An 80880-nucleotide genomic window follows, 5' to 3' on the forward strand; every position below is an offset into this window, starting at 1 on the left:
ACATAGTTGCTATTTCTCTGCTCGAATGCGCTTATTTGCGCAACTTGACTCTAAAGGCAGTGATTCACCCTGTTAAGTCAAGGTTTTTATCCACAATTTGTGCTGCTGAACCGTCGCGCTACTAGAGAAGCGATTGGCCCTGTGGAGTTAACAGCTGTTAACAGCACCCACAGAGAGGGAATGCCAGACCGTCGGAACGGTCTGACAATTTGCTCAGGCTGCCTCTTTTGGACCCCAAGGGATCACCGCTTGAGTCGCAGCATCATCCTGGTTCGCGGCTTTGCCGAGATTGGCATTGAAGCCGAAGTCACGGATCGACAACGTGAAGTAGTCAGCGCCGGTGTCGCGATTCTGCTTCTTCCAGATCCCGCCGCATTCGACCAAGCGGCCACGTGGTGAGCGGCCGAGCACGCGGTGCGTTGGGGCCATGGGATTGTCGCTGGAGATCGGCTCAGCAGTGATGTCGATGTCGAAGGTCAGAGTGGAAATCGAACCTACGCCCTTGGCGGTCTCGATGTCTGCGTTTTCGAATTTGATGCAGTTGGTAGTCATTGCAGTGCTCCTTCATTTGATGTTGCAATGATGGTCAAAGGGCAGGGGCAATAGACCCGAAACACCGAAGGCGCAGCGGAGCGGAGAAGGGCAGGGGGCCTGAATTTTGAATCGCGAGGAATGGCCCGCAGGGGCAGGGGACAATTCTGGACACCGCCCTTTGGGTTCTGGGCTGACCCTGCGACCAGCATGTCATGCAACACCGAATGGAGGAGCGTCGGCGACCAACTGCTTTCGTCAAGACGAGCGCTCTAGCCCACACCGCCAAGGCTCGGGCGATCTTTGCCACTGGCCGACAAGAATACCTACCAGCGCTGTGTCTGTTGCGGTATTTAGCACCATGATCTGTATTTGGTGCAAATCCGACCACACGACGCTGTCGAAAGAGCATGCGATCCCAGAAGCGCTAGGATGCCCACCTCAGCTGATATTGGATGATGTAGCCTGTAAGACCTGCAACAACAGCTTTGGCAAAGTGGATCACGCCCTCGTCAAACAGTTTGAGATCATCAGTGTGATGCTGGGTGTCCGGCGGAAAGGGAAACGTCCTCCAACAATTGATAGCTGGAGTGCAATATCAAGCGAACACTGTGCGGACGGCCCACACATCTACATAAACAGAGGCCCAGGCGATATTGCTGCAAACGGCAAGAAACTGCGTCCGGCCAGACGGTCAAATGGCATAGAAGACGCCTGGATCAAACCTGAAGACAGCAAAATGGGGTTTTCTCAACAGTTTGGAAATGATCCGCTGTTTCTCCCGTCACTTTACAAGATCGGACTCAATCTCGTCGCATACAACTTCGGCGCTGAAACGGCGGCGTCGCCTCAGTACGACCATGTCAGAGCTTTTGTAAGATCGGAGAAAGGTGCCTCTTTTCTGAAAGTGGCCATGGACGCAGTCCCAACTCAAACTGCGACAAACCGAGTTTCTGGCCCAATCACGAAGAACGGACGCGCCTATCCGATGTTTCAGGTCACACTTCTTGGCGTCACCTTTCTTTTGGATATGGCTCCGGATCAACCATGCCTGCGAGATTTGAGAGGGGCGGCTACAATGATGGGCGAAAAGCTCTACGTTTTTCCTGCGCCAAAGGCTTGAAAGTAACGATCTGCATCAAACTCCATTGCACCGCCTTGGCTGTGCTCCCGCGCGGATAGCGCCGGTCCGGCGGCGGGGTAGGGGGCCTGTCCTTCTGCGCCGCCGTCGGACAATTTTGCAGACCTGCCGATCTAGGAGAGCTCAAACAAAAAAGACCCCACCGAAGCGGGGCCAGTTGGTCCTTCCCACGAAGGAACCGTCAGGTGCAGTCGGGCACCCATTTGTCGAGCTTGGCTTTTTGCTCTGAGGTCAAACCCATCAGCTTCTGAGTGATGGGATCATTCAACAGCTTCTCCATCTTCTCAGCTTTCTCGGCCTTTTTGAGCTTGGCGAAACTGGCAGCGCGGTCATCTCGCGCATTGCAACCGAGAAATTCACACATAAGATCAATGAGATAGGCTGCTGATGCGCGTGAGAAGAAGTTCTCTGCCGTGGGCGTCCAATGCTTGCGGATATCTGCGCCCGCTTCCTCTGCGATCACATTAAAGAACGCAGGGTCTCCAGCTTGATAGGGCAGGGTGCGGGTGATCGCTTCGGTGATCTGCGCGTTGCGGGCTTTCTTGCCATCCTCGCGGAAGGTCGCGAATGCTTCCGTGAGGTCCTCAACACGCGTTCCCTGCTGCCAGTACTCGCTGGCGTCGATCCCGTGCGCGAGGCGTGACTCAGGGGTGAAGCCATCTTCTACGCTTGGGATATTCCTCGGGCGGTCCAGCCGAATACCAAACACGCTTTCAAAACTCCCCGATGCCTCTGACAGCCCGAACCCCAACAGGTCCAGCACAAGTTCGGGTTTGGCCAGCAAGGCTGCTTGCACTGAGGCCAGTCGGATTGCTTGCATGTCCGCCACCAGCTTTTGCGAGTAGGGGGATTTGGGAGTGTCAGGCTTAGCAGACTGCGGCGCTTGCAGATTGCCTGCCTCAATGGCGGTTTTCTTGTCCTCGGGACGGACCAACCCTGCGGTCACCTCAACCTTGCCAGAGTTGTTCACGAAGATGATGCACCCCGCATGGGCTTTCTGACCCTCGGAGTAGTCGCCGTCGAGCATGGTTTGCAGTTCCGCGAGCCGCACTTCGCCGTCTTCGTCCAGCACCCCGCCATTGGCAAGGTCTGCCAGCTCGTCGTATTCCTTGGCCTCTTCCTCTGTTAGTTCGCCTTCGATGGGATAAAGACGCGCCAGCTTCATCTGATCCAGATCGTAGTAGTTGAGCCAAGCCTCGCTGCGGGCTTCTGCCCATGCCCAGCCGTGGGTCTCGGTCAGATCAGCACGGGCCTCGTCCAGCTTTTCGACAAAGAGCCGATCCAGAAGGGCAGGGGAGGCGAGGAAGGCTTCGTCCGAGAACAGATCGCGTGTGACCGCGCCACCCTCGGCCTCATAGGCCTCAAGCCCGACAAACTTGGCGCGGCGGTCACTGGTCTTGATGGCGTCGGGGTGTAGCGCATTCTTGATTGCGCTCTCGGACACCGCTTGGCCTCTCACTTGATCCAGAATGCCCAGGGTCAGAGCCTCGTCGTCGGACAGCGTGAAGGCTTTGGCCGTGCCAAGGCTGATTTCGCCTGCGGCTAGGGCGTCCAGAACTGGTTCGGGCAGGTTCGCGAGGGCCAGCCGTTGATAGACGCGGGCCTCGGTCACGGCAAAGGCGAGGGCGATCTCTGGCACGGAGGCCCCGCGCGTCTTCATGCGGCCAAAGGCGCGGATTTCATCTGCGGGGGTCATGTCTTCGCGGGCTGCATTCTCGGCGCTGGCCCAATCCTCGGCCTCGGCGGCGTTTGCTGCAAGTTTGACGGGAACTGTTGCGAAGGGATGATCCTCGGAGCGCTCGGCGATCATCTGGATGGCGCGCAGGCGACATCCGCCCGCGACAATGCCAACTTCGCCGTCTTCACCCATGAGGCCAGCGAGATTGTGAATGAGGCCGAAGCGCTCAATGCTGTCGGCAAGGCTTTCGATATGGGCGTCCGAGACGGTCTTGCGCGGGTTCAGATCGGAGATGTTGAGCGCTTCCAGCGGGATTTGCAGAATTACGGCACTGGCTGTGTCTGTCTGAATGATCTGTTGTTTGGTCATGGTTCATAGTCCTTTGATGTGCTGTCAGGGCCTCTCAGAGCGCCTGAGCGCGAGTTGAGGCCGTTTTGATGGGGTTGTGCTGTAGGGCAGGGGGCCGAAGCGCCTGAGCGCCTCGGCCAGCGGCGTTACCACCAGCAAGAATAGATCACGGTCGATCCAGCCTGCATCTCGGCCCGCGCCCACGCGCAGAATTCAAGATCGTAGTCGCGGTATTCGACTGCTTGCTCGTCTTGGAATTGATGGCCGTAAAAGAACCCGCCCTCACATTGGGGCAAAGCACTGCCTTTGATGGCTTGTTCCAGCGTGTCGATGTCGCCTTCTTCAAGCTTGAGTTCGCCGCAATTGAGGTCGGTGGCGGACAGCCCTGTGCGCTCGGTGTAGAGGGCTTCCATGAACGTTTGCAGTTTGGAGTGCTTGCGCCATGTGAACTTGGCGCTTTCGCCTTCGTCGCCGCTTTCGGGTGTTTTGAGATATGCGTATTGATCGAGGCCCATGTTTGAGGCTCCTTTCCTTCGTGGTTGGAGCGGTGCTTGGCTCGTTTTGCTGAACTCCTCGGTGAGGTCTCGCGTCTTGGCCTTGCTTTCCGCCATTGGGCGAAGGCCTCTCTGTCTCTGACGTTTGGAAGACCCCCGCGTCTTCCGAAGGACAGAGCAGGGAGGGCAAAGCCCGTCCTGCGGCCGGACGGCGACCCGACACAGGGGGCCGGAGCGATGAAACTGGGAGGGACCCGCGCCTCGCGTGGGAGGAACCGGGTTTCTGAGGGGAGGCTGGCGCGCCCGCGCGACACCAGAGCCCCTGTTCGGGACGCTGGCCGGATGGCAGGCGGATATCTCAGATTGGGAAAACTGCCAGCCGGGGTAGAGCGTAGCGGAGACCCGGCTGACTTCTGTGCAAAGCGATCGCGGGTTTGCCCGCGATCTCATCAGTCAAATGCACGAAGGATCGTCTCCCGCATGGGCGAAGACGCGAGCTTGCGCGGCTTCGGGCGCAGCCAAGAGCCTGGCCAGCGCAGGCGGGCAAAAGAATAGAAAACACAACTGGAAGAAATTTAGATTTGCAAAATCATTTTCTTCCATCTATGCTGTAAAATAAATCAATACAATAAATTACTGAGGTGGTTGCATGGCAGAGAATGATGGAGTTGAAAAGGATTTCGTCCATCTCGCACGGGTGGCACTGTCGGGGCGCACTCAAGACGTCCAAACTTACCTGCATCGAATTGCGAAGCGTAGGGGCCTGACTAAGGAGTTTTCCTCAGCTTTGATAGAGTTGTTGCGCAAAAATCCGACCCGCTCTTCGCCGTTACGCAAGGGCATGGAAAAGGCACTGCCAACGGACACGGATTCTCGCTTTCAGCTGTTGCGGGTAGAGGAGACACCGTTTCTGCAGATGGAACCAGTCTACACGGAGCAGGTTCAGAGCACGTTGTCCCGCCTCGTTGAAGAGCGCCAAAATCTAGGCACCTTGCTTGAAGCAGGTTTGGAGCCGACCCGAACTGTCTTGTTTACGGGTCCTCCCGGTGTGGGAAAGACCCTGGGTGCACGCTGGGTTGCGCGTGAGCTTGGACTTCCGCTCATGATCCTTGATTTGTCCGCCGTCATGAGCAGCTATCTTGGACGCACAGGTTCCAACCTGAGACATGTGCTGGACTACGCAAAATCCATCGATTGCGTCCTTCTAATTGATGAACTGGACGCGATTGCAAAACGTCGAGACGATTCAGGTGAGATCGGAGAGCTGAAGCGCCTTGTCACAGTTTTGCTTCAACAACTCGATGATTGGCCGTCGTCTGGCTTACTCATCGCTGCAACCAACCATTCCGATCTACTCGATCCAGCAGTCTGGCGGCGATTTGAACAGCCCGTTAATTTCGAATTGCCGCAGGAGGCCGGAGTACGAGCTTTTTTGGGAGCGCTGCTCGATGAGGTCGCACCGGACATGTCAGTCTGGGTCGACATCCTTTCGCTTTCTCTGGTTGGGCGGTCCTATAGCGATATTGAGCGAGAGGTTACGCTTGCACGACGATCGGCTGCCCTGAACGGGAAAGGGTTGGATCACTATCTCTCCCTGCTTGTGACAGCCCGCGAGCACTCCAAACAAGAACGCATCGAGATCGCGGTCCGGTTGGTCAAGAATGGCCTGGCCACTCAAAGAAAGGCCCATGAAATCACAGGCGTCGCGCGCGACACAATCCGCACACATCTGAAGAATGACGCGATTTTAGAGGTTTGAATTGGTAACAATGAGCAAGCAGAACTTTCTTTTGGGCAAAGGTGAACGCCTCACCGACAACATCGTTATCAGAAGTGGGGGTGCACCCAAAGAGCCTCCCTACACTTTCGACGAAGCACGAGGTCGGCTTTCGCCTATGATCTCGGAGACGTCAGCTCGTATCGATGAGCTACCACAAGCGGCCTGCCCAAGTGACGAGGCTGTGATTTCATTGACGCTCAATCCCGAATACATCGCAAAGTCCTACTTCCCGCATGATCTTTTGCGGGATGTTGGTATCGAAGTGATTGGTAGCCGCCCCAAGAAGACAACGCCTGAGAAACGGTCACGGGGCAGGGCGCCCGAAGAGGCTGTTACGACCGAGCTGTTTGCGAAGGGGAGCAGAGCCGCCATCAGGTCCTGGAGCCAGCAATTGCCGGATTGGCGCGCAGACAGAAGCAGCGCAAACGCGCTAATTTCCATCGAAGAGGTCTCTGCACCGGTTCCGCACGCCAAAATCAAAGGTTCACTTCCCGAGCAGGGGCGCATGGCAATGGAGACAGTGCTTCACGCAAACGCTCTGGAACCTGACATGCTTCGGGCTTTTTTCGCCTATCTTAAGAGCCAGGAGATCGAAGCCGAGGCAGGCCGCAGGTTCTTTGCCAAGGGCTTGTGCTTTCTCGAGCTTGATGCGCCTGCAGAACGCGCAGACGACATAGCGCTCTTTACGGGTATTCGCACCCTGCGACAAATGCCTAGCTTGAGGATTCTCCGACCAACCATTCGCTCAGCTGGCATCCCTACGACTGATTTGGAATTGCCTGCGGAAGGGCCTGTCTCAGAGGACGTCCGAGTGGCAGTATTTGATGGCGGCATACCAGAAAACCATCCATTGACCCAATGGGCGGTTCCCCATGAACTTCCCGGTATGCTTCCTGCCACTGAAGAAGACCTCTCGCATGGGGTCGGCGTGACATCGGCAGCTCTATTTGGCCATATCAATACCAAAGAGCCCCTGCCGCGCCCCTACGCAAACATCGACCACTTTCGCGTTCTGGACGAAACACCTGGGCAAGATCCGCATGAGCTCTATGAAATCCTTGAGCGGATCGAGAGTGTGTTGTCGAGCCAGGAATTCGATTTTATCAATCTGAGCCTGGGGCCCTGTCTTCCGATCGAGGACGATGATGTTCATGCTTGGACAGCCGTGCTGGACGACCGACTGTCACGGGTTTCCACATTGGCGATGATTGCCGTCGGTAACGACGGCGAAGGGGATTCCATCCTCGGCCTCGATCGTGTTCAAGTTCCGTCAGATTGCGTCAACGCACTAGCAATCGGCGCCTGCGACACACCGGGCAATGATTGGCAACGCGCACCATACAGTTCCAAAGGACCGGGACGCAGCCCAGGTCTCGTGAAACCGGATCTGGTCGACTTCGGTGGCGAATTCAGTCGGCCATTTGTTGTCGTCGCACCGGATGCGACACCCTCTCTCACAACGACTGGCGGTACGTCGTTTGCAGCGCCGAGCGTCCTACGATTAGGCACCGGAATTCGTGCCCATTTCGGCTCCAACTTGAACCACCTGGCGATCCGCACGCTCCTTGTTCACACAAGTGAAGAAGGCGACCAAGATCACAAGGAAATTGGCTGGGGTCGCGTTGCGCGCAACCTTGATGATATTATTCTGTGTAACGACGACACGGTCCGGGTTGTTTATCAAGGCGAGATTTCACCAGCCAAATACATTCGCGCTGCAATTCCAGTACCTGTTGAACAGATGAGTGGCATGGTCTCGATCAAGGCTACGATTTGCTACAAGACCCAAACCGATCCTCATCACCCTGGGAACTACACGAGGGCTGGGCTGGAAGTAACTTTTAGGCCGAACGACACCAAGTATTCCAGAGACGAGCAGGTACATCCAGATTCCGCCAGCTTCTTTGGCTCGTCTCTACCAGGCGCTACTGAGGATGAGCTGCGACGCGATGCCTGGAAGTGGGAAAACTGCCTTCATGCGGCCAAACGCAAACGCGGCAGCTCGCTGATCAATCCATGCTTTGACATTCACTACAATGCCCGACTCGAAGGGCGCAACTTCGCACCGCCCGAAAACCTGAGCTATGCGATGGTGGTTTCCGTACAGGCCAAGGGTGTAGCTGATCTATACGATCAGGTCGTGCGTCAATACGCGACACAAATCGAACCGTTACGCCCGGTCCTCGAAGTACCGATCCGTACTTGATGTGCCATGAAGAACACTGAAGGAACTCAGGTATCGATAACTATACCTGCCATCGCGTCGCTCGACGACGAGGACATGCCCAACATTGTACCTTTTTACGACGGCCGGTGGAGCAAACAGACAAAACAGCTACTAGCAGATTTCGATACGCAGTTGCTCGACCTGAACCAAGGCTGGGCGTCCACTTGGACCGAATGGTGCTGTCCCTGCTGCAAGAGGCATAAACGTCAAATCGTTAGGCTGACACCCTCAGGGGTACTGCTCTGCCACCTCGAGCGTCACCATGATCACTTGGATGACTTCGTGAAGCGACTGTTTGAGGAGATCAAAACGCAGTGCAATGATCCTAACCTCCGCGTTCAAATGAGCCGGGCTGAGGGCGCGCTCAGACCACTCGTAGAACGCTTTGAATGCGTTCTGATTTGTGCGGATTGCAATCTCGCTGACGGACGTGTGAAACGCGAGCTCAGGGATGAAATAGAACCACATTTCACATTCACGCCATCGGAAATCGCCGATTTCATCACTATTCAGGACAACCAGCAGCATGGGGTCGACTTCGAGCGGGCCCGCGCCATTTGGACTGATGCCGGGGAAGATTTTTCTGATCGGGTCGACTTTGCCACGCGGATGGCGAAGAGAATTGCAAACGGACGACACAAGCGAGAAGTCGCGCCAGGCCGTAAATTACATGGCCAACCGCAAACAAAGGATGTCTGCTTTCGGCTTCTGGAGATGCAGGTGCCTGATATCCACCGCCTGCACCTCGGCGAAGCCATTGAGGCGCGCTCTGTGGCGCGCGACGGTGTCGGCAGGACCCAGAAGCCCGGCAAGACGAAAAGTGGAAAGCCCCCAACGGACGCGGAATTTGCAACTCTGGATGCGGAACAGACCTCAACGAGTAAGCTCTGGCGGGGGGCTGGAAATGACTGGCAATGCGCATGCTGTGACCGCTCCAAACGCGAAATCCTTCGTCGGTCCAACCGCGGGAAATGGACCGCCAGGATTCACCAGTTCGAGGAGTTTGAGCTCGAGACTAACCCCGAACAACTTTGGCGTCGACGACTTGACGGTGCAGGCGATATTGTCATCTCGGCTCCGAAACGCTTGCTGGTTTGCCAGGATTGCCGAGAAATAGCCGCCAAACTGCGGCAGCGCCGAGCAGATCTGGACGCTCGAACATTAACGCTAGAAAATCTGCGCGAATTGGCAAATCCGGCCACGGCGAATGTTGCCCACGACGTCGACTTCGAGAGAGTCAAAGAGATGGTTGCTGAGAACGCATCGCTTTCGAATGCAATAAGTGAATTCGAAGAGCATAAGCGTCGGGCTATCGACATTCGGATCGAAGTTCTGAGATTGAAGATGACTGGGCGCTCCGAAATTGAAGCTCGGGACTTCATTGGTTTCGAGATAGCAAAGACGCGGGACTGGGAACTGGAAGAGGGGGATGAACACACGGATTGGCTGCTTGAGGAAGCGGCCCGTTTCGGCCCGAACTAGGAAATCAAAGGCAGTCAGATGAACAACCAAGAAAGCCAAACAAAACAAATACTGCGCCGGCATCGAGCACTCGCAATTCTAAGGTTTCTAGCCCGATCACCAGAGTATCGGTCTAATGAAAATGTAGTCATGGATTGGTTTCGTCACCTAGCATTGACCTGTACGCGCGCGGAGTTTCGTGAACTCGCATCCTTTCTCGAACGCGAGGGGCTGGTTCGCTCAGAAAACGGAGAGGGGATACAGGTTCTGACTTTGATGGGAAAAGGACTGGAATTTGCACAGGGTCGGGATTTCTCTGAAGATATCGAACGCCCGGGACCGGAATGCGCGTATTGAAGACTGCGTGTGTGCGGGCGACTGACGAATGTCTTCTACTGTTGCGATCTCAGAGATTGGCATGACCTCGAAACGAAAGCTACAGAAGAACTAATTACCGAAAGCGTCGCGGCAAGTATTTTTCACGGCAAAACCGGTTTACGTGAGAACACGTTGACGGATTTGGCTCCTCTAGTAAGGGCAACGTACAGGTGCTCCTTCGACATCGCGTTGCCTGGACGATCTGCATCGAGAATCAAGACGTGATCAGCCTCCAAACCCTTTAGCAGAAGAGTTGAACCGACTGCTTTCGGTGGAATGATCCGGCCCGTATGACGACGTTGTTCACGAAGACCGGCGATCGCCGCTGGCAGGCTGGCATCTGGCGTCGTCACTGCGGTTTGCAGTGCTTCTATCATTATGTTGAACGCGCTGTGTCGGTAGACCCGTCTGTCTCGATCTTGCACCATGGACTTGAGGAAACGAACCGCTTCGGAGTAACCACCACCTTGTGCCAACGAGATTGCCGCCATTTCCGGATTGGTTGGAGGTGTGCGGTTGCGATTTCTAAGGATCGTTTGGACGCGCGCATTGAGTTTGTCCCCATACACGTTCGTCATGACCTTTATTAGGAACCCTATACACGCATCCAGAAGCTCTTGACCCAATTTACCGTCCATCTGGTCTGCAAAGCCTACGACATCGCGGAAATCCACTGGTTCGACAACTCCGACCCCCTTTGCTCGACTGGCAAAATTGTGTCTGGAATCCGCTTGAATGGAGTCTCCGATTATCAGAAATTTCTCTTGCGGATTTTCTTTAGAAACCTTGTATTGAAGCGCAATCTGGGCCGCTGCGTTGGCGTTTTGGTCCGTGCCAAGCGGATGCCAAGCCACACGTGCAGGAAGCGTCCGAAGATCAATTTGATTTCCAGCCTCTAACACTCTTCGAACGTTTAGAAGCCAAGCGCCGAGGTCTTTGGCCCCAGCGTTGTTCCAACGCCAAGGTGTAACCAACCGCCCGAGTTCAGGAAAGGTTGGAACCACTTGCGTTGTCCAATCGGGAAGCGGGTCGCCACCAAACCCGAAGATCGCTTGCATCGGATCGCCGAACACAACTGTCGGAATTGCATTCGCGAGGCCGGAAGTGATCAGGTGTTGGCTTTCCGAGCAGTCTTGGTACTCATCCACCAAAACCTGCGAATATGTCGCGGCAATCTCTGGATTGATGTCTCCAGAAGCACAAAGCCCACCAACCGCATTTTGTATAGCCGTGTAGTTCGGAGCATTCTGCGGATCATGCTGGTATCCAGCGCGTTCCGGAAACATCGCTATTATAGTCAGTGCCCAACCCGCAATCGTATTGAGCCGGTAGTTGGATGCGGGTACGTCATCCCGCTTTAGTCTCTGCCTCAACGCCGCTACGCCTGCGGTGGTATGGGTAAGGACCAAAATTGGCTTACCATCAGCCTGAGCAATCGTTTTGGCGATCAATTCAGTTTTGCCGCATCCAGCGGGGGCAATGACATGCCCACGTTGAGCCTGAAGAATGTCGGGTACATCGACCATTGGAACCTATCCGTTTCAGACAGCGTTTTCTGGCTGGGCTGTTGATGACGTGTTTATCCACTGCCACAGCGAAGCCAGCGGTGATGTGAAAATCGCACCTGTGCCTTGCCACGTTGGAGCAATTACTTCTTTCAGCACCCGTTCAGCTGGCTCAATATCTTTGAACCATTTACCATCGCCAGCACATTGTCCTAACATAGGCCGCATCTCATCGGTGAAGTTGTCCCTGCATAGCTGGAGATTGTATTGGCCGTCGCTTACGCGACGGATTTTCCCGTCAATGGAGTCTTCAGAACGCCATTCGCATGCGACGGAAAGAAGGTCTGGTATCTGCGCTGCGGACACGGATGAGAAGATTGCTGCTTCCGTCGAGTACCCATCTTGCCAACGAAACACCGTGATCCCTTGAGCCGCCAAATCCGCATATACCGCTCCGTCGTGTGCTACGTCAGAATCCATGAACAAGGCAGCTCGATAGCCCATGCGCGCAAAAATTTTCGCACGATCCATCATGGAAGAACCGCCGCCATCAGCCCAGTAGCAGCCATTTGCAAGAATGCTCTTCAAGCCCTGACTTTGTCGCCATAAATCAAGCCCCCTGACTACACCGATCTCTGTTTTGCCCTCGCAAACAATGACATTTGGGGCGAGAAAGGCCTCGGCGCATGCTCTGAGAGTTTTTTGTGCGTCTTCAGACCCGCCAAGAGGAAAAACGAGGTTTGAAGTCGTTTTTGTTTCTGGTTGAACGACTTCACCGTTGTTGATTAGGGCGGGATTCGTGATCCGAGTTGCTCGAACAGCATGAAGCTGAACTGAAGAAAGCTCGCGAAGGACTACCGGCGAGTGCGTTGTCAAGAAGACTTGTTGAGAGTTGTCATTGGATTTTGCCCCAAGCGAGTTGAGCAATCTTATGATGCGGTATGGTTCGAGGCCAAACTCTGCTTCATCGATGATCGAGATACTCGATTGACCGGCAACCTTTTGAAGCCCCGCAACGAGGAGGCGCATGGAGCCAGAACCAAGGTTCTTGAGTGGCACCTGATCTTCATCATGAAGTGCAATTGCGCCGCCAGAAAACGTCACCCCTTTCACGTCCAATAGCGCGTTTACTTTTTCAATGGGGATACCCATGTTGTTAGCGATGGTTTTGGAGGTGGTTAGCACTTCATCCACACCATCACAGCCTTGTTCGGCAAAAGCTTGGCGCGCTTGTCTCGAAGCTGCCGCCAGTGCTGCCGATGCCTGTGTTTTGTCCGGCGACAGCTTTCCGAGAACGGACCGCGGGCCCAACGCCATATGGTGTGACGCTACTGTTCCAAGACGCGTAGGCGCAATGAGCTGCCGATGTTTCCATTGGAGATTCCGTTCGCGACCGTCGGCGGATGGGCCTTCAGAAAACAGCAACCATTGCGGTTCCAAATCGTCTCGTACGATCAACCGAACAGTCAGCACGGTTTCCAGTGCTGCAGACGTCTCGTTGTATATGGTTCCGGTTTGCGGGTTCCAGCCACGGAGAAAGTGACCATAGGCTTCAAGGTTTCGGAGGTCATCAGGCAAGGCACCCAATGTCACGTCAATGACAATAGGTTTGTCAATTTCACATCGATGGAAGTCGGCGTCTGTGAAGGCTATGCTTTGTCTAGTCCCAAGGGTGAGTTCTATGGCATCTAGAATTGTTGATTTTCCACCATCGCCAGGCCCGATCAAGCAGTTGATTCCTGGATTGGGACACCATTTTAACGAGTAAATACCCCGGAAATTGGATATCGAAACTTCTCGAATAACTGTCATGCTTTGCCTCAAATTTTTGAAATGGTAGCACGATGCTGGCATCCCTTAAAGTTGAGTTCGAGGTTTAAGTGATTGTTAACAGGTGAATACCACGGCAGAACAGCGAGGTGCATTCTATCTTATGCCGGAAACGCTCATATTTAACATAATAAACCCTCTGCGCCGTTTGCCATCCATTACTTAACATAACCTTGATTATCGGCCCCACAGATTGTAGCAGGGCACATTCCATTTTGGATTACATCACTGGATAAATTTCTGATGCAGATCAGGAGGATGTGATGAGACGACCCTACCGTAAATTGAGCCTGGATGAACGTAGAATCTTGGCGACGATGCTTCAGGCGAAAGCCACGAAGACAAAGATCGCTGAAACACTGGGCCGTGATCGCTCTACGATCCACCGTGAGATCAAGCGCAACTGGTGGCATGATGAGGACGTTCCACAGGCTGATGGCTATTGGCATGTGACAGCGCAGACGCTGGCGGATCGGCGTTACATGAAGCGCCGCAAGCTGGAACAGTACGAGGATCTGCGCGAGGAAGTGATCGCCAAGCTGAAGACTGGGTGGTCACCGGAGCAAATCGCAGGTCGGCTCAAGATCGAACCACGCGCACCACATCGGATCTGTCATGAGACGATCTATCAGTACGTCTACTCTGACAGCGGCCAGTCTCAGGAACTTGGTCGGTATCTTCCCGAACGTCAGAGAAAGCGCAAACCTCGTTACGCACGTAACTCCCGCGATCGCGTCTTTCCCATAGAAACAAGCATCCACAACCGCCCTGAAGAGATCAATGATCGCAGCCAGTTCGGAAACTGGGAGGGCGATTTGATGATCTTCGAACGGGCGCAGGGCAACGCCAATATCGCGACGCTGATCGAACGAAAGACCCGGTACACACTGCTGCTGCGCAACAACGACCGGAAGTCGCGACCGCTGATGAATAAGCTGATCAATGAGATGTCACCCCTGCCCGCTGATGCGCGGCGCAGCATCACGTTCGACCGTGGGTTTGAGTTCACATCCTGGCGGGAGTTGCACAAAGGCATGGGCACCAAATCATGGTTCTGCGACCCGCAGGCGCCGTGGCAAAAGGGGTCGGTCGAGAACATGAACAAACGGGTGCGAAGATACCTCCCGCGGGACACCGCTCTGCTGTCGCTCCCAAATCGATATATGAAGTCGATTTGCGACCGCCTGAACGCGACACCGCGCAAATGTCTGGGGTTTAGAACGCCAGCCGAAGCTTTCAGAGATGAACTGATGAAAATGGAGCGATGATGAGATACCCTGCTCTCGTAAACCGATGCAATCGGAATGGAACCCGCACAGGTGGACTCACAAATGAAGTGCGAATTCTGTATCAAAACAGAACCTTGCATGAAGTCGATCAATGGGACGCTGCTACCCTGTCCTGAACCTCGAAGACCGTCGTAAGCTGACCAAATGGCTTGAAGCGAAGATACCTATCAAAGAGATTGCGACAATCTGCAACGTGCGCCGTCGACGATCTACCGTGAGATCAGACGGAATTACTATTTTGACTCCAAACTTCCGCAGTTGAATAGTTATCACGCTGTGAACGCACAGGATCAATATGAGGAGCGTCGTGCGGTGCATCGCAAGTTGATCCGGCACCCTGAGATCATGGCAGCTGTCCGCGGCGGGTTTGATGCCGGTTGGTCGCCCGAACAGATCGCAGGACGCATGAAGCTGGAACGCCATCCGATACGTGTCAGTCACGAGACGATTTGCCGTTACGCTTATTCTAACGATGGCCATGCTGAGAAGTTTTATCGCCACCTGCCTGAGCACCGCAGGCGTCGCAGGCCACGTGGAACGCGCAAGCATCATGGGCGTAGATTCCTTGAGGAATTGGCCATAGCACATCGACCTGAGGTGATCGCGGATCGCGACCAGTTTGGCCATTGGGAGTGCGACTTGGTGATGTTTCGTGAGGAGTTTGGAAAGGCCAATGTCACCTCGTTGGTTGAACGTGTCAGCAGGTTTGCGGTTGTGCTAAAGAATCAGGATCGGCAGTCAAAGCCAGTGATGGAAGGTCTTATTGAAAGCCTGTCACCCCTGCCCGCAAATGCACCCCGGTCGATCACATTTGATCGGGGTACTGAGTTTACGGCATGGCAACATCTCAAAGCAGGGATTGGTGTCGATCCTTGGTTCTGTGATCCCCAGTCTCGTTGGCAAAAGGGTACGGTCGAAAATACCAACAACCGCCTCGGCCGCTTCCTGCCTCGTAAGGCCGATCCAACGGCGCTTACAATTCGATATTTGAAGTCGATTTGCGACCGCCTCAACGCAACACCGCGCAAGTGTCTCGGATATCAAACGCCTGCAGAAGTGTTTCGCGCAAAACTGATGGAGGGTGAGCCATGAACGAGGTAAACTGAACAAACAGAAATTGCGCTTCACCGTGAGTTCATCAATGTGCGCTTACCCAAGTCTACGCCTAATATATGTATTTTTTTCATAGTCTTATCCTCCCTATTCGCGACCATAGGGGTCGCTCTGGTTCAAGTATAGACCAATAGGAGGGGTATCCAATCCATCACCTTATGCGACGTTATTCAGTAATATATTTTATGTTGCAATAATATACTAACGGGGTTATCCTATGTACACCCTACTGGCTGGTACAATGCACATGCTTCGTTCATTTCAAAAATACACACTTTTGGTCGCTCTTGCACTGCTCAGTTCGTTCGTCAGCATCGCCAATCGTGTGCAGGCTCAAACTTACCAGATCGATTGCGCAATATTGCTTTGCCTGTCTGGCGGTTGGCCAGGGTCAGTCCCGTGCACCCGCGCTCGCGCCGAATTTATTCGCCGGATTACTCCGTGGCCTATCGAACCTCCACTGCGAATCTGGCGATGTCCAATGGGTACGTCGTCTCAATCAATCCCTCCGATGGATGATGCTGGACGCATCTACGACGTCTTATTCGCAACCCGCGATCGCCCGCGACCTAATCTTGCACCTGCCGCCGAACCTCTGCGTTTGGAACATACTGGTTTGAGTCTTACCGGTCCTAAGGGAGTCCCGCGTTTGGGCGGGTTCGCGCCCCAACTCGCCCAAGGTCGCGCCGAAATCAGTATTAGTGGCCCGGAGTTCAACTTTGTGCGCTCCATCCGCGTTTTTGATGTCCTAATTGATGATGACCGAGATGATGGTGGCTGTGATCGCTATGCTCGTGTCCGCGTGGGGAACTATGATCCCTACGGAAGTTTTGGGTGGCAAGGCTCCAACAGAGGCTCCATTCCGGCCGCGTTCGGACCTACACGCCACGGGTGCTTTCTCTATGCTCGAGCTGTCTTCGTAGAATGGCGTGACTACCGCGGGATTTATGGATCTGAGAGAATCAACTATTGAGCAAGATTTCTAGCCGTTAGAGCGCGTATTTTGATGTAACTAAGTGGAAATGCGCCACTTGGCGGTTTTGCCGTGGAGAAACCTTGATCTGACCCATACTTTAATGTGGCGGAAGTCCACTTAACTAGAACTCATGCAGAGTCACATAAACCTCCTCACCCGAGCCGCATAAGCATTAAATTCTGAGCCGTACTCTGTCTTTAGCCATGGCTCTTCGGCAAACGGAGCGGCCATCAAAACGAGGATGGCCGCTGCGCCGATGACGAGTGCCCAAGGAGCGGACGAAAGGATCATCCAACCGCCAACGATTGCGATATCCGCCACATACTGAGGATTGCGTGAGTAGCGATACATACCAGCGGTCCTCAGCGTGCCTTTCGCACCGCCTGTTTGCGGTATCCCGAAATGAGCGACTTCAGACCAGACGACATAATTGCCGACCACGATAAGTGGAATCCCAACCCCGAAACGCAACCAGACTGGAAATGCAAGATCGCCCCACCCCGAGACTCCAAGGACAATAAGGATGCCAAACAGCGAGAGTGTTGGCCCCCAGACCAGAACGGGCGTTATGGCTGTATAGCGTCGAGGGGGCCAAATGCGGCGCTCTGGAACGGCAATGGACCATAGGATTGAAACCAGCGTCGCGGCTGCAATTCCCAGACCAAGAAGAATTAGCGTCGTCTGCGTCATGCGTCGTTCTCTTTGTGTCCATAGAGCTGTGCGCCTTCATGTGCATGCCCTAGATCTTCCAGTTCGAGCGTACAGTGTTGGATGCCAAACTCATCGGACAAACGCGCCTTCACCGCAGATTTGACGTCTTCGCTGGTTGCCCCATCAGCAATCACCACATGGCAATCCAGTGCTGCCTGATTCTCCTGCATTTGCCAGAGATGAACGTGGTGAACGTCATGAACCCCCTCGACGTCCCTAATAGCGGCGACCACTGCCTCATTGTCGAGGTCCGGCGGACTTCCCAGCATCAGAATGCGTATGGGGTCGCCAATTTCCGTGACGGCGAGGTAGAGAATGTACAGGGCGATTCCAATCGTGATCGCAGGATCTACCCACCACATGTTATAAAGCAGGATAAGCGAGCCGCCGATGATCACAGCAACAGATGCTAAAGCATCTGACAAGTTATGCAGGAATAGGGCTCGGATATTCACACTGCCCTTTTGCATTGAGTATGTCAGCAGCGCTGTCAGCGTATCGACGACCAAGGCCACTGATCCCAAGATCACCACTGTCCAACCGGCGACTTCAGTTGGCTCGATCAGTCGCATTCCGCCTTCATAGATGAGATAGACACCGACGAGGATGAGGGTTGTGTAGTTGATCAACGCCGCGACGACTTCGATCCTGCCATAGCCAAAGGTCATTCTTTCATCAGCGGGACGTCTGGCAATCTTTCGGGCCGCGAATGCGATTACCAGAGAAGCCATATCAGAGAAGTTGTGCAACGCATCGGCAATGAGTGCGAGGCTGCCCGATAGGATGCCGCCCACTATCTGCGCAACTGTCAGAAGTGCGTTCGCCCAGATCGCGATGGAAACACGACGATCACCGGATGCGGGATCGATATGCACGTGGCCGTCATGAGGCATGGCGCGATCCTTCGTGGTGATGATTAGAAAGCGCCATGCCCGGAATGCGGGGAACCCGCCCTGTCCGAATGCGGCGGACGCGGGCATTCATCCAATGGCGGATGACATGGCGATACAAAAGACCCTTCACAAAACTGAACGACTGTCGATGGTTGGCATAAAAATTGTCTGGCGTGTCGAACGTGCCGAAGTCCTGCACGATGCCAGTTTTTTGAATGTAGGTATCGCCGCCGGTCCATTCGACAGGCGGGGCCATCAGACAATCCGTCCCTGCCCCGTAGCCGCAGAGGTTGGTTATATCCGAGAATGTAGATTGCAGAGCCGACAGGAACTCTGAATCCAGAATGAACCCTTCGAGGTTCGCCCAACCATTTTCCGTTTCCACCTCGACCCAGGAATGAATGATCTCATCAGGGGCGACGGGATATACGAGCTCAGGCACCACACCCCGCTGCAATTCCTTGTGGATCGTAAATCCATGGAGACGGCAGCGCACGCCGACCGCGCGCAAAAGCGCCATTAAAAGCGTGCCTTTGGTGTTACATTGGCCGAACCCGTCAGCCAATATCTCGGCGGCCGAAATGTTATCTGAACGGTTGTATCCGAAGGCGATTTCATTGCGCACAAAATCGTAGATTGCACCAATTCGGTCATGTATCGACAGGGCGTTCCAGCCTCTATCCTCAATCAGCCGTGCAATCGACGGATGGGCGAAGTTCAGGATTGGGGTTGTTGCCAGCAGCGGATCATCAGCACTCAATTATCGTCTCCTCAAATCGTATATGAACAGATATAATTCCTATAGTGACTAGAGCTTCAAGTCCTAACTTCAGGCATTGCGTGGCCCCATAAGAATGATCGCGGTTCCGAAGAGACAAACAGCCGTACCAACCGCATCCCATTTGTCTGGCCGTACCCCTTCTGCAAACCACATCCACAGAACCGACGCGGCAACATAGACCCCACCATAAGCTGCAAAGGCACGTCCGGCAGCGACTGTGTCGACCTGCGCAAGCAGCCACCCGAAAGCCATCAAAGCACCTATACCAGGAACGAGCCAAAGCGGCGGCGCACCGAGACGCCACCAGCTCCAGATTGCAAAACAGCCGGCGATTTCAGCCAGCGCGGCCAGCGGATATGCAATAAATGCAGGCATGGCTAGGCGCCGATCTCGTCATGATCCGTCAGACATTCCGAATGGTCACGCAAAACCTCGAGAACCTTGCAGTCCGCTGTGTTTCCGCCGCTACATTCCTGGATCATGCGTTTCAGTTCGGTGCGCAGCGCTTTCAGTCGGTCCATTCTCATCTCGACCTGTTTGAGTTGCCGACGCGCAATGGAATCGGCCTCATGGCATGAGCGGTCGGGATTGTCGCTGAGATCAAGAAGTTCGCGGATGGCTTCAAGTGTAAATCCCAACTGACGTGAGTGTCGAATAAAAGACAGGCGGTCGACCTCCGTGTCCCCATAGCGCCGCTGCCCCCCTTCGGTCCGGCCCGGCTCGGGCATTAGCCCGATCTGTTCATAGTACCGAATGGTCTGAACCTTCGTACCGGTCCTCTTTCCTAAGTTTCCAATTGTAAGCATGCAACCTCCATATCTATAGTGTTGGTAGCTATAGGTATTGGCACATTCAAGCCAGTGCTCCGTTCACGGGCGTGTGAACCTCGGCCACTACCCCAAGAAACAGCTTGAACCTCTAGCAGCTAGAACATTTAGAACGCCTTGAAACAGGGCGGAATCGGACTTAGCACGACTAATGAGATTATCTAAATTACAAAAAGGGCTTTGGGGATTCGCCGCGATAGCGATTGTGGGGTTTGTCTGGCTGCAGATTTCTAGCAGGGGCGAACAACAAACTGGTGATCCGGCGTTCCGTGCCGATTTCGAGCTGACCGATCATCAAGGGATGGTGCAGACAGATGAATATTTCACCGGGCGCTGGATGCTCATTTTCTTTGGCTTTGCAAACTGCCCGGATGTTTGCCCCACTACTCTGGCCGAGATTGCCGCTGTCATGGACGCGCTTGGTACTGATGCGACACAGGTCCAGCCGCTCTTTATCTCGATTGACCCAGAACGCGACACACAGCAAGCGCTGGCTGAGTTTATCCCACAATTCGACGCCAATATCATCGGACTGACCGGCACCGCCGATCAAATTGAGAGAACGTCCAAAACCTTTCGCATCTACTATGAAAAGATCGAGGAAGCCGCCTCGCCAAATGGCTATACCATAGGGCATTCCTCACAATTGTTCCTCTTTGATCCGCAGGGCGGATATGCTGGAGCTTGGACTTACGGCACGCCGACGGAAGAAATCGTCTCTGACCTAAGAGCGAGGATGTAGATTTGAGGTTCGCAATATCTAAAGAGACCGCTTTGATCGGGGCCTGGATTGTAGCCCTCACAAGTTCGTTGTCCGTGCTCTATATTGGCGAGGTGTTGGGGCAAGCACCTTGCAACCTATGTTGGTTCCAACGCGCTTTCATGTTTCCTTTGGCTGTCGTTCTGGGTCTTGGCCTATGGTGGCAGGATGATCGGGTCGGCCGCTATGGCATCGCACTCGCGCTCGGCGGTGCAGCGGTCGCGCTTTGGCACATGAGCCTTTACACCGGAATCCTGCCGGAACCCATCCAACCCTGCACAGCGACCGGCCCGTCCTGCACCGGCGACAATCAGCTGTTTTTCGGGATTCCTATCCCGCTCTTGGCGCTCTTCGCCTTTGGTTTAATAGCGTATTTATCATTTCTCTCCCTGAAGGAGCCCCGCACATGAAAAACAAATCAATCGTCTTATCTGTTTTGGCAGTATGTCTAGCGATCTTTGCGGTCGCTGTCTGGTACCAGTCCCGCCCTGCCCCGGTAGCACAGGTCGAGCAGGTCCAGCCTGAAATCGCTGAGGCACTGATGCGTTCCTACTCGCCCATCATGGGGCCAGAAGACGCGCCCGTCACAATCGTGGAGTTCTTCGATCCAGCCTGCGAAGCCTGTCGGGCATTCTATCCGGTCATCAAGGAGATCATGGCGGAGCACGACGGGCAGGTCCGGGTAGTTCTTCGCTACACCCCGTTTCATGGCGCGGCCTCGGAAGAAGCCATCAGGGTGATGGAAGCAGCACGCATGCAAGGCGTGTATATCCCGGTCAAAGAAGCGCTCCTTGAATTTCAGCAACGCTGGGCATCCCACGGCGAACCAGCGCCCGGTTTGATCCTTGGAATAGCCGAACAGGCCGGTCTCGACGTAGTAGCCGCACAAAATCAAATGAGAGCGCCGCAGACGGTTGCAATCCTTAATCAAGACCGCGCCGATGTCGAGACAATGGGCATACATGGCACACCGACATTCTTTGTGAATGGCATTCCACTTGACCCGTTCGGAGCCGATGAACTGCGTGCGTTGGTGGCCGCCGAAGTTGCAGCTGTGGGTCGTGACGAATGACTATGAAAAGGAACAAATTGGTGCAATCGCCCCTTTCCACTATCGCAATCGTATTCTGCCTATCGGTTGGTTTGCCGTCGACTTCTGTCGCCGGCTCTGAAGACATTATAGTCGAAGATGCCTGGGCCCGCGCGTCAATTGGCATTAACCGTCCCGGTGCGGCCTACATGACCATTAGAAACACTGGCACTGAACCGGTGACGCTCGTTGGTATTGAAACGACTCTCTCCATGATGCCGTCCATCCATGAAACCAAGACCGATGCGAATGGCGTGAGTTCCATGGCTCCGGCGGGAGAGATCACGATTCTACCCGGCGAAAGTGTGTCGCTGGAGCCGGGTGGGATGCATGCCATGCTCATGCGGCTGCAGACTAAGATGGTGGAAGGCGAAACCTTTCCGATTACATTGAACTTTGCCGACGGCGGAACGCTGGCCGTTGAAGTGCTCATTTTAGGCATTGCGGCGCGTGGACCAGAGGGCTGATGAATCGAAGAACCCTCATCACTTATGGTGCTATTGGAAGCGGGATGCTTGCGATGGCGCTGTTCATCGGCTGGTGGCAAGTGGATGGGCCCGGTGCTCCTGCGCCGGTAGCCCAGCGGCCCTTGCCGCTTGCCCGAATGGAATTTCAGATGGTCGACCAAGACGGGTCGAGCGTCGGTCCTGCAACGCTTCTCGGCCAACCGACTATGGCGTTCTTCGGTTTCACCTTTTGTCCAGACGTATGCCCAACCACACTTTCTGATATCTCCGGCTGGCTCGACGACCTAGGAGACGACGCCGCGGAAATGAATGTCGTGTTCATCACCGTGGATCCGGAACGCGACACCGTGGCGGTCATGTCCGATTATATCAGCTATTTTCATCCTTCGATACAGGGCTGGAGCGGCACACCAGATGAAACGAGACGCGCCACAGACGGCTTCCGCGCAAGATACGAAAAAGTTCCCACAGACGACGGTGACGATTACACAATGAACCACACGGCGAGCGTCTTTCTGTTCGATGCAGAGGGACAATTCGCCGGCACGATCGATTACCATGAACCAAGAGAATTCGCGGTGCCAAAAATCCGGCAGGCCTTTGAACAGAAAAGAGAAGATATGTCATGAAATTGGGTCTTGTAGCGGCATTCGCCATCGGAACGGGTTTTGCCCTCGCATTGGTGTTGGGCTTTCAAACGATTTGGAACAAACCTCCTGCCCCGCAAGCAATTGCGCGAGTGGCAGATTGGCAGCCGTCGCAGATGCAAATCCTTGGGTCCCTCGACAAATCACCGTCATCTGTATTTGTTGAGACAGTCGAGCTCGCACCTGTTTTGCGAGACTACGATCCACCGACTCCACCAGATCTCAATATAGCGTTGCCTCAAATCGCGCCCCCGACTTTGATTTGGTCCGGAGAGATTTCCGCTGGTGAGACGCTTGATGCGTTACTCTCGAAGGCCGGTCTTTCTGCCCGCGACCGAGCGGAAGTGGCTTTGGCATTGGAAGCGGAATATGACCTGCGCAGGCTAAAGCCCGGTTATCGCCTTGAGGTCGAAACATCCACCTTGGGTGCCCTTCAACGCGTGGTTTTGTCTGTCGAAGCGGGCGTTCAGATTGAGGCGGTGTTTTTGGATCGGATTACCACCCGAAGGATTACTCCAGAGCCTGAATTAATTGAGCATGCTGCAGATACGACCGTTCAGACTTCAATCTCGGCCACGCTGGCATCAGCAGGGATTCCGGCGCGATTTGCGGTGGACCTGGCAGAAATGCTGGGTGGTACAGTGGATTTTCGTCGCGATCTGAAGGGCGGTGAACGCCTGCAGCTCATGTGGCGCGAAACGATGGTTGGGGATGAAATGATAGCCCAGCCGAGCCTGTCTTTCGCTACACTGACAGTCGATGAGTCAATTTACGAAATTATCTGGCCAGAAGATGACTCTGGCAATGCCACCATAATGATCGATGGCGAATTGCTTAGAGTTTTCGCTCAACCAGTCAATGGAGCGCGGCTGAGTTCGGTTTACGGCAATCGCAGGCATCCCATTTATGGCGACATTCGCATGCATACTGGTGTAGACTTTGCAGCCCCGCGCGGAACACCGGTATATGCGACTGCGCCGGGCCGCATTTCCTATATCGGCCAACGGGGCGGCTACGGACTTGTTGTCGAAATTGCGCATGGTTCGGATACAATGACGCTCTATTCGCATCTGGACTCGGTTCCCAATGAGCTTTCTGTTGGGCAACGTTTAAGTGCTGGCGACAACATTGGCCGTGTTGGTTCAACGGGAACGGCGACAGGTCCAAATTTGCACTATGAAGTCCGCGTTGACGGCCGCCCGACAAACCCAATGACAGAAGATTTTCTCGCGTCAGCGGAAGGACAGATTGACAAGCGCGCCGACATACTGCCCCGGCTCGAAAGCTTGCGGGCTCAGTTTACCGCACTTCTTGATCTTGATGACCCCCACAGCAACCCTGAAAGGTTATAAACGATGAGATTATTCACATTGTCAGCGGTTTTCTCACTCGGGCTCGCCGCCCAAGCGATAGCCCAAAGCATCCCTATTGATGTCAGAAAAACGAATGGCTGCGGTTGTTGTCTCGCTTGGATGTATCACCTTGAAGAGAACGGTTTTGCGCCAACGGGTGAAGACATGTTTGCGGGCCTGCTTTTTCAATTTAAACGGGATAGCGGTATTCCTCAAGGTATGACGTCTTGCCACACTGCATTGGTTGATGGATACGTGATCGAAGGCCATGTGCCATCGGAAGATATCCGACGACTGCTCACTGAACGCCCGGATGCAGTTGGACTTGCGGTCCCCGAAATGCCTCTTGGCTCACCCGGTATGGATCAGAGCCGCTGGCGTGAGGCTTACGATGTTTTTCTAATCAACAGAGATGGGTCATCCGAGATATTCTCCAGCTACTCCGGCAACTGAATAACAAAGTAGGAAGAATAAATTTTGGAACCTCTCTCACCAATAATGCTCGGTTTTTTTGGCAGCTTGGCCGCCGGATCATTGACAGCCGTAGGCGCTATACCCGTGCTCTTTGGACGGATACCGTCGCGTGCAACGCGTGATCTATCGCTTGGATTTGCGGCAGGTGTGATGCTAGCGGCGTCGTTCTTTTCCTTGATCATTCCCGCTTTGGATGCTGCGGAGCTCCGATATGAGAATGCTGCCGCTCCGGCTGCAATTGTATGTTTGGCAATTCTATTCGGAATGGGTGCGGTGGCGCTCATGAACGAGAAGTTACCGCACGAGCACTTCAGCACTGGCCGTGAAGGGCCGGAGGCCGCTTCGCTGCGCCGTGTTTGGTTGTTTATTATTGCCATCACAATTCACAATTTCCCTGAGGGCCTCGCGGTCGGTGTCGGCTTCGGGGCGGACGGTCTTTCCGGCGGAATGCCGCTTGCAATCGGGATTGGATTGCAGAACGCGCCTGAGGGCTTGGCAGTAGCAGTATCCCTCCTCGGAGAGGGGTATTCGAAAGGCCGTGCTTGGGGAATTGCCGCGCTCACAGGTATGGTTGAGCCAATCGGCGGACTGATCGGGGCCGGGATTATCACGTTTTCACAGCCACTTCTGCCATGGGGTCTCGCGTTTGCTGCTGGTGCCATGCTCTACGTCATCAGCCATGAGATCATTCCAGAAACACATAGAAGTGGGCACCAGAACAAGGCCACGCTAGGCCTGTCGATAGGCCTCGTTATTATGCTGTTTCTAGATGTCTGGCTTGGGTGAGCGGCAACATGATGAAACCTCTCTTCATTGGCCTCGCCAGCGCCTCCATGGGTCTTTTGATAGATCAAGCTACGAAGTTCGTCGTTGTCGAGAACGCCTCGTCACTGGTAACGGGCATCAAAGTCCTACCTGTTTTCGATCTCGTTTTTCTTCGGAATGACGGGGTGAGCTTTGGCATGCTTGGGGGTGTGCCTTGGTGGGGCCTTACGGTGCTCGCGCTCATCATATGCGCTTTCCTTGCCTTTCTCCTCTTTCGCAGTGACAATCGCGTCGAAGCCGTGGCGTTCGGTGCGATCATCGGAGGTGCGCTCGGCAATGTTGTGGATCGTTTCCGCTTTCAAGCGGTCACCGATTTCCTGAGCTTTCACATCGGCGACCTGTATTGGCCAGCATTCAACCTTGCCGATGTTTTTGTTGTGTGTGGTGTGGCGGTTCTTCTTTTGGAACCACTAACGACGTCTCGTCGCAGTCAGGCATAAATGTTGATTGGCGTGCCATCGCGAACCATGGCGTAAATCTCTTCGATTTGCCGATCGGTGACCGAAATGCAGCCAGCCGTCCAGTCCTGCTTGTTCATGGGATCGATCCCACGCCGTGGGCCACCATGAATAAAAATGTCACCGCCAGGCGATTTACCCTGAGCTGCCGCGAACGCTCGATCTTCTTCGTTCGGGTATGAAATGCCGATCGACAAATGGAACAGGCTTTCTTGATTGCGCCGGTCGATGGTATACGCACCCTCCGGAGTTCGGCCATCGCCCTCGAATTGCTTATGACCTGCAGGAGCAAACCCAAGTCCAACTGGATAGGTGTTCAACACACCCGCAGCACCATCCAGAACCAAAATCCTTTCCGATTTATAAAGGCGGAGTCGCGTGACCTCTGGTCCAGTGTAAGAGCGAAATTTGCTGGCACAGCCGGAAAGAAAGGCGGCAATGCCGCTCAGAAGGAAGAACCGTCTTGGAAATTTGCCTATCATCACTGCCACAGTCCTCTTCTTGGAAGATTTTCCATGTTGGTATAGCAATGTCGGTCGCCAATCAATCATTGCCACAGCCGCAGCAACTTCCGTCACCACCGGATAATCTGCGGTGCTTCTGTCGACCCAAGGGACATTTCAGGCAGCCAGGTGATAAGCTGCGGGAACGAAATCAGCGTCGCGATCAATACGATCTCAATGGCAACAAGCGGTACCGCGCCGCGATAGATATCGGAAAGGTTGATACCCTTCGGTGCCGCCATCTTGGCGAAAAACAGGGCATAGCCGAAGGGAGGCGTCAAAAAGGACGTCTGCAAAGCCAGTGCTATCAGGCCAGCGATCCAGATTTGTGCAAAGTAGGCTGAGCCGACGTGATCCGCGAAGTCGAGTTCCGAGAAGAGCGGCATCAGTACGGGTATGAAGACCAGCAGTACCTCGATCCAGTCAAAAACAAACCCAAGGACGATGACCACACCAAGGAGCATCGCCAATAATCCCCATCGGGAGAGATCGAATGCGGATATCCAGTTGAAGATGACGCCAGGTCCACCAACAAGGTGGAAGCTCAGCGAAAAGACCGATGCGCCCAGCACAATAAAGAAGACCATCGACGTCATGGTACTTGTCTGCACAGTGACAGAGTTCAGCGACGAGAACGACAAGCGCTTTCGCACCAGCGCGACCAACAGAGCGCCAAAAACCCCTACGCCAGCCGCCTCCGTGAGTGTTGCAAAGCCCAGAATAATACTGAGGGGAATGGATGCGATAACAGCGACTGAAGCGAGTACGAACAAAAAGTCTGACACAAGATTGGTCTTTGGCGCGTCCAAGGGGATTTCGACGGTTTTTCGCAAGGTGACGGCAAAGTAGATCGCGAAGGCCAGGACCATCAAAAGAACAGGCACGATCAGGGCCACGTACATCAACCCAATACGTAGATAGAACACGTTCGAGATGAAGAACAACATCACTGCAGGTGGAAACACGACGCCCAATGCGCCAGAGGCCGCGACAGCGGCACCCGCGGTTCGCGGTGCATAGCCCGAGGCCATCATCGGGGCATAGGCGACCAGTGCCACGGTGATGACGGATGCGCCGATTACCCCGGCGGCTGGCGCGAGAACGAGACCGATCAGCAGGGTCGCAATAGCGTAGCGACCCGAAACGCCCGTCAGAAGACGCCCCAGCAGGCGAAACATGGTATCGGCAACCCCACTGGCATTCAGGACCAGACCGAGGAAAATCAGCATTGGCACGCTGGTGAATTGGACTGATTCATTGGTCAGTACACCGCGTGCTCGCAGGTAGATCAGCCCCAGATGTTGAAAATCAGTGATCCCCACCCAGACCGCAGCCACAAATCCCAAGAAGCCTGTCCCTGCCAGGACCAGAGCCACCGGAAAGCCGCTGAAGACCCCGATGGCCATCACAACAAGCATAGCGACCGTGAGGACTTCATTCACCACTATGGAGGCCGCCCGATTGTTCCGGTGCGCCTTGCGCACGTTTTCCCGCCAGAAAGGCGATGTTGCGCAAGGCAACGATGACCCCCGCAAGAGCCAGCAAGAAGGGGCCAATGACTCCGGCAATGCGTTCTGCCCACAACTGGGTCTCGGCGAATTTCGTCGTCCGCATCAGACTGTCCCACCCGTAATAGGTCAGGATGGCGGCAAGCGGCAGAAGGACAAACAGGCCACCAATGATTTCGACCCAGGCAATGCGGCGCGCGGACCAGTGTCTGCGAAGGACATCCACGCGGACGTGACCGTCGCGCAGATAGGTATAGCCGAAGGTCATGAAGATCAGGATGAACAAGAGTGACGTGGACAGGTCCGGCAAGTAACTCGATACACCAAGATGGAGCTTGCGATCCAGCATCTGAAGCGCGCCATACCCAGCAATCGAAACAACTGTCAGCCATGCCGTGAAGACGCCAATGCCGCGAATGCCACGGTCAATCCAATCCAATAACCTCAAGCCGCTTACCCTCCCCATGGGACTTCTAGGTCAATCTTTAGTGTCCGTGTGCCAATGCACTCTTCGCCATCTCTTCACCAATCCGTTCCCCACCGCGTGGGCCGCGCGTCTCGTCACGGGCCTTCAGCAACCTCAAAGCATTGGCCACCACGATGAGCGAAACCCCGACATCAGCGGCGATAGCGCCCCACATTGAGGCCATGCCGAAGGCCGTTGCCACGACAAAGACAGCCTTGGTGGCAAGGGACAGACCGATGTTCTGTTTGATGATCGACATGGTCCGGCGCGAATGCCCGATCAACCAAGGCACCTTCCCGATGTCGTCGGTCATGAGCGCAATGTCGGCCGTTTCAATTGCCGCATCCGATCCCACGGCCCCCATAGCGATGCCGTAATGCGCGCGCGCCATTGCAGGGGCATCGTTCACGCCGTCCCCGATCATTGCGACGGTATCGTACTGCGCCACCAATTCCTCGATTGCGGTAACCTTGTCCTCGGGCAGAAGTTCGGCGCGCACTTCGTCTATGCCCACTTCGGCAGCAACAGCCCTCGCCGTTGCTGCGTTGTCACCTGTCAACATCACGATCTTCTTGACCCCTTGCGCATGCAACTGCGCAACGATGCCTTTTGCATCAGGCCGGATCCGGTCACGCAGTTCCAGCAGGCCACTTACGCCAGTACTGTCCCCGACCGCGACGAGCGTGTTTCCTGCCCCTTCGATCCGGTCGCGCAGATCAGACGGAATGTTGGATCCGAACCCTTTCTCCTCTGCAAAACGATCAGACCCCAGCCAGATTGATTGACCGTCCATCTCACCCTCCAATCCACGACCTGGGACAGTGCGGGAATTGTCAGCGGGAACATAGGAAAGGCTATCTTGCTCGGCACGGCTCAGGATTGCCCGCGCGAGCGGGTGGGAAGATCGCGCTTCAAGCGCCGCCGCGCGCTTCAAAAGTTCGCGCTCCGACGTATTGCCAATCGGGTAAACCGCTGCGACTTCCGGCTCTCCCATTGTAATCGTCCCCGTCTTGTCCATCGCAAGTGCCGTCGTACGGCCAGGAGCTTCGACATAGGCGCCTCCTTTGATCAGAACACCATTGCGGGCTGATGCGGCAAGGGCGGCGACGATCGAGACTGGTGTTGAAATTACCAGAGCACATGGGCAGGCAATGACCAAAAGGACGAGAGCATTATAGAACCAGAAGCCCCAGTCGCCGCCCAGCAACGGTGGCACCAGCGCGATGACAACAGCTAAAATCATCACGATGGGTGTGTAGATGCGGGCGAACTTTGTTACCCATTGCTCAACCTCAGCCCGGCGCGAGTGGGCATCACCCACCATGCGGATGATTTTGGACAAAACGGTATCCGAAGCGGACTTCGTTGCGCGCACAGTTAGCGTGCCTTCGCCATTAATTGTGCCAGCATAGACATCGTCGCCTGCTTCTTTCGGCACCAAGGCACTTTCGCCAGTGATAGGGGCCTGGTCGACTGCCCCAGCTCCGCTCACAACTTCGCCATCGAGCGCAATTCGATCGCCACCACGCACGATGAAATGTGCGCCGATAGAAACGGCTGCAGCGGGAACGTCAGCTTCGCTCCCATCGTCATAGAGCACCCGCGCTGTCGGTGGCGCGAGATCGAGAAGCGCTGAAACGGCGTTGCGGGCGCGCCCGACGCTCCAACTTTCCAGATACAGCGACAATGAGAAGAAGAAGGCCACCGTGGCGGCCTCGAAGAATTCGCCCAAGCCGATCGCACCTGCGACGGCCACGACCATCAAAAGGTTCATATCCGGAGAGAGCCTGCGCGCTGATGACCATGCTTTAGGTGCGACAAGCCAAACTCCAAACAGGATTGCGACCGCAAACAGTCCGATTTCAGCGATTGGCATTGCCGACTCGCCATGACCGGAAAACAAGCCAATCGCGCCACCGAACCCTGTTTCGACGATATGATAGATGAATCCTGCCGCCCAGAACCCGCCACTCATCGCTGTAAAGCGTTTTTGGGTCTTTAGATGCGCGGCCTGATCCGCACTGGCATCCTCGGCATTCCAAGGTTTCGCGATCATGCCGGTTGTGCTGACAAGTTTCATGATTTTTTCCGCCGGAATAGACTTGCCGCCGTCGATCACCGTCATCCGCGCATTGATCACGTCAAAAGCGAGGTACTCGATTCCACCAACCTCGGGCCCTACGACCCGATTAAGGATCGAGACCTCTTCAGCGCAATCCAAACCGCTGACGTGAAAACTCAGCCCATCGGAGTCCTTGACCTGCGTTGGCGTGACAGCCTCCCCTCCGCAGCAACTTGCGCCGGTTTCGGATGATGAGACAGAATGGTCGTGATTGTGGTGGGCAGCATCATGTGGCATGGAAAATCCTCAGATTCGCATTTAGACCATGAAGATAACCTCTACAGTAACTAGAGCTTCAAGAGAAAAATGACGGCCCATTCAATTTGCGCGTAAGCCCATAGAATTCGACAGAATTCGTCACCTTAGAACCACTCGATCGCGCGGTTTCCATGTTTGGGGGCAGTATTGATTGCGTTCTTCTAGCGACACGACATATCAACCTCACAACAGGAATTACGATCAAGGAGTTTCAAAATGTCCATTCGAAACGCTGCGGTACTGACATTTATCCCGGTACTAGCCGCTTGCACGGTCCAAATGTCTGATCCCCAAGATGAGAATCCAACACCGCCCATTCCAGACGAAGTCATCGCTATCGCAGGCCCTAACCAAGATCTTATGTCGGCGTTCCTGCGCCCAGAGGATAACTGCTATTGGTATATGCACAAGGGTCCCGTCGAGACCACACCGCTTCCTCTCAGAACCGCGGATAGTCGCGCTATTTGCATTCGCCAAGAGGCTCAACAAGCTTAACCTTTGGATTGCTCTCTGCGGAATGTCACAGAGAACTCGATCCCTCTCATCCGAACCTGTTGAATTTGAGGTCGATAAGCTAACCCGTCGAAATGACGCTTTCCGAAGCTGAATACAGGTATACAGTCGAGCCCATTTCGACATTTGGGTAGAGCGCATTAATATGCGCCATCACCATTCGAACACAGCCTGAGCTGGCTCGGCCTCCAATTGACCTTGGGTAAGGCGTGCCGTGAATCCGCAGATACGTGTCACGCTGTCCTACATAAAGGTAAATGGCGCGTGATCCGAGCGCATTGGTCGGCCCCGGCTCCATCCCATCTGCCCATCGTGCGTTTTCAGGGTCACGTTCAATCATCGACTGAGTCGGGGTCCAATGCGGCCATTCAACCAGACGACGAACAGTGTATGTGCCCGGCTCGTAAAGATTTCCGCGAGCGATCGCTACGCCATAGCGCATCGCTGTCCCACCCTCCTCGATATGGTAGAGGTATCTTGCAACGGCATCGACATGGATGTCGCCAGGTGTCAGATTATCGCGCGCTTCGACGCGTTGAGGCAGGAAACGAGGCGCCAACTCCCAAGGATTTGAGGTCTCGAGATCAAAATCTGCCGGCGTCACCTGCGCGTCCCAGGCCGCCTTCTCTGAGGCTGTTGGCCAAGAATTGGCTAGAACCGGAGTTGTGATGGGGGCTGAAAAGAGGGCAGCGCTAGTTGTGATGAAATGGCGTCTGGTAAGCATTTTCTATCTCCACTGTCTTGCCAAAGTGATCGACATCATTTGTTCGAAGTTACAACCTACACCTCCTAGAGCTTCAAGAAAAAAATGAACTTACACAATCTTGTGTGCCGTTTGACGGTAGATAACTGCGGGCCTTTCCTTTGCTGACCTGCGCCCCTAAAACTCCTCCAGATTTGTGTAGAGTCCGCCCAACAAGAAGACGGACAAATGAAGGCTCGTTCGCGGACGAACAGATCATTGCAATGATCAAGGAACAGGAAGCTGGTGAGAAGGCAGGCGATGTATGTCGGCGGCACGGGATCAGTTCCGCGACCTTCTACAAATACAAGTCGAAGTATGACGGGATGATACCGTCTGACGCACAGCGATTGCGGGCATTGGAGGACGAGAACGGCAAGCTGAAGAAGCTGTTGGCCGAACAGATGTGGGAGCGTGACCTTGTCCGCCATTGGTCCGAGGACAATGGTCGCGCGCCATGCTGCGAGACATCAGTTCAAAAATGATGACGCCCGTGGCAAAGCGGAATGCGGTGGTTCATCTGTGCGAAGCGCACGGCGTGAGCCCGCGACGGGTGTGTGATGTGCTGCAGTTTAATCGGTCAACGGTGCGCAATCTGTCGCGCCGACGCGAGGGAAGCGCTTGAAGAATGGCAGGAGGATTACAACTGGCGCAGGCCGCACTCAGCCTTAGCGAACATGACCCCAAAGGAGTTCTTGCACAGAAAGGCGATGGACAAAATGGCCGCCTAAGGTCACTGATTTAATCCCAATGGCACCGCTTAAGCTGGAGGGAGCTTGGGGCTTAGGTCACCCATATTGATATTGTCGGTAAAGTCGATAGAGTTGTTCTACTTGAAACGAACTCGACCGTCTTCATAAGTATATTCGGCATCTGTAGGCCCTCCGAACCAAAGGTCCTGAAAACTCCCATCGTTCCACTGATACCGGTAACCTAGGACTTTTCCATCCTTCAGCGAAACAATCCTCTGAACAGGGCGAGCCTCTAGCTTCTCTGTGTTTTCTTCAGCCATCGAGCCACCTCAATTCGAACGCTGACAATAGTACCTTCAACTGAGCATGCCACAACTTAAAATTGTGAAACCTGCCCTAAGGATATAGCCGAAAGGACATTCAGCCGTCTAGAAAACCTCGGGTCATGGCTATGGCTACAGCTTGCGTACGGTTGCTGGCACCAAGTTTTGCGACCGCTGATTGAGCTCGTTGTTTCACAGTGGACTCTGAAATCGACAATGCTTCAGCGATCTCTCGCTGGCCTAAGCCGTCTCGGAGCGACCTCAAAACATCAAGTTCCCTTGAGGTCAAAGATGCCTTGTTGGTGACAATCTCACACCATCTGTCAAATCGATCATTGAGCAACAAAATCTCAGTATCATTAAGCTCTCTGTCACTCCTCGCAACGGTCAAGAACGACCTCTTGCGCTTCTTTTTTCTCGAAAATACAGCGCCATAGATAAGCCCGAATGCTTGGGCTCTTTTCAAGACCCCGCGAACGTCAGGGAGTTTGACCTCTGACCATCGACGGCTACCCGAATGAACCAGTGTCCAAGCTAGGACAGGGTCTAAAGCAAAGTAGTTACGGTCCTCATATTCTTCCCGCCATTCATCAGGGTACTCGGAATGCATGTATTCAGGACCGCGAAACGACATATTGAAGGCCAAAATGAAGCCGGCGGACCCGATTTCACGAAGGTCATCCAGTTCTTGTTCAAAATTGGGGATCAGTGCATTCAGCAAGACAAAGGCCTCGTTCAGATTCTTATGGCTTTTGGGACATATATCAATCTAAGGTTGTTGACGCTAGACTAGTTCTCGTTTGGAGATGGCCCAAACAATCCGAGGCCTCTCCGATGACCCATAGACCACATGTGCTGGCAAACGCCGAGTTTACGAAAGACATGGTACAAACCTTAGTTGATCATTTTGATGTCTATGTTGTGCATGGTGTGGTTACCGTAGAAGTGACGACCCATGGCCTCTGGCTACCAAACCCCCATGTCTCGGGACGGCAATTTCTGGGCTTAGCGAGGCCTCCAAAAGAACCTTCAAAACACTTTGAATTTCCGAGGGGAGACTAATGCTTGAGCTAACACTTGTCCGGCCACCGGATGGCTTCAAGCGCTATGATCTGGTGCAATCGTTTCTCCGGCTCAGAAAACAGATATTTGTCGATAAGATGGGTTGGCCCCTCTATGACTATGAGGAAATCGAGTTTGAGCAGTATGACAGCTTCACCGCTGCATATATTATTGCGCATGAGGGTGGTGACGTCCTTGGCGGTGCCCGTCTGATCAGAACCGATCAGATGCTCGGGTCTGGCAAGTTAAGGTATTCCTACATGATCAGAGATGCTTGTTTGGGGCTATTACCGGGCATGCCAACAACACTGTGCACGGCGCCACCCCCGCAAGACAACAAGATCTGGGAACTTACTCGACTGGTGACTGTACCGGGCAAAGAGGTGGCGCGTCCTATTCTCCTCGCGGTCAACGAATTTCTTATAACTGAGAATGCATCTACTTGTCTTTTCCTCGGCCCGCCGGCCTTTATCCGAATGGCCAAGTCGATGAACTTTAGCCCTGTACCGCTCGGACCAATAGTACGAAATGAAGACGGGAAGTTTCTCGCCTTTAGTTGCAGGGTATTGGGTGCGCCAAACGTGGTAGGGAAGAATCCCATCTCTCAAGCCCGCGAACCTTTGGAACTGATCGACGGCAAGTAATCTGTTAGCGTTCCACACGTCTTAGAAACGTCTCATACTCTTCTGTAACCTCTGTCGCCTCCCGAAATGCACGGTCGCGTTCAAGCTCAAGGCACCGAAAATAGTCTTGAATATCGCGGATGTAGTCCTCGAAATCTCGACGGATCAGATCTGCGTATTCAAAGACCGCCACGGGGTCACTAGGAACAAAGGGCTGTTGCGGTGTGAGGCAAGTTTCACCGCTGGCAGGGTGCGCGAGCGTGCCGATCAATAGTATAACCTGAGGGATCAACTGCATTAGCTTCATCTCTTGGCAAGAATCCTCTAAACTCAAAGACGTGGTGTTCCTTTTGGATAGATCAGTCCAAAGCGGAACATCATGTGATACGCGCAAAAATATATCTTGCGTTACGATAGTATATTTACGTATGGTCGAGTTGTCCATGATGGACACGCGATCATGCGTCTCAAGATGAGAGAAGTGTGACTGCTAGAATGAACTGGGAAGTTGAAGCACCAAATGTGGTCACTGAGGCTAGATTCCGCGATCTCGTGGAAAGCGGCTATCGCGCCGAGATCTTGTGCCAGGAGGCTGCGCACAAGAAGGGTCCGAGCTATTATGGCATCTGGATCATGCGTGCTGTCAGTGATGATGGTGTGGAAAAGCTCTTGGTCACCGCCCGGACCCGCACAACTCACAACGATATCAAGGTCCGCGAGTTCAAGACCATTACGGGCGTCGTTTCCTTTCTTGTTGGCATCGGCTTCTCCCACGCCGACGTGCCGCTCGAAGAAGGTCAACGGACAGCGCACAAGCTCGCTGGGGCCGACAAGGGCAGCAGCGGCTAGCCTTTTTCTTCTCGGGCTTCTGGCCTTTCCGGCCCGCGCCCAGATGGTTCTGGTCATGGAGAGCGACGGCTCTCTGACCGCGTCGCAGTCTCAGGATCAATTCGCGCGGAACTATGATGATGGGGTTGGCCAAGGTTCTTCCTTGGATGGTCTGACAGTCCTTGGGCGCGCTGAGAATGCGCCGGCAGTCGAAGAAGTTCCGAATTCCGCTGCTGTCCGTCCCGCTCCCCTGCCCCGCGCTGATGTTCTGTCTGCGATCGAGGCCACGGCTCTGCGCTATGGCGGCCATCCCGGTCTGCGCCGCGCGGAGATTTCCGTCTCAAACTGGCTCACCCTCTTCCGCGCCAACATTGAGATTGAAAGCGCGTATCGGCAGAGCGCCGTTTCCAGCGTTGGAGCCATTGGCTTAGGTCAGTTGATGCCCGCTACTGCGCGCGGCCTCGATGTTGATCCACGCGACCCCATTCAGAACCTCGACGGTTCGGCCCGCTATCTTGCCATGATGCTCCAAGAGTTTGGCGATCCGCGTCTTGCATTGGCAGCCTACAACGCTGGCCCCGACGCCGTGCGGCAGTACAACGGCATCCCCCCTTACCGAGAAACCCAAAACCATGTGGCCCGCGTCATGGCGGTGGTCGCTCGACTGGAAGGAACAAACCCATGAGATTTAACCCGTCATTCTTCATAGCCGCACTGGCCCTTTTCGTGCTCATGGCTGATCCTGCTTTAGCACAAAGCATCGACCTTTCGCCGATCCAAAGCCTGCTGCAGGGCATCGTCGATGCCCTGACCGGCCCGCTTGGCGTCGTCATTGCCACGCTGGCTGTCTTGGGCGTCTTCCTCAGTTGGTTCTTTAACATCATCGATCTGCGCCAGGCGCTCTGGGTGCTGGTCGGTATCGCCGGTGTCGCCGCGGCTCCCACCATCGTTGCCGCGGTCTTTGCAGGTGGCTGAGCGTTCGCCCCTCTTCCTCGGGCTCGTGCGCCCGCCCAAGCTTTTGGGCCTGCCCATCATATATGCGATGGTCTGGCTCTTTGGCTCGGTGCTGCTCTTTGTCTGGGTCCAGCACATCGTAATCCTTGGGGTTGCGATCGTGCTCTACCCCGTGCTGTGGAAGGCCGCCGATTGGGACCCGCGCTTCATCGATGTGATGATGACGGCGCTGCAAGAAACCCCGCCGACACGAAACCGGCAGGTACATGGCGGGGACAGTTATGCCCCGTGATGAAGCGCTCGACCCCCGGACCCTAACACCGGACTGGTATGCGCGCGAAACCCGTCTTGCGCATATGCTGCCCTACGTCAGTCTGGTCGATGACAAGACAGTACGCACGCGGGTGAACGAGCTTTTTCAATGTATCCGCCTCGACGGCGTCAACAGCTATACGACGGACGATGCCTACCTCGACAAGGTCACGTCCCTCTTTGCCCGTATCGTCGCCCAACTAGGTCCAGAATTCAGCTATTATGTTCACAAGGTGTCCAAGGCGATTGCGCCGGAACTGGAGCCTGTCGAGGGAGACAGTTTCGCGGGCGAAGTGGATCGGTTGTGGCGCGAGAAGCTTGCCACCAGCGGGCTGCGCGACAAAACACTGACGCTCACAGTCATGCACCGTCCGCCGTCCAAGAGCTTTCTTCCGTTTCTCAATCGCAGCGCACCTGAGCGCTTCAAAGAAGAAACGCAAAAACGCCTTCGACGGCTGAATGAGGCCGTGAATGTCTTTGCCTCGGGGCTGGCAGATCTTAAACCGCGCGTGCTGTCGGCGAAGTCTGGTGAACTGGTTGGGTTCCTCGGGGCGCTCAATACCGGTCAGGAACTGCCACTCTATCCAGCGAGCACTTACGGTTTCCTATCGTTTAACGTCGCCAACACCCGCGTGACCTTCCTTGAGGACAACTTCGAGCTGTCAGAAGGCGTCGTAGGCCACCGCTATGGCAAGAGCTTCACCATCGGCGAATACTCCGAAGCCACGTCTTGCACGATGTTCGACATGCTCAATCTGCCAGTCGACATGATCGTCACCCATTCGTTTACGCCAATCAATTCCAACCTCATGGCCGGGCGGATCAAGCGACAGAAACGACAGATGCAGGCGTCACAGGACGCTGCATTGTCACTGATGGAAGCGCTGGACATCGCCGCCGATGATCTTGAAGCCAAACGCCAGAGCTTTGGCGAACACCACATGGTCGTTACCATCTTCTGCGACACGCTTGATGAGCTGCAGACGTTGAGTGCCGAAATCGTCAATGCCGCCGCTGCAGAAGGCGTGAAGATGATCGGCGAGCGGGTCGCGGCAAAAGCACATTACCTCAGCCAGCATCCCGGCAACCAACCCAAGCGCGTGCGCGCCAGCGACATCACCAATCGCAACTTTGCGGATTTTGCAGCCTTCCACCGAACGCAACTGGGCAAAGCAGCAAACGACACGCCCTGGGGCAAGGTCATCACCATGCTGCCCACACCTGAGCAAAGCGCCTATCGGTTTTCCTATCACGAGCAAGGCAGCCCGGAGAAAGAACCCACTGGCGGTCACACATTGATCATGGGACGTCCAGGATCGGGTAAATCCGTTCTTTCAGCCTTCCTTATGACCCAAGCCCGTCGAGCAGGGGCGCGGATCTTCGTCTTCGATTATCGTCTTGGTATGGAGATGGCGGTCCGCGCCAATGGCGGAAGCTATGCATCGCTCAAGGCTGGACAGGCCACAGGTCTCAATCCGCTTTGGACCGAGGTGGACGATCGCGGCACGGCTTGGCTCTCGGATTGGCTGGCCACCCTGCTCTACCGCGCGGACAAGCCGCTGACGCCTGTCCAAACGAACCGCATCCAAGAGGTCGTGCGTCAAAACGCGAACGCCACGGATCCAGCGTTGCGTAATTGGAAGGACTTCGCCTCGCTCTTCGTCTCTACCGATGATGGCGGCGATTTGCACCAGCGCTTGCTCGAATGGACCGCAGATGGGCGCTACGGCTGGATATTCGGGCAGACTTTGGAAGACACGTTTTCTCTTCAAGGCGACGTGGTTGGCTTCGATCTCACAGGTATTCTCGACTCCGAGTCCGAGAAAGAACGCATGGCCGTTCTGAGCTATCTGTTCCGCCGCGTGGAGCGCGAGATCGAAGATCGCCGCCCCACAATCATAATCATCGATGAGGCCTGGAAAGCGCTCGATAACGCGTATTTTGCAGAACGGCTTTCGAACTGGCTGGTGACAGCGCGCAAACAGAACACCGTTGCCGTGATGATGACGCAATATGCCAGCCAGCTGGAACGCACACGCACCGGCAAGACCATTGTTGAGGCAGTGCCAACGCAAATCCTTTTGCCGAACATCCGCGCTCATGCATCCGACTACGCGATGCTGAACCTGTTTGAGAAAGAACTCGACATTCTCTTGAACACGGGTAGCAACTCCCGGCTGGCGCTTATTCGCGATGACCAGGGTTCCATCGTCGTTGACGCCGATCTCAGCGCGTTGGGTTCCAATCTCACTATCCTTGGCGGCATGGAAAAAGGCGAGGCGCTTGTCGGTGCTGACTACCGCGACCGTTGTGATTTCTGGAGACTGCTATGAAACGTATTTTTCTTCTCCTGGCTGCGACAGGCGTTCTGGCGTCTTGCGCCCAGTATCAGGAACCGCAGGCGAATTGCTTCACCTTCCTCGCGGCTGTGGCACCAGTTGATCCCGATTGCACCTTTACGCCTCTTGGCACTTTGGAGGGCGACATTGAAGTCTAGGCTCGCTCATATCCTGTTGGCTTTAATGCTACCCAGTCTCGCGGTCGCACAAGGCGTACCGGTGGTTGATAGCGGCCTGACCGCGCGCGACATCGTTGAGACCGGCGACCGTGAGGTCGATCTTGCAACTCAGGCCGAAAAACTGTCCGTCCAGGAACTCATTGCCGAGATTGAGCGCGAACAACTGGCCACGCTAGAGCGCATCCTTGACGCCCAGACAAGCTTTGGCGGTCAGGGCCTTCCTGCGATGGTTTCAAGCCTTGAAGATGGCAATGGCGATCCCAACCGGGCGGTGGAAGCCGTCTATGGCTCAGGCGAGACTGATCCCAATCCCGCGGGGACGCAGATGTTTGGCGATGCGGCCCAGAATATCGAACAACTCATTATCCGCGTCGCCCAAGAGACCAGCAGCTTTGCAGGTGTGGGCCGTGCGGGGCTCTCTGCCGTTCAATGGCGTGCGCTCCTGCAAGCCCTGATCTGGCAGGAAAGCCGCTTCACCATTGGCGCACGTTCGCCGGTCGGCGCTTTTGGCCTCACCCAGATCATGCCCGGCACCGCCAGCGATCTCGGTATCAATCCGGAATACTACGATAGCCCCTATCTGCAGGTGCATGGTGGCGCGCGCTACCTTGCCACGCAACTCAACACCTTTGACGGCAATGTCATCAACGCACTTGCCGCCTATAACGCAGGACCGGGCCGCGTGTTCGAATACAGCGGTGTCCCGCCATTCCGAGAAACCCAGCACTACGTCACTGTCATCCCCGAACGCTACAATCTCTATCTGAGCCGCATCGGTGGCATTGAGGCCTTGGGTACGATTGATCCCGCGCTTCTCGCCAATGCCAATCTCTCCCTCACGGGGCATGGTGCGGCGTTTTATGGCAACAACTCCTCCGCTGCGATCCGCCAAGCTGCGCTGCGCATTCGCGACATCGTCGAGCGGATTTCTGAGACGGAAGACGTTCAGGAAAGCGTCGCGCTCAACACCTATGCGCGCGCCGAACTCGTGCGCCTCGTCGCAGCCCGCATCCGACTGCAGGCGGCGAGAACGCGCGTCTTAAGTGCTGAAGAGCTGGCTCAGGCCGCTGCCCGCATGGCGGAAGGCGACTTCATGAACTTCACAATCGAGGAGATAGACTGATGCTAAGATCAAATTGGCTATTGAGAACCACATTGGCCGGCGCGCTGGCTGCGGGTCTTCAAGTAGCGGCCATCTCTCCAGCCCTCGCCCAAGGTGTACCGGTGGTCGACACCCAGAACATCGCACAAAACATCCAGCAACTGCGGCAGATGATCGAAGACGAAATCCTGCAAAACGAGCAGCTGACGCAGCTTCGCGAACAGCTTGTCACACTCACGGATCAACTCGCGGAGCTGCAACGAACATATGAAGCCCTGACCCGCCTTGCTGAACTCCCTGAGATCATCCGAACCGAGATGGAAGACGAGCTGAACGGCCTGCTCGACCAAGAGTTCGGGGACATCCTCGCGACCATCGAGGCAGTCAAGACGGGGGACTTCTCTGGTTTGACTGGCTCCGGCGCGGGCGAAATCGAAACCCAGATGGATCGCGTGTTGGCTGATCTCGGTTTTGATGACGACACGCTGTCGGACATGGCTACGAGCGGGAACCCCGGCGCCAATCGCATCGCGACCCAAGCCACGACCGGCGCTCTGGTCTCGGCAGCCGCACAAAACAGCTATGAGGATGCGGGACAATCTCTCGAACGCGTAGACCGGCTCGTTGGTCTTATCGATGACATGGATGAGTTGAAGGAAAGCATTGATCTCAACACGCGGGTCACTGCAGAGCTTGCCATTGCCCTTGTCGCCATGTGGCAGCTTGAAGCCATTCAAACCGTCGGTGACGGCACGGGCGGCGTGATCGATGCTGCGACCATCGCCGAAGAGCAACGCTTCATGGATTTCACCCTGCCCGAATTGCGTGCGGATTGACCCGAGGTGTGATGCGTGGCGAGTGAGCAAGACATCATCGAAGAAGAACTAGTTTACGGCGCACTCCGTCGAGAGCGGCTCTGGCAGCGCCTTGGCCTGATTGGTCTCATCTTTGGCATCCTTGGGTGTCTGAGTGCTGCCGCAGTCGCTATCTTGGACGTCGATCCCCCGCCCGTGGTGGTGCCCTACGATCCCGCAACTGGGTTTGCTCTACCCGAAGCTTCGGTCGGGGCCACCACCGTCACAGAAAATCAGGCCATCATCGAGGCGGAAGTCTTCCGCTATGTTAGCGACCGCGAGGTTTACAACCAGCTCGACAATGATGTGCGGGTTCGCAGCGTGCTGCGTCGTTCCGATCGGGCCGCCGAAGCCTCCCTGCGCCAGATCTGGAACAGCGCGAATGCGGATTATCCGCCCACGCTTTACGGCACGAGCGGTCGTCTCGATGTTGAAGTCCTGAGTATCAATCGGATCGGCGTCAATCGCGCCACGGTCCGCCTGCGCAAGCGCCTGAATTCCATCAATGGCGTTCAGACCGGCCTCTTCACCGCGACCCTGCTTTTTGAGTTCCGACCCGAGGCCAGCCGATCCATCGATCAGGTTTGGACCAACCCCTTTGGCTTCACGGTGCTGGAGTATTCCATCCGCTCCGACAGATTGGAGAATTAGTTTGCATAAGTTTCTCGTCGTGTTCCTAGCTGCCCTGCTTCCCGGCCTTGCCTTGGCCGAGGCCATTCCGCGTGGCGGACCCAACGACAGCCGCGTGCGTCTTGCCACCTATCAGGAGGCTCAAGTCTATCGCCTGAGCGTATCCCTCACCCACGTGACCACAATCGAATTCGGCGAGGGCGAGAGCATTCGTTCGATCATCGCAGGCGATACCGAGGGCTTTGAGATTGACGGTGTGCCGGGCGGTCAGGCCTTCGCGATCAAACCCGTTGCACGTGGGGTCCATACAAATGTGACAGTCTATACCAATCGGCGCAGCTATTATTTCAACGTTCAGGAAACCCAAAGCCCCACTTTCTACGTGGTGCAGTTCCGCTATCCGGATGACAACACCCGCCCGACCCGCGCCATCGCGCAACAAGCGCCGAACTATAATTATGGGGCCAGTGCACAGACAGTGTTCACGCCAGCCCGTGTCTGGGATGATGGGACATTCACCTATTTCGAGTTTCCGCGAAACGCGCCAGTGCCCGCGATTTTCCGCCACACAAACGGTCGCGAGCGGACTGTGAACTCCCAAGCTCAGGACGATGGCGTCATTCGCGTCTCTGGCGTCAATAATCAGTGGGTTCTACGGCTCGGAGAAGAGCTTGTTTGCATTCAGGCAACCCCATCGGTGGGGGCAGAGTCATGAGCGAAACGGGTAACACCGAACTAGAGAAGCGTCTCGCAGCTTTGGAGCAAGGCGGCACGCGCCGAACCGCAACCGTACGTCGGCGCTCGCCGCTCTTGGCATTGGTGGTGGCTGTGCTGATTGGCGCAGGCGGCTCAGTTTTATACCTACTCTCCCAGTCCAACGACGAGGAGGCCTTGCCCACGGCCACTCCAGACGTATTTCAAAACGAAGGCGACGGGTTTGGCGCAATCGAAGCGCTTCCTCCGCCCCCTGCCCCCGAAACTGAAATCGTTGTCGTACCCGCTGAGCCTGCGGAGCCAAACGCAGAACTCCTCGCGCAATTGGCGGCCCTTCAGGCGCAGATCGAAGAATTGCGCAATGCGCCCGAGCCCGTTGTGGAGGAAGACACCGCCGCAGCAGAGGCCATCGATGGCCTGACCGCGCAGATCGCTGCCCTACAAGCCGCCTCTGAGGCCGCGCAAAAGCAGTTTCAAGACGAGTTGGCCGCACGTGATCGCGCGCTGGAACAAATCCGTATGGATCTTGAACTGGCGCAGCTGGAAGCCAACCGGCCTGCCCCTGCCCCGCTTGGTCCTACCGATGATGAGTTGCGCGCGAGAGAAGAAGAGCGCCTGCGCCGCGAGGAAGAGGCAAGGCGTCTCGCAGAGCTTGAGCATCGCGCCGCTGAAGAGCGCGCGTTTCAAGCTCGACGAATTGCGTCGCCCACAATCGCCTTTGGCGGCACATCCGGTGCGGCTGAAACTGCCCTGTCCGAGCGCACTTTCGGCGACGTCACCGACTTTGTCCTGAATGGCGCGCTGCCAACATCCGTTACGCAATCCGAAGTGATCGCCAATCCTTCAAACACCATCATCCAAGGCACGATGATCCAGGCCGTGATGGAAACCGCGCTCGATAGCTCGCTGCCCGGCCAGACCCGTGCGGTGGTGTCAGAAGATGTCTTCAGCTTCGATGGGACGCAGCTTCTGATCCCGCGCGGCTCCCGGCTGATCGGGCGGTATCGCTCCGGCATCGATATCGCGCAGCGGCGCGTCACCATCGCATGGGATCGGATCATCCTGCCAGACAATCAAACCATCCGGATCAGCTCTTTTGGTGGGGATGAATTGGGGCGCTCCGGCGTGACAGGGTTTGTCGACACGCGCTTTGATGAACGTTTCGGGTCCGCGGCGCTGATTTCTCTCATCTCGGCGGCCCCAAGTGCTGCCGCCGCCTCCGTAGACGATGAGGCCGCCGCAGATGTAATGAGCGACGTGGGCGATGATCTGGCCGATGCTACCGACAGCGTCATTGGCGACTACCTCTCCATCGGCCCTGTCATCTATGTCGATCAAGGCGCACGTGTCACCGTGATGGTAGACCGTGATCTGGAGATTTTTTGACCGATGTCACTGAGCTATCTCCAAACCTCGCTTGATAAGCTCGACGCCGCAGCCCGCGATGATGTCATCGAGATTTGCATCAATCCGGACGGCGCCTGTTGGGGTGAGTTCCAGGGCGATCATTTCATGCGGCTGCTCGATCAACGGTTGTCAGAGACGGACGTCAGAGACCTCGGCAACCAGATCGCCTCCAGCGCCAATACCACCATGAGCAAGGACAGGCCCATCGTCTCGGTCTCAATCGCCTATCGGGATCGTCCAATCCGGGCACAAGTGATTACCCCGCCCGCAGTCCTGTCCGCCATGTCAATCAGTCTGCGCTTCTTCTCCAGCCTGCCACTCGACGGGATCGAACTGAGATTCTTGTTTGGAAAGGAACGCAAGCTCGAAGAACTGCGTCTTGAGAAAACCCAACAACTGCGCGCAGTCGTGGCATCCGGCGTGATCGACGATGCGCTGGCCTTTTGCGTTGAGAATAGGCTCAACATGATCGTCTCGGGTGGTACCTCGACCGGCAAAACCGTGGCAGCCCGCAAAATTCTTTCCCATGTCGGCACTGAGGAGCGGATTATCACGATTGAGGAGGCTGCCGAGCTTCTGCCCGCACAACCAAACGTGGTGACGCTTATCGCCAACCGCGATGCAGCGTTCCAAACCGCAGATGTGCTTCTGACCGCGACGCTGCGCATGCGGCCAGATCGGATCATCCTTGGCGAGGTGCGCGGTAAAGAGGCCATGACCTTCTTGGAAGCCATCAACACCGGTCACGGCGGATCAATGACCACGCTTCACGCCGAAACCCCGCAACTGGCGGTGCAGCGTTTGGCGATTGCGGCGCTGAAGACCGAGATCCCGATGACCTATGCGGACATGGTTCGCTACATCGAAAACTCCATCGACGTGATCATCCAGGCCGGCCGTCATGACGGAAAACGCGGCATCACAGAGTTCTACCTCCCCGCATCCGAGCAGATAGGAGCATCCCCATGAAGACCTTTGAATATGAAATCCTCTCCTTCCCGATGACCCGTAAAACCAGCCTTATTGATATGCAGGCCGATCTGAACGCAAAGGGCGCAGAAGGCTGGGAGGTTGTGTCGATCAGCACGTCCGAGTTTGCCAATATCGGTCACACAGTCTTCTTGAAGCGAGAGACGGCGAGCAAAACAGGTGTTGGGGCAGCCTCGTGATGGCGCGCACTCATCATGTTGTGCTGATCTCTCTGGCTTTGGGCTCAGCTGCGCCGCCTTCAACAGCGGAGTGCAACCTGGTTCCGAGCCTCGAGCGAAGCTTCGATGTCTGCCCAGACCGACCGGCCGAGCCCGATTGGATGAAGAACATTCCGCTGCGCGACGCCTACCAACGGGTTTTGGTCCAAGATATCTACCGTGCGCAGAACATAGAACGCATCGTCGGGGCCGAAAGCTGCACCTGCGAGGTCCGTTTCCCATCCTGGGAGGCGGCAGAAGCCACCTTCCGAAACAACCACACCAACACCGACCGCTGGGAAATGCTGGAAGCTTCTGATGGCTACAATCGCCGCGCCAATGAGCTGCGTCTCGAGGCCAAAGCGATCTGCGACGCTGCAGGCAATTGGTGAGGTTGATCAGTAATGAGCGTTGTCACCTACTTCGTTGAAACCTCCCAAGGCTATCTTGATACCGCCGCCGAAACCCAGTTCGGCTCGGTCGCGGCGACGGTCGGTACACTCTTGATCCTCGGGACAACACTTGTGGTGATCCTCGTCTTCCTCAACATGATCTATCAATACAAAGCCATGGACGGGCGAACGGCCTTCTGGCTGGCGGTCAAGATTGGACTCATTGGGATATTTGCGACGAACTGGGTGCAGTTCAACGCGCTGTCCTCTGCGATCCTCAACGGGATCGACAGCATTGCAGGCGCGCTCGTCGCTTCTGTCGGTGGCGGCGTCCCCGGTCCTTCTGGCACCTTCGCGGAAGAATTTGACCGCCTGATTGCGGAGCTTGGGGAGTACCTCAATGCGGCTGGATCAGAGCTGAACTGGATGGCGGGGGCCATGCTGGACATCGTTGGCGTCCTCATGCTGTCGATCTTGGGCGGATTGGCTGCGTTTATTCTGGTGGCGTCGCGCCTGATGATCGCACTCCTCATCGGCATTGCACCTGTGATGATCTTCCTGACGCTCTTTGACGTCACCAAGGACTACTTTGCACGCTGGCTGTCAGCCTTGGTGTCCTTCGCCATCTATCCGATTGTGGTGGCCGGCGTGTTCGCGACAATCACTGGGGTGTCTTCCGCGTTGATCGGCGAGCTTGGCGATCCTGAGGGAGCAACCAATATTGGAGCTCTTATCCCCTTCTTCATGATGGTGCTGATGGCCAAAGGTTTTATCATCGCGACGCCGTTTATTGTGCGGGCGGTCTCTGGGAATATCATGATGCCCGCGCTGTCGGGTGGCCTGAGTGGAAGCTACGGATTCATGCGGGCGGCCATGGGCAATCAACAGGCTTACAATCGCTATCTGGTTGGTGGTGCAAGTGGGGCTGAATATGCGGCTCTAAGAGCCCGTCAGTTCTTTGGTGCGCAGCAAATGCCGCAAAGGCCGGGGATGTCACAGGTCGCACCTGCGTCGGGCAAGCCGTCTACAGGAACCGGGTCGCAGATGTTGGCGCAACTGGCACGTTTGGGAAGGTTGGGGAGACGTTGATGGTCAAGTGCGAACAGCGGCTTTGGTCTTTTTCTCAGCCGGACGTCAATTTCGCTGTGTTCCGACCGGCGTCGATGGAAACAAGTCTTGCACAAGGATAGAAGAATGGATGAGACAACGTCGCTCAAACACGCATCAATGAAAGATTTGCCACTAGAGCTGGTCCAAGCAATCCTGCGTTCAGCAGTCAATGGAAGATCTGTCGGGCTTGAAGAGGCAATACGGACTCTGGATTGCGATGCCCATCATGCCGACCGCGTTTTGCGCCAGATGGCCGAGGCTGGGTATTTGGAGCCCGCCGACATTCTTGATGGTTTGTTCTATTGGCAGCTAACGCCGAACGGGACTCGCCTGGCAATGGAGCCCAAGCGAAAGCGTATCGGGCGCGATAAAGTTCAGGCCATCGTTTCTGAACTTCTCGCCCGTGCCCAAGTTATCAACACCGATCCTGATCGCCTGCAACGTATCACCTTAAGGCTGTTCGGCAGCGCGCTTGAGAAGCGAGACGACTACGGTGACGTTGATGTCTCCATTGCGTATATGCGGCGCCAGCTGAGCGATATCGAACGTGAGCGCGTCGAAAATGCACTGAAAGCCCGCCAAAGCAAGTCAGATCGCCAAACCTTTCACGGGCGGCTCATGGGAGCGGAACGTCAGGATACGCGCGAGATCATGGCGTTCTTGAAAAAGGGCCTACCTCATCTTTCGCTCATGAACGATGATCCTATGGACCTCGGGACACCCTACCGCTGGCTGGTCAACCACGAAGTGAAACCGGACAGACCAGTTGATGTTCCCGACGATATCGTTCGACCCAATGCGCCCTCAACTCTCGACCAACGCTCCAGAAGGCCGCTACCGCCCATTACGTTGATTGAAGCACGACACAGAGCCATTTCTGCTACAACCAAAGTTGCGATTGATGACATGCACATAGGTCTAGAAGATGCAGCCACGCTCGACGAAAAAATGTGGTCTCCAAAGGTGACCCGCAAAGGCGCATTCGTTGCCAACGACATCAGAAGTGAGAAACGGGTCAAATTCGCCGGGTTTCAGCACTTATGTCCCATCTGGAAGCAGGAGTTAGGCGGCGTAGCGATGTTGAAGGAAGCCCTCGACTGGTGCGATGAACATAAGGTTTGGGTCAGGGATCTATTTCCGAGAGTTTCAATCCAACGATCCGACCGAATGCACGTCATACGCCTCGGGTTGGGCGATGATCTGATCTATTTCAATATCGGTGGTAAATCGACAACTGGGAGCCTGCTGCCTAGAAATCGAACACGCGTTTCCAAAATAGACTTAGCCGGCGCCTATGCGGTCGGAAAGGCGCTCTCCAAGATGTATGATGAAGGTCGGTGCGCGAAAATGCCTTGGTTCAGCGCCGAGATTTTGCTTCCATTAGTCGAAGTTGAAAAGCTTCCAGAGTTCCCGCGATTGCTCAAGGTTGGAGAGTTTCACGAGAATGCGTTTTGCGGCCTGCGAGAGGTTGAGCTTTATTAAGCTGATGGGTCTATATTTGCCGTGCGAACGGAAATGTCATTGGGCAACTGATCAGCAGTGATTGGTTAAGCCGTCGTTCGCTGCGCAGTGTGCGAATTGGTAAGTTGCGGACTTTGCTGCCGTTGGACCTTCTGTTTTCGATGGCCGCTTTTTGCACAGGCCATTCTTATGGTAGGAGGCATGGATGGAATATTCAGTCATTCTTCGCGGCTATCGCTACAGTGTTTACAATCGTATTGCGCGAGTAGTGCTGCACGAGAAGGGTGTCGCGTACAGCACTGAAGAAATTGATCCCTTCGCAACCAATGTCTCGGAGGACTATCTCAAGCTGCATCCATTTGGACGGGTGCCTGTCCTAAGCCACGGCAAGTTTGATGTATTCGAAACTTCCGCAATCGCTCAGTATGTCAATGCGGCTTTTGAGGGGCCGGAATTGATGCCAACCGAAGCTGAGACACTGGCACGTGTCACGCAGGTGATCTCGATTGTCGATAGTTACGGTTATCGACCCATGGTCCGACAGGTTTTTGCCCATCGAGTTTTTCGGCCCGCTTTCGGTGAAGTCGCAGATGAAGCTGAAGTCACAGCAGGCATCGATGCGTCTCACACTGTACTAGGTGCACTGAACAACATCGCGAAAGAGGGCCGCGTCTTGGATGGCCAAAGTATCACCGTCGCAGACTGCCACCTAGCGCCGATGATCGCCTACTTTGTGCAATCACGGGAGGGTGCTGGTGCATTGAAGGCTCACAAAAAACTCGCTGACTGGTGGGCAACCGTGTCCCAGCGAGAAAGCCTCCAAGCCACCGCACCCGGTCTTCCAAGCAAATGACTCAATGTGCCATTCCGGAAGCCGCCATTCATGCAACGCGCAGCAACGGTCACTCTGGGCTCCTAGCCGCCGTTCGCTGCGACTTGCACAAATGGTTGCTTAGACTGACACGGCTCTTTCGGATGATGACGAACCAGCCATTTCCTTTTCTAATTCTTCCAGCTCACTGAGGGCACCTTCCACTTGCGAAGCCTCTTTTGCGTTAAGCTCACCAATGGAAAGCTTACCCTGTTCGGTAAAATCCATCTCAAACTGCCGCTGAACCTCAGCAAGGGCAGATGCGCGCGCACCTTGACCATTACTCGTTGGTTTTGTTGGGGTCGCCGCTCGGCTGAGCGCTCCGGCGTCTTCGCGAGCCGGTTCTTTCGAAACTGGCGGAAACGGCATCTCCCCCTCCTGCGCGGCGTGAATCCCCTTGAAGAACGGATCCTCAAAATACACCACGCGCTTCGCGCGAACTGGCATTCGCGCATCAACCACCACCACAATTTCGTCAAGCGGCAGCCGCCGCGCCTCGTCCTCTGGCAAGAGCGAGGTCTCTTCCGTCCGCTCAGATTGGCTACGCCCCTCAAAGGGGTTTTTTCCAACCGCGCGAGATCGCGTGACCACTGTTTTCGTTGTCTTGCCAACCGCTTTGCTGAGTTCTTCAACCGTCTTTTCGTCAGACGGCGTCAGATAGAGCTTTATGCCAGCATTGCCCTGTAACGCGCGCCGCGTGTTCTCACCGTAAAGTTCATCGATGGCAGGAATGGTCTGTGTGACGATTGCCAGATGGCCGCGATAGTGGCGCAGCACCTCGATGCTTTCGGCCACGATCGGCATTTTGCCAAGCCGGTTGAACTCATCCAGCATGATCATCACCGGCCAGGGCTCGTCCGGACCCGGATCCTTGTCCTGCAGCGCCGAAAGCAAATCGGAGAAGAACAGCCGGATCAGCGGTGCCAGAGGCTTCACCATAAGAGGTTGCACGACGAGATAGACGCTGAAGGGCTTCTTGCGGATTGTCCGGAAGTCGAAATCTGACACGGCGGTGGCCGCATCGATGGCCGGGTTCTGCCATTGATCAAGGCCCGAGGTCATCAGGAGTGAGATATATGAGGTGAGCGTATCATTGTTGGTCGAAGCAAGCCGCGTGAAGATCAGCTTGGCGGCAGCGTTCTCGATCTCGTGCGAGCGCGCCAAGTATTCCTTCTGCTTGTTCCCGCCCGATGCGGAGATGCGGTAGACTTCTCCCAAAGTTGGCTTCTTGCGCTGAAACGCCAGCATTCCCGCCGCCACGAAGAGATCGATCCCGCCTTTGAGAAGGCCTTGCGCCCGATCGTTGTCGTTCTGCAGGAAGAGGGTCGCGAGGAGTTGCAGCTCCATTTGCTGGCGCGCGGGGTCTTCAAGCTCATAGATGCGCAGAAGTGGATTGTAGCGGTGTGTTCGTTTGGTCTCCCAGTCCGTCGGTGCGAAGCGGAAGACTTCGTCGCCCTGCGCGGCCCGGTGCCGTGCTGTGGCCTCATAGCACTCGCCCTTTACGTCCAGCACAACAGCGGACCCCTGCCAGGTCAGCAGGTTCGGAATGACAAACCCTGTCGTCTTACCCCGCCCCGTTGGGGCGACAATCAGAGCGTGGGGGAAGGTCTGTGAACAGATAAAGGGCGCACGGCTGCTTGGTTTACCGAGCTTGCCGATAATGAAGCCGGCGCCCGGCTTGCCAAAGAACCCGTTTCGCTTCATCTCCCGGCGTGTCTGCCAATGGGTGTAGCCAAAGCGTGTAAGGGCTGAGCCAGACATCGCAAGGCTCATCATCAGACCTGCCACCCCTGCCCCGCCCACGATGAAGTTGATCAGGCGAAAATCGTCTGGCCGAGCGGCACGGATCGCGCGGTAATTCTCCGCGATGTAGAAGAAATCAATCTCCGACTGGAACCCCAGATCTTTGAAAGTCAGAACTGCGGAGGCCAGAGCATACCCCATTGCCATGGCCACGAGCGTGACCAGGATGACGCCGATCGCCAGACGCGCCTTACCCATGGGTTGGACCCCGCTCTGTCTCGGAATCGATGGTGTCGGCGCGATGCAACTCGTATTCCCGATCTGCGATTTCTTCGACGACGGCGCGTGTGGCCTCAGAATTGGCCGTCGCTGCGTCGGACTGCAGATAGGACTTGGCGACATAGAGGCGATCCAACCGGTCTTCGATCTGGTTTTTCAGAACATCTGCATCCCCTGCCCGCAAGCGATCAAGCTGCACGTCATCCAAGTCGCGTTCGACCGCATCGCGATAGCTTTGACGGTCCTCTGCGTCAGCAAACGGCGACGACAGATTGCCCTCGCGCTCGTGTTCGATGACGCGCTGCAGCTCTTCATCCACCGTCGCCTGTCGCTCGACCGGCGCTTGTACTGTGACCTCTGCGCCCAGATCCTCACGAAGATCGGCGCGGTCGTCCACAGTCTCTTCAATCACTCCGTCATCGCGCAGAACCTGGCTGCGCTCCAACGCGATCCCGAGCTGAACATGGGTCCGGTTCAGTGTTTCACGCGCGGTTTCCAGGTCGTCGCGTCGCTCAAGATTGAGGTCTTCGGTTTCAGCCACGCGCTGCAGGTCATCTGCGATCCATTGGCGTTCCAGCGCTGCGTTCTGCGCCCCAGTTTCCATCCGCGCAATAACCACGCCTGTTCGAATACCAGTCCCGCGCAGGGCCGTGTCTATCTGGGCGCGCACCTCTGGCTCCTGCAGCCGATCCAGTTGTTCGCGATCGATGTTGGCCTCGGAGTAGACCCCGCCGTCGGAAGGGGCCTCCGAGAGCGTGTGAGACCGCAAGCCAAGAGGCTGCATATGCGCGAGCCGTGCCTGGATCTCGTTCAGGCTCTTCTCCAGGCGCGGTCGCTCGGTCTCTGGTTTCTCGGCGATCATGCCCTGAACCCGTTCCACCTGTTCGGCGTAGCGTACCTTCAGATCGTCAAATGAGTGCTCCTCGGCCATGTAGACGTCTCCTTCCAAATTCAGCCGCCCGCCTTTCGCCAGCAACTTTCCGGCCCGCAGCAAAGCCTCCGCAATGTCTTCGTGGTTGTCTTTGGAGACCTCAGCCGCGAGGGAATGATAAATGATGCGGGTGTTCGCGATCTCCTCAATGGCACGCTCCAGGTCCGCCCCGACGCGCGGGCGCGGCTCTGCTGTGCGTCCCTCAGCTTTCGCTGCATAGACCTCGCGAGTCCTAGGCGGGTAGTGCACAACGCCGCGGTCTATCCGACGCGTTGCTTCCAATCGGACGCCGTATTTCTCGGCTTCCTCAACCATCGCCAAGCGGAAGTCATCGTAGTTGAACCGGTGATCTCGCGCCAAATAGAAGAACTCACCCTCCTGCGAGCGGCGGTTCAAGACGATATGGGCGTGCGGATGATCGCGGTCTTCGTGCACCGCGATGATGTAGTCGAAGTGACCCTCGTCATTCTGGAAAAACCGCTCTGCCACGTCCGAGGCGATATCGCGCACATCCTCGCCGCGCGTGCCAATCGGGAAAGACATCAGCAGATGCGTGGTCTGGCCAAGCTTGGGTTTGAAGCCCGCACTCCACCGTTTTGAGAACCGCTCGGTAAGGTCCTTGATCTCGCCGCTCTCAAGCTTGGATTTCCCATCCAGAAACCCACTGCTATCGACGATATGCGTGGACTTGGTGGTGAGGTAATCCAGCTGATTGGAAAGCTGTCCTTTCGTATGAGTGCCCCCACTCCGGATCGCCTTGAACACCGCCGCCCGGTGACCCGCCGCGGCCCGCACAAGCTGCTTCTGCCTGGAGGCATGCAGGCCCTGCATCGAGCCTCGGATGCGGCTCCAGCCATCCCGAAACACCTCGCCTGTGACAGCATCAACCGCAACGGCGGCCCGTGTCGCATCATTCAGCCGCATGGGCAAACTCCCTCAGCGCGGCTGTCGCGGTCAGTTGCATCGCGTCTCGGCGGCAACGCACAAGCAGGTCGATCTCATCGGCGCTATCCAGAATGAACCGCGCCAGACCGCGCATCTGCGCGAGGCGCAGTTCGGAGAACTCGGGACCAGCCCCCTGCCCGCCTCGATTGGCTTTCTGCATCTGCTTGGCGATCTGAGCGACCCCGTTGCCCACCTCGTTGAGAGACGCCCTGTACCGCGCCATCGCAGCAGCAAGTTGCGCGTCCGGCACGAACACCCCGCCAGCGACCTGTATGAGCCGCCGTAGCCCCTCAGCGCGTGTCTCAATGCCAGCGGCACCCAAGACAGCGTCCAGGGCTGCAAGTTCTTCTGGGGTGACTTTGAGGCTGACTGCGGCCGTCGGCACATGGGCATCAGCCTTGCGCTCAGCGTCACACTTCAACGTGTATTGCACCGCCCGCGGTGTTACCCCGAACCGCTTCGCAAGCTCGGACGTTGACACACCTTCCGCAGCTTCGCGAACGATCTCCAGACGCGCCAGATCAGTCAGTCGTTTGGCACCAGACATGCGAAGAAAGACCCCCTATTTCCTGCCACCTTCATACAAGGTTGCACTCACCATACGAAACTATACATATCTGTCAATAGTATACTTACGGTGAATTGGAGCTCAGGCAGCCTTGTATTCCGTTTCACGCCGAGCACCGTGGGTGCGAGGCCGCAGCCTAAAGGGCTGAATTGATCACCCTTCGCGCCAGACGTGGTTCACTCCGAAGGAAAAAAGAGATCGGTCGCGACAGTTGACGGGTCCAAGGTCTGTGAACACTCGAATTGAATGATGTGAAGCGATCCAGTGGAGGTATGTCTGACTGTGCAATCTGTTGGCTCAGAGAGCAAAGAACGGCGCGTTCCAAACGAAAGAAAGCACAACCGCCATCGCTGGCGATTGTACCATACTACGGCCGTTGTTCAGGCTGCTTGACCTTCATGATCGGTCAAAACCATGTCCCCAGTCACGCCAACGAACAGCGGCGTGATTTGATACTCACCACCCTTCTTGAGCGGTGGGGTCACAGCGACAATTGCAACGGCAGGCTCACCATTCAGAAAGCAAGAGAAGAGCGCGAAATTGTCATGCTCTCCCGATGTCAGCGCCTCAAAGGCGCTGATGTCTTCGGGACAAATATGGGTGCTCATGCGATGATCCCTCCGGCTTGACGTGCGCGCTCAGCATAGGTGCCAAGGGACGCATTGGCTTTGAAGTGAAGGTCACGCTCGATTGGCAAGCCGAGGCGTCCACGATGCGCTGCAAGAACACTAAGCCTGACGGAGCCCAGTTCGGGATATCCGGCCCGAGATCGCAGAAGTCCGAATGCAATGTCAGGGTCATCAGGTTCGATCTCGGATAAGAGCCAGGTCGCTCCGCCGTCAGGGGTGAACAGCTTGACGACTGGTGTATGATCGATCGTGTCTTCGCCGGCCTCCATGCGCGCCTGATTAGCGCGTCCATTGGAGGCAAGTTGGTCGAGGATGGTTTGGGGTAGCATGTCCATGAGAACGTCCTTTCGAGTGTAGATTGATGCTGGAACTGGGAGGGCGGTTCGCCCTCCCTTGACGGGAACGGTCACTCGGTGACCGGTTCGTCGTCGGTCTCAGCTTTGGGCTCGAAGAGGACGAGCTCGCCGTTGATCGGATTGGCGAAGAGCTGGATCGTCATGAAGGATTTGGCACCTTCGTTTTGCGGGAAGGCGACGCCAACTTTGTGAAAGCGCGTCTTGCCGTCTTTGCCGGTGTCCGGGGTGGTGACTGTGTAATATTTGGTCATGTCGAGTTCCTTTCGTTTTCGATGCAAACGAAGACCCGTGACCGACCGGACCGGCTGTCAGGCAGAACTTTGTCCCGCGCGGAATGGGCGCGTGAGCGGACAGGGGAAAGTTCTGCTTGAAGGGAGCTAGCATCGCGCGCGACCGGCAGACGGATCAGGTCACGGAGATTGCATCAGGTAGAAAACGGGAGGGAAACGGCATGGCCAGTTGGAGCTTCTGAACCGCCCAGACGGCCAAGAGAGGCAGGATCGATTTGCTAATATCGCTGCCGAGTTCCAACACGGTGTAAAATCGGCAATGACATCGAGTGGTGCATCCCGATATCTGGCGCGATGATCAAACTGCGTGTCATGGCTGACGACGATCCAGTCTTCGAGTACTCCCGCCTCTTGAGAGAGAATGAATTCGCTTACGGCTTGGCAAGTTCAATTGGTGGTACAAGACCAACCCTGACCAAATTCTTTAACACCAACTTTGCTCAATGGATGAAGCTTCATTCGCCTTGGCTGGCTGCCGAAGCCAATTCAGTCAATGGTGGCTCGGATCTTATCGATTGGGTATCTGATCGATTGGGTAATTGCGGACATTTACTCTCGATGCAGCGAACGTCTGCTTAGAACCCAACTTTGATCTTGATCAGAGCGCGGCGTATCACTGCTCCCTCTGTTATCGCTCGAAACTCGAGGTATCGGGGACGTTCTCAGAGTCCAGATTCGAGAGAAATGTTTGCGATGCGGAGATAGCGAAACCGGTGGCATGACGGAGTAGTCCCGCAAGCTAACGGCTACTGACGCGTGGCTGCGCAGACTCACTTGACCTTCCACCTGCCGGAACCCCTACGTCTATGGTGACACAAACCAGAGGTGCGATTCATGGAATTCAAAGTCCCCGAAATGAGCTGCGGTCACTGCACCAGCGCCATCGAAAAAGCGGTCAAAGGATCGGACGAAACGGCGACGCTGGCGTGCGACCTTGAGGCGCGACGCGTATCTGTTCAAAGCAGACTATCGGTCGAAACTGTGGCCAGCCTGATCAAGGGCGCGGGCTACAACAACGAGATAGTTGCGGCCTGATCGGGCTGCTGGCCGCAACCGACCGATTGGCGACGGCGGCTAGCAACTGGCGTTACTGGCCTTCGTCGCGGGTCTGTTGAACGACCTCCAGCAGCAACGCTTCCTCTACGAAGCCTGGCAGCAATTCGTCGCCGATGACAAAGGATGGCGTTCCGTTAAACCCGAGCGCTTGTGACAACCGCGTAGATTCCGCCAAATGTGCATCGATTTCGGCGCTTTGCATGTCGGCCAATAGCCGATCGATATCGAGGCCAACCTGATTGGCGATGCGCATAACGGACGCTTCTTCGGCACGACCGTCCATACCCATCAGTGCCCAATGAAATTCTTCATATTTGCCCTGATTGCGCGACGCTAGAGCCGCCCTTGCTGCAAACACCGAACCATCGCCAAGAATGGGCCATTCCCGATAGACCAACCGCACGTTCGGATCTGCGTCCAATAGCCCCTGAACTTCGGACATTGCCTGCCTGCAATAGGGGCAGTTGTAGTCAAAAAACTCGATCACCGTCACATCGCCGTCGGGGTTTCCAAGGACGGGCGCGTTGGGGTCTTGTTCCAGCAGCAGACGCTGGTTTGTAAGGGTTTCGGCTTGCAGTTCCGCTTGGGCCTCGGCGTCGCGCCTTTGCAGGATTTCGACCGCTTCCATGACGATTTGCGGGTTCTCGCGGATCGCTTCAAGGACAAGCTCTTTGACGCGATCCTCGTCCAGCGTGTCAGCCAGCGCGCCAAAGGGCATGGCCGCCAGGACCACCGCGAGAATGGTATTTCTAGTCTTCATGATCTCGTTCCTTGTTACTGTTCGGTGCCTGTCTTGGCGACCTGAAGTCGGTGTGTGCGTCATGCCACGTCCAGCCATGTCATCATGCCCGATGCGGCGTGCGACAGCATGTGGCAGTGCAATAGCCATTTGCCTGGATTGTCGGCGACAAAGGCGATCTCGTTGGATTGGCCGGCAAAGCTCAGCAATGTGTCGCGCATCGGGCCAAGCTGGCCGTCTTCCGACACCTCGCGGAAGTGCATCCCGTGCATGTGCATCGCATGGGGAAATGACGTGTCGTTCTTGATTGTGAGACGCACCGTTTCGCCGCGCGCAAGGCTGGCAAGCGGTGTGTCGGTCATGCCGATGACCCCGTTGAACGACCAGAACTGGTTGGCATCGGCGAGTTGTCGAAATGTCCGGCGTTCGCCGTCAAGAATGGCCGCATCTAACCGGCCCATCGCGCCCCCTTCCATGTTCAGCGTCAACATCCGCGCATTAGTCAAATCGCCGATGTCCATATTGGGGTTGGGCGGCAATGCCTCCGGCACAGCGCGCGTGGTGCGCGTGCCAGCGGCTGTCACCGGAAAGGTCGCCTGCGCCATGTTTTCACCGTTCAACGTGCGCACAAGATAGGCGCTTTCACCGATGTCCGCCGTCACATCGACGAACAGGTCGACACGCTGACCGGGGGCAAGTGGAAATTGCCCGTCGATCCTTACAGGCTGCGCCAGCGGCATGCCGTCATAGGCCATCGCCCAGCCCTCGAGCCCCACAAGGGACAGCACGAAAATTCGCGCGTTTGCCGCATTGATCAGGCGCAGGCGCAGGCGGTCCCCTTTTTTGACATCCGTGCTAAATTCGAAATCGCCATTTGTGGCGATAAAGTTGCCGTTGCGACCCGCATGGCTTCGGTCATGGGCTACCTCAAAATCCGCGTCCAGCTGGGCTGTCTCGGGGTTCAGCAGCCAATCATCGACGATCAAAACTTCGTCGCGATCCACGTCCGGTGCGGCGTTCTCCTCGACGATCAACGCACCATAAAGGCCGCGCGCGACCTGTTCGGTTGATCTGTTGTGGGCGTGAAACCAATAGGTGCCTGCATCCGGCACGGCGAAATCATAATCGAACGTCTCGCCAGGGGCGACGGCGGCTTGGGTCAGCCCCGCGACCCCATCCATCGCGTTCGCGATCCGTATTCCGTGCCAATGCACCGAACTCGCTTGCGGCAATGCGTTGATAAACTGCCGCTGCACACGCGCGCCTTGCTGAACGCGGATCGTCGCCCCCGGCATCACACCATCATAGCCCCAGATATCTGTCTTGGCATAGCCTTCGGGGGCAAGCTGCATCGACGCGGTTTGCGCGGTCAGCGGCACAAAGCCAACATTTTGTGCGAAAAGCCGGTGCGGGGCGATTGCCGCTACCGAGAAGGCGGCTGAAGCGCGCAGGAATTGCCGTCTTGTCTGTTTCATTCGTTTCATCCTTTGAGCGCGTGGCCGCGAAGGCCGACGCATCGTACTACTGGGCCGCAATCAGTGCATCGCCCTCAAGAAGGTAAGTTGCCATCGCCTCGAGGTCCTGAGGCGTCAGGAATTTCGTATTCATCTGAACGACTTCGACCATCGACCCGCCAAAGGCATCGCCCGAAGGGGTAATGCCCGTGCGCAGCGCATAGGCAAGATTTGCTACCGTCCAGTCATCCGCCAACAGATCGTCAGCCTGAATGGACGGCGCGCTTGACCCGCCCGGAAGCGCGAGGTTGCCCGCAAACCGACTGGCAAGGTCACGCCCACCAGCCAGATTGCGTGGGGTGTGGCACGCAGCGCAATGCCCCGCGCCATTCACCAGTTCGCGGCCGCGGTTCCATTGGTCACTTTTTCCCGTCACTGGTTCAGTCGGCGGGTCGTAAAGGAACGCCGCGCGCCACAGTTTCAAACCCCAACGCTGATCGAATGGAAACGCAACTTCGTTCGCATGTGCAGGCTCGGCGACAGGCGCAACGGTTTGAAACGCGGCCCAGAGGTCGGCAATATCTTGGTCAGTAAAATCACCGTAGAATGGATAGGAAAAGGCCGGATAGTATGGCGCGCCCTCGGGGCTGATGCCCTGGCGGATCGCCGCTGCAAAGTCCTCGACCACCCAGTTTCCTATACCATGTTCTGGGTCCGTCGTCAGGTTGGGCGGATAGAACGTGCCGAAATCCGTCGCCAATCCGGCCCCACCGGCAAGCGGCGCACCGCCTGCCTCGACGTCCGTATGGCAGGCGATGCAGCCCGAAACCCGCGCGAGATATGCACCACGCCCAACATCACCGGTCAATGTGATCGGATCTGGAACACGCCCGATTGGCCAAGCCATCAACGCCCCGACGATGACAGCGCCCAGCGCGCCTCCACTAAGGATGATCTTAACAAACCGCCGCACGCTTAGTTCGCTTCAATTCGGAACTTCGCATGACACGCCGAACAGCTTTGCGACACCATCTCGAAGGCGCCATCTACGGGCATCGCGGCAAACTCGATCGTGTCCAAGGTAGGTGCCACACCCATCATGGCGGCGCTTTCCTCACCCATCATGGTTTCGCCGCCCATCATAGTGGCTGACATATCGCCGGTTGCCATGATCGGCGGGTTGTCAGCGGCCAAGGCCAGCCCCGCGCTATAGGTCGCAAGCTGTTCTGCAAGGGAGACGAATTCATCCCAGTCTTCCCAAACCGCGTCTTTGGCAGCCGACGGGCTGCCGCCAGTGCCCTCGGGGAAAAGCGCGGTCATCGACTCGCCTGCATGTGAGGTGAACGTGGCCGCTGCGATGCGGACCGCATCGGCGTCATAAGCGGTCTCGCCGCGCATCATCGGCGCAAGCGCCTTGACCGCGTTTCCCATCGCCATCATTGCGTCCATGCGTTCCTTTACGATGCCCGTCGCGCCATTGTGTGCGTAAGCAGCGACGGCCAAAGTCATCGCGAGAGCGGCAGTTACATATCCAATTTTATTCATCTTTTTGATCCCAATCATTCATGCGACTTCTCAGTCAGTGACGGTCTGCTCCACGTTCAGCTTAGGATCGATGTCGCGGGGGTGGGGCGTCAAAAGACCAACGGAAACTGTCCACATTGCTGGAAATGTGCCGCGACAAACGTCGAGCGTTCATCACCGCAACGATATCGGCGGGTTGCGTCAAAAAAGCGATTGTGACCGAGCAATCCAATCCATCGTCACAGTGTCCCAGAATGGTTTCCAAACGCCCGTGGTCGTGAGTATCCGCATTGGAACCTTCGTCATGGTCAGAATGGCCTAGCCCGGTTGCGATAGACACTTCACTTGCCGCCGCGCTTGCGGTTTCGGGCAAGGTGACAAAAAGCACTAGCGCAAACAAAGCTATCGTGCGCAGCAGATCGGTCAGAACTCCGCGCGCCGCAGGCATACTCATTCAATCCCGTTCGCACGCTGAAGTTCGCGGATGTATTGCGTGATGAATTTGACATCTGCCTGCGTCACGCCATCAACCGGCGGCATGTTTCCGAAATTCCAGTGGTGGGCGCGAACACCGTTTTGCGCTGCCAGTATAAAGGCCGCGTCCCCATGGTGGTTGGGTTCATATGTGATGTGAACGAGCGGTGGCGCGATCCCGTTTTGCCCCGCCGCGTTCTGGCCGTGGCATTCCGCGCAGGCGACTTCGAAACCGCGTTTGCCGATCTGAGCATCCGCGGACAGCTCTGCCGGAAGGATGACATCGACAAGCGCTGCACCCTGCGCGATTTCGCTTGTATCGGGCGGCACCATCGAATGCCCCTGCACGGCGACTGAAGGCTGTAGGGCCTGCCAGCCGATCAACCCCAATCCCACGACGAAGACGCCGCCGACCAATATGCCCCAATAGTTCATGCGTGTTCCTTCATATCAGCCGCGCGCCTCAGATCAGTTTGACCTGGGTGCCAAGCGGCACGCGATCAAAGACTTCTTCAATCTGGTTGTTGTAAAGGCCGATGCACCCGTTGGACGACCGCCGCCCGATCTTGCGCGTGTCTTGCGTGCCGTGGATGCGGTAATACTGCCATGAAAGATAGAGTGCCCGCGTCCCAAGCGGATTGGTCGGATCCCCACCGGGCACATATTCCGGCCATTCCGGATTGCGCTCGCGCATTGACGGGGTCGGTGCCCAGCCCGGATTCTCGCGCTTTTCAACGACTTCGGTATAGCCGCGGCGCGTCAGATCATCCGTGAGTGGTACCGATGTCGGATAAACCCGCATTTCGTCGTCCGACGTCCAATGCTGAAGCACCATCGTATTCGTATCCGAGATGATGATCCCCTGCCCCAAGCTATCAAAGTGTTCCTGCCATCGATGCAAATTAAATGATGATATGTTGCGCCTGATCACCTGTTCGGTCTGTGCCCGCAAGACCTGCGGGGCAAACAGAAACGCGGCGCCGGCAGTCACAAATCCGCGCCGGTCGCATGTCATGGGTTTCTTCATTCCGATTGCTCCTTTACCTGCCGCGATCTGTGGCGCGTTCCCATGTGTTGTAAGCTAAGCAGCGCAGCCAGCAACCTTACAACCGCAGGATTTTTGTATCCAAATGTATCCTTGACCTTCCTGCGCAAGAGGAGCGCAAACACCGAGAATTCCAAATTTGGCGAGGGTCACATGCACACCGAAGTTTTCACGGCGAGAAACAAGAGCTCCGCTTCAACCACACTTATGAAATGGGGCATGATGGCCTGCTGTGCTGTCATGTTTCTGCCGGTCGCGGTATTCCTTATCGGTGGTGGCACGCTCGCCGGTCTTTGGGCCAACGCTGGCGTTTTCGCCCCGTTGACCCTCTGCATCGGGGCACATCTGGTCATGCACAAGATGATGGGAAAATCATGCCACGCAGAGGGCGAAAGCAGCGAGGCCGAACAGGACGGTCCCACCTCTGCTGATCTCAATCACCCCAATGGCAAACACGCCTAAGGGCGCCCCGCCCTATTCGTTCAATGTGGCCAAGCGCTTGCGGTATTCGTCTTCGTCGATCTCGCCGCGCGCGAAGCGTTCTTTCAGTATCTTCGCAGGGTCTTGATCGGGCTTTCCTGTGCCGGTGCCGTGTCGGCGAACAGCCACAACGATCAACGCGATGACGACACCCCAGAACAAGACCATCATCAGTCCACCGGACATGCCATATCCGCCGCCCCACATGTGGCCAAAGTCCCAATCATTGCCCATACCGTTGTCCGCGTATGCAGCTGTTCCCAGCGCGGTGAAAAAGGGGATCACAAAGCTTTTCTTCAAACGCATCTTAGTCTCCTTCATTGTGTTGATCGGCAACTAGCGGCAGTTGCACAATTGCGACCAGCCCGCTTTCGTCCCGATTTTCCAATTTGATATCACCCCCGTGTGCGCGGATGATTGAGCGCGCAATTGACAGGCCAAGCCCGTGACCGCCTGTCTCAAGTGAGCGGCTTTCCTCGAGCCTCACGAACGGCTCAAAGACCCGTTCGGTATCCTTTTCCGGAATGCCCGGACCGTCATCTTTGATTTTGATGAAAAGGCTGTCGTGTTCCGGCACCCACGACACGCACGCATGCTTGCCATACCGCACCGCGTTCTCGATCAGGTTGCGCAAGGCGCGTCGCATCGCATTCGGCCGCAGCCGCATCTGCATCGCTGGCCCGTCGATCAGGGAAAATTCCACCGCTTTTTCAGCTTGCAGCTCGCGCAGGAATTCTCCGAATTCGACCGTCTCGACCGCCTCGTTTCCCGTCAGGCCACGGGCAAATGTCAAAGTCGCGTCCACCATTGATTGCATCTCTTCGACGGAGGCAACAAGGCTATCGCGGGTTTCTTCCTCATCGACCATCTCGGCGCGCACCCGCATCGCCGTCAAGGGCGAGCGTAGGTCATGCCCAAGTGCTGCCAAAACGCGCGTGCGGTCCGTTACAAATCGGGTCAGACGGTCTTGCATCCGGTTGAAACCGGATGTCAGTTCGCGCACTTCAACTGGCCCCTGCATTGGCAGTGTCGCCACGTCTTCGCCGCGACCAAGGCGATCAGCCGCACCAACAAGACGCTGTAACGGCCCTGTTAGTCGGGTCATGACAAACCAGAATACGGCGATCAAGATTGCCGCCGCTGACAGTGCAAACGTCAACATCGCGTAGAACGGCCACTGGATCGGAGGGCGTTCAAACCGCGTACTAACATTGAGCCACTGTCCGCCCGATATCCCGATCGACAGGTTCATTTCGATAGCCGACAGTTCGCCGCGCATCATCGCGATGTGCATTTCGGTCATTTCGCGCGACAGATTGGGAAGCGGCATGATTTCCCCGTTGATCTCGTGCAGCTCGACACGGATATCGCGGCTGTAATCATCGCTAAGCAGGGCGCGCACGCGGTTTTCCACCGTGCCGCCGTCGGAATGGTCGCCGTGCTGAACAAGTGGCAGGTCAGCCAGTTCAAACCGCACCAGTGGGGAATTTGCGGCGCGCAGGATCGACGGGCGCAGGTCGGCAGGCGCTTCTTCAATCAACCGCGCCACATTAGCTGCGCGGCCTGCGGCCTCGAACCCAAGGGCTACGCGGATCGCAAGGCTGCGTTCATCGGCGAAAAGCAGCAGGCTGATGACCTGAGCAATGGCCAGTGCGGCGACAATCAACAGGACAAGCTGGACCCGCAAGGTCTGCAACGCGCGCCAGATCATTCGACATCCGTGACATCGGCACAGAGGGAATAACCTCCATTGCGGATCGTCTTGATAATTCTGGGGCGCAGGATATCGGGCTCGATCTTGCGTCTAAGCCGCGAAACCTGATTGTCGATTTTGCGATCAAGCGGGCCTGCGGAAATCCCCGCGGACAGATCAAGAAGTTGCTCGCGGCTCAGCACCAAGCGGGGTCGTTCAACCAACACCGACAACAGCCTGAAATCCGCGACGGTTAGTGCGGTCTCTTCGCCATCTTCGTCGATCAGCACTTGCCTGTCGGCATCAAGAACAAGATGTGCAAAGCGAACTTTCTTGCCCGCAAGGCCGCGCGTTATTGTATCAGGTTGCGCTGCTCGCCGCAGGACGGCCTTGATCCGCGCAAGAAGTTCGCGCGGATTGAATGGCTTTGAAAGGTAGTCATCGGCGCCTATCTCAAGCCCCACGATCCGGTCGGTTTCTTCGCCCAAAGCGGTCAGCATGATGATCGGCAGGTCACGTTCGGCCGAAATCCGACGACAAACAGACAGGCCACTTTCGCCTGGCATCATAACGTCCAGAACCATCAGATCGAACTGGCCTGTGGCAAGTTTGGCGTCCATGTCCGGCGCGTCTTTGGCGGCCGTCGCGCGCAGCCCGTTCTTTTCCAGAAAGCGGGTCACGCTATCGCGGATCTGCTGGTGATCATCGACAACGAGGATATGCGGTGTATGGGGCATTGGTTCCTTCTAAATCATTTGCTTTGGGTCAGTTAGGCCCCGTTTTGTCGCCCTTTGTATCAGGCATCGAAGGCTGCGACACGCTGATACAAAACACCCGAGCCGGTCCCCTTCAATTTCCTTGTTTCATGACGAGGTATCTAGTCATCAATGACAAGAGAGGCGAAGACATGTTACACACTCACAAGATCGCTGCTGCTATGGCTATCACAGTCATGATCCCGGTGTCCGCGATTGCGGACGCGGATCATCACGCCGACCAACCCGACGATGGCAGCCTGATGTCACCCGAAGCCGTAAATGGTCAGGCCGGTATGGCCGGCATGACCGGAATGGGTTCAAACATGATGGACATGACCATGATGGGCGATCACCACAAGATGATGCAGATGATGGTGCAAATGCATTTTGCGATGGACGTCAGCGCAATGGAAGGCAGCATGCCCAAAGCAAGGCAAGGCCAATTCCCTATGATGGGCGCGGGAATGATGGATACCTTTGACGCCGATGGTGACGGAGAGATTTCCAATGAGGAAGCGCATGGGACATTGCAGTCCATGCATGGTCAAGCGGATACCGACGCCAACGGCCAACTGAATTTGCAGGAATTCGAGATCATGCATACCAACGCGATGCGCGAAACGATGGTGGATCGGTTCCAAGCCCTTGACGCCGATGGCGACGGGGCCATCACTGAGGGCGAGATGACGGCACCGGCCGATATGATGGGCACGGGCCGTCGTGGCAGTGCGCAGTCGTTTGGCGACTAGTCTATTCGGGAACCCGATCAGGGTGGTTGTAGTTAGAGATAGATTGGGGTCGGCTTCGATATCAGGCAAACATCCAAGCCAACCACCCCACCAAACCCAAGGAGAAAGACATGAGCTATACCCATAACCGCGTTCTGAACGATACCACGATTGACGATGCCGACATGCGGGTCCGCGCCGCGCTTAAGGATAGCGGATTTGGCGTGCTTACCGAGATCGATGTGAAATCCACGATGAAGGAAAAGATCGACGTGGATATGCCGGGATATCGTATACTTGGCGCATGCAATCCAAAGATGGCATATCAGGCCATTGGGATTGAGCCGCGCATCGGTGCAATGCTGCCCTGCAACGTCATTCTGCGCGAAGTGGACGGCGGGATCGAAGTCAGCGCGGTTGACCCAGTCGCGTCGATGTCTGCCGTCGAAAATGCCGCACTTCATGACGTGGCCGGGCAGGTTCGCGACATGCTGGTCACGGCAATTGATGCCGCTTAGATTCTCCAAGGAGTAACGCAATGACCCTAAACCGCCGCAGATTTCTGACCACAACGCTGCTCGCCCCACTGCCGTTTGTCACCGCCAGTCCGCTCTGGGCGCGGGACCACGACATTTGGTCTGTTCAGGAAACCCACACTGCGATGACCGCAGATACAGCGCGCCTCGTCGATATCCGGCGCCCTGACGAATGGCGCGAAACAGGGATAGCTGAAGGCGCTTGGCCGCTGGATATGACCGACCCGCGATTCGGGGAACGGCTGTTTGCGGCGCGCGATCTGGCGGATGGTCGCCCGGTCGCGCTTATTTGCCGGACCGGTCGACGGTCTGACTTCGTCATGGACCAAGTGCGCCAAGGTCAGGAACTGGGGTTCGTCGACGTTGCAGGCGGCATGTTGGGCTCAGGAACCACCACGGGCTGGATTGACAGCGATCTTCCGGTCGTCTCGGCAGATGTCGCACTTTCTGCACTTCCTCCCCTCCTCATTTGAACGGATAATGCGATGATTTCCCGGCGAAAATTCTTGTCCGGCCTCTCGGCCCTGCCAGTCGCAATGCAGCCCATGCTTGCGGCGGCGCAAACGTCAGTTGGTCCCCTGGCCATGCCGCCATTGTTGGATGCTACTGGAACCGGCCGGTTTCACCTTGCCGCACAACGGGGAACGACGGCCTTTGTCGATGCCCGAACAAGCGAAACCTGGGGGTTCAACCAACCTCATTTAGGGCCGACCCTTCGTATCGCGACAGGACAGACAACCGCCGCCGAAGTGCAAAATACGCTTGATGAGCCAATCTCGGTTCATTGGCACGGTTTGATGGTGCCCGGTGACGCCGATGGCGGCCCGCACCAAACGATTTCGCAAGGCGAAACCTGGACACCAGAGCTGTCGATCACGCAACCCACTTGCACGGCTTGGTATCATTCGCACGTCCATGGAAGCACGGCGCGGCAGGTCCAAAAAGGCCTCGCTGGTGTTTTGCAGATCGTTGACGGGCAGGACGAAGCGCGCGGACTTCCCAATGCCTACGGCGTCGACGATCTGACGCTGGTGCTTCAGGACCGCCGCTTTGATCGGCGTGGACAGATTGATTACGCCCCTGCGATGCCGGATCAGATGATGGGGTTCATGGGCGATACGATGGTCGTCAACGGGCAAGTGGGTCGCACAGCCGTCATTCCGCAGGGTCTGGTGCGGCTGCGGTTGGTCAATGGATCGAACGCACGGATTTATCCGCTGTCCCTGTCTGACGGACGCGAGATGCACCTGATCGCCACCGACAACGGCTATCTGGACCGCCCCATCACGCTGAGCGACCTCACCATCGCACCAGGTGAACGGTTCGAAGTCTTGATCGACTTTTCAGACGGGCGGGATATCGCCTTGGTCTCAGCGCCAAATCCAAACGAGATGATGGGTGGAATGATGGGCGGCGGGAGTAACGAAAGCGCTTTTGTGGTTCTGCCATTTGCGGTCGATCCATCATTGCCCGCGACCAAGGACCGGCTTCCTGATGACATCGGCGGTAGCCGTCCGCAGGGCGATGGAACAGGCGTGGATGTGCGCAACATGACTTTGGACATGCAGATGGGTATGGGCATGATGATGCGGCGGGCGAATGATCGCTTTTCGATCAACGGCGCGGCCTTTGCGATGGACCAGATCAACTTTGACATCCCGCGCGGCACAGTTGAACGCTGGCGCATCACCGCCGATATGATGATGCATCCTTTCCATATCCACGGTGTGTCTTTTCAGGTGCTTTCACAAAGCGGGCGCGCGCCTGCCCCGCAGAACACCGGCTGGAAGGACACCATGCTGGTGCATGGCAGCGCTGAACTGTTGGTGCGGTTCGACCAAGGTGCGGCGCGCGAAACCCCCTTTATGTACCATTGCCACATCCTCGAACACGAAGACGGCGGCATGATGGGCCAATTCACTGTCGGGTGATCTGCAATGCCGTGTTGACCTTACCCCCGCTGGAGGCCGCATCACTGAGGCCAAGCCATGCGCATTGGCAAAACGCCGAGGCACGAATATGACCGATCGATTGTTGAACCGTCCCGCCCGAACCGCCGGGCTGATCGTCTTGAGTATAGCGATCCTCGTCACGCTACTTGGGTGGCAACAATTCGGCCTGCCCGACATCGACAAGCAGACTGTCATGCAATGGGTGAATCGGGCTGGTTTGTGGGGGCCACTTCTGATTATCGGTCTGATGACGCTCGCTATTGTCGCCAGCCCGATCCCCAGCGCCCCGATTGCACTGGTTGCGGGGGCTACTTACGGGCATGTGACCGGCACCATCTTTGTCGCGATCGGTGCCGAACTGGGGGCGGTGATCGCGTTCCTGATCGCACGATATGTCGGGCGTGGAACGGTTCAACGTATTCTTGGTGACAAGTCCGACTACGGCCTGCTTGGCTCGCAAAACGCGCTGACGCTGACGGTTTTCGGGTCCCGCCTGTTGCCGTTCATATCGTTCGACGCAGTCAGCTATGCTGCCGGACTTAGCAAATTACACCTCTGGAGGTTCTTGCTAGCGACCTTGGCGGGGATCCTACCGGCAAGCTTTGTGCTGGCCCATGTGGGCGCGGGCGCTCTCGAGGGTGACTACGGCGCGACGGAATGGGCCGTTCTTGGCCTTGGCCTGATCACTGCACTGCCATTTCTCGTAATGGCTCTGCGCCAACGCGCACCGGCGAGTACCAATGAAGGATCGACGCCATGAAGACTGAATACAAAAAAGGAAGCCTTACGCTGGTGGACGCGATTGCGATGGGCACTGGTGTGATGATCGGTGCGGGTATTCTGGCGCTAACCGGCCAGATCGCGCAACTTGCAGGGCCACTTTTTCCACTGTCGTTTGTCGTTGGTGCCATCATTACCGCCTTCAGCGCTTATACCTATATCAAGATGTCCAACGCTTTCCCGTCGGCGGGTGGCGTTGCGATGATCCTGCAAAAGGCATACGGCCCGACGACCATTGCAGCCGCCGCCGCGCTGCTTATGGCCCTGTCCATGGTGATCAACGAAAGCCTTGTTGCACGCACCTTTGCGACCTATCTGCTGCGCGGATTGGATGTGACACCGGAGGGCTGGCTTGTGCCTGCAATCGGCGTCGGCGTCATCATCTTTGCTTATATCGTGAACGTGTCGGGCAACAGATCAGTCGGATGGCTGTCAATCGTTATGGCCGTTCTGAAAGTCGGGGGAATTGCGCTTTTCGGTATCGCCGCACTTTGGGCAAGCGGCTTTTCCTTTGAAGCAACCGAGGGCACGGGGCAAAGCGGCGGCGTGACCGGCTTCGTCGCCTCTGTGGCGCTCTCGATACTCGCGTTCAAGGGATTTACCACGATCACCAACAGCGGCGCGGAAATCACGCATCCCAACCGCAACGTCGGGCGCGCGATTATCTTTTCAATCGCGATTTGCGTAGTCGTTTATCTGCTGGTGGCCTTTGCGGTTGGGGCCAGCCTGCCGCTGGACCAGATCATTGCCGCCAAGGACTTTGCCTTAGCCGAAGCGGCGCAGCCTGCACTTGGTCAGGTCGGGTTTTATTTAACTGTCGCGCTGGCCCTTGTCGCCACGGTTTCGGGTGTCATCGCAAGCATTTTCGCCGTGTCCCGCATGCTTGCCATGCTAACCGAAATGGAACTGATCCCGCACAGCCACTTTGGCTTGCCAGGCGGCGTGCGCGACCACACACTGATCTATACCGTTGTTTTAGCTGGTGTCCTGACGGTCTTCTTTGACCTGAGCCGGATCGCATCCTTGGGCGCGTTCTTCTATCTAGTCATGGATATCGCGATCCATTGGGGCGTCTTTCGTTACCTGCGCCATGACGTCGAAGCAAAGGGCTGGATTATGCTGCTTGCTATCGGGCTGGATGCCATCGTTCTGATCACCTTCGCCACGCTAAAATGGGGCCAAGACCCGATGATCGTCGTGATCGCGGCTGGTATCATGGCAGCGGTCTTTTGCTTTGAATTCTTCTACCTGCGCGGGCGCGACCAACAAGTCGGATCGCATGGCCACTAGCCACGCACCGATTGCGGCCAACTGTGCGGTCGTATCACCGACGCGATCCAAATCAACAGGAGCCACTCATGTCTGACCACGATCACACCCACACCCAAAGCACGATACCAGCCGACGCCGATTCCGCCAAAGATCCGGTCTGCGGCATGACAGTCGAAATCAAGGATGACACGCGGTCAGAAGACTACGACGGCGAAACCCACTATTTTTGTTCGGAAAAGTGCCAGACAAAGTTCAAGGCCGACCCTTATTTCTATGCGTCCAGCAACGCCGCGTCAGTCGGCCAGCAGGCGCAGCCGGGCACCCAGTGGACCTGTCCGATGCACCCCGAGATCATCCGGGACGAGTCCGGCTCTTGCCCGATTTGCGGCATGGCGCTGGAACCGATGGTCCCGTCTGACGAACCCTCCGAAGAACTGACCGACTTTACACGGCGCATGTGGATTTCGTCCGCAGCGGCGGTGCCCTTGGTGATCCTGACCATGGGCGAACTTGTCGGATTGCCCGTCCGCGACTGGATCGGCCACCGGCTCGCCACTTACATCGAATTCGTGATCGCCACGCCCATCGTCCTTTGGGCCGCACAGCCGTTCTTTGTGCGCGGCTGGGACTCCGTCCGCAACAAGTCTCCGAACATGTGGACCCTGATTTCACTCGGTGTCGGCGCGGCCTACATCTATTCGCTGTTCGCAACTTTCCTTCCTGGCGTCTTTCCAACGGAATACCGCATGGGCGAAGGCGTTGGCACCTACTTCGAAGCCGCCGTTGTCATCATCGCGCTGATCTTTGTCGGGCAGGTTCTTGAATTGCGCGCGAGGGAACGAACAGGTGACGCTATTCGTGCGCTACTTGACCTTGCGCCCAAGACCGCGCGGCGCATTTTGCCCGACGGCAACGAATATGATGCCCCGCTTGAAAACGTTGTCCAAGGCGATGTCCTGCGCGTCCGGCCCGGCGACAGCGTGCCTGTCGACGGCGAGGTGATCGAAGGCCGCTCGTCTGTTGATGAAAGCATGATCACGGGCGAGGCGGTTCCGATTGAAAAGACCGAGGGCGATCGCGTCACTGGCGGCACGATCAACAAGAACGGCACACTTGCCATTCGCGCTACGCATATCGGTGCTGATACGGTGCTTTCGCAGATCGTTGAAATGGTCGCTGGCGCACGTCGGTCACGGGCACCGATCCAAGGGCTTGCTGACCGTGTCTCGGCGATCTTCGTGCCAACAGTCGTGGCCGTTGCGATCACCGCATTCGTGGTCTGGCTCACCCTCGGCCCCGATCCCGCACTGGCCTTTGCAATTGCATCGGCCGTGTCGGTGTTGATCATCGCCTGCCCCTGCGCGCTGGGACTTGCTACGCCGATTTCGATCACGACTGCGGCGGGGCGTGGCGCGCAGGCCGGTGTGCTGATCAAGGACGCCGAAGCCCTTGAAAGAATGGCGCGCGTCGACACCGTCATCGTGGACAAGACGGGAACTCTGACGATGGGCAAACCTGCGTTGACCGATGTCATCGTCCTTGGTGACTTCCTCGAAGCCGATGTGCTTGCGTTGGCAGCGGCCCTGGAGCGCGGGTCGGAACACCCCTTGGCCGAAGCCATTCTTGAGGGTGCTAAGGAACGTGACGCCAAGCGGTTAGAGGCCGTTGAATTCGAGGCGGTAACGGGCAAAGGCGTCAAGGGTCTCATCACCAAGCAGCGTGTCGCTTTGGGCAATCTCGCAATGATGCAGTCCCTGTCAGTCGATACCGCAACCGCCGATGAAACCGCCGACACCCTGCGCGCGGAGGGCAAGACAGCCATGTATATTGCAGTCGATGGCGCGCTTGCGGGCATTGTCGCCGTGGCTGACCCGATCAAGGAGTCCACCGCTGGGGCGATCCGCGATCTTCACGCGCTTGGCCTTCGCATCATCATGGCAACGGGCGACAATCAGCGCACCGCCGAGGCTGTCGCTGGCAAGCTTGGCATTGACGAGGTGCGCGCAGGCGTGCTGCCCGAAGACAAGAAGGACTTGGTCGAGGAGTTGCGCGCGCAAGGTTCCTATATCGCGATGGCCGGCGACGGCGTAAACGACGCCCCTGCCCTTGCGGCCGCCGACGTGGGCATCGCAATGGGCACGGGTGCTGATGTCGCTGTCGAAAGCGCTGGCATCACGCTTTTGGGTGGCGACCTTGTTGGCATTGTGCGTGCGCGCAAACTGGCCAAGGCAACATTGCGTAACATCAAGCAAAACCTGTTCTTTGCATTTGCCTACAACGCCGCAGGCATCCCCATCGCCGCAGGCATCCTTTACCCCGTTTTCGGACTTCTTCTGTCGCCAATGATCGCCGCTGCCGCAATGAGCCTCTCGTCGGTGTCCGTAATCTCGAATGCGCTGCGGTTACGGCGCGTGAAACTATGAGGATTGTCATGACCCTCAAGTCGATCAGGTGGAAAACGACCCGGGCGGGATTGCGAAAGGTTGTCCAACGCGCTGCCAAGCACGTCCTGATCAATCATATTTTCGTGGATACCAAAGGGCACCCCTATCGCTGGCTAAACAGTGAAATTGAGGAGTTCATTATCTCTGTCGAGGCCGATGTGACGTTGCGACGTCCACAAGCCGGACTTGATGCGCTGCCCTCCTTTGGCAACCAACTGATGGTCGAACTCGCAATTTATACCATTTCGGCGGACCGGGTCCTACGCGGCTTGGGCGTGCCGTCTGACGTTTCCCAGCAACTCGTCAGCGATCTTGGTTGGGATATCTATCGACGCCTCCTCCGGCTCACATCCGCTCCGGTGCGGATTGTCACCCGCAATCCGGGGCGCCGTATCCGCTGGACGATCCGCATGTTGCTTTGGTTTCCATTTGGCGCACACGGGGCACCAGGCTACGCAGTTGAGACCCGTCGCGACGGCGACGATATCTTGACGCATTTCACGCATTGTCCGCCGCAAACTCTCGCTCGACGCCTTTCGGAACAGGAAAGTGACCCCGAAATCCTCGAGGTCTTTAGAAAAAGCTGGTGCACCTTTGATTGGCCGGGTGCCGACCTCATTGCTGATGATGGTCAGCGCGGCCACTACCGTAGAACCCGGACGCTTTCACGCGGCGACAGTGTTTGCGACATGTGCTGGATCGGCCAAACGGCCCGACAGAAATTGATTGGTGAACCTGACTGGCCCTCTAGAGGTTCCAAGCCTCATTCTGTTTCACAAACCAACTGAATTCTGGCACAGATTGCGGGGAGCGAAAACGGTTATAGAAACTCAAGTAATAAGCTTCATTTGATGATCAGGGCAGCGAAGGTCCGCCGTTGGCCTTTTGCGGATTTTGATGCGTCACGCAGCCAACGGCAGCTTTGAGCCCAGACCGATGCTGCACGCTGTTCGAATGACGCCCAAGTCCATCAAAACGTACATTGGTTCAGGGCTCTTGGTCTATTTTGTCAGTGTTTATTTTGGCTTGATTGGAAGATACTGGTGAAGACTGTCCCCGGTGACTGCGGGCATCGAGCGCACCTCCGCTCGAAGAGCCGCGCACGGGCTGTATCAGCATCCGATCAAGCCAGAGATCGCGGCGCGTACGGAACTGCTCGATGCCGATTTTCATTCTTGTGTGCCCCTTCGCCGGTTGGGCGACGTATGTTCCCAGCAGCCGATCCCACCACGGTAGATTGAAGCCGAAGTTCGAATTGGTCTCGCGTGGATCGACAGAATGGTGGACCCGGTGCATGTCCGGCGTGACTACGATCCATCGGAGGATGCGCTCTACTGGACGCGGTAAATCGATGTTGGCGTGATTAAAGAGCGCAGTCGCGTTCAGGATTATCTCAAACAGGAGCACGGCAACGGCGGGCGGTCCCAGTGCCATGACGACCGCCAACTTGATCCCCATTGAAATCAGAATTTCTACTGGGTGAAAGCGCAAGCCAGTGGTCGCATCGAAGTCGAGATCGGCGTGGTGCATCCGGTGCAGACGCCAAAGCCCCGGCACGGCATGGAACATCACGTGCTGAAGGTAAATCGCGAGATCGAGAAGCAGCATCGAGATCACGATGGTCACCCAGATCGGCGCATCGATGTTGTTGATAAGACCCCTTCCCCGATCTTCGGCAATGGCCGCGAGACCAACCGCGAGTATCGGAAAGGTCAGCCGCAAGATTGCGGTGTCAACCACCACGAGCGCGAGGTTATTTGTCCACCTGATGACGCGCGGAATATCCCGACGCCGCCGGGGTGCCGCGACTTCCCACAGAGCCATTGCGACCAACACACTCAGAAAGGCTGCAAGGCGAATGGTAGGCTCGGCGGCAAGGATGGTCTCGGACATTTGCCGCGCCTTTCGTGGTTGTGGAGCGCAATGAAACCGCTATCATTCAAGTATATACTTGAATGATGTAATACTTGGAGGCACCAGTGTCAATCAGCCCAAAACTGGCTCTTCTCGAAGAATACGCCCTTTTGGCGCGCGCTTTGTCCACTCCGGCACGGCTTTCGCTGCTCGAACAACTCGCGCAGGGAGAGCGCGGCGTAGAGGCGCTTGCAGAAAAGACTGGCCTCACCGTTGCCAATTGCTCGCAGCATCTCCAGCAACTGCGCCGCTCCGGCCTCGTCACTAGCCGCCGCGACGGCAAAGCGGTGATATACCGGCTGACCGATGCGAAGACGCTGGAGCTAATGGACCTGCTGCGCATTATAGCCGAACGGAATCTAACCAAGGTAGAGCGCATCCTGCGCGGGCTGTCAGGCGGGGAAGAACCGCCCGAACCTCTCAGCCGCGCCGATCTGGCCGCGCGTCTGATAGAGGGCTCCGTAACGGTGCTAGATGTTCGGCCCTGCGACGAATACGCAGCGGGCCATATTCCCGGCGCCCTCAACGCGACGCTGGCGGAGCTGGAGCAGATATTTCCCAAGCTTGCGCCCGATGTCGAGATCGTTGCCTATTGCCGTGGCCCCTACTGCGTCTATGCCCGTCAGGCGGTCGCCGCACTGCGCCGCCAAGGTTTCCGGGCGCGAAGGCTAGATGGCGGATTGCCGGAATGGAGGGAGGAAGGTCGGGATGTCCGGCACGGCATACGGTGATGGTGCGTATCTGCGATGTTTACTTAACAAGTCGCGGTGACGACGTTGTTTGTGTACAGCAGACCTTCATCCAGCACCATTGGAGGGCGGGTTTTTTCGCACTTCAGCCATTGGACTATCTCAAAACCGACGTCCGGTTCGCCTACCTGAGACAAGGCCGCCTAAGCAGCGACCCCATCGGATTTTGGCTGAAGTTCGTGAAGGTAGTCCACAGCCCTTTGCGCATGGGCAGCCGCCTGGAAAATGAACCGCTTGTCGTTCTTAAGACCTTGCAGCCAGTGGCCGATATAGGCCGCATGCTCGGCACAGGGTTCCAGCGATAGCCCGAGATCAGCCGCCAAAAACGCCGCACCGAGTTCGGCCACAAGCTCTTCCTGCGCATAGCCCTCGTCACCCCAGCGTTTGCGACCAAAACGGCGATCAAGACGGTTCGAATGGCGCGTCCAATGGGTCACTTCGTGACCAAGCGTTGCAAAATACGCCTCCTGCGTTTCAAAGCACTCAAACGGCGGCATCTGAACGTAGTCTGGCTCGACAGCGTAGTAAGCTCGATTGCCGCCATGACGGATATCGGCAGCAGTGGCTGCGAAGAAGGCTTCGGCCTGCCGGTCGCGCTCGGTCGCCTCTGGAATTGGCTTCGGATCGACGTAAAACGCCTCCGGAAGACCCTCAATCTGGTCCACGTTGAACACTGTGTAGCCCTTCATGAAGGGGATCGCGACTTCGCGGTCTTGGTCGGCGTCATTGGTCTCGACCTTGCGGAACGTGTCAGCATAGACGACCAGCTCGCCCTTCGCGCCCTTGCGAACCTGTGCGCCGAGCTCAAGGGCCTGACGATATGTCATCCAGGTCGCATGTGCGTAGCCCTGTGCGACAGAGGCGGCCCAGAGCAGGATGATGTTGAGGCCGCGGTAGGCGATGCCATTGTGGCGCAAAGGTCGGGTGATGCGACCCGCGAGGTGATCCGTGCTCCAGGGCTTGTGCCACGTCGGCGTGCCAGTTTCGAGATCGGCAATGATCTTTGCTGTCACGCGGGTGTAAATATCGGGTCGGTTTGCCATTTTGTCCTCCTGTTTCTCGTCCCCTTGCGGGACGCGGGAGGAAATGACGGATGCGACAAGCCGACCGGGCATGGTCAACTCGGGAGCGTTAGCGAAGGAGCGGGCAGACCATTGCGCGAGCGGCGGCGTCCGTCAGACCCGCGATCCCTTGCTCGCATGGGGATGAGACAGAGGAGGTTTGGCAAACCGCGCCTGATTATGCCGGGGATCGTGCAGAATTGCGGTTTTCGAAGTTACAACGCCTGCAGCAGTTTCGAGGAGCGATGATCCGATACAAAGGTCATTCACGACCCAAATCTGCAACCAGTTTCAGCGATGATGCATCTTTGTGGGTTGTGCGAGGGAGCATGGCCAATGGAACCGACCTACAAACCCCGCAGCCGCGAAATCGCTTGATCCAAGGGCATGGCGCGCAGGCCCCCCTGCCCCGGCACATCGCGATCTCCCGCATAGACCAGTAGACGTTCCGCGACGTCCAACTCTTCGGTTGCGATATGGAATCCACGGGTGACCTTCGGGCTAGTGGTGCGTTTGATTTCGATGGCCCAAAGCGCCTGATCCGGCAATTTGAGGATCAGATCAATCTCAGCGCCAGCTGATGAGCGGTAAAAGCTCGCTTCCGTGCCCCGAGGCGCTGCAGCGATCAGGTTCTCGATACAGAAGCCTTCCCAGGACCCACCAACGACGGGATGCCCAAGCAACGCCTCGGTCGTCTCCAGGCCCAAAAGCGCATGGGTGAGACCCGCATCGCGGATATAGATCTTAGGAGACTTCACCAGCCGCTTGCCCGCATTGGCATGCCAGGGCTGCAAGCGCCGTACCAGCATGAGGTCGACCAACAAGTCGAGATATCGCGCCACGCTTTGGCCGGACACACCCAAACCGGCCGCGATCTTGGCCGCATTAAGCAACCCCCCCTGCTCATGGGCGAGCATGGTCCAGAACCGCCGCAGCGTTTCCGCCGGGATGCGCAACCCAAAGGACGGGATGTCCCGCTCAAGATAGGTGCGAATGAAATCTTCGCGCCACGTCAGACTTTCGCGATCAGACCCCGCCAGAAAGCTGTCGGGGAAACCGCCCCGCAACCAAAGCTGCTGCGAAGCCCCCTGCCCTACCTCATCAAGTGTGAATGGCGTCAGCTCGTGATAGCTCACCCGTCCGGCAAGAGATTCAGCGCTTTGCTGCAACAGAGTATTGGACGCCGAGCCCAGAAGTAGAAACTGGCCGGTCCGCTGCCCTGCCCTACGACGACGATCAATTTGACCGCGCAGCGCTCCAAATAAACCCGGCATCAGCTGCACCTCATCGATGACAACCAACCTGCCCACCTGTTCGTCGAGATAGAGATCCGGCTCTTCCAGGATTTGGCGATCCGCCAGACGCTCCATATCGAGATAGACTGCGTCGCGCGCCTTTGCGATATCCTGCGCTAAGGTCGTCTTGCCCACCTGACGTGGTCCAAGCAGAACAACGCCAGCCTGTGCGTCCAAGGCCTGCTCAATGCGGTTCAGATGGTTACGGGCAATCATACCTTGCATTTATGCCATCTCATGGAAGATTTGCAAGGACTTAGCGAGAAAGCCGCCGATCCTCATGCCGCGACCCCGCTCAACCGCCCAAAGAAGCTGCGTTCGAGATGCAGCTCCCCAGCCCTGCCCTTCTCGACCATCCCGCGCAGATATCCACCCGGTGACGCGACCTCGCCCGCAGAGTGTTTTTCGAACACAAGCACCAAGGCCGCTGTGGCCACCTGCGTGCCGAGTTGTTCTTGCGCTACGTTCCACGCGTGCTCAGAAATGCCGATCATCGGCCTCAGCTGCCCTGCAACGCGGTGCAAATCACCCCAATCCTTGAGATATCCGCCCATATTGCGCGCCCAAGAGGCGAATTCAGGACAGGCCTGCATCACAACCGGCAAATCAAGCGCTGCGCGTTTCTTGCGGACACCAGCAACCCAGTCTTCCAGCCCCCTATCAACCTGCTCTTCCGGGGGCGCATTGGGCACTACGCCCGCCGCGTCCTCTTTTTCAGAGGAATTACAGGTTACAGGAATAAGTTGGTTTGTAATTAGTATATGAGGGTCAGAATTGACCTCCCTGGGGTCCATATCTTGAGTCTTATTGGATACTTGTTCGGTCATCTCAGGGGTGTTTTCCACAACCTCAACGGGCTGAGTTGCTTTGAGGTAAGCGGCCTCAACGCGCTCCTGAAGCTCTTTGAACCACATCAGCAGCCGCATGAGACGCTCAGAGGCCTCGTTGCGGCGTGGCAAACGGCCCAGAAGATCCTCGAACACGCCGGTGAATTGCGCCCAAGGGCCTCTCAGCGCGCCGCTCGTGGCCGCTTCGATGCGCGCGCGGATCATACGCCGCGCCACGGTGATCTGGCGCTTCAGGCGCTGACAGAGCTCGCGCTCGGCCTGCAACTCGGCGTGCAACTGCTCAAATTCCTCGACACGGGCCGATAGTGGCGACAGATCGAAGCCATAGGCCTCTAAAATGACGCCCTCAGCGTCCCGCCTGCCCCACCGCTTGCCATTGGGGCTATCCTGGAAGGCGATGGCCCCTGCCTCCGCTAAGCGACGCGCATGGCGCTTTAGGGCAGAAAGGGAAAAACCCGTCTGCTCCATCAGGTAAGCATTCGATGCCCAAACGATCGGTCTCCTGCCCTCTTCCCAGTCCTGCGCCTGCGTAAAGGCCCCAAGCGTGTCGAGAAGCATCATGTCGCCCGCCTTCAGGCCGATATGGGCCCCAACGCGTTTGATTGCCACGAATGCGCGTGTTTTGGGTACAGCTACCCGTTCACCAGCTTGGGCGAGTTGCTCTGCTGTGGCCAGTCCAGCCGTCGCTTTCCGCCAACCAGACGGTTTGTTGATATTGGACATACCTCCACCGTTCTGAGGCATGCCTGGCTCAGTCGCTCCGTATGGAGCATCACTATATTTTTCCATTGTATTGCCAGCAGACAAAGAAAACCCGTTCGCCCAAAGACGTTTTTAGTTGTTTAGCGAATCGCGGACTGCTAAGATTGTGGTGTTAGAACAAATCGCGCCTAGTGCGCAGCAGCCCTCGGGACTTCGGTTTCGAGGGTTTCTTTTTGTGCCGTTCTCCTTTCTGCTCGTTGCCTCTGATTTAGTGGTTAACAACTGTTAACCGCCGCTATCCTTCCCGGTTCTCTGATTGAAACCTCTCGAAGGAATCCTGAATTAGCCGGTCCAGATTCTGGTCCAACCAGTTCGCGAATTTTTTGTTCGCCCCTGCCCGCTTAACTGTAACAGAGAGCCCAGACTTTCCGCTTTTGATATGCACACCAGGAACTGGAGAGCGCGCTTCTGTGGATCTCTCCTGCTTGCCGCGTTTACCGATCTCTTGGAGCGCAAAATCCAATCGCACATCGGAATCCAGATCGGTGGACTTGCTCAAGACATCGAGAACGTGTTTTTCCGTGAGTTGCGCCTTTTCAAACGCAGTCGCGAGAGTCATCCATTTTGGACGCCCTGCATCAGGTGCCGCACCGATCGCCTCGCCGACTGCGGAAGGTACAAGACGATTGATACGCTCCAGTTGCGAAAGCGTGTTCTTACTAATCGCCAAAGCCTGACAGGCTTCGGCGCGAGAATAGCCTTGCTCCAGGATGGCTTGTGCGAACCGCACGCGCTCATAGTAGCTTAGCTCCGCACGGCCAGCATTCTCGAGCCCTTTCGCCATCAGGGCGTCTGTATCGCCCAGAGTCCGGATTAATGCCCGAACTGGTTTGCCAAGGTGACGACAAGCCAAAATTCGACGCTGGCCGTAAATGACCTCAAAGTAACCGTCGCGCTCTTTGGATGGGCGCAGCAGGACTGGAACCTGTTGCCCAGATTCGGCGATACTTGCCGACAGCTCCTGGATCGACCCATGTGGCTCGCCGCTGTTAACAGCTGTTAACTCGATATCGAGCCGGTCTTTCGGCCCCCATGCCAACACAAGACTTGTGTCAATCTCCTGGATACCACCGAGCCCCGCGCGAACGGAACCGATAGTTCCTTTTGGCAAACTTTTATGAGCGCGCTCGGACCCACTGTCCTTAGGGGCTTCCGCAGCCGCAGTTATCGCCGCCATGATCCCGGTCTTATTCTTTCCCATTGCCATGACTAACGCCCCCAAGCTTGCTGGATCATCTTCGCGACCTCACCGCCAACCGCGTCCATACTGGTTTTCGCACGGTTGTAGGTCGACCGCGTCATCTCCGAGCGCAAAACCTCATAGATAGACATCTTCAGCATGGATGCGTCGGCGATCGCCGTGCTGCGCAAGCCCGTCGCTGACACGACACGGTCCTGGAACAGAGCCCGCATCAAACTAACGATCTGCTGGCTCGGAATATCGCTCGGATCATCGCGTGTAATGAGGAATGAAAAGAAGTCGTGATCAAGTTGAACACCTGTATCCTCAATGACCCCCAAATATGCAGACGTCATCTCAACGAATTGCTGCGTTGAGGCCAGGTCCAGCATACTTGGCGTCATCGGAACGATAACCGACGTAGCAGCGTAGAGCCCTGTGAGCGTCAAAAACCCGAGTGCGGGCGGGCTATCAATGACGACCACATCATACTCGCCCTCCACGGACTGGATCGCATGACTGAGCTTTTCGAAGAACGCTACGCCGCGACCCGCGTTGACTGCGGTCTCAGTTTCAAACTCGCTTAGCACCAGACGTGCGGGCGCGAGATGAAGGCCGGGGAAATACGTCTCCACAATGGCCTCCGACATCGGAACTGGGTCCTCGTATCGCAACGCGTCATAGATCGAAGCGCCCTCGAACTCTAACTCGGTTTGAATCCCACAAAAACCAGTAAGACTGCCTTGGGGATCCAGATCAACAGCAAGGACCCTATATCCACTCAAGGCCAGAAAGTGGCAAATGTGGATGGCTGAGGTTGACTTGGCCGAACCACCCTTGAAATTCATCAACTGGATAACTTGGAGTTTGTCGCCTTCACGACGGCCTGGAAGGTATTTGCCCGGTGTGCGCGACGTCGTCTCAAGTAGACGTCGCATCTGGAGCATCTCTTCACCGGAATAGAATCTACGGCCGTTTTTGATGACTTCCGGTTCAGGTAGCGATCCCTCGTTATGGCACTTGCGAAGAAATTGACCTGTGACGCCCAGAAGATCCGCAGTCTCTGTAGCGCTGAATAGTCTCAAATGTTTGCGCTGATCAGGTGCATAAGCTTGCTGAAGATGCGTCGTCAGCGCAGTGTGTAGACGAGCAGCCATCTGACTTGTAAGCTCAGACTGAGAGGCTGCTTCAATAGGTGCCGTCTGGA

83 protein-coding genes and 2 pseudogenes are annotated in these 80880 nt (G+C 56.3%); 47 read left to right on the forward strand and 38 right to left on the reverse strand.

From position 1 onward, the window contains the following. Positions 1-213: 213 nt before the first annotated feature. Positions 214-552 carry a DUF736 family protein gene (locus SJY21_RS16265; protein WP_377513291.1) on the reverse strand — a complete coding sequence of 113 codons (339 nt, stop codon included), beginning with the start codon at positions 550-552 and terminating at the stop codon, positions 214-216. 316 nt (positions 553-868) lie between these two features. Between SJY21_RS16265 and SJY21_RS16270 the strand changes: the two genes are divergently transcribed. Next, on the forward strand, positions 869-1654 hold the full coding sequence (locus tag SJY21_RS16270; RefSeq protein WP_377513293.1) for an HNH endonuclease: 786 nt from the start codon (positions 869-871) through the stop codon (positions 1652-1654). A gap of 199 nt (positions 1655-1853) precedes the next feature. On the opposite strand, the gene SJY21_RS16275 is transcribed toward SJY21_RS16270, so the two are convergent. Then, entirely contained in the window at positions 1854-3719 is a 1866-nt protein-coding gene (locus SJY21_RS16275; RefSeq protein ID WP_377513295.1) for a ParB/RepB/Spo0J family partition protein, read from the reverse strand. A gap of 125 nt (positions 3720-3844) precedes the next feature. Continuing rightward, positions 3845-4213, reverse strand: coding sequence for a hypothetical protein (locus tag SJY21_RS16280; protein WP_377513297.1), 369 nt, complete (start codon positions 4211-4213; stop codon positions 3845-3847). A gap of 628 nt (positions 4214-4841) precedes the next feature. Between SJY21_RS16280 and SJY21_RS16285 the strand changes: the two genes are divergently transcribed. From SJY21_RS16285 to SJY21_RS16295, 3 genes are read left to right on the forward strand one after another with little or no spacing between them, the layout of a single operon-like run. Then, a complete protein-coding gene (locus tag SJY21_RS16285; RefSeq protein WP_377513299.1) occupies positions 4842-5951 on the forward strand; it encodes an AAA family ATPase in 1110 nt (369 codons plus the stop codon). Positions 5952-5961: 10 nt separating this feature from the next. Continuing rightward, complete coding sequence (locus tag SJY21_RS16290; RefSeq protein WP_377513301.1) at positions 5962-8178, forward strand: S8 family peptidase; 2217 nt, start codon at positions 5962-5964, stop codon at positions 8176-8178. A gap of 6 nt (positions 8179-8184) precedes the next feature. Next, positions 8185-9681, forward strand: coding sequence for a hypothetical protein (locus tag SJY21_RS16295; protein ID WP_377513303.1), 1497 nt, complete (start codon positions 8185-8187; stop codon positions 9679-9681). Between the two features lie 458 nt (positions 9682-10139). Here SJY21_RS16295 and SJY21_RS16300 read toward each other — a convergent pair whose 3' ends face one another. Beyond that, positions 10140-11564: a UvrD-helicase domain-containing protein gene (locus tag SJY21_RS16300; RefSeq protein WP_377513305.1), complete on the reverse strand. Its 1425-nt coding sequence runs from the start codon at positions 11562-11564 to the stop codon at positions 10140-10142. 15 nt (positions 11565-11579) lie between these two features. Continuing rightward, the gene (locus tag SJY21_RS16305) at positions 11580-13355 is read right to left on the reverse strand and encodes an AAA family ATPase (protein WP_377513307.1); all 1776 of its coding nucleotides are present in this window, start codon (positions 13353-13355) and stop codon (positions 11580-11582) included. 281 nt (positions 13356-13636) lie between these two features. Here SJY21_RS16305 and SJY21_RS16310 point away from each other — a divergent pair, with 281 nt between their 5' ends. Together SJY21_RS16310 and SJY21_RS16315 are read left to right on the forward strand one after the other, a co-directional pair. Then, complete coding sequence (locus tag SJY21_RS16310) at positions 13637-14641, forward strand: IS30 family transposase (RefSeq protein ID WP_377513309.1); 1005 nt, start codon at positions 13637-13639, stop codon at positions 14639-14641. A gap of 112 nt (positions 14642-14753) precedes the next feature. After that, a pseudogene (locus tag SJY21_RS16315) lies at positions 14754-15754 on the forward strand (IS30 family transposase). Positions 15755-16889: 1135 nt separating this feature from the next. Here the strand turns inward: SJY21_RS16315 and SJY21_RS16320 are convergent. The 5 genes from SJY21_RS16320 to SJY21_RS16340 all read right to left on the reverse strand — a co-directional run bounded on the left by SJY21_RS16320 (position 16890) and on the right by SJY21_RS16340 (position 19942). Further along, a complete protein-coding gene (locus SJY21_RS16320; protein WP_377513311.1) occupies positions 16890-17441 on the reverse strand; it encodes a methyltransferase family protein in 552 nt (183 codons plus the stop codon). Further along, complete coding sequence (locus tag SJY21_RS16325) at positions 17438-18355, reverse strand: cation diffusion facilitator family transporter (RefSeq protein ID WP_377513313.1); 918 nt, start codon at positions 18353-18355, stop codon at positions 17438-17440. Before SJY21_RS16325 ends, SJY21_RS16320 begins: the two co-directional genes overlap by 4 nt. Then, complete coding sequence (locus SJY21_RS16330) at positions 18345-19115, reverse strand: transglutaminase family protein (RefSeq protein WP_377513315.1); 771 nt, start codon at positions 19113-19115, stop codon at positions 18345-18347. The genes SJY21_RS16325 and SJY21_RS16330 overlap by 11 nt, the downstream gene beginning before the upstream one ends. Before the next feature lie 69 nt (positions 19116-19184). Beyond that, positions 19185-19511 (reverse strand): YnfA family protein, encoded by a 327-nt coding sequence (locus SJY21_RS16335; RefSeq protein ID WP_377513317.1) that lies wholly within the window; start codon positions 19509-19511, stop codon positions 19185-19187. A 2-nt stretch (positions 19512-19513) separates the two neighbouring features. Then, on the reverse strand, positions 19514-19942 hold the full coding sequence (locus SJY21_RS16340) for a helix-turn-helix domain-containing protein (protein WP_377513319.1): 429 nt from the start codon (positions 19940-19942) through the stop codon (positions 19514-19516). A gap of 172 nt (positions 19943-20114) precedes the next feature. Here SJY21_RS16340 and SJY21_RS16345 point away from each other — a divergent pair, with 172 nt between their 5' ends. From SJY21_RS16345 to lspA, 9 genes are read left to right on the forward strand one after another with little or no spacing between them, the layout of a single operon-like run. Continuing rightward, on the forward strand, positions 20115-20705 hold the full coding sequence (locus tag SJY21_RS16345) for an SCO family protein (RefSeq protein WP_377513321.1): 591 nt from the start codon (positions 20115-20117) through the stop codon (positions 20703-20705). A 14-nt stretch (positions 20706-20719) separates the two neighbouring features. Beyond that, a complete protein-coding gene (locus tag SJY21_RS16350; RefSeq protein ID WP_377513448.1) occupies positions 20720-21133 on the forward strand; it encodes a disulfide bond formation protein B in 414 nt (137 codons plus the stop codon). Beyond that, positions 21130-21795, forward strand: coding sequence for a DsbA family protein (locus tag SJY21_RS16355; RefSeq protein ID WP_377513323.1), 666 nt, complete (start codon positions 21130-21132; stop codon positions 21793-21795). Before SJY21_RS16350 ends, SJY21_RS16355 begins: the two co-directional genes overlap by 4 nt. A gap of 17 nt (positions 21796-21812) precedes the next feature. Next, complete coding sequence (locus tag SJY21_RS16360) at positions 21813-22280, forward strand: copper chaperone PCu(A)C (RefSeq protein WP_377513450.1); 468 nt, start codon at positions 21813-21815, stop codon at positions 22278-22280. Beyond that, positions 22280-22909, forward strand: a complete 630-nt coding sequence (locus SJY21_RS16365; protein ID WP_377513325.1) for an SCO family protein — start codon at positions 22280-22282, stop codon at positions 22907-22909. The genes SJY21_RS16360 and SJY21_RS16365 overlap by 1 nt, the downstream gene beginning before the upstream one ends. Continuing rightward, entirely contained in the window at positions 22906-24279 is a 1374-nt protein-coding gene (locus SJY21_RS16370; RefSeq protein WP_377513327.1) for a M23 family metallopeptidase, read from the forward strand. The genes SJY21_RS16365 and SJY21_RS16370 overlap by 4 nt, the downstream gene beginning before the upstream one ends. Before the next feature lie 3 nt (positions 24280-24282). Continuing rightward, positions 24283-24732 carry a DUF411 domain-containing protein gene (locus SJY21_RS16375; protein WP_377513329.1) on the forward strand — a complete coding sequence of 150 codons (450 nt, stop codon included), beginning with the start codon at positions 24283-24285 and terminating at the stop codon, positions 24730-24732. Positions 24733-24756: 24 nt separating this feature from the next. Continuing rightward, on the forward strand, positions 24757-25539 hold the full coding sequence (locus tag SJY21_RS16380) for a ZIP family metal transporter (RefSeq protein WP_377513331.1): 783 nt from the start codon (positions 24757-24759) through the stop codon (positions 25537-25539). Positions 25540-25547: 8 nt separating this feature from the next. After that, positions 25548-26018, forward strand: coding sequence for a signal peptidase II (gene lspA, locus SJY21_RS16385; protein WP_377513333.1), 471 nt, complete (start codon positions 25548-25550; stop codon positions 26016-26018). On the opposite strand, the gene SJY21_RS16390 is transcribed toward lspA, so the two are convergent. The 5 genes from SJY21_RS16390 to SJY21_RS16410 all read right to left on the reverse strand — a co-directional run bounded on the left by SJY21_RS16390 (position 26009) and on the right by SJY21_RS16410 (position 32130). Further along, positions 26009-26518 carry a murein L,D-transpeptidase family protein gene (locus tag SJY21_RS16390; protein WP_377513335.1) on the reverse strand — a complete coding sequence of 170 codons (510 nt, stop codon included), beginning with the start codon at positions 26516-26518 and terminating at the stop codon, positions 26009-26011. The genes lspA and SJY21_RS16390 overlap by 10 nt on opposite strands. A 92-nt stretch (positions 26519-26610) precedes the next feature. After that, a complete protein-coding gene (locus SJY21_RS16395; RefSeq protein ID WP_377513337.1) occupies positions 26611-28023 on the reverse strand; it encodes a TRAP transporter large permease subunit in 1413 nt (470 codons plus the stop codon). Further along, complete coding sequence (locus SJY21_RS16400) at positions 27974-28495, reverse strand: TRAP transporter small permease subunit (RefSeq protein ID WP_377513339.1); 522 nt, start codon at positions 28493-28495, stop codon at positions 27974-27976. The genes SJY21_RS16395 and SJY21_RS16400 overlap by 50 nt, the downstream gene beginning before the upstream one ends. Positions 28496-28532: 37 nt before the next feature. Then, complete coding sequence (locus SJY21_RS16405) at positions 28533-30872, reverse strand: heavy metal translocating P-type ATPase (protein WP_377513341.1); 2340 nt, start codon at positions 30870-30872, stop codon at positions 28533-28535. A gap of 595 nt (positions 30873-31467) precedes the next feature. Further along, positions 31468-32130 (reverse strand): L,D-transpeptidase family protein, encoded by a 663-nt coding sequence (locus SJY21_RS16410; RefSeq protein ID WP_377513343.1) that lies wholly within the window; start codon positions 32128-32130, stop codon positions 31468-31470. A gap of 242 nt (positions 32131-32372) precedes the next feature. Here SJY21_RS16410 and SJY21_RS16415 point away from each other — a divergent pair. Beyond that, positions 32373-32559, forward strand: a pseudogene (locus SJY21_RS16415) (transposase); the annotation flags it as partial. 149 nt (positions 32560-32708) lie between these two features. After that, positions 32709-32879, forward strand: coding sequence for an integrase core domain-containing protein (locus SJY21_RS16420; RefSeq protein ID WP_377513345.1), 171 nt, complete (start codon positions 32709-32711; stop codon positions 32877-32879). Between the two features lie 381 nt (positions 32880-33260). Here SJY21_RS16420 and SJY21_RS16425 read toward each other — a convergent pair whose 3' ends face one another. Continuing rightward, positions 33261-33884 carry an autoinducer binding domain-containing protein gene (locus SJY21_RS16425; RefSeq protein ID WP_377513347.1) on the reverse strand — a complete coding sequence of 208 codons (624 nt, stop codon included), beginning with the start codon at positions 33882-33884 and terminating at the stop codon, positions 33261-33263. Positions 33885-34224: 340 nt separating this feature from the next. On the opposite strand from SJY21_RS16425, the gene SJY21_RS16430 reads away from it, so the two are divergent. Continuing rightward, positions 34225-34869, forward strand: a complete 645-nt coding sequence (locus SJY21_RS16430; protein WP_377513349.1) for an acyl-homoserine-lactone synthase — start codon at positions 34225-34227, stop codon at positions 34867-34869. A gap of 4 nt (positions 34870-34873) precedes the next feature. Here the strand turns inward: SJY21_RS16430 and SJY21_RS16435 are convergent, their stop codons facing one another. Continuing rightward, on the reverse strand, positions 34874-35293 hold the full coding sequence (locus SJY21_RS16435; RefSeq protein ID WP_377513351.1) for a hypothetical protein: 420 nt from the start codon (positions 35291-35293) through the stop codon (positions 34874-34876). Between the two features lie 50 nt (positions 35294-35343). Here SJY21_RS16435 and SJY21_RS16440 point away from each other — a divergent pair, with 50 nt between their 5' ends. The 17 genes from SJY21_RS16440 to SJY21_RS16520 all read left to right on the forward strand — a co-directional run bounded on the left by SJY21_RS16440 (position 35344) and on the right by SJY21_RS16520 (position 49170). After that, a complete protein-coding gene (locus SJY21_RS16440) occupies positions 35344-35697 on the forward strand; it encodes a hypothetical protein (RefSeq protein ID WP_377513353.1) in 354 nt (117 codons plus the stop codon). Positions 35698-35740: 43 nt separating this feature from the next. Further along, positions 35741-36361 carry a lytic transglycosylase domain-containing protein gene (locus SJY21_RS16445; protein ID WP_377513355.1) on the forward strand — a complete coding sequence of 207 codons (621 nt, stop codon included), beginning with the start codon at positions 35741-35743 and terminating at the stop codon, positions 36359-36361. Further along, positions 36358-36651, forward strand: coding sequence for a TrbC/VirB2 family protein (locus SJY21_RS16450; RefSeq protein ID WP_377513357.1), 294 nt, complete (start codon positions 36358-36360; stop codon positions 36649-36651). The genes SJY21_RS16445 and SJY21_RS16450 overlap by 4 nt, the downstream gene beginning before the upstream one ends. Next, positions 36644-36922, forward strand: coding sequence for a type IV secretion system protein VirB3 (locus SJY21_RS16455; protein ID WP_377513359.1), 279 nt, complete (start codon positions 36644-36646; stop codon positions 36920-36922). The genes SJY21_RS16450 and SJY21_RS16455 overlap by 8 nt, the downstream gene beginning before the upstream one ends. Next, positions 36912-39275 carry a type IV secretion system protein B4 gene (locus tag SJY21_RS16460; RefSeq protein ID WP_377513361.1) on the forward strand — a complete coding sequence of 788 codons (2364 nt, stop codon included), beginning with the start codon at positions 36912-36914 and terminating at the stop codon, positions 39273-39275. The genes SJY21_RS16455 and SJY21_RS16460 overlap by 11 nt, the downstream gene beginning before the upstream one ends. Beyond that, positions 39272-39439: a hypothetical protein gene (locus SJY21_RS16465; RefSeq protein ID WP_377513363.1), complete on the forward strand. Its 168-nt coding sequence runs from the start codon at positions 39272-39274 to the stop codon at positions 39437-39439. Before SJY21_RS16460 ends, SJY21_RS16465 begins: the two co-directional genes overlap by 4 nt. Positions 39440-39464: 25 nt before the next feature. Further along, a complete protein-coding gene (locus SJY21_RS16470; protein ID WP_377513365.1) occupies positions 39465-40583 on the forward strand; it encodes a lytic transglycosylase domain-containing protein in 1119 nt (372 codons plus the stop codon). Next, positions 40583-41398 carry a type IV secretion system protein gene (locus SJY21_RS16475; RefSeq protein ID WP_377513366.1) on the forward strand — a complete coding sequence of 272 codons (816 nt, stop codon included), beginning with the start codon at positions 40583-40585 and terminating at the stop codon, positions 41396-41398. Before SJY21_RS16470 ends, SJY21_RS16475 begins: the two co-directional genes overlap by 1 nt. 15 nt (positions 41399-41413) lie before the next feature. Further along, the gene (locus SJY21_RS16480; protein ID WP_377513368.1) at positions 41414-42067 is read left to right on the forward strand and encodes a virB8 family protein; all 654 of its coding nucleotides are present in this window, start codon (positions 41414-41416) and stop codon (positions 42065-42067) included. A 1-nt stretch (position 42068) separates the two neighbouring features. Further along, the gene (locus tag SJY21_RS16485; RefSeq protein ID WP_377513370.1) at positions 42069-42761 is read left to right on the forward strand and encodes a TrbG/VirB9 family P-type conjugative transfer protein; all 693 of its coding nucleotides are present in this window, start codon (positions 42069-42071) and stop codon (positions 42759-42761) included. Next, positions 42758-44146, forward strand: a complete 1389-nt coding sequence (locus SJY21_RS16490; RefSeq protein ID WP_377513372.1) for a TrbI/VirB10 family protein — start codon at positions 42758-42760, stop codon at positions 44144-44146. Before SJY21_RS16485 ends, SJY21_RS16490 begins: the two co-directional genes overlap by 4 nt. Before the next feature lie 3 nt (positions 44147-44149). Next, on the forward strand, positions 44150-45136 hold the full coding sequence (locus SJY21_RS16495) for an ATPase, T2SS/T4P/T4SS family (protein ID WP_377513374.1): 987 nt from the start codon (positions 44150-44152) through the stop codon (positions 45134-45136). Continuing rightward, the gene (locus SJY21_RS16500) at positions 45133-45336 is read left to right on the forward strand and encodes a hypothetical protein (RefSeq protein ID WP_377513376.1); all 204 of its coding nucleotides are present in this window, start codon (positions 45133-45135) and stop codon (positions 45334-45336) included. The genes SJY21_RS16495 and SJY21_RS16500 overlap by 4 nt, the downstream gene beginning before the upstream one ends. A gap of 140 nt (positions 45337-45476) precedes the next feature. Then, complete coding sequence (locus tag SJY21_RS16505; protein ID WP_377513378.1) at positions 45477-45746, forward strand: hypothetical protein; 270 nt, start codon at positions 45477-45479, stop codon at positions 45744-45746. Between the two features lie 12 nt (positions 45747-45758). After that, complete coding sequence (locus SJY21_RS16510) at positions 45759-46835, forward strand: type IV secretion system protein (RefSeq protein ID WP_377513380.1); 1077 nt, start codon at positions 45759-45761, stop codon at positions 46833-46835. Positions 46836-46940: 105 nt separating this feature from the next. Next, a complete protein-coding gene (locus SJY21_RS16515; protein ID WP_377513382.1) occupies positions 46941-48338 on the forward strand; it encodes a hypothetical protein in 1398 nt (465 codons plus the stop codon). A 184-nt stretch (positions 48339-48522) separates the two neighbouring features. After that, positions 48523-49170, forward strand: a complete 648-nt coding sequence (locus tag SJY21_RS16520) for a glutathione S-transferase family protein (RefSeq protein WP_377513384.1) — start codon at positions 48523-48525, stop codon at positions 49168-49170. A 99-nt stretch (positions 49171-49269) separates the two neighbouring features. On the opposite strand, the gene SJY21_RS16525 is transcribed toward SJY21_RS16520, so the two are convergent. The 6 genes from SJY21_RS16525 to SJY21_RS16550 all read right to left on the reverse strand — a co-directional run bounded on the left by SJY21_RS16525 (position 49270) and on the right by SJY21_RS16550 (position 54890). Next, positions 49270-51189, reverse strand: a complete 1920-nt coding sequence (locus SJY21_RS16525) for a type IV secretory system conjugative DNA transfer family protein (protein ID WP_377513386.1) — start codon at positions 51187-51189, stop codon at positions 49270-49272. After that, complete coding sequence (locus tag SJY21_RS16530) at positions 51182-53065, reverse strand: relaxase/mobilization nuclease domain-containing protein (RefSeq protein WP_377513388.1); 1884 nt, start codon at positions 53063-53065, stop codon at positions 51182-51184. The genes SJY21_RS16525 and SJY21_RS16530 overlap by 8 nt, the downstream gene beginning before the upstream one ends. Continuing rightward, the gene (locus SJY21_RS16535; protein ID WP_377513390.1) at positions 53052-53633 is read right to left on the reverse strand and encodes a helix-turn-helix domain-containing protein; all 582 of its coding nucleotides are present in this window, start codon (positions 53631-53633) and stop codon (positions 53052-53054) included. Before SJY21_RS16535 ends, SJY21_RS16530 begins: the two co-directional genes overlap by 14 nt. Before the next feature lie 401 nt (positions 53634-54034). Continuing rightward, complete coding sequence (locus tag SJY21_RS16540; protein WP_377513392.1) at positions 54035-54262, reverse strand: hypothetical protein; 228 nt, start codon at positions 54260-54262, stop codon at positions 54035-54037. Further along, positions 54259-54618, reverse strand: coding sequence for a DUF2958 domain-containing protein (locus tag SJY21_RS16545; protein WP_377513394.1), 360 nt, complete (start codon positions 54616-54618; stop codon positions 54259-54261). The genes SJY21_RS16540 and SJY21_RS16545 overlap by 4 nt, the downstream gene beginning before the upstream one ends. 71 nt (positions 54619-54689) lie before the next feature. Beyond that, complete coding sequence (locus SJY21_RS16550) at positions 54690-54890, reverse strand: hypothetical protein (RefSeq protein WP_377513396.1); 201 nt, start codon at positions 54888-54890, stop codon at positions 54690-54692. A 333-nt stretch (positions 54891-55223) separates the two neighbouring features. Here SJY21_RS16550 and SJY21_RS16555 point away from each other — a divergent pair, with 333 nt between their 5' ends. Beyond that, positions 55224-55508, forward strand: coding sequence for a hypothetical protein (locus tag SJY21_RS16555; protein ID WP_377513398.1), 285 nt, complete (start codon positions 55224-55226; stop codon positions 55506-55508). 255 nt (positions 55509-55763) lie between these two features. After that, positions 55764-55964, forward strand: a complete 201-nt coding sequence (locus SJY21_RS16560) for a heavy-metal-associated domain-containing protein (protein ID WP_377513400.1) — start codon at positions 55764-55766, stop codon at positions 55962-55964. 52 nt (positions 55965-56016) lie between these two features. On the opposite strand, the gene SJY21_RS16565 is transcribed toward SJY21_RS16560, so the two are convergent. The 6 genes from SJY21_RS16565 to SJY21_RS16590 all read right to left on the reverse strand — a co-directional run bounded on the left by SJY21_RS16565 (position 56017) and on the right by SJY21_RS16590 (position 61203). Further along, positions 56017-56745: a DsbA family protein gene (locus tag SJY21_RS16565; protein WP_377513452.1), complete on the reverse strand. Its 729-nt coding sequence runs from the start codon at positions 56743-56745 to the stop codon at positions 56017-56019. Between the two features lie 59 nt (positions 56746-56804). Further along, positions 56805-58199, reverse strand: coding sequence for a multicopper oxidase family protein (locus SJY21_RS16570; protein WP_377513402.1), 1395 nt, complete (start codon positions 58197-58199; stop codon positions 56805-56807). A 46-nt stretch (positions 58200-58245) separates the two neighbouring features. Continuing rightward, the gene (locus SJY21_RS16575) at positions 58246-59151 is read right to left on the reverse strand and encodes a c-type cytochrome (RefSeq protein WP_377513404.1); all 906 of its coding nucleotides are present in this window, start codon (positions 59149-59151) and stop codon (positions 58246-58248) included. Between the two features lie 2 nt (positions 59152-59153). Further along, positions 59154-59723, reverse strand: coding sequence for a c-type cytochrome (locus SJY21_RS16580; protein ID WP_377513406.1), 570 nt, complete (start codon positions 59721-59723; stop codon positions 59154-59156). Positions 59724-60152: 429 nt separating this feature from the next. Further along, entirely contained in the window at positions 60153-60611 is a 459-nt protein-coding gene (locus tag SJY21_RS16585) for a c-type cytochrome (protein WP_377513408.1), read from the reverse strand. A gap of 28 nt (positions 60612-60639) precedes the next feature. Beyond that, positions 60640-61203 carry a L,D-transpeptidase gene (locus SJY21_RS16590; RefSeq protein ID WP_377513410.1) on the reverse strand — a complete coding sequence of 188 codons (564 nt, stop codon included), beginning with the start codon at positions 61201-61203 and terminating at the stop codon, positions 60640-60642. Between the two features lie 225 nt (positions 61204-61428). On the opposite strand from SJY21_RS16590, the gene SJY21_RS16595 reads away from it, so the two are divergent. After that, the gene (locus SJY21_RS16595; RefSeq protein ID WP_377513412.1) at positions 61429-61683 is read left to right on the forward strand and encodes a DUF2933 domain-containing protein; all 255 of its coding nucleotides are present in this window, start codon (positions 61429-61431) and stop codon (positions 61681-61683) included. 12 nt (positions 61684-61695) lie between these two features. On the opposite strand, the gene SJY21_RS16600 is transcribed toward SJY21_RS16595, so the two are convergent. Genes SJY21_RS16600 through SJY21_RS16610 form a run of 3 tightly spaced genes read right to left on the reverse strand, consistent with a single transcriptional unit; the run spans position 61696 to position 64131 of the window. Next, positions 61696-62007: an SHOCT domain-containing protein gene (locus SJY21_RS16600; RefSeq protein WP_377513414.1), complete on the reverse strand. Its 312-nt coding sequence runs from the start codon at positions 62005-62007 to the stop codon at positions 61696-61698. A 1-nt stretch (position 62008) separates the two neighbouring features. Continuing rightward, positions 62009-63409: an ATP-binding protein gene (locus SJY21_RS16605; RefSeq protein WP_377513454.1), complete on the reverse strand. Its 1401-nt coding sequence runs from the start codon at positions 63407-63409 to the stop codon at positions 62009-62011. After that, the gene (locus SJY21_RS16610) at positions 63409-64131 is read right to left on the reverse strand and encodes a response regulator (RefSeq protein WP_377513416.1); all 723 of its coding nucleotides are present in this window, start codon (positions 64129-64131) and stop codon (positions 63409-63411) included. The genes SJY21_RS16605 and SJY21_RS16610 overlap by 1 nt, the downstream gene beginning before the upstream one ends. 200 nt (positions 64132-64331) lie before the next feature. On the opposite strand from SJY21_RS16610, the gene SJY21_RS16615 reads away from it, so the two are divergent. The 8 genes from SJY21_RS16615 (at position 64332) to SJY21_RS16650 (ending at position 72652) form a co-directional block, all read left to right on the forward strand. Next, a complete protein-coding gene (locus SJY21_RS16615; RefSeq protein ID WP_377513418.1) occupies positions 64332-64901 on the forward strand; it encodes an EF-hand domain-containing protein in 570 nt (189 codons plus the stop codon). A gap of 110 nt (positions 64902-65011) precedes the next feature. Further along, the gene (locus SJY21_RS16620) at positions 65012-65398 is read left to right on the forward strand and encodes a DUF302 domain-containing protein (RefSeq protein WP_377513420.1); all 387 of its coding nucleotides are present in this window, start codon (positions 65012-65014) and stop codon (positions 65396-65398) included. 20 nt (positions 65399-65418) lie between these two features. Beyond that, a complete protein-coding gene (locus SJY21_RS16625; protein WP_377513422.1) occupies positions 65419-65889 on the forward strand; it encodes a rhodanese-like domain-containing protein in 471 nt (156 codons plus the stop codon). Positions 65890-66000: 111 nt separating this feature from the next. Next, positions 66001-67347, forward strand: coding sequence for a multicopper oxidase domain-containing protein (locus SJY21_RS16630; protein WP_377513424.1), 1347 nt, complete (start codon positions 66001-66003; stop codon positions 67345-67347). Positions 67348-67435: 88 nt separating this feature from the next. Next, entirely contained in the window at positions 67436-68128 is a 693-nt protein-coding gene (locus tag SJY21_RS16635) for a TVP38/TMEM64 family protein (RefSeq protein WP_377513426.1), read from the forward strand. Beyond that, the gene (locus tag SJY21_RS16640; RefSeq protein ID WP_377513428.1) at positions 68125-69438 is read left to right on the forward strand and encodes an APC family permease; all 1314 of its coding nucleotides are present in this window, start codon (positions 68125-68127) and stop codon (positions 69436-69438) included. Before SJY21_RS16635 ends, SJY21_RS16640 begins: the two co-directional genes overlap by 4 nt. 68 nt (positions 69439-69506) lie before the next feature. Then, the gene (locus tag SJY21_RS16645) at positions 69507-71843 is read left to right on the forward strand and encodes a heavy metal translocating P-type ATPase (RefSeq protein ID WP_377513430.1); all 2337 of its coding nucleotides are present in this window, start codon (positions 69507-69509) and stop codon (positions 71841-71843) included. Between the two features lie 8 nt (positions 71844-71851). Beyond that, a complete protein-coding gene (locus tag SJY21_RS16650; protein WP_377513432.1) occupies positions 71852-72652 on the forward strand; it encodes a hypothetical protein in 801 nt (266 codons plus the stop codon). 199 nt (positions 72653-72851) lie between these two features. Here SJY21_RS16650 and SJY21_RS16655 read toward each other — a convergent pair whose 3' ends face one another. Further along, the gene (locus SJY21_RS16655; RefSeq protein WP_377513434.1) at positions 72852-73757 is read right to left on the reverse strand and encodes a sterol desaturase family protein; all 906 of its coding nucleotides are present in this window, start codon (positions 73755-73757) and stop codon (positions 72852-72854) included. An 86-nt stretch (positions 73758-73843) separates the two neighbouring features. Between SJY21_RS16655 and SJY21_RS16660 the strand changes: the two genes are divergently transcribed. Beyond that, the gene (locus tag SJY21_RS16660) at positions 73844-74509 is read left to right on the forward strand and encodes an ArsR/SmtB family transcription factor (protein WP_377513436.1); all 666 of its coding nucleotides are present in this window, start codon (positions 73844-73846) and stop codon (positions 74507-74509) included. Positions 74510-74670: 161 nt separating this feature from the next. Here the strand turns inward: SJY21_RS16660 and SJY21_RS16665 are convergent, their stop codons facing one another. From SJY21_RS16665 to repA, 5 genes are all read right to left on the reverse strand, one after another. Continuing rightward, complete coding sequence (locus SJY21_RS16665; RefSeq protein ID WP_377513438.1) at positions 74671-75570, reverse strand: ArdC family protein; 900 nt, start codon at positions 75568-75570, stop codon at positions 74671-74673. Positions 75571-75935: 365 nt separating this feature from the next. Continuing rightward, positions 75936-77108, reverse strand: a complete 1173-nt coding sequence (locus tag SJY21_RS16670; protein WP_377513440.1) for an ATP-binding protein — start codon at positions 77106-77108, stop codon at positions 75936-75938. Between the two features lie 53 nt (positions 77109-77161). Next, entirely contained in the window at positions 77162-78454 is a 1293-nt protein-coding gene (gene repC, locus SJY21_RS16675; protein WP_377513442.1) for a plasmid replication protein RepC, read from the reverse strand. Between the two features lie 274 nt (positions 78455-78728). Then, positions 78729-79700: a plasmid partitioning protein RepB gene (gene repB / locus SJY21_RS16680; protein WP_377513444.1), complete on the reverse strand. Its 972-nt coding sequence runs from the start codon at positions 79698-79700 to the stop codon at positions 78729-78731. Positions 79701-79702: 2 nt separating this feature from the next. Then, a partial coding sequence (gene repA / locus SJY21_RS16685) for a plasmid partitioning protein RepA (protein WP_377513446.1) occupies positions 79703-80880 on the reverse strand: 1178 nt, incomplete at its 5' end.

It is taken from the genome of Octadecabacter sp. R77987, assembly GCF_042466115.1.
Lineage (GTDB): Bacteria > Pseudomonadota > Alphaproteobacteria > Rhodobacterales > Rhodobacteraceae > SW4.

Bases quoted from the DNA above. Each gene is read 5' to 3' on its own strand.
- SJY21_RS16265 (WP_377513291.1), bottom strand. From the start codon at position 552: ATGACTACCAACTGCATCAAATTCGAAAACGCAGACATCGAGACCGCC.
- SJY21_RS16275 (WP_377513295.1), bottom strand. From the start codon at position 3,719: ATGACCAAACAACAGATCATTCAGACAGACACAGCCAGTGCCGTAATT.
- SJY21_RS16280 (WP_377513297.1), bottom strand. From the start codon at position 4,213: ATGGGCCTCGATCAATACGCATATCTCAAAACACCCGAAAGCGGCGAC.
- SJY21_RS16285 (WP_377513299.1), top strand. From the start codon at position 4,842: ATGGCAGAGAATGATGGAGTTGAAAAGGATTTCGTCCATCTCGCACGG.
- SJY21_RS16290 (WP_377513301.1), top strand. From the start codon at position 5,962: ATGAGCAAGCAGAACTTTCTTTTGGGCAAAGGTGAACGCCTCACCGAC.
- SJY21_RS16295 (WP_377513303.1), top strand. From the start codon at position 8,185: ATGAAGAACACTGAAGGAACTCAGGTATCGATAACTATACCTGCCATC.
- SJY21_RS16300 (WP_377513305.1), bottom strand. From the start codon at position 11,564: ATGGTCGATGTACCCGACATTCTTCAGGCTCAACGTGGGCATGTCATT.
- SJY21_RS16305 (WP_377513307.1), bottom strand. From the start codon at position 13,355: ATGACAGTTATTCGAGAAGTTTCGATATCCAATTTCCGGGGTATTTAC.
- SJY21_RS16310 (WP_377513309.1), top strand. From the start codon at position 13,637: ATGAGACGACCCTACCGTAAATTGAGCCTGGATGAACGTAGAATCTTG.
- SJY21_RS16320 (WP_377513311.1), bottom strand. From the start codon at position 17,441: ATGACGCAGACGACGCTAATTCTTCTTGGTCTGGGAATTGCAGCCGCG.
- SJY21_RS16325 (WP_377513313.1), bottom strand. From the start codon at position 18,355: ATGCCTCATGACGGCCACGTGCATATCGATCCCGCATCCGGTGATCGT.
- SJY21_RS16335 (WP_377513317.1), bottom strand. From the start codon at position 19,511: ATGCCTGCATTTATTGCATATCCGCTGGCCGCGCTGGCTGAAATCGCC.
- SJY21_RS16340 (WP_377513319.1), bottom strand. From the start codon at position 19,942: ATGCTTACAATTGGAAACTTAGGAAAGAGGACCGGTACGAAGGTTCAG.
- SJY21_RS16345 (WP_377513321.1), top strand. From the start codon at position 20,115: ATGAGATTATCTAAATTACAAAAAGGGCTTTGGGGATTCGCCGCGATA.
- SJY21_RS16355 (WP_377513323.1), top strand. From the start codon at position 21,130: ATGAAAAACAAATCAATCGTCTTATCTGTTTTGGCAGTATGTCTAGCG.
- SJY21_RS16365 (WP_377513325.1), top strand. From the start codon at position 22,280: ATGAATCGAAGAACCCTCATCACTTATGGTGCTATTGGAAGCGGGATG.
- SJY21_RS16370 (WP_377513327.1), top strand. From the start codon at position 22,906: ATGAAATTGGGTCTTGTAGCGGCATTCGCCATCGGAACGGGTTTTGCC.
- SJY21_RS16375 (WP_377513329.1), top strand. From the start codon at position 24,283: ATGAGATTATTCACATTGTCAGCGGTTTTCTCACTCGGGCTCGCCGCC.
- lspA (WP_377513333.1), top strand. From the start codon at position 25,548: ATGATGAAACCTCTCTTCATTGGCCTCGCCAGCGCCTCCATGGGTCTT.
- SJY21_RS16390 (WP_377513335.1), bottom strand. From the start codon at position 26,518: ATGATAGGCAAATTTCCAAGACGGTTCTTCCTTCTGAGCGGCATTGCC.
- SJY21_RS16405 (WP_377513341.1), bottom strand. From the start codon at position 30,872: ATGCCACATGATGCTGCCCACCACAATCACGACCATTCTGTCTCATCA.
- SJY21_RS16410 (WP_377513343.1), bottom strand. From the start codon at position 32,130: ATGCTTACCAGACGCCATTTCATCACAACTAGCGCTGCCCTCTTTTCA.
- SJY21_RS16420 (WP_377513345.1), top strand. From the start codon at position 32,709: ATGTGCTGCAGTTTAATCGGTCAACGGTGCGCAATCTGTCGCGCCGAC.
- SJY21_RS16430 (WP_377513349.1), top strand. From the start codon at position 34,225: ATGCTTGAGCTAACACTTGTCCGGCCACCGGATGGCTTCAAGCGCTAT.
- SJY21_RS16435 (WP_377513351.1), bottom strand. From the start codon at position 35,293: ATGGACAACTCGACCATACGTAAATATACTATCGTAACGCAAGATATA.
- SJY21_RS16440 (WP_377513353.1), top strand. From the start codon at position 35,344: ATGAACTGGGAAGTTGAAGCACCAAATGTGGTCACTGAGGCTAGATTC.
- SJY21_RS16445 (WP_377513355.1), top strand. From the start codon at position 35,741: ATGGTTCTGGTCATGGAGAGCGACGGCTCTCTGACCGCGTCGCAGTCT.
- SJY21_RS16450 (WP_377513357.1), top strand. From the start codon at position 36,358: ATGAGATTTAACCCGTCATTCTTCATAGCCGCACTGGCCCTTTTCGTG.
- SJY21_RS16460 (WP_377513361.1), top strand. From the start codon at position 36,912: ATGCCCCGTGATGAAGCGCTCGACCCCCGGACCCTAACACCGGACTGG.
- SJY21_RS16465 (WP_377513363.1), top strand. From the start codon at position 39,272: ATGAAACGTATTTTTCTTCTCCTGGCTGCGACAGGCGTTCTGGCGTCT.
- SJY21_RS16470 (WP_377513365.1), top strand. From the start codon at position 39,465: ATGCTACCCAGTCTCGCGGTCGCACAAGGCGTACCGGTGGTTGATAGC.
- SJY21_RS16475 (WP_377513366.1), top strand. From the start codon at position 40,583: ATGCTAAGATCAAATTGGCTATTGAGAACCACATTGGCCGGCGCGCTG.
- SJY21_RS16490 (WP_377513372.1), top strand. From the start codon at position 42,758: ATGAGCGAAACGGGTAACACCGAACTAGAGAAGCGTCTCGCAGCTTTG.
- SJY21_RS16495 (WP_377513374.1), top strand. From the start codon at position 44,150: ATGTCACTGAGCTATCTCCAAACCTCGCTTGATAAGCTCGACGCCGCA.
- SJY21_RS16500 (WP_377513376.1), top strand. From the start codon at position 45,133: ATGAAGACCTTTGAATATGAAATCCTCTCCTTCCCGATGACCCGTAAA.
- SJY21_RS16505 (WP_377513378.1), top strand. From the start codon at position 45,477: ATGAAGAACATTCCGCTGCGCGACGCCTACCAACGGGTTTTGGTCCAA.
- SJY21_RS16510 (WP_377513380.1), top strand. From the start codon at position 45,759: ATGAGCGTTGTCACCTACTTCGTTGAAACCTCCCAAGGCTATCTTGAT.
- SJY21_RS16515 (WP_377513382.1), top strand. From the start codon at position 46,941: ATGGATGAGACAACGTCGCTCAAACACGCATCAATGAAAGATTTGCCA.
- SJY21_RS16520 (WP_377513384.1), top strand. From the start codon at position 48,523: ATGGAATATTCAGTCATTCTTCGCGGCTATCGCTACAGTGTTTACAAT.
- SJY21_RS16525 (WP_377513386.1), bottom strand. From the start codon at position 51,189: ATGGGTAAGGCGCGTCTGGCGATCGGCGTCATCCTGGTCACGCTCGTG.
- SJY21_RS16530 (WP_377513388.1), bottom strand. From the start codon at position 53,065: ATGCGGCTGAATGATGCGACACGGGCCGCCGTTGCGGTTGATGCTGTC.
- SJY21_RS16535 (WP_377513390.1), bottom strand. From the start codon at position 53,633: ATGTCTGGTGCCAAACGACTGACTGATCTGGCGCGTCTGGAGATCGTT.
- SJY21_RS16540 (WP_377513392.1), bottom strand. From the start codon at position 54,262: ATGAGCACCCATATTTGTCCCGAAGACATCAGCGCCTTTGAGGCGCTG.
- SJY21_RS16545 (WP_377513394.1), bottom strand. From the start codon at position 54,618: ATGGACATGCTACCCCAAACCATCCTCGACCAACTTGCCTCCAATGGA.
- SJY21_RS16550 (WP_377513396.1), bottom strand. From the start codon at position 54,890: ATGACCAAATATTACACAGTCACCACCCCGGACACCGGCAAAGACGGC.
- SJY21_RS16555 (WP_377513398.1), top strand. From the start codon at position 55,224: ATGATCAAACTGCGTGTCATGGCTGACGACGATCCAGTCTTCGAGTAC.
- SJY21_RS16560 (WP_377513400.1), top strand. From the start codon at position 55,764: ATGGAATTCAAAGTCCCCGAAATGAGCTGCGGTCACTGCACCAGCGCC.
- SJY21_RS16565 (WP_377513452.1), bottom strand. From the start codon at position 56,745: ATGAAGACTAGAAATACCATTCTCGCGGTGGTCCTGGCGGCCATGCCC.
- SJY21_RS16570 (WP_377513402.1), bottom strand. From the start codon at position 58,199: ATGAAACAGACAAGACGGCAATTCCTGCGCGCTTCAGCCGCCTTCTCG.
- SJY21_RS16580 (WP_377513406.1), bottom strand. From the start codon at position 59,723: ATGAATAAAATTGGATATGTAACTGCCGCTCTCGCGATGACTTTGGCC.
- SJY21_RS16585 (WP_377513408.1), bottom strand. From the start codon at position 60,611: ATGAACTATTGGGGCATATTGGTCGGCGGCGTCTTCGTCGTGGGATTG.
- SJY21_RS16590 (WP_377513410.1), bottom strand. From the start codon at position 61,203: ATGAAGAAACCCATGACATGCGACCGGCGCGGATTTGTGACTGCCGGC.
- SJY21_RS16595 (WP_377513412.1), top strand. From the start codon at position 61,429: ATGAAATGGGGCATGATGGCCTGCTGTGCTGTCATGTTTCTGCCGGTC.
- SJY21_RS16600 (WP_377513414.1), bottom strand. From the start codon at position 62,007: ATGCGTTTGAAGAAAAGCTTTGTGATCCCCTTTTTCACCGCGCTGGGA.
- SJY21_RS16610 (WP_377513416.1), bottom strand. From the start codon at position 64,131: ATGCCCCATACACCGCATATCCTCGTTGTCGATGATCACCAGCAGATC.
- SJY21_RS16615 (WP_377513418.1), top strand. From the start codon at position 64,332: ATGGCTATCACAGTCATGATCCCGGTGTCCGCGATTGCGGACGCGGAT.
- SJY21_RS16620 (WP_377513420.1), top strand. From the start codon at position 65,012: ATGAGCTATACCCATAACCGCGTTCTGAACGATACCACGATTGACGAT.
- SJY21_RS16625 (WP_377513422.1), top strand. From the start codon at position 65,419: ATGACCCTAAACCGCCGCAGATTTCTGACCACAACGCTGCTCGCCCCA.
- SJY21_RS16630 (WP_377513424.1), top strand. From the start codon at position 66,001: ATGCCGCCATTGTTGGATGCTACTGGAACCGGCCGGTTTCACCTTGCC.
- SJY21_RS16635 (WP_377513426.1), top strand. From the start codon at position 67,436: ATGACCGATCGATTGTTGAACCGTCCCGCCCGAACCGCCGGGCTGATC.
- SJY21_RS16640 (WP_377513428.1), top strand. From the start codon at position 68,125: ATGAAGACTGAATACAAAAAAGGAAGCCTTACGCTGGTGGACGCGATT.
- SJY21_RS16645 (WP_377513430.1), top strand. From the start codon at position 69,507: ATGTCTGACCACGATCACACCCACACCCAAAGCACGATACCAGCCGAC.
- SJY21_RS16650 (WP_377513432.1), top strand. From the start codon at position 71,852: ATGACCCTCAAGTCGATCAGGTGGAAAACGACCCGGGCGGGATTGCGA.
- SJY21_RS16655 (WP_377513434.1), bottom strand. From the start codon at position 73,757: ATGTCCGAGACCATCCTTGCCGCCGAGCCTACCATTCGCCTTGCAGCC.
- SJY21_RS16665 (WP_377513438.1), bottom strand. From the start codon at position 75,570: ATGGCAAACCGACCCGATATTTACACCCGCGTGACAGCAAAGATCATT.
- SJY21_RS16670 (WP_377513440.1), bottom strand. From the start codon at position 77,108: ATGCAAGGTATGATTGCCCGTAACCATCTGAACCGCATTGAGCAGGCC.
- repC (WP_377513442.1), bottom strand. From the start codon at position 78,454: ATGTCCAATATCAACAAACCGTCTGGTTGGCGGAAAGCGACGGCTGGA.
- repB (WP_377513444.1), bottom strand. From the start codon at position 79,700: ATGGCAATGGGAAAGAATAAGACCGGGATCATGGCGGCGATAACTGCG.